The 113,890-nt window shown below is 60.6% G+C and carries 106 protein-coding genes (1 of these 106 only partly in view); 54 read left to right on the top strand and 52 right to left on the bottom strand.

Annotation, left to right across the window (positions count from 1 at the left end):
- Positions 1–56: the 5' portion of a hypothetical protein gene (locus tag HX811_RS27150; RefSeq protein ID WP_023659276.1), read on the bottom strand. Its footprint begins 544 nt before the window's first position; only the first 56 of its 600 coding nucleotides appear in the window; its start codon is at positions 54–56; its stop codon lies off the left edge, out of view.
- A complete protein-coding gene (locus tag HX811_RS27155; RefSeq protein WP_177022435.1) occupies positions 22–765 on the bottom strand; it encodes an SURF1 family protein in 744 nt (247 codons plus the stop codon). Before HX811_RS27155 ends, HX811_RS27150 begins: the two co-directional genes overlap by 35 nt.
- An 84-nt stretch (positions 766–849) precedes the next feature.
- On the opposite strand from HX811_RS27155, the gene HX811_RS27160 reads away from it, so the two are divergent.
- On the top strand, positions 850–1,053 hold the full coding sequence (locus HX811_RS27160; RefSeq protein ID WP_003214847.1) for a twin transmembrane helix small protein: 204 nt from the start codon (positions 850–852) through the stop codon (positions 1,051–1,053).
- 6 nt (positions 1,054–1,059) lie between these two features.
- Here HX811_RS27160 and HX811_RS27165 read toward each other — a convergent pair whose 3' ends face one another.
- From HX811_RS27165 to coxB, 4 genes are all read right to left on the bottom strand, one after another.
- Complete coding sequence (locus HX811_RS27165; RefSeq protein WP_102367830.1) at positions 1,060–1,947, bottom strand: cytochrome c oxidase subunit 3; 888 nt, start codon at positions 1,945–1,947, stop codon at positions 1,060–1,062.
- A gap of 35 nt (positions 1,948–1,982) precedes the next feature.
- Positions 1,983–2,534: a cytochrome c oxidase assembly protein gene (locus tag HX811_RS27170; protein ID WP_008439615.1), complete on the bottom strand. Its 552-nt coding sequence runs from the start codon at positions 2,532–2,534 to the stop codon at positions 1,983–1,985.
- Between the two features lie 141 nt (positions 2,535–2,675).
- Positions 2,676–4,265 (bottom strand): cytochrome c oxidase subunit I, encoded by a 1,590-nt coding sequence (ctaD, locus tag HX811_RS27175; protein ID WP_008439614.1) that lies wholly within the window; start codon positions 4,263–4,265, stop codon positions 2,676–2,678.
- A 58-nt stretch (positions 4,266–4,323) separates the two neighbouring features.
- Positions 4,324–5,451, bottom strand: a complete 1,128-nt coding sequence (gene coxB, locus HX811_RS27180; protein WP_003214854.1) for a cytochrome c oxidase subunit II — start codon at positions 5,449–5,451, stop codon at positions 4,324–4,326.
- A gap of 368 nt (positions 5,452–5,819) precedes the next feature.
- Between coxB and HX811_RS27185 the strand changes: the two genes are divergently transcribed.
- On the top strand, positions 5,820–6,467 hold the full coding sequence (locus tag HX811_RS27185) for a hypothetical protein (RefSeq protein WP_177048221.1): 648 nt from the start codon (positions 5,820–5,822) through the stop codon (positions 6,465–6,467).
- Positions 6,468–6,596: 129 nt separating this feature from the next.
- On the opposite strand, the gene HX811_RS27190 is transcribed toward HX811_RS27185, so the two are convergent.
- The 6 genes from HX811_RS27190 to HX811_RS27215 all read right to left on the bottom strand — a co-directional run bounded on the left by HX811_RS27190 (position 6,597) and on the right by HX811_RS27215 (position 14,136).
- Positions 6,597–8,144, bottom strand: coding sequence for a SulP family inorganic anion transporter (locus HX811_RS27190; RefSeq protein WP_177048230.1), 1,548 nt, complete (start codon positions 8,142–8,144; stop codon positions 6,597–6,599).
- A gap of 85 nt (positions 8,145–8,229) precedes the next feature.
- On the bottom strand, positions 8,230–8,961 hold the full coding sequence (locus HX811_RS27195) for a carbonic anhydrase (RefSeq protein ID WP_003214859.1): 732 nt from the start codon (positions 8,959–8,961) through the stop codon (positions 8,230–8,232).
- A 196-nt stretch (positions 8,962–9,157) separates the two neighbouring features.
- On the bottom strand, positions 9,158–10,216 hold the full coding sequence (locus HX811_RS27200; protein ID WP_177048232.1) for a PA0069 family radical SAM protein: 1,059 nt from the start codon (positions 10,214–10,216) through the stop codon (positions 9,158–9,160).
- Positions 10,217–10,297: 81 nt separating this feature from the next.
- Positions 10,298–11,596, bottom strand: a complete 1,299-nt coding sequence (locus HX811_RS27205) for a cytochrome c (protein WP_177048234.1) — start codon at positions 11,594–11,596, stop codon at positions 10,298–10,300.
- A gap of 12 nt (positions 11,597–11,608) precedes the next feature.
- Entirely contained in the window at positions 11,609–13,393 is a 1,785-nt protein-coding gene (locus HX811_RS27210; RefSeq protein ID WP_003214867.1) for a GMC family oxidoreductase, read from the bottom strand.
- A gap of 2 nt (positions 13,394–13,395) precedes the next feature.
- Positions 13,396–14,136, bottom strand: a complete 741-nt coding sequence (locus tag HX811_RS27215) for a gluconate 2-dehydrogenase subunit 3 family protein (RefSeq protein WP_003214869.1) — start codon at positions 14,134–14,136, stop codon at positions 13,396–13,398.
- Between the two features lie 284 nt (positions 14,137–14,420).
- Here HX811_RS27215 and HX811_RS27220 point away from each other — a divergent pair, with 284 nt between their 5' ends.
- Positions 14,421–15,107, top strand: a complete 687-nt coding sequence (locus tag HX811_RS27220; RefSeq protein WP_003214870.1) for a tyrosine-protein phosphatase — start codon at positions 14,421–14,423, stop codon at positions 15,105–15,107.
- Positions 15,108–15,134: 27 nt separating this feature from the next.
- Here HX811_RS27220 and HX811_RS27225 read toward each other — a convergent pair whose 3' ends face one another.
- Positions 15,135–15,407 carry a YheV family putative zinc ribbon protein gene (locus HX811_RS27225; protein ID WP_003214872.1) on the bottom strand — a complete coding sequence of 91 codons (273 nt, stop codon included), beginning with the start codon at positions 15,405–15,407 and terminating at the stop codon, positions 15,135–15,137.
- The gene (gene prlC / locus HX811_RS27230) at positions 15,404–17,455 is read right to left on the bottom strand and encodes an oligopeptidase A (protein WP_003214874.1); all 2,052 of its coding nucleotides are present in this window, start codon (positions 17,453–17,455) and stop codon (positions 15,404–15,406) included. Before prlC ends, HX811_RS27225 begins: the two co-directional genes overlap by 4 nt.
- A gap of 102 nt (positions 17,456–17,557) precedes the next feature.
- On the opposite strand from prlC, the gene HX811_RS27235 reads away from it, so the two are divergent.
- Positions 17,558–18,100, top strand: a complete 543-nt coding sequence (locus HX811_RS27235) for a gamma carbonic anhydrase family protein (RefSeq protein WP_003214876.1) — start codon at positions 17,558–17,560, stop codon at positions 18,098–18,100.
- Between the two features lie 11 nt (positions 18,101–18,111).
- A complete protein-coding gene (locus tag HX811_RS27240) occupies positions 18,112–18,765 on the top strand; it encodes an HAD family hydrolase (protein ID WP_177009008.1) in 654 nt (217 codons plus the stop codon).
- A 96-nt stretch (positions 18,766–18,861) separates the two neighbouring features.
- On the opposite strand, the gene HX811_RS27245 is transcribed toward HX811_RS27240, so the two are convergent.
- A complete protein-coding gene (locus HX811_RS27245) occupies positions 18,862–19,917 on the bottom strand; it encodes an aminopeptidase (protein WP_177048236.1) in 1,056 nt (351 codons plus the stop codon).
- A gap of 142 nt (positions 19,918–20,059) precedes the next feature.
- Here HX811_RS27245 and HX811_RS27250 point away from each other — a divergent pair, with 142 nt between their 5' ends.
- Positions 20,060–20,482, top strand: coding sequence for a hypothetical protein (locus tag HX811_RS27250; protein WP_177048238.1), 423 nt, complete (start codon positions 20,060–20,062; stop codon positions 20,480–20,482).
- On the opposite strand, the gene HX811_RS27255 is transcribed toward HX811_RS27250, so the two are convergent.
- Both HX811_RS27255 and HX811_RS27260 read right to left on the bottom strand, forming a co-directional pair.
- Positions 20,483–20,728 carry a DUF1161 domain-containing protein gene (locus HX811_RS27255; RefSeq protein WP_177048240.1) on the bottom strand — a complete coding sequence of 82 codons (246 nt, stop codon included), beginning with the start codon at positions 20,726–20,728 and terminating at the stop codon, positions 20,483–20,485.
- A gap of 112 nt (positions 20,729–20,840) precedes the next feature.
- Complete coding sequence (locus HX811_RS27260) at positions 20,841–21,272, bottom strand: OsmC family protein (RefSeq protein WP_008439587.1); 432 nt, start codon at positions 21,270–21,272, stop codon at positions 20,841–20,843.
- 217 nt (positions 21,273–21,489) lie between these two features.
- Between HX811_RS27260 and HX811_RS27265 the strand changes: the two genes are divergently transcribed.
- The gene (locus tag HX811_RS27265; protein ID WP_087694564.1) at positions 21,490–22,491 is read left to right on the top strand and encodes an LLM class flavin-dependent oxidoreductase; all 1,002 of its coding nucleotides are present in this window, start codon (positions 21,490–21,492) and stop codon (positions 22,489–22,491) included.
- 118 nt (positions 22,492–22,609) lie between these two features.
- Here HX811_RS27265 and HX811_RS27270 read toward each other — a convergent pair whose 3' ends face one another.
- Positions 22,610–22,837 (bottom strand): DUF1161 domain-containing protein, encoded by a 228-nt coding sequence (locus HX811_RS27270; RefSeq protein ID WP_003214893.1) that lies wholly within the window; start codon positions 22,835–22,837, stop codon positions 22,610–22,612.
- Between the two features lie 117 nt (positions 22,838–22,954).
- On the bottom strand, positions 22,955–23,170 hold the full coding sequence (locus tag HX811_RS27275) for a dodecin (protein WP_008439585.1): 216 nt from the start codon (positions 23,168–23,170) through the stop codon (positions 22,955–22,957).
- 156 nt (positions 23,171–23,326) lie between these two features.
- On the opposite strand from HX811_RS27275, the gene HX811_RS27280 reads away from it, so the two are divergent.
- On the top strand, positions 23,327–23,653 hold the full coding sequence (locus tag HX811_RS27280; RefSeq protein ID WP_003170746.1) for a YqjD family protein: 327 nt from the start codon (positions 23,327–23,329) through the stop codon (positions 23,651–23,653).
- Here the strand turns inward: HX811_RS27280 and HX811_RS27285 are convergent.
- The gene (locus tag HX811_RS27285; protein ID WP_177048242.1) at positions 23,650–24,546 is read right to left on the bottom strand and encodes a LysR family transcriptional regulator; all 897 of its coding nucleotides are present in this window, start codon (positions 24,544–24,546) and stop codon (positions 23,650–23,652) included. The two genes, HX811_RS27280 and HX811_RS27285, sit on opposite strands and share 4 nt — an antisense overlap.
- 109 nt (positions 24,547–24,655) lie before the next feature.
- Here HX811_RS27285 and trpB point away from each other — a divergent pair, with 109 nt between their 5' ends.
- The 3 genes from trpB (at position 24,656) to HX811_RS27300 (ending at position 27,275) form a co-directional block, all read left to right on the top strand.
- Positions 24,656–25,882 (top strand): tryptophan synthase subunit beta, encoded by a 1,227-nt coding sequence (trpB, locus tag HX811_RS27290; protein ID WP_003214899.1) that lies wholly within the window; start codon positions 24,656–24,658, stop codon positions 25,880–25,882.
- A complete protein-coding gene (trpA, locus tag HX811_RS27295; protein WP_003214901.1) occupies positions 25,882–26,691 on the top strand; it encodes a tryptophan synthase subunit alpha in 810 nt (269 codons plus the stop codon). The genes trpB and trpA overlap by 1 nt, the downstream gene beginning before the upstream one ends.
- A gap of 140 nt (positions 26,692–26,831) precedes the next feature.
- On the top strand, positions 26,832–27,275 hold the full coding sequence (locus tag HX811_RS27300) for an anti-virulence regulator CigR family protein (RefSeq protein WP_177048244.1): 444 nt from the start codon (positions 26,832–26,834) through the stop codon (positions 27,273–27,275).
- Between the two features lie 237 nt (positions 27,276–27,512).
- On the opposite strand, the gene HX811_RS27305 is transcribed toward HX811_RS27300, so the two are convergent.
- The 6 genes from HX811_RS27305 to HX811_RS27330 form a co-directional block, all read right to left on the bottom strand.
- A complete protein-coding gene (locus HX811_RS27305; protein ID WP_003213647.1) occupies positions 27,513–28,817 on the bottom strand; it encodes an MFS transporter in 1,305 nt (434 codons plus the stop codon).
- Positions 28,818–28,989: 172 nt separating this feature from the next.
- On the bottom strand, positions 28,990–30,138 hold the full coding sequence (gene dgoD / locus HX811_RS27310) for a galactonate dehydratase (RefSeq protein WP_003213645.1): 1,149 nt from the start codon (positions 30,136–30,138) through the stop codon (positions 28,990–28,992).
- 33 nt (positions 30,139–30,171) lie between these two features.
- A complete protein-coding gene (locus HX811_RS27315; RefSeq protein WP_003213643.1) occupies positions 30,172–30,792 on the bottom strand; it encodes a 2-dehydro-3-deoxy-6-phosphogalactonate aldolase in 621 nt (206 codons plus the stop codon).
- Between the two features lie 13 nt (positions 30,793–30,805).
- Complete coding sequence (locus HX811_RS27320) at positions 30,806–31,774, bottom strand: 2-dehydro-3-deoxygalactonokinase (RefSeq protein WP_003213641.1); 969 nt, start codon at positions 31,772–31,774, stop codon at positions 30,806–30,808.
- 102 nt (positions 31,775–31,876) lie between these two features.
- Positions 31,877–32,203, bottom strand: a complete 327-nt coding sequence (locus tag HX811_RS27325) for a DOPA 4,5-dioxygenase family protein (RefSeq protein ID WP_003213639.1) — start codon at positions 32,201–32,203, stop codon at positions 31,877–31,879.
- A 31-nt stretch (positions 32,204–32,234) separates the two neighbouring features.
- Positions 32,235–33,185 carry a LysR family transcriptional regulator gene (locus HX811_RS27330; RefSeq protein ID WP_008439576.1) on the bottom strand — a complete coding sequence of 317 codons (951 nt, stop codon included), beginning with the start codon at positions 33,183–33,185 and terminating at the stop codon, positions 32,235–32,237.
- Positions 33,186–33,288: 103 nt separating this feature from the next.
- On the opposite strand from HX811_RS27330, the gene betC reads away from it, so the two are divergent.
- The 3 genes from betC (at position 33,289) to HX811_RS27345 (ending at position 37,474) form a co-directional block, all read left to right on the top strand.
- The gene (betC, locus tag HX811_RS27335; RefSeq protein WP_008439571.1) at positions 33,289–34,803 is read left to right on the top strand and encodes a choline-sulfatase; all 1,515 of its coding nucleotides are present in this window, start codon (positions 33,289–33,291) and stop codon (positions 34,801–34,803) included.
- Between the two features lie 16 nt (positions 34,804–34,819).
- Positions 34,820–35,740 carry a choline ABC transporter substrate-binding protein gene (gene choX, locus HX811_RS27340; protein WP_177022425.1) on the top strand — a complete coding sequence of 307 codons (921 nt, stop codon included), beginning with the start codon at positions 34,820–34,822 and terminating at the stop codon, positions 35,738–35,740.
- A gap of 165 nt (positions 35,741–35,905) precedes the next feature.
- Positions 35,906–37,474, top strand: coding sequence for a SulP family inorganic anion transporter (locus tag HX811_RS27345; protein WP_102367812.1), 1,569 nt, complete (start codon positions 35,906–35,908; stop codon positions 37,472–37,474).
- A gap of 114 nt (positions 37,475–37,588) precedes the next feature.
- On the opposite strand, the gene aroE is transcribed toward HX811_RS27345, so the two are convergent.
- Complete coding sequence (gene aroE, locus HX811_RS27350) at positions 37,589–38,407, bottom strand: shikimate dehydrogenase (protein WP_177048246.1); 819 nt, start codon at positions 38,405–38,407, stop codon at positions 37,589–37,591.
- The gene (gene hemF, locus HX811_RS27355) at positions 38,407–39,336 is read right to left on the bottom strand and encodes an oxygen-dependent coproporphyrinogen oxidase (protein WP_003213625.1); all 930 of its coding nucleotides are present in this window, start codon (positions 39,334–39,336) and stop codon (positions 38,407–38,409) included. Before hemF ends, aroE begins: the two co-directional genes overlap by 1 nt.
- Before the next feature lie 158 nt (positions 39,337–39,494).
- On the opposite strand from hemF, the gene HX811_RS27360 reads away from it, so the two are divergent.
- Positions 39,495–40,472, top strand: coding sequence for an NADPH:quinone reductase (locus HX811_RS27360; RefSeq protein ID WP_076013283.1), 978 nt, complete (start codon positions 39,495–39,497; stop codon positions 40,470–40,472).
- A gap of 139 nt (positions 40,473–40,611) precedes the next feature.
- On the opposite strand, the gene HX811_RS27365 is transcribed toward HX811_RS27360, so the two are convergent.
- The 3 genes from HX811_RS27365 to HX811_RS27375 all read right to left on the bottom strand — a co-directional run bounded on the left by HX811_RS27365 (position 40,612) and on the right by HX811_RS27375 (position 43,170).
- Positions 40,612–41,169, bottom strand: coding sequence for an L-threonylcarbamoyladenylate synthase (locus tag HX811_RS27365; protein WP_017477928.1), 558 nt, complete (start codon positions 41,167–41,169; stop codon positions 40,612–40,614).
- Positions 41,170–41,223: 54 nt separating this feature from the next.
- Complete coding sequence (dprA, locus tag HX811_RS27370; RefSeq protein WP_003213620.1) at positions 41,224–42,318, bottom strand: DNA-processing protein DprA; 1,095 nt, start codon at positions 42,316–42,318, stop codon at positions 41,224–41,226.
- Positions 42,319–42,381: 63 nt separating this feature from the next.
- On the bottom strand, positions 42,382–43,170 hold the full coding sequence (locus tag HX811_RS27375) for a peptidoglycan-binding protein (protein WP_177048248.1): 789 nt from the start codon (positions 43,168–43,170) through the stop codon (positions 42,382–42,384).
- Positions 43,171–43,320: 150 nt separating this feature from the next.
- Here HX811_RS27375 and def point away from each other — a divergent pair, with 150 nt between their 5' ends.
- From def to HX811_RS27400, 5 genes are read left to right on the top strand one after another with little or no spacing between them, the layout of a single operon-like run.
- Complete coding sequence (gene def, locus HX811_RS27380) at positions 43,321–43,827, top strand: peptide deformylase (RefSeq protein ID WP_003213617.1); 507 nt, start codon at positions 43,321–43,323, stop codon at positions 43,825–43,827.
- 57 nt (positions 43,828–43,884) lie between these two features.
- Entirely contained in the window at positions 43,885–44,844 is a 960-nt protein-coding gene (fmt, locus tag HX811_RS27385) for a methionyl-tRNA formyltransferase (RefSeq protein WP_003213615.1), read from the top strand.
- Positions 44,841–46,151 (top strand): 16S rRNA (cytosine(967)-C(5))-methyltransferase RsmB, encoded by a 1,311-nt coding sequence (rsmB, locus tag HX811_RS27390; RefSeq protein ID WP_177048250.1) that lies wholly within the window; start codon positions 44,841–44,843, stop codon positions 46,149–46,151. The genes fmt and rsmB overlap by 4 nt, the downstream gene beginning before the upstream one ends.
- Positions 46,152–46,173: 22 nt before the next feature.
- Entirely contained in the window at positions 46,174–47,547 is a 1,374-nt protein-coding gene (gene trkA, locus HX811_RS27395) for a Trk system potassium transporter TrkA (protein ID WP_003213611.1), read from the top strand.
- Positions 47,548–47,565: 18 nt separating this feature from the next.
- Positions 47,566–47,877: a lipopolysaccharide assembly protein LapB gene (locus tag HX811_RS27400; protein WP_003213608.1), complete on the top strand. Its 312-nt coding sequence runs from the start codon at positions 47,566–47,568 to the stop codon at positions 47,875–47,877.
- Positions 47,878–48,007: 130 nt separating this feature from the next.
- On the opposite strand, the gene HX811_RS27405 is transcribed toward HX811_RS27400, so the two are convergent.
- Both HX811_RS27405 and HX811_RS27410 read right to left on the bottom strand, forming a co-directional pair.
- Positions 48,008–48,895 carry a lysophospholipid acyltransferase gene (locus HX811_RS27405; protein WP_003213605.1) on the bottom strand — a complete coding sequence of 296 codons (888 nt, stop codon included), beginning with the start codon at positions 48,893–48,895 and terminating at the stop codon, positions 48,008–48,010.
- Positions 48,896–48,935: 40 nt separating this feature from the next.
- Positions 48,936–49,493 (bottom strand): DNA-3-methyladenine glycosylase I, encoded by a 558-nt coding sequence (locus tag HX811_RS27410; protein WP_177048252.1) that lies wholly within the window; start codon positions 49,491–49,493, stop codon positions 48,936–48,938.
- 81 nt (positions 49,494–49,574) lie between these two features.
- Between HX811_RS27410 and glyQ the strand changes: the two genes are divergently transcribed.
- The 4 genes from glyQ to HX811_RS27430 all read left to right on the top strand — a co-directional run bounded on the left by glyQ (position 49,575) and on the right by HX811_RS27430 (position 53,973).
- A complete protein-coding gene (gene glyQ / locus HX811_RS27415; protein ID WP_003213601.1) occupies positions 49,575–50,528 on the top strand; it encodes a glycine--tRNA ligase subunit alpha in 954 nt (317 codons plus the stop codon).
- Positions 50,525–52,579, top strand: coding sequence for a glycine--tRNA ligase subunit beta (gene glyS, locus HX811_RS27420; protein ID WP_003213599.1), 2,055 nt, complete (start codon positions 50,525–50,527; stop codon positions 52,577–52,579). Before glyQ ends, glyS begins: the two co-directional genes overlap by 4 nt.
- Positions 52,580–52,581: 2 nt before the next feature.
- Positions 52,582–53,118, top strand: coding sequence for a D-glycero-beta-D-manno-heptose 1,7-bisphosphate 7-phosphatase (gmhB, locus tag HX811_RS27425; RefSeq protein ID WP_166742131.1), 537 nt, complete (start codon positions 52,582–52,584; stop codon positions 53,116–53,118).
- Positions 53,119–53,202: 84 nt separating this feature from the next.
- Positions 53,203–53,973, top strand: a complete 771-nt coding sequence (locus tag HX811_RS27430) for a 1-acyl-sn-glycerol-3-phosphate acyltransferase (protein ID WP_003213596.1) — start codon at positions 53,203–53,205, stop codon at positions 53,971–53,973.
- 180 nt (positions 53,974–54,153) lie between these two features.
- On the opposite strand, the gene HX811_RS27435 is transcribed toward HX811_RS27430, so the two are convergent.
- The 3 genes from HX811_RS27435 to HX811_RS27445 form a co-directional block, all read right to left on the bottom strand.
- Positions 54,154–56,445 carry a CHASE2 domain-containing protein gene (locus HX811_RS27435; protein WP_177048254.1) on the bottom strand — a complete coding sequence of 764 codons (2,292 nt, stop codon included), beginning with the start codon at positions 56,443–56,445 and terminating at the stop codon, positions 54,154–54,156.
- Between the two features lie 18 nt (positions 56,446–56,463).
- A complete protein-coding gene (locus HX811_RS27440; protein WP_256343976.1) occupies positions 56,464–57,459 on the bottom strand; it encodes a FecR domain-containing protein in 996 nt (331 codons plus the stop codon).
- A gap of 269 nt (positions 57,460–57,728) precedes the next feature.
- On the bottom strand, positions 57,729–57,980 hold the full coding sequence (locus HX811_RS27445) for a hypothetical protein (RefSeq protein WP_177048257.1): 252 nt from the start codon (positions 57,978–57,980) through the stop codon (positions 57,729–57,731).
- Between the two features lie 173 nt (positions 57,981–58,153).
- Between HX811_RS27445 and HX811_RS27450 the strand changes: the two genes are divergently transcribed.
- A complete protein-coding gene (locus HX811_RS27450; protein WP_003213588.1) occupies positions 58,154–58,876 on the top strand; it encodes a response regulator transcription factor in 723 nt (240 codons plus the stop codon).
- A 98-nt stretch (positions 58,877–58,974) separates the two neighbouring features.
- Here HX811_RS27450 and gyrB read toward each other — a convergent pair whose 3' ends face one another.
- The 4 genes from gyrB to dnaA are packed head-to-tail and all read right to left on the bottom strand — an operon-like array spanning position 58,975 to position 65,190.
- Positions 58,975–61,398 carry a DNA topoisomerase (ATP-hydrolyzing) subunit B gene (gene gyrB / locus HX811_RS27455; protein WP_003213587.1) on the bottom strand — a complete coding sequence of 808 codons (2,424 nt, stop codon included), beginning with the start codon at positions 61,396–61,398 and terminating at the stop codon, positions 58,975–58,977.
- 4 nt (positions 61,399–61,402) lie between these two features.
- Complete coding sequence (gene recF, locus HX811_RS27460) at positions 61,403–62,506, bottom strand: DNA replication/repair protein RecF (RefSeq protein WP_003213585.1); 1,104 nt, start codon at positions 62,504–62,506, stop codon at positions 61,403–61,405.
- A 20-nt stretch (positions 62,507–62,526) separates the two neighbouring features.
- Complete coding sequence (gene dnaN, locus HX811_RS27465) at positions 62,527–63,630, bottom strand: DNA polymerase III subunit beta (RefSeq protein ID WP_003213582.1); 1,104 nt, start codon at positions 63,628–63,630, stop codon at positions 62,527–62,529.
- 39 nt (positions 63,631–63,669) lie between these two features.
- Positions 63,670–65,190, bottom strand: coding sequence for a chromosomal replication initiator protein DnaA (gene dnaA, locus HX811_RS27470; RefSeq protein ID WP_032868695.1), 1,521 nt, complete (start codon positions 65,188–65,190; stop codon positions 63,670–63,672).
- A gap of 585 nt (positions 65,191–65,775) precedes the next feature.
- On the opposite strand from dnaA, the gene rpmH reads away from it, so the two are divergent.
- The 5 genes from rpmH (at position 65,776) to mnmE (ending at position 69,705) form a co-directional block, all read left to right on the top strand.
- Positions 65,776–65,910, top strand: coding sequence for a 50S ribosomal protein L34 (rpmH, locus tag HX811_RS27475; protein ID WP_003213577.1), 135 nt, complete (start codon positions 65,776–65,778; stop codon positions 65,908–65,910).
- A 16-nt stretch (positions 65,911–65,926) separates the two neighbouring features.
- Entirely contained in the window at positions 65,927–66,331 is a 405-nt protein-coding gene (rnpA, locus tag HX811_RS27480) for a ribonuclease P protein component (protein WP_010168490.1), read from the top strand.
- The gene (gene yidD / locus HX811_RS27485) at positions 66,324–66,569 is read left to right on the top strand and encodes a membrane protein insertion efficiency factor YidD (RefSeq protein ID WP_003213574.1); all 246 of its coding nucleotides are present in this window, start codon (positions 66,324–66,326) and stop codon (positions 66,567–66,569) included. The genes rnpA and yidD overlap by 8 nt, the downstream gene beginning before the upstream one ends.
- A 2-nt stretch (positions 66,570–66,571) precedes the next feature.
- Entirely contained in the window at positions 66,572–68,254 is a 1,683-nt protein-coding gene (yidC, locus tag HX811_RS27490; protein WP_003213572.1) for a membrane protein insertase YidC, read from the top strand.
- Positions 68,255–68,334: 80 nt separating this feature from the next.
- Positions 68,335–69,705, top strand: coding sequence for a tRNA uridine-5-carboxymethylaminomethyl(34) synthesis GTPase MnmE (gene mnmE, locus HX811_RS27495; protein WP_177048259.1), 1,371 nt, complete (start codon positions 68,335–68,337; stop codon positions 69,703–69,705).
- 22 nt (positions 69,706–69,727) lie between these two features.
- Here the strand turns inward: mnmE and HX811_RS27500 are convergent, their stop codons facing one another.
- The 3 genes from HX811_RS27500 to HX811_RS27510 all read right to left on the bottom strand — a co-directional run bounded on the left by HX811_RS27500 (position 69,728) and on the right by HX811_RS27510 (position 73,713).
- A complete protein-coding gene (locus HX811_RS27500; RefSeq protein ID WP_177048261.1) occupies positions 69,728–72,169 on the bottom strand; it encodes a TonB-dependent siderophore receptor in 2,442 nt (813 codons plus the stop codon).
- A 93-nt stretch (positions 72,170–72,262) separates the two neighbouring features.
- Positions 72,263–73,207, bottom strand: a complete 945-nt coding sequence (locus tag HX811_RS27505; protein WP_177048263.1) for a FecR domain-containing protein — start codon at positions 73,205–73,207, stop codon at positions 72,263–72,265.
- The gene (locus HX811_RS27510) at positions 73,207–73,713 is read right to left on the bottom strand and encodes a sigma-70 family RNA polymerase sigma factor (protein WP_008439546.1); all 507 of its coding nucleotides are present in this window, start codon (positions 73,711–73,713) and stop codon (positions 73,207–73,209) included. Before HX811_RS27510 ends, HX811_RS27505 begins: the two co-directional genes overlap by 1 nt.
- Positions 73,714–74,299: 586 nt before the next feature.
- Here HX811_RS27510 and mnmG point away from each other — a divergent pair.
- The 18 genes from mnmG to HX811_RS27600 all read left to right on the top strand — a co-directional run bounded on the left by mnmG (position 74,300) and on the right by HX811_RS27600 (position 92,022).
- The gene (mnmG, locus tag HX811_RS27515) at positions 74,300–76,192 is read left to right on the top strand and encodes a tRNA uridine-5-carboxymethylaminomethyl(34) synthesis enzyme MnmG (protein ID WP_003213563.1); all 1,893 of its coding nucleotides are present in this window, start codon (positions 74,300–74,302) and stop codon (positions 76,190–76,192) included.
- Complete coding sequence (rsmG, locus tag HX811_RS27520; RefSeq protein ID WP_177048264.1) at positions 76,189–76,833, top strand: 16S rRNA (guanine(527)-N(7))-methyltransferase RsmG; 645 nt, start codon at positions 76,189–76,191, stop codon at positions 76,831–76,833. The genes mnmG and rsmG overlap by 4 nt, the downstream gene beginning before the upstream one ends.
- 18 nt (positions 76,834–76,851) lie before the next feature.
- Positions 76,852–77,649, top strand: coding sequence for a ParA family protein (locus HX811_RS27525; protein ID WP_003213559.1), 798 nt, complete (start codon positions 76,852–76,854; stop codon positions 77,647–77,649).
- A 9-nt stretch (positions 77,650–77,658) separates the two neighbouring features.
- Positions 77,659–78,531: a ParB/RepB/Spo0J family partition protein gene (locus HX811_RS27530; protein WP_003213558.1), complete on the top strand. Its 873-nt coding sequence runs from the start codon at positions 77,659–77,661 to the stop codon at positions 78,529–78,531.
- Positions 78,532–78,679: 148 nt separating this feature from the next.
- Entirely contained in the window at positions 78,680–79,087 is a 408-nt protein-coding gene (locus tag HX811_RS27535) for a F0F1 ATP synthase subunit I (RefSeq protein ID WP_003213556.1), read from the top strand.
- Positions 79,088–79,103: 16 nt separating this feature from the next.
- Complete coding sequence (atpB, locus tag HX811_RS27540; protein ID WP_003213554.1) at positions 79,104–79,973, top strand: F0F1 ATP synthase subunit A; 870 nt, start codon at positions 79,104–79,106, stop codon at positions 79,971–79,973.
- Between the two features lie 133 nt (positions 79,974–80,106).
- Positions 80,107–80,364, top strand: a complete 258-nt coding sequence (atpE, locus tag HX811_RS27545; RefSeq protein WP_002555987.1) for a F0F1 ATP synthase subunit C — start codon at positions 80,107–80,109, stop codon at positions 80,362–80,364.
- Between the two features lie 56 nt (positions 80,365–80,420).
- Positions 80,421–80,891 (top strand): F0F1 ATP synthase subunit B, encoded by a 471-nt coding sequence (locus tag HX811_RS27550; RefSeq protein WP_008439543.1) that lies wholly within the window; start codon positions 80,421–80,423, stop codon positions 80,889–80,891.
- Between the two features lie 12 nt (positions 80,892–80,903).
- On the top strand, positions 80,904–81,440 hold the full coding sequence (locus tag HX811_RS27555; protein ID WP_003213551.1) for a F0F1 ATP synthase subunit delta: 537 nt from the start codon (positions 80,904–80,906) through the stop codon (positions 81,438–81,440).
- A 21-nt stretch (positions 81,441–81,461) separates the two neighbouring features.
- Complete coding sequence (atpA, locus tag HX811_RS27560; RefSeq protein ID WP_003213549.1) at positions 81,462–83,006, top strand: F0F1 ATP synthase subunit alpha; 1,545 nt, start codon at positions 81,462–81,464, stop codon at positions 83,004–83,006.
- Positions 83,007–83,056: 50 nt separating this feature from the next.
- Positions 83,057–83,917: a F0F1 ATP synthase subunit gamma gene (atpG, locus tag HX811_RS27565; protein ID WP_003213547.1), complete on the top strand. Its 861-nt coding sequence runs from the start codon at positions 83,057–83,059 to the stop codon at positions 83,915–83,917.
- Between the two features lie 27 nt (positions 83,918–83,944).
- Positions 83,945–85,324 (top strand): F0F1 ATP synthase subunit beta, encoded by a 1,380-nt coding sequence (gene atpD / locus HX811_RS27570; protein ID WP_003213545.1) that lies wholly within the window; start codon positions 83,945–83,947, stop codon positions 85,322–85,324.
- 44 nt (positions 85,325–85,368) lie between these two features.
- Entirely contained in the window at positions 85,369–85,794 is a 426-nt protein-coding gene (locus HX811_RS27575) for a F0F1 ATP synthase subunit epsilon (protein ID WP_177048266.1), read from the top strand.
- Between the two features lie 115 nt (positions 85,795–85,909).
- Positions 85,910–87,277, top strand: a complete 1,368-nt coding sequence (gene glmU, locus HX811_RS27580) for a bifunctional UDP-N-acetylglucosamine diphosphorylase/glucosamine-1-phosphate N-acetyltransferase GlmU (protein WP_102370203.1) — start codon at positions 85,910–85,912, stop codon at positions 87,275–87,277.
- A gap of 228 nt (positions 87,278–87,505) precedes the next feature.
- Complete coding sequence (locus tag HX811_RS27585) at positions 87,506–88,273, top strand: DeoR/GlpR family DNA-binding transcription regulator (RefSeq protein ID WP_003213539.1); 768 nt, start codon at positions 87,506–87,508, stop codon at positions 88,271–88,273.
- A 10-nt stretch (positions 88,274–88,283) separates the two neighbouring features.
- Positions 88,284–90,116 (top strand): glutamine--fructose-6-phosphate transaminase (isomerizing), encoded by a 1,833-nt coding sequence (glmS, locus tag HX811_RS27590; protein WP_008439539.1) that lies wholly within the window; start codon positions 88,284–88,286, stop codon positions 90,114–90,116.
- A gap of 161 nt (positions 90,117–90,277) precedes the next feature.
- Positions 90,278–90,859, top strand: a complete 582-nt coding sequence (locus HX811_RS27595) for a LemA family protein (RefSeq protein WP_003213535.1) — start codon at positions 90,278–90,280, stop codon at positions 90,857–90,859.
- Complete coding sequence (locus HX811_RS27600; RefSeq protein WP_177048268.1) at positions 90,856–92,022, top strand: hypothetical protein; 1,167 nt, start codon at positions 90,856–90,858, stop codon at positions 92,020–92,022. The genes HX811_RS27595 and HX811_RS27600 overlap by 4 nt, the downstream gene beginning before the upstream one ends.
- On the opposite strand, the gene pbpC is transcribed toward HX811_RS27600, so the two are convergent.
- The 3 genes from pbpC to HX811_RS27615 all read right to left on the bottom strand — a co-directional run bounded on the left by pbpC (position 92,023) and on the right by HX811_RS27615 (position 100,853).
- The gene (pbpC, locus tag HX811_RS27605) at positions 92,023–94,320 is read right to left on the bottom strand and encodes a penicillin-binding protein 1C (RefSeq protein ID WP_177048270.1); all 2,298 of its coding nucleotides are present in this window, start codon (positions 94,318–94,320) and stop codon (positions 92,023–92,025) included.
- Positions 94,301–100,144, bottom strand: coding sequence for an alpha-2-macroglobulin (locus HX811_RS27610; RefSeq protein WP_177048272.1), 5,844 nt, complete (start codon positions 100,142–100,144; stop codon positions 94,301–94,303). The genes pbpC and HX811_RS27610 overlap by 20 nt, the downstream gene beginning before the upstream one ends.
- Before the next feature lie 79 nt (positions 100,145–100,223).
- On the bottom strand, positions 100,224–100,853 hold the full coding sequence (locus HX811_RS27615) for a LysE family translocator (RefSeq protein ID WP_177009026.1): 630 nt from the start codon (positions 100,851–100,853) through the stop codon (positions 100,224–100,226).
- Between the two features lie 145 nt (positions 100,854–100,998).
- Between HX811_RS27615 and HX811_RS27620 the strand changes: the two genes are divergently transcribed.
- On the top strand, positions 100,999–101,472 hold the full coding sequence (locus tag HX811_RS27620) for an Lrp/AsnC family transcriptional regulator (protein WP_032899927.1): 474 nt from the start codon (positions 100,999–101,001) through the stop codon (positions 101,470–101,472).
- A gap of 300 nt (positions 101,473–101,772) precedes the next feature.
- Here HX811_RS27620 and HX811_RS27625 read toward each other — a convergent pair whose 3' ends face one another.
- The 6 genes from HX811_RS27625 to HX811_RS27650 are packed head-to-tail and all read right to left on the bottom strand — an operon-like array spanning position 101,773 to position 107,460.
- The gene (locus tag HX811_RS27625; protein ID WP_063033761.1) at positions 101,773–102,705 is read right to left on the bottom strand and encodes a phosphatidate cytidylyltransferase; all 933 of its coding nucleotides are present in this window, start codon (positions 102,703–102,705) and stop codon (positions 101,773–101,775) included.
- A 1-nt stretch (position 102,706) separates the two neighbouring features.
- Positions 102,707–103,327 carry a 1-acyl-sn-glycerol-3-phosphate acyltransferase gene (locus HX811_RS27630; protein WP_003213522.1) on the bottom strand — a complete coding sequence of 207 codons (621 nt, stop codon included), beginning with the start codon at positions 103,325–103,327 and terminating at the stop codon, positions 102,707–102,709.
- Between the two features lie 9 nt (positions 103,328–103,336).
- Positions 103,337–103,780 carry a hypothetical protein gene (locus tag HX811_RS27635; protein WP_003213520.1) on the bottom strand — a complete coding sequence of 148 codons (444 nt, stop codon included), beginning with the start codon at positions 103,778–103,780 and terminating at the stop codon, positions 103,337–103,339.
- On the bottom strand, positions 103,770–105,068 hold the full coding sequence (locus tag HX811_RS27640) for a phosphatase PAP2/dual specificity phosphatase family protein (RefSeq protein WP_177048274.1): 1,299 nt from the start codon (positions 105,066–105,068) through the stop codon (positions 103,770–103,772). The genes HX811_RS27635 and HX811_RS27640 overlap by 11 nt, the downstream gene beginning before the upstream one ends.
- Before the next feature lie 3 nt (positions 105,069–105,071).
- Entirely contained in the window at positions 105,072–106,826 is a 1,755-nt protein-coding gene (locus tag HX811_RS27645; RefSeq protein ID WP_177048277.1) for a bifunctional alpha/beta hydrolase/class I SAM-dependent methyltransferase, read from the bottom strand.
- A gap of 10 nt (positions 106,827–106,836) precedes the next feature.
- Positions 106,837–107,460, bottom strand: coding sequence for a CDP-alcohol phosphatidyltransferase family protein (locus HX811_RS27650; protein WP_003213515.1), 624 nt, complete (start codon positions 107,458–107,460; stop codon positions 106,837–106,839).
- A gap of 184 nt (positions 107,461–107,644) precedes the next feature.
- On the opposite strand from HX811_RS27650, the gene hflK (HX811_RS27655) reads away from it, so the two are divergent.
- The 5 genes from hflK (HX811_RS27655) to HX811_RS27675 all read left to right on the top strand — a co-directional run bounded on the left by hflK (HX811_RS27655) (position 107,645) and on the right by HX811_RS27675 (position 113,866).
- Positions 107,645–109,576 (top strand): protease modulator HflK, encoded by a 1,932-nt coding sequence (hflK, locus tag HX811_RS27655; protein WP_177048279.1) that lies wholly within the window; start codon positions 107,645–107,647, stop codon positions 109,574–109,576.
- 9 nt (positions 109,577–109,585) lie between these two features.
- Positions 109,586–110,584 (top strand): protease modulator HflC, encoded by a 999-nt coding sequence (hflC, locus tag HX811_RS27660; RefSeq protein ID WP_161635746.1) that lies wholly within the window; start codon positions 109,586–109,588, stop codon positions 110,582–110,584.
- Entirely contained in the window at positions 110,581–111,615 is a 1,035-nt protein-coding gene (hflK, locus tag HX811_RS27665; protein WP_003213508.1) for a protease modulator HflK, read from the top strand. Before hflC ends, hflK (HX811_RS27665) begins: the two co-directional genes overlap by 4 nt.
- Positions 111,612–113,507, top strand: coding sequence for a cation-translocating P-type ATPase (locus HX811_RS27670; RefSeq protein WP_177048281.1), 1,896 nt, complete (start codon positions 111,612–111,614; stop codon positions 113,505–113,507). The genes hflK (HX811_RS27665) and HX811_RS27670 overlap by 4 nt, the downstream gene beginning before the upstream one ends.
- 107 nt (positions 113,508–113,614) lie before the next feature.
- A complete protein-coding gene (locus HX811_RS27675) occupies positions 113,615–113,866 on the top strand; it encodes a hypothetical protein (RefSeq protein ID WP_102370195.1) in 252 nt (83 codons plus the stop codon).
- Positions 113,867–113,890 lie beyond the last annotated feature (24 nt).

Here is a 113,890-nt window from a genome sequence, read left to right on the forward strand (position 1 = left end):
CGATTGGGCGCTGCCGGCGTGTCAGACATGTTGAGTGGATTCATGGCCGCTCCCATGGCGCTTCTCCTTTTTTGTGTTGTGCCATCCGAGGTAGAGGTAAAGGCCGAACAGCGCCACCGCCATGGCGAACCACTGCACGGCATAGCCCAGGTGTTTTTCCGGGCCCATGGCGACCACGGGCCAGCTGGTTTCGTAGGTGGCCGGGCCCGCTTCAGCCCGCACTTCATGGGCGAATCCGCTGCGACCCAACTCGGCCCACAACGCCTCGGGATGCAGCGCGGTCAGCAATCGTGGCCACTGTGCGCCCGCCGGATCGGCATGCAACTGGAAGGTCTCGCCAGGCGCCACATAGACCCAGGCATCGAGATTCAGCAGTTGTTCGGGAGTGGTGAAAACCGGTGGTGCGCGCCGGTCCGGCCAAGGCAGCCAGCCACGATTGAGCAACAGCCACTCGCCGCTGGCCTGATCATGGAAAGGTTGCAGTAGCTCCACACCGACCTTGCCGTCGCGAAAGCGGTTATCCAGCAACACGCTGTGCTCGGCATCGAACTGCCCGCGCAAATGCACACGACGGAACGCCGGATCTTCGGTGGCCTGCAGTTGCGTGCTGCTCATGGGCTCGGCAGCGCGGCGCTCGGCGTAAGTGTCCAGCAGCGCCTGTTTTTCGTGACCGCGAGACAGCTGCCAAAAGCCGAGAAATACCAGTAACGGCAGCAGCACGAGTACCACCAGCGTCGGCGCAATACCGGGGCGAAAGGGTTTCATGGCATTGCCGCAGAGGTCGGTGCTGCGCTGGCTATACTGAATCTCATTGCTCGCCCCCTCCAAAAAAGAGCCCCGGAGCCCACCATGCTCAAAGCAGCCATTGCCCTGATGCTGATTGCTACCGTCGTGAGCCTGTTCAGTGGCTTGTTCTTCCTGGTCAAGGACGAGGGCAACTCCAACCGCCTCGTCACTGCCTTGACCGTGCGTGTGGCGCTGGCCGTGATCACCCTGGGGTTGATCACCTGGGGTTTCTTCAGCGGCCAGCTGGTATCTCATGCGCCCTGGTGAAACACCTCAAAGCACGTAAACGAAGAAAAACAGCCCGATCCACACCACGTCCACAAAGTGCCAATACCAACTGGCCGCCTCGAACCCGAACTGGTGTTCGTTGTTGAAATGCCCTTTCAGGATGCGCATCAGCATCACAAACAAAATGATCGTGCCGATGGTCACGTGGGCACCGTGGAAGCCGGTGAGCATGAAGAAGGTCGCGCCGTACACGCCGGAACCCAGGGTCAGGCCCAACTCCTTATAGGCATGGATGTATTCCTCGGCCTGGAACCCGAGAAACGCCCAACCCAGCAACACGGTGATCGCCAGCCAGATCTTCAGTGCGCCGCGATGGCCTTTGCGCAAGGCATGGTGGGCGATAGTGATGGTCACGCTGGAGCTGACCAGCAAGATCGTGTTGATCAGCGGCAAGCCCCACGGGCTGATGGTGCCCTTGGGCGCCGGAAACATTTTCGGGTCAGGATTGTTCAGCAGCGGCCAGGCAAATTCGAAGTTCGGCCACAGCATGTGCGCGATGCCCTTGTGGCCTTCGCCCGCCAACCACGGCGCCGACATGTGCCGCACATAAAACAGCGCACCGAAAAAAGCGATGAAGAACATCACCTCGGAAAAGATGAACCAGGTCATGCCCCAGCGAAAGGAGCGGTCCATCTGTGAACTGTACAAACCGGCGCGGCTTTCCTTGATCACCGCGCCGAACCAGCCAAACATCATGTAGGCCAGCAGCAAGCCACCGACGAAAAAGATCAGCGGGCCGTGGGATTCCGGGCGTGCGGCCTTCAAATCGTTAAACCAGGTAGCCAGCCCGACCACCGTAATCAGCATGCCCAGCGTGGCAATTATTGGCCATTTGCTCTGTGCTGGTACGTAGTACGTATCATGAGTCGACATGTATTCGTTCTCCTAATCGAGCCCGCAAGCAACGCCTAGCCGCCGGTATGGACAGCCACGGGCGGTTGGCGCGCGGTGATATCGAACAGCGTGTACGCCAGGGTCAAATGCTTCACATCCTTGGGCATGTCGCGGTCGACAATGAAGCGCACCGGCATCTCTATGCGCTGACCTGGCTGTAGCACTTGCTGGGTGAAGCAAAAACACTCGGTCTTGTGGAAGTACATCGCCGCCTCGGCCGGCGAAATGCTCGGCACCGCCTGGGCGGTCATCGGCTTGTCGGTGGGGTTGTAGGCCACGAACAGCATCTCGGTGACTGCGCCGGGATTGACCACCACCTCGTCGGCCTTGGAGTGGAATTCCCAGACCATATCGATGGCATTGGTGGACAGGAACTGCACCCGCACCTGCCGCGTCGGGTCCACCACCTGCTCGCCTTCGTACTGCCCGGCGGTCTTGCCATTGATGCCGAACGCCTTGCACATCACGTCGTAGATCGGGACCAGGGCAAAGCCGAAGGCGAACATCGCCACCACCAGGATCAGCAGGCGCGTGACCAGGCGCTTGATAGGCACGGACTCAAGCATGGCGGCCACCTGCGAATGAATGTTCTGCGAATGGCCTTTCTGTGGGAGCTGGGTTGCCTGCGATGCTGGCAACTCGGTCGTTCAGGTACACCGAAGTGATGCCATCCCAGGCAAGCCAGCTCCCACAGGATAGGGAGGTGTTCATTTGACCTCCGGCGGCGTGGTGAAGGTGTGGTACGGCGCAGGCGAAGGGATGCTCCACTCCAGCCCTTCGGCGCCATCCCACGGCTTGGCCGGCGCAGGCGGGCCGCCACGGATGCACTTGATGACGATGAACAGGAAGAAGATCTGCGTCGCGCCAAAAGTGAAGGCACCGATGGAGGAGACCATGTTGAAATCGGCGAACTGCAGGTTGTAGTCCGGCACCCGACGCGGCATGCCGGCAAGCCCTACGAAGTGCATCGGGAAGAACGCCATGTTCATCCCCACGAACGACAGCCAGAAGTGCAGCTTGCCCAGGGTTTCGTCGTACATGTGGCCGGTCCATTTCGGCAGCCAGTAGTAGGCCGAGGCGAAGATCCCGAAGATCGCCCCAGGCACCAGTACGTAATGGAAGTGCGCCACCACGAAGTAGGTGTCGTGGTACTGGAAGTCCGCCGGGGCGATGGCCAGCATCAGCCCGGAGAAACCGCCGATGGTGAACAGAATCACGAAGGCCACCGCGAACAGCATCGGCGTCTCGAAGGTCAGCGAGCCTTGCCACATGGTGCTGACCCAGTTGAACACTTTCACGCCCGTGGGCACCGCGATCAGCAGCGTGGCGTACATGAAGAACAGCTCGCCCACCAGCGGGATGCCCACCACGAACATGTGGTGCGCCCACACGATGAACGACAGGAACGCGATGCTCGCCGTGGCGTACACCATCGAGGTGTAGCCGAACAGCGGCTTGCGCGAGAAGGTCGGGATGATCGAGCTGACGGCACCGAACGCCGGCAGGATCATGATGTACACCTCGGGGTGGCCGAAGAACCAGAACACATGCTGGAACAGCACCGGGTCACCACCACCGGCGGCACTGAAGAAGCTGGTGCCGAAGTGGATGTCCATCAGCATCATGGTCACGCAGCCCGCCAGTACCGGCATCACCGCGATCAGCAGGAAGGCTGTGATCAGCCAGGTCCAGACGAACAGCGGCATTTTCATCAACGTCATGCCGGGGGCGCGCAGGTTGAGGATGGTGGCGACCACGTTGATCGCGCCCATGATCGAACTGATGCCCATCAAGTGGATGGCGAAGATGAAGAACGTCACGCTTTCCGGCGCGTAGGTGGTGGAGAGCGGGGCGTAGAAGGTCCAGCCGAAGTTCGGCCCGCCGCCGGGCATGAACAGGGTGGAAACCAGCATCAGGAACGCCGCCGGCAACAGCCAGAAACTGAAGTTGTTCATGCGCGGCAGGGCCATGTCGGGCGCGCCGATCATCAACGGGATCATCCAGTTGGCCAGGCCGACAAACGCCGGCATCACCGCACCGAACACCATCACCAGGCCGTGCATGGTGGTCATCTGGTTGAAGAACGCCGGCTCGACGATCTGCAAACCCGGCTGGAACAGCTCGGCACGAATCACCATGGCGAACGAGCCACCAAGCAGGAACATACAGAAGCTGAACCACAGGTACATCGTGCCGATGTCTTTGTGGTTGGTGGTCAGTACCCAACGCATCAGGCCCTTGGCGGGGCCGTGAGCGTGGTCACCGGCATGACCGTGGTCATCGATCACAGCGCTCATGGCCTTTCTCCTGCGAACGAGTGGGCGGGACGGTTCAGGGAATATGCAATGAAGGAAGTCATTTGCTTTCCGCCTGTTTCAGAGCCAGCACGTCTTTAGGCGTGACCATGTCGCCTTTGTTGTTGCCCCAGGCGTTACGTTCATAGGTCACGACCGCCGCGATATCGACTTCCGACAGTTGCTTGCCGAACGCCGCCATGGCGGTGCCGGGCTTGCCGAAGTACACGCGGTGCAGGTGGTCTTCCTTGGGCCCGGTGGCAATCGGCGAGCCCTTGAGCGCCGGGAACATCGGCGGCAGGCCCTGGCCTTCGGCCTGGTGACAGGCGACGCAGGTGGTGTGGTAGATCTTGTCGCCACGGGCCACCAGCTCATCCAGGGTCCATTCCTTGGAGGTCAGCTCCTTGAGCTTGGCGGCCTCTTCCTTACGCTCGCCGAGCCAAGTGTCGTAGTCGGCCTTGGATTTGACCTCCACCACGATGGGCATGAATCCGTGGTCCTTGCCGCACAGCTCGGCGCACTGGCCGCGATAGATGCCGGGCTTTTCGATGCGGGTCCAGGCCTCGTTGACGAAGCCGGGAATCGCATCACGCTTCACCGCAAACGCCGGCACCCACCAGGAGTGAATCACGTCCGCAGCGGTCACCAAGAAACGCACCTTGGCACCCACCGGCAGCACCAGCGGCTGGTCGACTTCCAACAGGTAATGCTCGCCTTTGACGGCCTGGTTATGGATCTGCTCGGCGGGCGTGGCCAGGTTGCTGAAGAACTCGACATCCTGGCCCAGGTATTTGTAATGCCACTTCCACTGGTAGCCGGTGACCTGGATATCGATATCCGACTCAGTGCTGTCGTAGATGTTGATCAGCGTCTTGGTGGCCGGAATGGCCATCGCCACCAGGATCAGCAAGGGCACCACAGTCCAGAGAATCTCCACCGTCGTACTCTCGTGGAACTTGGCTGCCACCTGTCCCGTCGAGCGCCGGTGAACGATCATCGACCAGAACATCGCGCCAAACACGACGATGCCAATCGCCACACAAATCCAGAAAATGGTCATGTGCAGGTCAAACACGGCGTGACTGACTTCAGTGGCCCCTGGCGCCATATTCGTTGTCCAGGCGGCTTGCGCCTGGCCGAATACTGACCACAACAGGAGGCCCATCCAAACATGTGGATGTCGCGTCATTGCGGGTTCCCCTTATCATTCTTGTTATCCCGCCGGTTTGCACCTGCGGCCAAGGGAGCGGCTTCCATACTGCTTACAACCGCCAGGCCTTGCCTGCTCATGCAGTCGGGCGTCATCAGCTAATTGCGTACAAAATCGAGTATAGACAGCGACCGCCACCCCGCAATGTGATCGGGCAAATGAACGAAAATGAGGAAACGGACCACACAACAGGACCGGTGGCGCGCGTTATCCGACGAACGATGGCAATTTGATATAACGCCAGCGCATAACCATGAAATAATTATGACAAATGCGTCTTAGGCTCTCGTATAAACGAGCTACCTTATGCTCTCCCTATTTCCTACGCCTGCATCACTGGAGCTTTCATGAACACCGCCGCATTGCGCGAGCAGATTTCCCGTGCCCATCAACACGAATCCAGCACTGGCCAGCTTGCTCAGCAGCTGGAAGTTCAGTTACCGCACCTGCACCCGGCGATTTCCGTGCCTGACGTCGACGCCAAGGGCGTGATGACGCGTTTTGTAAGCGCCTACATCGACCAGGTCCCCGATCTGCTGGACGCGGCCAACGATGTCGCCCGCGAAGCCGGTATTGAAAGCCAGATCAAACCGGTGCTGAAAATCGCCGAGCATTTCTTCCTGCAGCCGCCGGCGATCCTGGCCGGGCATGAAGGCCTGGACGGTTTGCTGGATGAGGCTTACCTGGCGCATCGCCTGGTGGAAGAGGTCAACGATCTGTATATCAAGCACTTCGGCCAGCCGTTGATTCCGCTGGATACCACCGTGGCGAACGTGATTGCCCACCAGTTGATCGGCGAGACGTTCGCCAATCAGTTGGATGAGGCGGTGCACCACGCGGTGGATGAGATGCTTAACGAAGAGAGTTTTGCGCTGGAGTCGGTCGAAGCCTACCGCGACAAGCTCAAGAGCCCGGACACGGAAGCGGCGTGGAAGCGCTGGCCGTGCCTGTCGCGACAGTTGGGCGTGGGTCTTGAGCTGGACCAGCCGGCGTAAATCTCCTGACTGACATAGATCCAATGTGGGAGCGGGCTTGCTCGCGAAAGCGGTGTATCAGAAACACATTCAGTGACTGACACTGCGCCTTCGCGAGCAAGCCCGCTCCCACATTTTGATCCGGTTTTGTCAGCCAACAGACGGCGCCGAGCCTATTCCGGTCGTCGTCCTGACTCTGCCTTCCAACCTGCGTTTCAACCCCCGCGCCTCGATCATCAGCTTCGAGCCCTTGGCCGCATTGGCCCGACCCCATTCCTCCAATAGCTCAAGGCAGGAGTGGTCGATATAACTCAGGTTACTGAGCGGCACATGCAAGGTGGTCCCGGCGGGTACCGTCGACAGCACCTGGGTCAATGCAGGCACCTTGAGAAAGGTCCCGGCCCCCGTCAATCGCAGCTCCATCTCGCCCTCCTGCGGCAGGTCGATCAGGCTTATCTTCAAGCGTGAGGCCTTGAACGCCAGCTTCACCAGCGTCAACCCGAAGCCCACCAACACACCCGTCAGCAGGTCGGTAAAGATGATCGCCAGCGCCGTCGCCGCGTAGGTAAACATCGGCATTCGCCCGTAGCGCGCCAGGCCACGAAACGCCTTCATGTCCACCAGCTTGATCCCGGTGTACACCAGCACACCCGCCAGGCTTGCCACCGGAATGCTTTGCAGCACACTGGACAGCAACAGCACGAACGCCAGCAGCCACAAGCCGTGGAACATCGCCGACAAACGCGTGGTAGCGCCGGCCTGGACGTTGGCCGAACTGCGCACGATCACACCGGTCATCGGCAGGGCGCCGACCAGGCCACACAGCATGTTGCCCACGCCTTGTGCCGACAATTCCTTGTCGAAGTCGGAACGCTGGCCACTGTGCATACGGTCGACTGCCGCCGCCGAAAGCAGCGTTTCAGCGCTGGCGATAAATGCCACGGCGAAGGCCGCGATCAACAGATTGGGATCCGCCAGGTTCAGCAGGTCGCTGGGGCGCAGCCAATCGATGGCATCCGCGAGGTTTTCCGGCACCTCCACCCGCTTGACCTGCAACGCCAGCACCAGGCTGGTGCCTGTCGCCAAACCCACGCCGAGCAGGGCGCCGGGGACGAAGCGCAGCTTTTGCGGGCGGAACTTGTCCCACAGCCACATCACCATAATCGTCGACAGCCCGAGCAAACCGGCCTGCCAGCCGAGCCCGCCGCCCAATGTGGGGATCGCCTGGATCAATGCCGCAGGGAAGCCGGCGAGATTATCCAGCCCCGAGGGCTTTGGCACACCGTCGAGCATCACGTGTACTTGCGACAGGACAATCAGCACCCCGATCCCCGCCAGCATCCCGTACACCACTGCAGGCGCAGTTACGCGAAACCAGCAGCCCAGGCGCAAACGCCCGGCCACCAATTGCAGGAAGCCCGCCAGCAACAGGATCGGCCCGAGCATGGCCATGCCATGCTGGCGAACCAGTTCGAACACCAACACCGCCAAACCTGCCGCCGGACCGCTGACTTGCAACGGCGACCCCGCCAGCCAACCGACCACCAGGCCACCGATGATCCCGGTGATCAAGCCTTTGGCCGGAGGCATTCCGGACGCGATGGCGATCCCCATGCACAGCGGCAGGGCGACCAGAAACACAACCACGGAAGCCAGCAGCTCCCGTGGCAGCACAGCTTTCAATTGAGCAGCACGCATAATGACTCTCCCGAGGCATTCGCCGGGCGTGGCAAGGCCTGGCTGCTCGAACGGCAGCCATCGCGTTACCCGACAGGGGATTGTTTTAGAAGCGCGCTTTAGGCGTCGCGGATGGAATCGGCTGGGTACCGTTCAAGGGCAGGAACGCTGCCTGATCCGCATCGTAGGCCCTGATTTCGCTGGTTTCGATGTCGTAGACCCAGCCATGGATAAACAGATGCCCGTTGGCCATGCGCGAGGCCACGGAGGGATGAGTGCGCAGGTGCTGCAGTTGGGCGATCACGTTTTCTTCGGTCAGCACGTGCATGCTTTCGTGTTCGTTGGCGCAATCGCAGTTGTCCTGGACCATGGTCTTGGCGACCTCGGCGTGGCGCAGCCAGGCCTTTACCGTGGGCATTTTTTCCAGGCTTTGGGGGTTGAGCACCGCGCGCATGGCGCCGCAATCGGAGTGGCCGCAAATGATGATGTGCTGCACACCAAGGGCCAGTACGGCGTACTCGATAGCCGTGGAAACACCGCCGTTCATCTGCCCATAAGGCGGCACGACGTTACCGACGTTACGGGTCACGAACAAATCCCCAGGGGAGCTATGGGTGATCAGTTCGGGAACGATGCGCGAGTCGGCGCAGGTAATGAACATCGCCCGCGGGCTCTGGGCCGTGGCGAGTTTTTTGAAGAGCTCTTCCTGCTGGGGGAAGATCTCGTTATGGAAATGCAAAAAGCCTTCAACGATGTGCTGCAGCGCTGCATCGGCGGATTCCGCCTCGTGAGGGGCTGAAGCCGACGCAGCCAACGGCTGTTTATCCTTGTCACTCATAATTCATCCTCTTGGTTGGAGCAGGGGAGTTTTCCAGTGCGGCCGGCGCCCGAACTGAAACGCCGACTCATTAGTCACTCGATGAACAAGGTACCCGCCGAAACTTAACTCAAACTGAATGAACCGCTCTAGATCAGGGCTTTCAGTGATATCAAAACGCGACTATTGCTACAGAAAAGTACGCTTATCCAGCAGTTTACAATAAAGCCATCTGTCTGCCCGGCGGACAAAACGTCGTGCAGTCCAGATTAAACCTTTCCCGTCGGTTGAGCCCCAATCGTTTGATCGCCTTGGCGAAACGTTGCGCCAGCAAATCGGCAAACGGCCCTTCGCCACGCATGCGTACACCGAAGCGGCTGTCGTAGACCTCACCGCCGCGCACCTGCCGCACCAGGCTCATCACATGGGCCGCGCGCTGCGGGTAATGGGCCGCCAGCCATTCCTCAAACAGCGGCGCCACCTCCAGAGGCAAACGCAGCATCATGTACGCCGCGCTCTGTGCCCCCGCGGCATGAGCTTCGGCCAGCAGGCTTTCCAGCTCGCTGTCGTTGATCATCGGGATCATCGGCGAACACAACACGCCTACCGGTATCCCCGCCTCACGCATCACCCGGATCGCCCGCAGCCGGGCCTTGGGTGCAGCCGTGCGCGGTTCGAGGATGCGCTTGAGTTCGTCGTCCAGGCTGGTGAGGCTGATCATCACCGCCACCAGCCGCTGCTGCGCCAGCGCTGTCAGCAGGTCGAGGTCCCGCAGGATCAGCGAGCCCTTGGTAATGATCGTCACCGGATGACGGTAGCGCAGCAGCACTTCGAGGGTTTGCCGGGTGATCTTGTACTCGCGCTCGATCGGCTGGTACGGGTCGGTGTTGGAGCCCAGGTTGATCGGCGCGCAGCTGTAGCCCGGTTTCGACAATTGCTGCTCCAGCACGTCGGCGGCGTTGGTTTTGGCGATCAGCTTGGTTTCGAAGTCCAGCCCCGGCGACAGGTCCCAATATGCGTGGCTGGGCCGCGCATAGCAGTAGATACAGCCGTGCTCGCAGCCGCGATACGGGTTGATCGCCCGATCAAACGGGATATCCGGCGAGCTGTTGCGGGTGATGATGGTTTTCGCGGTTTCGATACGGACTTCGGTGCCCTGGGTCTGTGGCACTTCCTGATACCAGCCGTCGTCTTCCGCCACGCTGACGGTGGGCGCAAAACGGTTGTGCAGGTTGGTGGCCGTGCCGCGCCCGCGAGGCGGCAGAGGAGTGGACATGAAAGCGCCTCTATACTGTTTTTTTATACAGTATAGAGGCGCAAGGTTTCTGACCAGTGCCGTTGGGCGGCCAACCTTCAATCAATGCTTGGAGGTCACCTGGCCAAGGTCATCACCGGAGGTGGTCTGCATATCATTCTTGCGCACGTTCGCCACGTCACTGGCTTTCACCGGCGCGCCTTTGTTACCCCAGCTGCCCCGAACGAAACTGACCACATCCGCCACCTCCTGATCCGACAGCCGCCAGGCAAACGCCGGCATGGTGAAGGTCGAAGGTGCCGTATGCGTCGCCGGCAACGTGCCGCCGTTCAACACGATGTTGATCAACGAGGTGGCATCCGCCGTCTGCAATACCGGGTTGCCCGCCAGCGCCGGGAACACGCGGGTGTAGCCGTGGCCGTCGGTACGGTGGCAGGCCGCGCAGTTGTCGATGTACACCGAGGCACCCGGCTTGCTGTCATCACCCTTCCACAGCGCATCGGCGACCTGCTTGTCGTACTGGTGCGGCTGATCCTTGGGATCCACCGCCGGCAGGGTCTTGAGGTAACGGGCGATAGCCGTCAGGTCCTCTTCCGACATGTACTGCATGCTGTGGACCACAACGTCGCTCATGCCGCCAAACACCGCGCTGCGATCACTGCGCCCGGTCTTGAGGAATTGCACCAGTTGGTCTTCGCTCCAGCTACCCAGGCCGTCCTTGTGGTCGCCCCGCAGGCTTTTGGCAATCCAGCCTTCCAGCGGCGCACTGCCGGACAGGAAAGCGCTGCCATCCGACGCACTCAGGGATTTTTCCTGCATGGTCAGGGCCCGTGGCGTATGGCAGGCACCGCAGTGGCCAAGGCCCTCTACCAGATAAGCGCCACGGCTGATCACCGGGTCGGCGCCCGCCTGGGCCTGGTAGTCCTCAACCTTGGGGGCGAACATCCAGCGCCACCCGGCCAACGGCCAACGCATGCTCAACGGCCAGGGAATGTCGCTGTCCTTGTTCACCTGCGCCACCGGCTCCACGCCCTTCATGAAGTACGCGTACAGCGCCTGCATGTCGCTTTCGCTGACCCGCGCGTAAGACGGGTAGGGCATCGCCGGGTAAAGCGTACTACCGTCCTTGGCGACGCCATGGCGCACAGCCTGGTCGAAGTCTTCGAAGCTGTAGTCGCCCAGGCCGGTTTTATCCGGGGTGATGTTGGTGGAGTAGATGGTGCCGATCGGGGTTTCCATCGGCAGGCCACCGGCGAACGGTTTGCCGCCCTTGGCGGTGTGGCAGGCCACGCAGTCACCGGCGCGAGCCAGGTATTCACCCTGTTTGACCAGATCGGTTTCAGCCGCACTCACCGAGCAGCTGCTGAACAAAGCCAGGGACGCGATAACAAATGCTTTCATGGTCATCGCTCCTTATGCCTGAACCAGTGGGCCGGGGTTTTTCAGGTACTGCTCGCGAATTGCCCGCGCCGACCAGTAGGTCAATGCCGCCACCAGGCCCGTAGGGTTGTAGCCCAAGCCTTGTGGGAACGCGGAAGCGCCCGGGACAAACACGTTGTGTACGTCCCAGCACTGCAGGTAGCGGTTCAAGGCACTGGTTTTCGGGTCGGTGCCCATGATCGCGCCACCGTTGAGGTGGGTGGTCTGGTAGGACGCGGTGTTGAAGTGCTCGCCCACCTTTTTGCCCAGCAAGGCAATCGCCTTGGGGTTCATCGCTTCGGCGATCTTGCTCATTTTTTCGACCATGAAGCGGTTCATCTTGATGTCGTTTTCCTGCCAGTCGAAGGTCATGCGCAGCAGCGGCAGGCCGTAGGCATCGCGGTAAACCGGGTCCAGGTCGAGGTAGTTGCCACGGTAGGATTGGTGGGCGCCATGGGCATCCATCGACACCTGGTGAGTGTAGTAATCAGCCGTGGCGCGCTTCCACGCACTGCCCCAGGCCGGCGTGCCCGGCGGGTTGGAGGTGCCCGCAATCGGCCGGCTGCCCGCCTGGTTGACCCACATCGGCGAGCCGCCCACAAAGCCGTGAGGCCCATGGTCGAAGTTGTCGGCGTTGAAGTCATCGACCGCCACGCCATTGCCGCCGGCACCGATGAAGTTGTTGGTGTGCACGTCCTTGTCGAAGAACGCCTTGATGGTGGCCATGTTCTGGTAGGCGAAGTTGCGGCCCACCACGCCCTCACCGGAGATCGGGTCGTAGGGTTTGCCGATGCCCGACAGCAGCATCAGGCGCACGTTGTTGAACTGGAAGGAACCGAGGATCACCAGGTCCGCCGGCTGCTCGCATTCCCGCCCCTGGGCGTCGACATACGTCACGCCGGTCGCCTTGCTCCTGGTGCTGTCGAGATTGACCTTCAGCACGTGGGAATTGGGCCGCAGTTCGAACTTGGGTTCCTGGCGCAAGGCCGGCAGGATGTTCACGTTCGGCGAAGCCTTGGAATACATGTAGCAGACATAACCGCTGCAGAAGCCGCAGAAGTTGCACGGGCCCATCTGGGCACCGTAAGGGTTGGTGTACGGCCCCGATGTATTCGCGGAAGGCAGGTTGTAGGGCTTGTACCCCACGGCCGTGGCGGCCTTCTGGAACAGCTGTGCAGAGACGGTGTTCTTCTGCGATTCCAGCGGGAAATGGTTCGAGCGATCCGGCGCATAAGGGTTGCCGCCCTTGCCTTCGCCCACCAACTGGCCTTTCACCGTCCAGGCTTGCCCGGAGGTGCCGAAGACTTTCTCGGCATAGTCGAAGAATGGTTCCAGCTCTTCATAGCTGACGCCGAAATCCTGGATGGTCATGTCCTTGGGAATGAAGTTTTTCCCGTAGCGCTCTTCGTAATGGCTGCGCATGCGCAACTCGATTGGGTCCACCCGAAAGTGCACGCCGGACCAGTGCAGGCCTGCACCGCCGACACCGTTGCCAGGCAGGAAAGCGCCCAGTTGGCGGTTGGGCATCGCCACGTCATTCACGCTATGGCGAATGGTCACGGTTTCCTTGGAGATGTCCTGGAAGAGCTTTTTACGCACGCTGTAGGTCAGTTCGTCGATGACCTGGGGATAGTTGCCGTCCGGGTAGGTGTCCTGCATCGGGCCGCGCTCCAGCGCTACCACGTTGAGGCCTGCTTCCGTCAGCTCCTTGGCCATGATCGCGCCGGTCCAGCCAAAGCCGACAATCACTGCATCCACTTTCTTCATGATGGTCGCCACGTTTACGCCCTCTCGCCACGGATCGAAACAGCCGGGAAGGGGTATTGCTCGTTGCGTTCAACCCAATCCATGAAATCGGCGCGGGCGCCGGGGAAGCCGATCATGGTCCAGCCGACCATGCCTTTGTTGCCACCGTGGACCGGGTCGCAAAAGAACCCTTCCTTGGTGTTTTGCAGCAACAGATTGAAGAAAATCTTCGGCGGGACGCTGTCGAACTGCGCGTCGCCGGCCTCCAGGCGCTGCAACAACTTTTCCTGGGTAGCGCTGTCTTGCTCGGCAAATAGCTTACCGTTCATCGCTTTCGACCAGGCATCCGTGGCAGCAATGCCCAAGCGATAGATCTCCTTGGGCACCAATTTGCTCTGCCAGCCCATTTCAGGCGGCGCGTCGGCATTGAACGGGCCTTGCATGAACCACAGGGCGCCAGCCGCGTACGGCGTGTTCATCTGACGGTCGATGTATTCCGGCGCACCGGCTTCCAGGGCGCCTGGGCCCTGGTCGTCCGCCGGGATCAGGCGCGCAACGGCCGCGTTGATAAAGGCCCATTCCTCGGCAGTGAAATAGCTCGGCTCATAGGCCTTGCTGCTGACGGGCGCCTTCTCCGGGCTGGCTTGAGCCGGTTCGGGAACCGCCATCAGCATCGAACCGCCCAGGCCCGTGCTGGCGACAGTGACCACGGGGATCAAGGTCAAGGATTTGCGTAAAAACTCACGCCGGGGGTTGTCTTGATCTTGATCAGACATGGTGGCACCTCATCATGTGGTCACGGATTTATCAGCCGCTTCGAGGAACGACTTATAGTTTTGGCAGTAAATGGGATCCAAAGGACCCAAGGGGATAGAACACAGCAGCAATCAATAGTTACAAAGGATAGCAGGCTAAGGATTGGGGAAAATCGTTTCAGCGCGAAAAAATCTGCCCGGAGCCGGCTTATTCACGATTCTTTGACGAGTACCTCACACGGCATTGACCCCCTGTAGGCGAATCTGGGCCCCATCAGCCCCTTCCCTATTCGGTTACATCGCGCATGTTCAAGAATCAATTGCTGCCTGCCGTCAGCCTCGTGTTCATGGCGCTGTTCACCACCGCACCGTCCCAGGCCGAAGAGCTCACGCCCATTCGTTCGTTGGAATGGGCCCAGCCGGTGGGCAATCAATACAACCTGTATCAGATGACGCCCACGCTCTATCGCAGCGCGCTGCCGGATAGCGGTGCTGTTCCTGTATTGGAAAAGCTCAAGATCGGTACGGTGATCAACTTTCTGCCCGAGTCCGATGCCAAGTGGCTGAAATCACCCGGTATCAACCAGGTGCAATTGTCCTATCGCACCAACCATGTCGATGACGCCGATGTGCTCGCAGCGTTGCGTGCGATTCAGGATGCCGAAGCCAACGGCCCGGTGCTGATGCACTGCAAACACGGCTCCGACCGCACCGGCCTGGTGGCGGCGATGTATCGGGTGGTGATTCAGGGATGGAGCAAGGAAGATGCGCTGAACGAAATGACCTTGGGCGGCTTTGGCGCCAGTAGCGGCTTCAAGGACGGCGTTCGCTACATGATGAGGGCCGATGTCGACAAGTTACGCACCGCACTGGCCAACGGCGAATGCAGCACCAGCGCCTTTGCACTGTGCTCGATGAAAAGCTGGCTGAATACCGCGGACAACGCCAAAGACCCGGCCGAGGAAAAAACCGCCTGGGTGGTCGCTCCCTGAGCCATCAACCCAGGGAGCGCTTCACGATCAGTCTTTCTTCAGCTTCGGATTAGGGAAGAACTGCACCGCTTGCACCTTGGGGTCCGGTGCTTTCAACGCCGACGTATTGACCCGCGTACCCAATTCCTTGGGCACTGACAGACCTTGTTCATTCAGCGTGTCGGAATAGCCGCAAGCCACGCATTCGCGGTGCGGAACATCGTCCTCGCTCCACATCATCAACTTGTCCGGCTCGCTGCACGCCGGGCAGACTGCCCCGGCGATAAAGCGTTTTTTGGTTTTCACAGGTGCTTCACTCATGCTGCCGCGTCCTCACTCAGGCCGCTGTGGCGCAAGAGTGCGTCAATCGACGGCGCCCGTCCGCGGAAATCGACGAACAGCACCATCGGTGCCTGGGAACCGCCACGGGCCAGGATCGCCTCGCGGAACGCCCGGCCAGTCTCGGCATTGAGCACGCCATCTTCTTCGAACTTGGAGAAGGCATCGGCCGACAGCACTTCCGCCCACTTGTAGCTGTAGTAACCCGCGGCGTAACCGCCAGCGAAGATATGCGCGAAGCTGTTGGGGAAGCGGTTGTAGGCGGGCGGACGCATCACCGACACCTCATCACGCACGCCTTCCAGCACCTGCAGCACACTGCGGCCATCGCCGTGGGTAGCGTGCAGCTCGAAGTCGAACAGCGAGAACTCCAACTGGCGAACCATCATCAGGCCGGACTGGAAGTTCTTCGCCGCGAGCATTTTTTCCAGCAAGTCCTGTGGCAGCGGCTCACCGGTTTCATAGTGACCGGAAATCAGCGCCAGGCCTTCCGGCTCCCAGCACCAGTTCTCCATGAACTGGCTCGGCAACTCCACCGCATCCCAGGCCACGCCGTTGATGCCGGACACGCCGGCGTGCTCGACACGGGTCAGCAGGTGGTGCAGGCCGTGGCCGAATTCGTGGAACAGCGTGGTCACTTCATTGTGGGTCAGCAGGGCAGGCTTGCCGCTGTCGGCCGGGGTGAAGTTGCACACCAGGTTGGCCACCGGGCTTTGCAGCACGCCATCAACCGTGCGGCGACGGTCACGGGCGCCGTCCATCCAGGCACCCCCACGCTTGTTGGCGCGGGCATACAGGTCGAAGAAGAAGCGGCCGACGTGCTGGCCGTTTTCCTTGATTTCAAACAGGCGAACATCCGGGTGCCAGGTGTCGAAGCCTTTCTGCTCGGCGATCTCGATGCCATACAGGCGTTGCACGATGGCGAACAGGCCGCTGAGTACCTTGTCGATCGGGAAGTAGGCGCGCAGGGCTTCCTGGGAAACGCTGTAACGCTGCTCACGCAGTTTTTCGCCGTAGAAACCGCTGTCCCAGCTTTGCAGGTCCGCGCAGCCTTGTTCGGCGGCATAGGCCTTGAGCTGTTGCAGGTCCTGGGTGGCAAACGGCTTGCTGCGCTTGGCCAGGTCACGCAGGAAGCTCAGCACCTGGTCGCTGGATTCGGCCATTTTGGTGGCCAGGCTCAGCTCGGAGAACGAGGCGAAGCCCAGCAGTTGCGCCAGCTCCTGACGCAGGTCGAGGATCTGTTCCATGACCGGGCCGTTATCGTTCTGACCGGCATTCGGGCCTTGGTCCGACGCGCGGGTGCAGTAGGCTGCGTAGATTTCTTCACGCAGGGCGCGGTCGTGGGCGTAGGTCATCACCGCGTAGTAGCTTGGGAATTCCAGGGTGATCAGCCAGCCGTCGAGGCCCTTGGCCTGGGCAGCCGCAGCCATTTGCGCCTTGGAGGAATCGGTCAGGCCGGCGAGGGTTGCTTCGTCAGTGACGTGCTTGGTCCAGGCCTGGGTGGCATCGAGCAATTGGTTGGAGAACTTGCTGCCCAGTTCGGAGAGCTTGCTCTGCACTTCGGCATAACGCTTTTGCTGCTCAGGCGGCAAATCGATACCCGACAGACGGAAGTCCCGCAGGGAGTGTTCCAGGATGGTTTTTTGCGCCACGTCGAAGCCGGCGGCTTCCGGGCTGTTGGCCAGGGCGTCGAAGGCCTGGAACAACTCGCGGTTCTGGCCCATCTCGGTGGAGTAGGCGCTCAGTGCCGGCAGGCACGCCTCGTAGGCTTCCCGCAGTTCGGCGCTGTTGCACACGGCATTCAGGTGGCTGACCGGGCTCCAGGCGGCACCCAGGCGGTCATTGAGTTCGTCCATGGCCAGGACCAGCCCGGCCCAGGTCGGATTTTTACCCTGGCTTTGCAGGATGCCTTCGATGGCGACGCGGTTGTCGGCGAGGATCTGTTCAATGGCCGGCTGTACGTGTTCGGCACGGATCGCCGAGAACGGCGGCAGGTCGTAGGACTGCAGAAGAGGGTTGTTCGCGCTCACGGTTGGCACCTTGGCTGAAGAAACATGTAAGAACAAAGATGGGGCCATCTTAATTACAATCAACGCCCACCGCAGCTATCAGCAGAAGAGAGAGAGCCTATCGTGACCCTTCGCACCTACCAGAATCACACGCCGGCCCTGGCCGCCGGGGCTTTCGTCGATGCATCGGCGGTGGTGATCGGCGACGTCGAAATCGGCACCGACAGCTCGGTATGGCCGCTGACGGTGATCCGCGGCGACATGCACCGCATCCGCATCGGTGCGCGCACCAGCGTGCAGGACGGCTGCGTGCTGCACATTACCCACGCAGGCCCCTTCAATCCTGATGGTTTCCCGCTGCTGATCGGCGACGATGTGACCATTGCCCACAAGGTCATGCTGCATGGCTGCACGGTAGGCAGCCGGATCCTGATCGGCATGGGCAGCATTGTGATGGACGGCGCCGTGGTGGAAGACGAGGTGATCATCGGCGCCGGCAGCCTGGTGCCGCCGGGCAAGAAACTTGAGAGCGGTTTTTTGTATGTTGGCAGCCCGGTTAAACAAATCCGCCCGCTGACTGACAAGGAACGGGCATTTTTCACCTACAGCGCCGCGAACTACGTAAAGCTCAAAGACCTGCACCTGGCCGAAGGCTTCGACCAATGACAAGGACACCCATGCATTACCAGACCGTTTTGTTCGACCTCGATGGCACCCTCACCGACCCGCGCGAAGGCATCACCCGCTCGATCCAGTACGCCCTCGCCAAACTGGGGATCGATGAGCCGGACCTGACCAAACTCGAGCACTTCATCGGCCCGCCGCTGCTGCAAGCGTTCATGCAGTTTTATGGTTTCGACGAAGCCAAGGCCTGGGAAGCGGTGAATTTCTACCGCGAGCGCTTCAAGGTCACCGGCTTGTACGAAAACCGCGTGTTCGACGGCGTGATGCCGCTGCTTGAGGAGCTGAACGGCCAGGGCCGCCAGCTGTATGTGGCCACGTCCAAGCCTTGGGTATTTGCCCGGGAAATCGCCCGGCATTTTGATTTCGCCAAGCACTTCAAGGTGATCTACGGCAGCGAGCTGGACGGCACCCGCACCAACAAGGTCGAGCTGATTGCCCACCTGATGGCGCAAGAAAGCCTGGACCCGGCCAGCACCTTGATGATTGGCGACCGCAAGCACGACCTGATCGGGGCCCGCAGCAATGGGCTGGATTCGGCGGCGGTGGGTTATGGGTTTGGCAGCCATGAAGAGCTGAGTGCCGAGGCGCCGACCTGGCATTTTGAAACATTGGCCGAGCTGCATCAGGCGTTTTTGCAACGGCCTTGAATGCGCTATCGCAGGCAAGCCAGCTCCCACATTTGATCACGGTCGGCCAAGACAACTCAGTCAAATGTGGGAGCCGGGCTTGCCCGCGATGAGGCCCTACCGGCCAACCACTTGCCCGGATCCCTCCAACGCCCTCAGGGCCGCCTTGCGCTGATCCACCGGCAACCCGCCCAGCTTCTCCACCGCGACAAAAAACCTCGCCCAATCCCCGCCTTCCTGCCGGAACAACGCGGCAAACGCCGGCACCCACTGGTCATACAGCCCAAACGGCAACAGCCTTGCGTTGTTCATCGGCAAGTTCATCCAGGCGTCATAGCGCTTTTCGCCGCCCCACTGGCTATCGCGCATTTGCCGGTAGTCACGGCGCAGGCGCTCGAACTCAGCGGCCTTGGCCTGGCGCATGGCATCTGCCGCCAGTGGCTGCGCATACAACTGCTCCAGGCGTTTGCGGGTATCGAGCACCAGCCGGGTGAACTGGTCGCGCTGCTTCAGCGCCGACTCGCTGGCAGGCGGCAAGCCTTGGGCGGCGCGCCATTGCCGGGTACCTTCCTGCTCGACGAAGGTGGCGTACGACTCGTTGAACTCGGTGTCGTCCTTCACATAAAACCGCTGGTGCGCCAGCTCATGAAAAATCAGCGTGGCCAGGCGCTCGTCCCCCCAGCTCATCATCGAACTCATGATCGGGTCGTTGAACCAGCCGAGGGTGGAATAGGCCTCCACGCCGCCAATCGACACATCCATGCCTTGCTGCTTCAACAAAGCCGCCTGGCCGCGTGCGGCGCCCTGGTTGTAGTAGCCGCGATAGGCCACGCAACCGGCAATCGGGAAGCAGTGGGTTTGCGGGGACAGGGAAAATTCAGGCGTGGCGAACACGTTCCAGACCACGTAAGGGCGGCCGATATCGGCATACAGCCGGTAACTCTGGTTATCCGGCAGGTGCAGGTGTTCGCTGGCGAAGGTGCGGGCTTTCTGCGACTGCGCCAAGTGCTCGCGCAGCACCTGTGGCCGGGACGGGTCGGCGACGACCGCGGAGACAGGCTCCCGGGCACGCAGCAATTGCCATTGGCCGTCTGCCAGTTGGCTGTAATAACTGACGCTGGAACAGCCGCTGAGCAACAGCAGCATCAAGCCGGGAAGCAAACGCCTGATCATTAAAACCTCTCGCCGGTAACCATCCCGCCAGACTATCTCGCCTGTGGGGAATTTTTCCATGGCGTGGCGTGTTTATACTCATGGGGAGCGTGCTGCCGAACGCAGCCGTTCAAAAAACCATTCCTACAGTTGAGTGCTTAACATGCGTCAGCTACTGCTTCCCGTCGCCGCGATTTTTCTCAGTGCCTGTGCGTCGACGCCACTACCGCCGGTTGATCCACTCCAAGCCTGGGTCGACTTCGCTACCCCGACACCCGGCGCCAAGCTGGTAATGGCGCAACGCCTGGACGGGAAAAACCTGAACGACGGGCGCTTCTTCCAAATGCCGCCTGGCAGCCATAAGCTGATGGTACGTTTTGATTTCGAGGTGCCTACCGGCGGCAGTTTCGGCGGGTTTGGCCAAACCACTGACCGTACCTGCTTCATGACCCTGCAATACGACCGTTTCGAGGCGGGCCAGCGCTATCGCCTGGAAGGGCGCTCACTGGGCTACAACCCGAATATCCGGCTGTACAACAAAGCGGGTCAATTGCTGGCCGAAGAACGTAGCGTCAACTGCATCTGATCAGTCGTTGTTCTTCTGGTAGATAATGATTTTGGTGCCGTTTTCGCAGGTGCCGACACGCATGGCCTCGTCATGCTTCTCGCCTTCTTCCTTGCTGACGATTTCGAGCGTGTAGGAGGGAACGGCGTTGGCCTGGATCTTGACTTCGATCTCGTCTTTGAGCTCTTTACAATCTTTTATCTCGCCAGCAGCCAGGGCCGACGTGGCCACCGCACCGCAGATAATCGCCAAGACAAAACGTTTCATGTGTGAAGCTCCCTGAATGCATGCGCACGGGTGTACGCTAAGTCTGCATCGGCTATTCGACCACACTTGCACCTGCAGGGGCGAGCAAGCTCACCCCTGCAAGGGGGTTGCATCAACTAACCAGCGTGCCATCCAGGGTAATGGTTGCATTCAGTACCTTGGACACGGGGCATCCTTCCTTGGCCTTTTTGCTCAGCTCATCGAACTGCGCCTGGCTGGCGCCCGGGATCTTCGCCTTGAGGGTCAGGTGCACGGCAGTAATCGCAAAGCCACCGTCCACTTGGTCCAGGGTCACTTCGGCCTGGGTGTCGATGCTGTCGGCCTTGAGCCCGGCATCGCCGAGAATCATGGAAAACGCCATGGAGAAACAACCAGCATGGGCTGCGCCGATCAGTTCTTCAGGGTTGGTGCCCTTGCCACCTTCGAAACGGGCCTTGAAGCCGTAAGGCGCTTCACGCAGAACGCCGGTTTCGGTGGAAATGGAACCCAGGCCAGTCTTCAGGTCGCCTTCCCAATGCGCGGATGCTTTTTTAACAATACTCATAGCGGTCTCCTCGAACGGTGGTTTTGCGTCAGTAAGGGTTCTGAGGATAGACGCCACGGCAAAGTTCATCTTGTCGGAGAAACCTAGCGATTAAGTAGGAAATTTCACCATCGCTATTGAATCTCGGGTATATGCCCTCATTGCATAGGACATGCACATGAAGCGGCAGGTTTTGGTTCGTCTAAGAAGCCTGCGCCCCCATTGGAGAAGCAGGCTTATGAAATCGCTGTCCGACGTAAAGTTCTCGACCCTCGACCTCGTGCCCGTGCGTGCCAACGGCAGCCCGGCGCAGTCGCTGCGCAATTCCCTGGACCTGGCCCAGCACGTGGAAAAATTCGGCTACAACCGTTTCTGGGTCGCCGAACACCACAATATGGACGGCATCGCCAGCTCGGCGACCTCGGTATTGCTGGGTTACCTGGCCGGTGGCACCTCGACGATCCGTGTCGGTTCCGGTGGCGTGATGCTGCCCAACCACGCACCGTTGGTGATCGCCGAGCAGTTCGGCACCCTGGAAAGCCTGTACCCGGGCCGCATCGACCTGGGCCTTGGCCGCGCACCAGGCTCCGACCAGATGACCGCCCGCGCGCTGCGCCGTGAACGCTCCGGCAGCGCCGATGATTTCCCGGAAGACGTGGCAGAACTGATGGCCTACCTTGGCCCGCGCACCCCGGACCAGCGCGTGATCGCCGTACCCGGCACGGGCACCAATGTGCCTGTGTGGCTGCTGGGCTCAAGCCTGTTCAGTGCACAACTGGCGGGCGAGCGCGGTTTGCCTTACGCCTTTGCCTCACATTTCGCACCGCGCCTGATGCATGAAGCGATTCGCGTCTATCGCAACCACTTCAAGCCTTCGGCCGTGCTGGACAAGCCCTACGTGATGCTCGGCATCCCGTTGGTGGCCGCCGATACGGATGAACAGGCTGATTACCTGGCCACCTCGGTGTACCAGCGAATTCTCGCTTTGATGCGTGGGCAAAGCCTGGTGCAGCGCCCGCCGGTCAAGACCATGGACGGCCTGTGGCTGCCCCATGAGAAAGACGCTGTAGGCAGTTTCCTTGGCCTGGCCATGGTGGGCAGCCCACAGAAGATCCGCGCCAAGCTGGAAGTGCTGGTGGAGCAGACCGGCGCGGATGAGCTGATCTTCACCTGTGACCTGTACGAGCATGCCGACCGGATTCATTCCTACGAGCTGCTGGCGCAGGTCATGAAGGGCTGAATCCAGGAGTGAGGCGGAACGCAGAGCATCCCAGGCTTCATTCCCACGGGGAGCGAGGGATCGCAGGCATAAAAAAACCGACGCACTTGCGTCGGTTTTTTACGTCTGCAACACGGGATCACCCGCGCTTGTAGGCGATTTCCTTGGTACCGGCTTCACAGCTGCCGACAACCGTGTGGTCACTAGGTGCAGCACCTTTGTCCACGATTTCCAGGGAGTAGCCCGAAGCGCCTTTAGCGTCGATTTTCGCCGCAATCTCGCTTTTCAGCTCTTCACAAGGCTTGCCCGCCGCCAGGGCCGTGCCCGCAATGCTCAACAAACCTACCGCCAACAAAAAGTTCTTCATCCGTCACTTCCTTGGGTTGATCGAAAGGAAGCACGTCGCCGCTCGTCACGTCGACGTGCCTAAAGGTTGTAGCGGAGTTTATGGCAATCGGCCAGCGCGCAAGTTCAACCGGCTCAATCAACTACTGGCAATTCGGAACCCTACCTTGAGGGTGACCTGGAAATGCGCAGCCTTGCCGTCCTTGATGTGGCCACGGGTTTCGGTCACTTCAAACCACTCCAAGTGCTTGATGCTCTTGCTGGCTTCAGCCAGGGCATTGTTGATGGCCTCCTCGATGCTGGTCGCGGAAGAGCCCACCAGTTCGACTTTCTTGTAGGTGTGATGATCACTCATAAGTTTTTCTCCTGGGGTCGTTAATCAAGACTAGCAGTGAATTCTCGTACTGCTTCTGGCGGCTATTGCGATGTGAAAGTTCAGATTTACTGCACTTTCTGAAACCGCCGCAGTCGGAAACAACACACGCCACTCAATCACTCCAGGAGAGCCCACATGGCCAACACCTCTTTACGCAAAGCGTCATTGGAAAGCATGGAAGCCGAGATTTCGAGCCTGCTCAAATCTTTGGAAAGCCTCAAGGACGATGCGTCTGACGAGTCGCGCAAAACCCTGAAGGCCCTGAAAAGCAATGCCGAGAACGCTCTCAAGCATTCCCGCCACCTGATCAGCGATGCCTACGAAGAAAGCAAAGTCAAAATCCGCGAAACCGGTGTTGCAACACGGGACTACGCGCAAGAGCATCCATGGACTACCGCCGGTGTTGCCGTCGGCGCGCTGGGTCTGCTGGCGGCTTACTTGCTGTGCAAACGCGGCGACTAAACGTCCTGGCGCGCAAGCTCAGCCTTGAGCCACTGCGCCAGTTGCCCGGCGCGCCCATCTGCGGCGCGCTTGGGTAGCCACAACGCCAGTTGCGCCGGGGTTTCACTGAAACCCCACGGCGCAACCAGGCGACCCGCTCGCAGGTCCTCTGCCACCAGCGGCTCAGGCGCAATTGCTACCCCCAGCCCGGCCACCGCCGCCTCCAGCAAATAATACAAATGCTCAAACCCCTGACCGTACTTCAACGCGCCAGCGTCGATCCCATGGTGCTGGGCCCAGCTGGGCCAGGCTTGCGGGCGTGAGGTAGTGTGCAACAGGGCCTCATTCAGCAGCGCCTCGGGAGGCGCCTGGCGCAATCGCTCGTAATGGGCAAAACGCGGGCTCATGACCGGGCCGATGCGTTCGCTGGCCAATTCGTACACCTGCATATCCGCCGGCCATGGAGGTTCGGCGAACACCAGCAGCGCGTCCAGGCCGGGGCGGCGTGGGTCAAGATCGCCTTCACCCGCCGACAGATGCAGGCGCAAATCCGGCAACTCGGCGTTCAGGCGCCCCAGACGCGGAATAAACCAGCGCGCCAGCAGGCTGCCGGAGCAGCCGAGCACAAACGGCGCATCGGCACTGCTTTGCGTGAGCTCGGCGCAGGTGTCCCTCAGTCGCTCGAAGGCCTCGAAACTCGCATCCCGCAGACGAACGCCGGCATCTGTGAGTTTGAGGCCGCGCCCGTCCTTGGCGAACAGGCTTACACCAAGGTGTTCTTCCAACACCTTGAGCTGCCGGCTGACCGCACCATGGGTCACGTGCAGTTGCTCAGCGGCCTGGCTAACGCTGTTCAGGCGCGCAGTCGCCTCAAAAGCGCGCAAGGCATTCAGCGGTGGGAGGTCTCGGCTCATCTGTGAGTTTTCCTGACAGGTTGTGGCGATCTTATCGGTTTTCACGTGGAAGCGTCAGGGGTAGAGTGACCGTCATTGCCTCTTACACATTTTCTACCTGGAGCGTCCCATGACTCAGACCCAGACCGATTTACGCAACGGCCCGGATGCCAATGGCCTGTTTGGTTCGTTCGGCGGCCGCTACGTGGCGGAAACCCTGATGCCGTTGATCCTTGACCTGGCCCGCGAATACGAAGCGGCCAAGATCGATCCGGCCTTCAACGAAGAACTGGCCTACTTCCAGCGCGACTACGTCGGACGCCCAAGCCCGCTGTATTTCGCCGAACGCCTGACCGAGTTCTGCGGCGGCGCCAAGATCTACCTCAAACGCGAAGAGCTGAACCACACCGGCGCCCACAAGATCAACAACTGTATCGGCCAGATCCTGCTGGCGCGGCGCATGGGTAAAAAACGCATCATCGCCGAGACCGGCGCCGGCATGCACGGTGTGGCCACTGCCACCGTCGCCGCGCGTTTCGGCCTGCAATGCGTGATCTACATGGGCACCACCGACATCGAGCGCCAGCAGGCCAACGTATTTCGCATGAAGCTGCTGGGCGCTGAAGTGATCCCGGTGGTCGCCGGCACCGGCACCCTGAAAGACGCGATGAACGAAGCCCTGCGTGACTGGGTGACCAACGTCGACAGCACCTTCTACCTGATCGGCACCGTGGCCGGTCCGCACCCGTACCCAGCCATGGTTCGCGACTTCCAGGCCGTGATCGGCAAGGAAACCCGTACCCAGCTGCAAGCCCAGGAAGGCCGTCTGCCCGACAGCCTGGTGGCGTGCATCGGCGGCGGTTCCAATGCCATGGGCCTGTTCCACCCGTTCCTGGATGACACCAGCGTCGAAATCATCGGCGTTGAAGCGGCCGGCTACGGCATCGAGACCGGCAAACACGCGGCCAGCCTCAACGGCGGCGTACCGGGTGTGCTCCACGGCAACCGTACCTTCCTGTTGCAGGACGACGATGGCCAGATCATCGACGCCCACTCGATCTCCGCGGGCCTCGACTACCCGGGCATCGGCCCTGAACACGCCTGGTTGCACGACATCGGCCGCGTCCAGTACACCTCGGTGACCGACGACGAAGCCCTCGACGCCTTTCACAAATGCTGCCGCCTGGAAGGGATTATTCCTGCACTGGAAAGCGCCCACGCCTTGGCCGAAGTGTTCAAGCGCGCGCCGACCTTGCCGAAAGATCACCTGATGGTGGTCAACCTGTCCGGCCGTGGCGACAAAGACATGCAAACCGTGATGCACCACATGGAACAGTCCAAGCAGGAGAAACACTGATGAGCCGCCTGCAAACACGTTTTGCGCAACTGAAAGAACAAAACCGCGCCGCCCTGGTGACCTTCGTCACCGCTGGCGACCCGGGCTATGACACCTCGCTGGCGATCCTCAAAGGGTTGCCGGCGGCCGGCGCCGATGTGATCGAGCTGGGCATGCCGTTCACTGACCCGATGGCTGACGGCCCGGCCATTCAACTGGCCAACATCCGCGCGCTGACCGCCAAGCAGAACCTCACGAAAACCCTGCAAATGGTTCGCGAGTTCCGCGAGGGCAACAGCGACACGCCGCTGGTGCTGATGGGCTACTTCAACCCGATCCACATGTACGGCGTGCCACGCTTCATCAGCGATGCGAAAGAAGCCGGCGTCGACGGCCTGATCGTGGTCGACATGCCGCCGGAACATAACGGCGAGCTGTGCGACCCGGCCCAGGCTGCCGGTATCGACTTTATCCGCCTGACCACGCCGACCACCGACGACGCGCGCCTGCCGACCGTGCTCAACGGCAGCTCAGGGTTTGTGTACTACGTCTCGGTGGCCGGTGTGACCGGCGCAGGCGCCGCGACCCTGGAACACGTCGAAGAGGCCGTGACCCGTCTGCGTCGGCATACCGACCTGCCGATCAGCATCGGTTTCGGCATCCGCACCCCGGAGCAGGCCGCTGCAATCGCCCGCCTGGCAGACGGTGTGGTGGTGGGGTCGGCACTGATCGATCACATAGCCAACGCCAGCAATGATCAACAGGCCATCGACGGTGTATTGACCCTGTGCTCGGCGCTGTCGGAAGGTGTACGCAACGCCCGTAAGTAAGCGGCTCGTAAGCGGTAGGTAAAGTTCCTGATACAGAGGAATCATGCTGGCAAATCAGTACCTAAGCTAACAAGACCAAGGGATTTCGAACGTGGTTCGAGATCCCTTTTTTGTTCGTGCAGTACTGAGGAAACAGCCCCATGAAAATCCCCAAACGTTTGATTGCAGGTGTAGGCGTGCTGGTGCTTGGCGCCAGCGCCCTGGTCCAAGCTGCGCCCTATGATCAGGGTGGCGGACCTGACCGTGGTGGCCCACAGGGCCAGCACGATCAACGTGGCGATGACCATCGCGGGCCGCAGGACAACCACCGTGGCGGGCCGCCTCAGGACTTTGGTCCTGTGAGACAGGTCATCCGCGACAACCATGGCGACTTCCACCGTGGCGCACCACCGCCTCCCGGCATCCACCTGGTGCGCGGCCAGCGCCTGCCGCCAAACTACTATGGTGAGCGTCTGGACCCACGGGCGCTGGGCCATCTGCCGCAATACCCTGGTTATGAATGGCGCCGTTCGGGTGGGGACATCGTATTGATCGCCGTTGGCACCAGCATCGTCTATCAGATTCTGGATGGCGCGCTGTACTAGAGCCGGACTGCTTTTGTGGTGAGGGAGCTTGCTGTGGCTAGGGAGTTGGTGTGGCTGGGGAGCTGGTGTGGCTGGGGAGCTGGTGTGGCCGGGGAGCTGGTGTGGCCGGGGAGCTGGTGTGGCGAGGGAGCTTGCTCCCGCTGGGCTGCGCAGCGGCCCCAAAATCCTGGGAGCGCTGCGCACTCCAGCGGGAGCAAGCTCCCTCGCCACCGCAAGCTCCCTCGCCGCAGCAGTCGCCTAAATCTCGATACGCTCGACCTTGCCGACCAGCAAGATGTAGGACAACGCCCCCAGCAACGCCAGCACCGCGATGTACGTAATCGCCGGTGCAAACGAATCCCCGGTGGCCAGAAAGCCAATCACGATCGGCGTGGTAATCGCCGACAGATTGCCGATGAAGTTGAACACCCCTCCGGTCAGCCCCAGCAGCCTTGCCGGCGCCAGGGTCGACACCAGCGACCAGGTGATCGACGCCAGGCCATTGCCGAAAAACGCCACCGCCAGAAACGCAATCACCCACGCCGTGGAATCAACAAAGTTGGCGCCGATGATCGCCGTGGAAATCAATAGCCCGCCAATGATCGGCAACTTGCGCGCAAACCCCACGGACGCTCCCCGGCGAATCAGCCAATCGGAAAACAGCCCCGAACACAGCACCCCGACAAACGCCGCCAGAAACGGCAGCGACGCCAGCAGGCCGGACTTGATGAAGTCCATGCCGCGATATTTCACCAGGTAGGTCGGAAACCACGTCAGGAAAAACCACAACGTGGAATTCAGGCAGAACTGCCCCAGGTAGATCCCCCACAGCTTGCGCTTGCTCAACACGATGCCGAGGTCGACCCAGCTGAACGGTGCCTTGGCCGCCTGCGCCTGGATGTCCACCAACCCGCCGCCTTCGCGGATCAGCTCGATTTCCGCCGCATTCGCGCCTTTGAAATCCCGTGGCTCGCGGTACACCGCGTACCAGATCAACGCCCACACAATGCCCACGCCGCCGGTGGCGACAAACACCATGTGCCAGCCAAAGGTGTGTTGCAGCCAGGCCAACACCGGCGTGAGAAACGCCAGCCCGACAAATTGCCCGGAGGTATAAACGCCGATCGCCGTGGCCCGTTCACGCTCGGGGAACCAAGTGGTGACCACGCGGCTGTTGATCGGGTAGGCCGGGGCCTCCAGGGCGCCCACCGCCATGCGCAATACGAACAGCGCGATGAAGCTGGCGGCGAAACCGAGCATCACCGTGGCCACCGACCACAGCAGCAGGGCGACGCTGTAGAGAATGCGCGGCGGCACCCGGTCCACCAGCCAGCCGCCGGGAATCTGCATGGCCGCGTAGGTCCAGCCGAACGCGGAGAAGATCAACCCGACATGCACCGGGTCGATCCCCAGCTCGCTGGTCAGGGCCGGAGCGGCAATCGACAGGTTGCTGCGGTCCAGGTAGTTGATCACCACGGTGATGAACAGCAGCACCATGATGAAGAAACGCTTTCGGCTGGGCGTGACTAAAGAAGCCTGCCCGGTGAAGGACTCGGATTGCATGGGGGTTGCCTCTTCTTATGGTTATTGAGGACAGGTCTTACTGACGAAACGCGATACCTGTGGGAGCTGGCTTGCCTGCGATAGCGGAGTGTCAGCGCCGCAGATGCAAGCTGACTCACCGCTATCGCAGGCAAGCCAGCTCCCACACTGACGGTGTTTCTTCAGGAGGAAATCACCACTCCGCGAAGCTGCCGTCGGCATGCCGCCAGATCGGATTGCGCCAGCGATGCCCGATGGCCGCGCGTTCGATCACGTATTCCTCGTTGATCTCGATGCCCAGGCCTGGCCCGTTGGGGATTTTCACAAAGCCCTGGTCGTAGTCGAAAACACCCGGATCGCGCACGTAATCCAGCAGGTCATTGCTCTCGTTGTAGTGAATGCCCAGGCTCTGTTCCTGGATGAACGCGTTGTAGCAAACCGCATCCAGCTGCAGGCACGCTGCCAGGGCAATCGGGCCGAGCGGGCAGTGCAGGGCAAGGGCCACGTCGTAGGCTTCGGCCATGTTGGCAATCTTGCGGGTTTCGGTGATACCGCCGGCGTGGGACGCATCCGGCTGGATGATGTCGACGTAGCCTTCGCTGAGCACGCGCTTGAAGTCCCAGCGCGAGAACAGGCGCTCGCCGAGGGCAATCGGGGTGCTGGTGAGCGGCGCCAGTTCTTTCAGCGCTTCGTAGTTTTCGCTGAGCACCGGTTCTTCGATAAACATCAGTTTGTAGGGGTCGAGTTCCTTCATCAGCACCTTGGCCATGGGTTTGTGCACCCGGCCATGGAAGTCGACGCCGATGCCGACGTTTGGACCGACCGCATCCCGCACGGCGGCGACGTTGGCCAGGGCCTGGTCGACTTTTTCGAAGCTGTCGAGAAATTGCAGCTCTTCGGTGCCGTTCATTTTCACCGCAGTAAAACCACGGGCCACGGCTTCCTTGGCGGCGCGGGCAGTGTCGGCCGGGCGGTCGCCACCAATCCATGAATACACGCGGATCTTGTCGCGCACCTGGCCACCCAGCAGGTCGCTGACCGACACGCCGAGGGCCTTGCCCTTGATGTCCCACAGCGCCTGGTCGATACCGGCGAGAGCGCTCATATGGATCGCGCCGCCACGGTAGAAACCGCCGCGATAGAGCACGGTCCAGATGTCTTCGATATTGCGTGGGTCCTTGCCGATCAAGTAGTCGGACAATTCTTCGACGGCGGCAGCAACGGTGTGGGCGCGGCCCTCGACAACGGGCTCGCCCCAACCGGTCACGCCCTGGTCGGTTTCAACCTTGAGGAAGCACCAGCGCGGCGGGACGATGAAGGTGGTCAGTTTGGTGATTTTCATCTTCTTATCTCTCTTGTAGATGGAGAACGCTGATCAGCCCAAGGCATGCCAGGCCGCGACGTAGGCCTGGGCGTTGCTCGCCACTTGGGCGACGCTCATGCCCGGCTTGAATAACCCGGAGCCCAAGCCGAAGCCTTTGACGCCCGCGTCGAAAAATACCTGCATGTTGTCCGGGGTGATGCCGCCTACCGGCAGCAGCACGGTGCCGGCGGGCAGTACCGCGAGCCAGGCCTTGACCACCGCCGGGCCCATTTGCTCGGCCGGGAACAGCTTCAGCACGTCGGCGCCTTCGGCCAGCGCGGCAAACGCTTCGGTGGGCGTGGCCACACCCGGCGACAGATACAGGCCCGCGGCCTTGGCGGCTCGCAGCACCTTGGCATCGCTATGGGGCATGACGATCACCTGGCCGCCGGCGGCTTTGACTTGATCGACCTGTTCCGGGGTCAGCACGGTGCCGGCGCCGATCAGGCAATCGGCGGGCAGGCTGTCCCGCAGGATGCGGATGCTGGAATAAGGATCCGGCGAGTTCAGCGGCACTTCGATCACCCTGAAGCCCGCCGTGTACAACACCTCGCCGATCGCCAGCGCCTCCTCCGGTCGCAGGCCGCGCAGGATCGCGATCAAACCGTTGTGTGTCAGTGCTTGCTTGAGCATGTCGGGCCTCTCGTCAGGTTGCAGGCAGCAGCCCCGCCGCCATGGCCAGCTGCCAAAGGCCACGCTCGGTAGCCTCCTGCGCCAGGGTCACGTGGGGGAAGCCACAGAGTTGGAGTGCACGCTGGTAGCGGGTGCAGAGTTGGGGTGTGCCGACCAGGACGATGTCGCGCTGCTGGCTGGGCTTGCGAGTGCGCAGGCCGGTCAGTTCGTGGCCGATCAACAGCCCGGACAGATAGTCCGGTTGCTCGTCAGGCGCCAGCTCGCCGGTCAATCCCAGGGAGCGTGCGCTGAACAAGTTCGACAACAGCCCCGTTTGGCCGTCTGCCGACAGCGCAACCTGAACGCCGCGATCAAAAGCGGCCACCTGGAACTGTTCGGAAGGGCGCTGGGTGCGCCCCAGAATGCTGTGTTGACTGAGCACGGCGAACAACTCGCCGGTCATGAAAGTATCGAAGTGAGTGATGCAGCCTTCCACCACCTCCACCCACTTGGAATGGCTGCCCGGCAGGCCGATCAATACGTCGCGCCCGGTATGGGCAGACAGGCTTTGCAGCACGCCGAGCACCTGGGTTTCTTCACCGCGCATCACATTGGGCAACGCGCCGCGTTGAATCACGCCGGGCACGATGTGCACCGCTGCGCCCCGCAGGCTGCGCACCACATGCAGCGCCTGGCCGAGGGTAGAGACGTCGGCCGGGGTGTCGCGGTAAGCCGCTTCGCTCCAGCCCTGGGCGCTGCCGACCATGCCGCAGGCGATAACGGGAAGGTCGGGCTGGGTGTCGAGCCAGTCACCGCAGGCTGCGTCGAATGCCAGCTCGAACCCGTTGCTGCAGCGAACACCGGCTATTTCCCGGGCTTCAGTGGGCAGGTGCATGATCCCCGACGCCAAGGTGCGCCGTTCGATCACGACGCCTGCCGGGCCGAGCTTGTAAGCACGAAGGGAACTGGTTCCCCAATCGAGCGCGATCAATTGCGCCTGCATCGCTTCACCTGAGTGTTCTGAGCGGATGAGGCGAATATAAACCCAAGACCGGCAAAGTCTCAATATATAAATATCAGTCCCATATATAGGGAAATTAAAGACTTAAAATATTGACAGATCCAGCGTGCGCATCGCCCCCATCCAGATCGCGTGTTCGGTGTGGTCCTTGAGGTCATCACCGGTGGTCGGGTGCAGGAACACCACCAGGCCGTTGCGGTTGAGGGCCAGCCAAGGCAGCACGACGCCGATGTATTCAGGTTCGAATGCCAGCTGGCAGCTCCAGTCCGGGTGCGGGCCCACCGGGCGTTCATGCACGCGGCCCATGCGCAGCGGAAACAATTGCGCGGCGTCTTCGCAGAGTTTGCGCGCCTGGTCGATGGTGTTGGCGTCGAAATAGATGTGGGCGTGGTAGCCCTTGATACGTTGCATGACAGGCTCCGGGCTCATTGATCGGCAAATCCTAGACCGCAATGGACGGCAGGGCCAGACCGGTCAGCGATTGTGCGCTGCTGGCCTGTTCGGTCATCAGCCAGTCGACGAAACGCTCGATCAACTGGCTGCGGCGTTTGCGCTGGGGCAGCACCACGTAATAGCCGAAGCGCGAGATCACCGTGTCGCCAATCGGCCGGCACAGCCATTTTTGCTCCAGCAGGTTATCCACAAGGTGACGCCAGCCGATGGCCACGCCCTGGCCCGCGATCGCGGCCTGGATCAACAGCGTGTAATTGTCGAAACGCAGTTGGCCCGGGGTGGGCGCCGTGGTGATGCCCAACTCACGGAACACGCCGCTCCAGTCGAACCACTGGTTGTTGTTTTGCTGGCGCAGGTGCAGCAAGGGGAACTCCAGCAGGCTCTGCACCGATAGTGGCGCGACTCGGTCCTGGAGTAGCTGCGGGCTGCACACCGGGAACACTTCCTCGTTGAACAGCCACAGGCTGTCGCCCTGTTTGAAGCGGCCGTCACCGAACAGCACCGCTACGTCGATATCGCTGCGCAACGTGGCGTGGTTACGCTCGCTGGTGACCAGGCTCACGTCCACCTGCGGGTTGGCTTCATGGAAACGATGCAGGCGTGGCATCAGCCAATACGCGGCGAAGGCAAAGTCGGTCGCCACCTGCAGGACTTCATGCTGGTCCTGCTCGGCAATCGCGCTCAGGCCCTGGTTGATGCTCTGCAAACCGGCCTGTACCTGCTCGAATAACAAGGCGCCCGCGTCGGTCAGCTCGATGCCACGGTAGATGCGATCAAACAGGCGCACCTTCAGCTGTTCTTCCAGGCGCTTGATCTGCTGGCTGATGGCCGGCTGAGTGGTGCCCAACTCCATCGCCGCTGCCGTAAAGCTGCGTTGGCGCGCTGCGGATTCAAAGGCACGCAGCAGGTCGAGTGACAGGTGACCGAGGGATTCATACATAAGCTGGGCTTATCCTAGACATTGCTTCTCATGGGCTTTACCACGATTTCCATGGCCTGCATGCTCATTCGCATAAACATCGACTATGGAATGCCGCGAAACCATGAAGCGCAAGAACATTCTTTTTATCATGGCCGATCAAATGGCCGCGCCGATGCTTCCGTTCTACGGTCCTTCGCCTATCAAACTGCCGAACCTGAGCCGTCTCGCCGCCGAGGGCGTGGTGTTCGATGCCGCCTATTGCAACAGCCCGCTGTGTGCTCCGTCGCGCTTTACCCTGGTGAGTGGCCAGTTGCCGAGCAAGATCGGCGCCTACGACAACGCAGCCGATTTCCCCGCCGACGTGCCGACCTATGCCCACTACCTGCGCCGCCTCGGCTACCGCACCGCGCTGTCGGGCAAGATGCATTTTTGCGGCCCCGACCAGCTCCACGGCTATGAAGAACGCCTGACCAGTGACATCTACCCGGCCGACTATGGCTGGGCCGTGAACTGGGATGAGCCGGACGTGCGCCCCTCCTGGTACCACAACATGGCGTCGGTGCTGCAGGCCGGGCCGTGCGTGCGCACCAACCAGCTGGATTTCGACGAAGAGGTAGTGTTCAAGGCCCAGCAGTACCTGTTCGACCATATCCGCGAAGATGGCGACCAGCCGTTCTGCCTGACCGTGTCGATGACGCACCCACACGACCCTTACACCATTCCCAAACCGTTCTGGGACCTGTACGACGACAACGACATCCCGCTGCCTGCAACACCGCCACAGGCTGACCTCGACCCTCACTCCCAGCGCCTGCTCAAGGTCTATGACCTGTGGGACAAGCCGCTGCCGCTGAACAAGATCCGCGATGCACGCCGCGCCTACTTCGGCGCGTGCAGCTACATTGACAGTAACGTCGGCAAGCTCCTGCAAACCCTGGAAGACACGGGCCTGGCCGATGACACCATCATCATCTTCTCCGGCGACCACGGCGACATGCTCGGCGAACGCGGGCTCTGGTACAAAATGCACTGGTTTGAAATGGCCGCCCGGGTGCCGCTGCTGATCAGCGCGCCGGGGCAGTTTGCGGCCGGCCGGGTGACCGCCGCCGTGTCCACCGCCGACCTGCTGCCTACCCTGGTGGAACTGGCCGGCGGCGAGCTGGACCCGAGGCTGGCGCTGGACGGTCGCTCGCTGGTCTCTCACCTGCAAGGGCAGGGCGGGCACGACGAAGTGTTCGGCGAGTACATGGCCGAGGGCACCATCAGCCCGCTGATGATGATTCGCCGTGGCGCCTACAAGTTCATCTACAGCGAGGACGATCCTTGCCTATTGTTCGATGTGCACAACGACCCGCACGAGCGGGAGGACCTCAGCCAGTCACCGGAACACCGGCCACTGTTCGAGGCGTTTTTGCATGAAGCGCGGGCCAAATGGGACATCCCTGCGATCCACCAGCAGGTGCTCGCCAGCCAACGCCGTCGCCGCCTGGTGTTCGAGGCGCTGACCCAGGGCAAGCTGAAGAGCTGGGACCACCAGCCACTGGTAGACGCCAGTCAGCAATACATGCGCAACCACATCGACCTCGACGATCTGGAGCGCAAGGCACGTTTTCCACAACCCTGCCAAAACCAATAAAACTGAGGGGAAGGCCATGCAAAAGTTATCCACCGTGTTGAGCGTTGCGCTGCTGGCATTGAGCAGTGCCGGCGTCTACGCGGACACCAGCTGCGACACCGTGAAGATGGCCGATCCGGGCTGGAGCGATATCGCCGCCACCAATGCCATTACCGGTTTCCTGTTGAACGGCATGGGCTACAAGGCCAAGGTCGATACCCTTGCGGTGCCGATCACCTTTGGCGGGCTCAAGGACGGCCAGGTGGACGTGTTCCTGGGTAACTGGATGCCGGCGCAGCAGGGCTTCTACGACAAGTTCGTGGCCAATGGCGATGTGGTGCAACTGGCGAAGAACCTCGACGGCACCGAGTTCACCCTGGCCGTGCCGGACTATGTCTGGGACGCCGGGGTGCATGACTTTGCCGACCTGAACAAGTTTGCCGACAAGTTCGACAAGAAGATCTACGGCATCGGTTCGGGTGCGCCGGCGAATCTCTCGTTGCAGGAAATCATCAAGAAAAACGACTTCGACCTGGGCCAGTGGAAGCTGATCGAGTCCAGTGAACAGGCGATGCTGGCCGAAGTGTCCCGGGCGGTGAAAAAGCAGAAGTTCGTGACCTTCCTCGGCTGGACGCCGCACCCGATGAACGTGCAGTTGAAGATGCATTACCTCAAGGGTGGGGAGAAGTACTTTGGTGACACCGGCAGCGTGTATACGTTGACCCGCAAGGGCTATGCACAGGCGTGCCCGAATGTGGGGAAATTGCTGACCAACCTGAGTTTCACCCAGGAGATGGAGAACGCCATCATGGCTGAGGTGGTGAACAAGAAGCTCAGTAATGCGGACGCGGCGAAGGCGTGGATCAAGGCGAACCCGGCGGTGCTGGACAAGTGGCTGGACGGGGTTAAAACCGTGGACGGTCAAGATGCGCTGGCCGCTGTAAAAGCCAAACTCTGATGCACTGATCGTTCCCACGCTCTGCGTGGGAACGCATCCGGTGACGCTCCGCGTCACGACTCAAGAGCGGACGCAGAGCGTCCAGGACGGCATTCCCACGCAGAGCGTGGGAACGATCATCATGAGCCTGATACTCTGATTCAAACCTCTTCAACCGAGTTTCCAATGCCCTGGCCCAACCGCCATACACTCTTCCCCTTCCTCAGCTGGCTCCCGCGCCAAACCCGCGCCAGCGTCGGAAGGGACGCGGTCGTCGGCCTGAGCGGTGCAGTCCTGGCATTACCCCAGTCCATTGCCTACGCGCTGATCGCCGGTCTCCCACCGGAGTACGGCCTGTACGCCGCGATCATTCCGGTACTGATCGCCTGCTTATGGGGTTCTTCCTGGCACCTGATCTGCGGCCCCACGGCAGCCATCTCTATCGTGCTGTACGCCAGCGTCAGCCCGTTGGCCGTGCCCGGCTCCCAGGACTACATCACACTCATCCTGTTGCTGACATTCCTGGCCGGCGTCTTCCAATGGCTGTTGGGCATGCTGCGCTTCGGCGCCCTGGTGAATTTCGTCTCGCATTCAGTGGTGCTCGGCTTCACCCTCGGCGCTGCGGTGGTGATCGCCCTGGGCCAACTGCCCAACCTGCTGGGGCTGGACCTGCCCAGCCAGGCCACGGCGATCAACAGTCTGCTGGCGCTGATCAACCATGCCGGGGAGTGGAATCGTCCTTCACTGGTGCTCGGGCTCGGCACCTTGCTGGTGGGGGTGCTGCTGAAACTCTGGGTACCGCGCTGGCCAACCCTGTTGATCGCGCTGGCCCTGGGCAGCCTCATCCCGTGGCTGTGGCCGGCGATGTTCGGGGAGGTGGCGCGGGTCAGTTCATTTGTCGGCAAGCTGCCACCGTTCAGCCCGCTGCCGATGGATCTGGACATGGTCCTGCGCCTGCTGCCGAGTGCCGTGGCGGTGGGCATGCTGGGGCTGGTGACCAGCCTGTCGATTGCGCGCTCACTGTCGGCCCGCTCCCAACAATTGCTCGATGCAAATCAGGAAGTGCGCGCCCAGGGTTTATCCAACATCGTCGGTGGATTTTTCTCCGGGTACTTGTCGGCGGGTTCCTTCACACGGTCGGGCCTGAGTTATGAGGCAGGCGCCTGTTCGCCGCTGGCGGGGGTGTTTTCCGCACTGTGGGTGGCGTTGTTCGCGCTGTTCGGTGCGGCATTGATCGCGCATATCCCGATCCCGAGCATGGCCGCCAGCATCCTGCTGATTTGCTGGGGGTTGGTCGACCATCGTGGTATTCGGGCGCTGTTCCGGGTCAGCCGCGCAGAGTTCGTGGTGATGAGCCTGACCTGCATCGCCACGCTGTTGCTGGAGTTGCAAACGGCCATTTACGCCGGGGTGCTGGCGTCGCTGTTTTTCTACCTCAAGCGCACCTCGCAGCCGCGGGTCCAGCAATGGCGTGACGGTGAGGACGATGTGCTGCGGGTCGGCGGGTCGATCTTTTTTGGCGCCAGCCATTACCTGCAGGTGCGGCTGCAAAGCCTGCACGGCCAGCGGGTGGTGATCGAGGCGCAGCAGATCAACTTCATCGACTATTCCGGGGTGGAGATGCTGCACCAGGAAGCGCGCCGATTGAATGGAGTGGGGCGCAGCCTGGCGTTGCGCAAGGCCCGGCCACAGGTGGTGGAAGAGTTGAGGAAACTGGAAGGGGCCGACCAATGCCCCATCCATTTCGAAGACTGAATGCGGTTGAAACTGTGGGAGCTGGCTTGCTCGCGAATGCGGTGTGACAGTCGCCGTATGTATCAACTGATCCACCGCATTCGCGAGCAAGCCCGCTCCCACATTTGGATTGCGTCAGGCCAGTTGGCTACGCAATTCAGCCAGCACCGGCGCGGAGTCCGGTCGAACGCCGCGCCACAGGAAGAACGCTTCCGCGGCCTGTTCCACCAGCATCCCCAGGCCATCCATTGCCACCGCCGCGCCCTGCTCACTGGCCCAGCGGCAGAAAGCCGTAGGCTCTTTGCCGTACATCATGTCGTAGCAAAAGGTCTTGCCCGGCTCAACGAGGCTGCCGGCAATCGGCGGTACATCGCCTGACAGGCTGGCGGACGTGGCATTGATGATCAGGTCCACCGGTTCACGCAGCCAGTCGAAACCGCTGGCGGACACCGGGCCGAGGTCGTCGAACAGCTCGGCGAGCAATTCCGCTTTTTCCACGGTGCGATTGGCAATGATCAGCGAAGCCGGCTGCTCAGCCAGCAATGGCTCCAACGCGCCGCGCACCGCACCACCGGCGCCCAGCAGCAGGATGCGTTTGCCTTGCAGGCTGAACCCGGCATTCACCGTCAAATCCCGCACCAGGCCGGCGCCGTCGGTGTTGTCTCCCAACAGGCTGCCATCGCCGAGCTTGCTCAGGGTATTCACCGCGCCGGCCCGTTGGGCGCGTTCGGTCAGGGCGTTGGCCAGGCGATAGGCCTCTTCCTTGAACGGTACGGTGACGTTGGCGCCACGGCCTTGTGCGAAAAATGCTTTTGCACAGCCGGTGAAATCCTCCAACGGCGCGAGCAAGGTGCTGTAGTCCAGTTGCTCGCCGGTCTGTTCGGCGAACAGACGGTGAATCAGCGGCGACTTGCTGTGGCCGATGGGGTTGCCGAAGACGACATAACGATCCATCAGACCGCCGCCTTGGGCAGCACACCCAGCCAGTCGCGGTCTTGCAGGAAGTAGTCGGTTAGGCGCGCTTCTTCGCTGTCGGGGGCGGCTTTCCAGTCATAGCTCCAGCGCACTTGTGGTGGCAGCGACATCAGGATCGACTCGGTACGCCCGCCCGATTGCAGGCCAAACAAAGTGCCACGGTCGTAGACCAGGTTGAACTCGACGTAGCGGCCACGGCGGAATTCCTGGAATTCGCGCTGCTGCTCGGTATAGGCCATGGCCTTGCGGCGCTGGACGATCGGCAGGTAGGCGTCGATGTAGGCGTCGCCGATGGCGCGCATGAAGGCGAAGCTGGTGTCGAAGTCCCACTCGTTCAAATCATCGAAGAACAAACCGCCGATGCCACGCGGTTCGTTGCGGTGCTTGATGTGGAAGTAGGTGTCGCACCAGGCCTTGTAGCGTGAATAAACGTCCGGGCCAAACGGCGCGCAGGCCTGTTCGGCGACGCGGTGCCAGTGGATGCAGTCTTCTTCGTTGCCGTAGTAGGGCGTCAGGTCGAAGCCGCCGCCAAACCACCACACCGGCTCTTCGCCTTCTTTTTCAGCGATGAAAAAACGCACATTGGCGTGGGAAGTCGGCACATGCGGGTTGTGCGGGTGGATCACCAGCGACACGCCGAGGGCTTCAAAACCGCGACCGGCCAATTCCGGGCGATGGGCACTGGCGGACGGTGGGAGGCCGCTGCCAAACACGTGGGAAAAGTTAACGCCGCCTTTCTCGATTACCGAACCGTTTTCGATCACACGGGTGCGACCGCCGCCGCCGGCAGGCCGGGTCCAGGCGTCTTCGATGAAGCGAGTGTCCGTCTCGAAGGTTTCCAGGGCGCTGCAAATGCGGTCTTGCAGGTCAAGCAGGTAGGCTTTGACAGCCTCGGTGCGGGTAGTCATGACATCACCTTGAATCGGGCAACGCTACACGAGGCCATTGGGCATCGGCGGCAAATGGGCGCACAGGATACCACTGCACCCACTGCTGCCACAGTTGACGAAGATCAAGCTTAGGAGTCCGATAGGGGGCTACGCGAAATGACTTAAGGAGAGTGCAGATGGCCAAACGTATCCAGTTCCGTGCCCATGGCGGCCCCGAAGTGCTTGAGTATGTGGACTACACCCCGGCAGAACCCGGCCCGCAGCAGGTTCGCGTGCAGAACAAGGCCATTGGCCTGAACTTCATCGACACCTATTTCCGCAGCGGCCTGTATGCACCACCGGCCTTGCCGTCGGGCCTGGGCGCGGAAGGTGCCGGCGTGGTTGATGCGGTGGGCAGCGAAGTCACTCAATTCAAGGTCGGCGATCGCGTGGCCTACGGCAGCGGCCCGCTGGGTGCCTACAGCGAATTGCATGTGTTGCCGGCTGCCAACCTGGTGCACCTGCCGGACGACATCAGCTTCGAACAAGCCGCCGGCGCGATGCTCAAGGGCCTGACGGTGCAGTACCTGTTGCGCCAGACCTATGAGTTGAAGGGCGGCGAAACCATTCTGTTCCACGCCGCTGCCGGTGGCGTCGGCTCCCTGGCTTGCCAATGGGCCAAGGCCTTGGGCGTGAAGCTGATCGGTACCGTGAGTTCGCCGGAAAAAGCGGCGCTGGCCAAATCCCTCGGCGCCTGGGAAACCATCGACTACAGCAAGGAAAATGTCGCACAACGCGTGCTGGAACTGACTGACGGCAAGAAGTGCCCAGTGGTGTACGACGGCGTAGGCAAGGACACCTGGCTCACATCCTTGGACAGCGTCGCGCCACGCGGGCTGGTGGTGAGTTTCGGTAATGCTTCGGGGGCGGTGGATGGGGTCAACCTGGGGATTCTGGCGGCCAAGGGCTCGCTGTATGTAACCCGGCCGACATTGGCGACCTATGCCAACAACCCGGAAAACCTGCAGGCGATGGCGGATGATCTGTTTTCGATGATCATCAGCGGGAAGCTGCAGATTGATATTAACCAACGGTTTTCGTTGGGGGATGCGGCGAAGGCGCAAATTGAGTTGTCGGCGCGGCGGACGACTGGGTCGACCATTCTGTTGCCTTAGGGCTCTAGTTCTCTGGGGCCTGTAAGGGCCTCATCGCGGGCAAGCCCGGCTCCCACTGGTTCTGCGGTGAACATAAATTTTGTGTTCGCTGCAGATCAGTGTGGGAGCCGGGCTTGCCCGCGATGGCCGCGACTCGGTCTTAAGACGGCCGCACAACCTCACCCGTCGCCAGATCCCGAATCAGACTCGGGTTCTTGCGCCCCCCCAGATTCCCCCCCAATACCAGATCCACCTGCCCGCGGAAGTACTGCTCCACACGAATCCGCGTGCGCGCCGCCGGGCGGCCCTGCGGGTTGGCCGAGGTGGAAATCAGTGGCCCGACCAGCGAGCACAGATCCCGCACTTGCGGATGATCAGTCACCCGCAACGCCACCGTGTCATGCACCCCGGTAATCCACTCGGGCAGCAAGTTCTGATGGGGCACCAGCCACGTATTCGGGCCAGGCCAGGTACTGGCCATGCGGTCCATCCACTCATCGGGAAAGTCTTCGAAGAGAAAATCGAACTGACGGATATTGTCGGCAATCAGGATCAGCCCCTTATCCACAGACCGGCCCTTGATCGCCAGCAACCGATCCACCGCTTCTTCGTTCCAAGGGTCACAGCCCAGGCCCCAGACCGCTTCGGTTGGATAGGCAATCACTGCGCCTGCGCGAATTTCTCGTGCGGCTTCTCGCACCCGCCACCTGTTGACCATTGCTCACTCTCCGGACTAAAGCTCTGCGCAGTTTACCGATCTTCGTTACAAAACCTAGCCGCGCGCAAGCCAGCGCCCGCTTTCGCAGATCACTCGGCCTTCCAGTTCCAGCTCCGTCAGGCTGGCCAGCACCTCGGACAAGGCCCTGCCACTGGCAATCGCCAGGGCTTCACTGGTGTGGGGCGCCGCGTGCAACAGCGCCACCAGCGGATGATTGACCGCAATCGGCGCCGGGCGGGAGAGGGCCTGCCAGCCACGCAGGTTTTCGAGAATGTGCTCGATGGTTTCCACCAGCACCGCGCCATCGCGGATCAGTTGATGGCAGCCTTTGGCCCCGGGGTGATGGATGGAGCCGGGGATGGCGTATACCTCGCGCCCTTGCTCCGCCGCCAGCCGCGCGGTGATCAGCGAACCGCTGGCCATGCTGGCCTCCACCACCAGTACCCCAAGCGACAGGCCACTGATAATACGGTTGCGGCGCGGGAAGTTGCCGGCCTGGGGCGCGGCGTCCAACGGAAACTCGGAAACCACGGCGCTGCCTTGGGCAATCATCGCCTCGGCCAAGCGTCGATGGCGCTGTGGATAAAAATTTTCGAGCCCGGTGCCCAGCACGCCGATTGTATGTCCACCAACATCCAAAGCCGCCTGGTGAGCAGCACCGTCGATACCCAGGGCAAGGCCACTGGTGATGACAAAACCGGCACTCGCCAGGCTGCGGGAAAACGCGGCGGCGGTATCCATTCCTGGCCTGGAGGCGCGACGGCTGCCGACCATCGCCAGCTGCGGTTTCTCCAGAATCGCCGGGTTGCCGGCGACGAATAATAGCGGGGGTGCGTCATCCAATTCTGCAAGCAATGCCGGGTAGTCGGGTTGGTCCCACATCAGCAAATGCTGGGCCGGACGCTCCAACCAGGCCAATGCCGCACTGGCACCATCACGTACTTCCTCGCAACGCCGGGCATCGGCGCTGGCCACCTTGAGCCCCAGGGAGCGCCAGGCACTGGCCGGTGCGCTGATGGCTTTTGACGCAGAACCAAAGGCCTCGATAAGTTTTTTAAAGCCCTTGGGACCCAGTTCCGGCAGCCTGTGCAAGCGTAGTCGGGCTTCCAGTTCTGCCGGGGAAATTTCACGGTCATTCGTCGGTAACATATGATCGTCCTTGATCGGAACAAGCTGTGGATAACTCTGTTGGTAACTTATTTAGCAACCTAATTATTGTCTTCGTTCTGGCGCCTCAAAACGGTCCATTACCGCCAGCGAACGCGACGCGCTGAGCACCAGGCCGTAGCTGAGCTTTTCGTAGGTGCGGAACACCAATAGCGTCCCGGCCGGCTCGTCGGGCATCTTCACCGGAGCACCGGTTACTCGGTCCCGAACGGTTTCCCCGGTTTTCACCACGGCCAGCAAATGGCCTTCCATCAGGCCGTCACGACGGCCCTTGTTCAGCGTCACCGCGTCCAGCACGCCGATCTGCGTCACGCCCCGTGGCACGTCGATGATGTGCCCGGCGGTGGCGCGAGCAGGCATCTGAATCACCAGGCTGGCCAGGTCGGTGGGCGCTTGCTGGCTGAGCAATCGGTCGCCGGGCCGCACTTCCTGGGTGACGCGCTGCACACCCAACGTGCTGACATCGCCCGCAGTCACAAAACGTGCGGTGCCAATGTCGTCGACGTCGATACCCAGCAGTTCCTGGCTTTGCGGGTCGGTATAGGCCTTGCCGCGACGGAAGATCCCGTAGCTTTCGGCGGTAGGGTCCAGGGCACCTCGCGCATAAATACGCTCGCCATCGGCGCCCAATACTCGTCCGGCATCTGCTGCAACAATATAGGGAGCGTGCTCCAGTTCCTGGGGGGTATCGAGAATGCGGTTGTGCAGTAAAAAGCGCTGGATGGCCTGCTGCGTATGAAGTGGCAACGGTTGGCCGGCCTGTGGATAGCTCTCGGGAACCTGGGCAATAACGGCTTGGGCCCACAGCAGCAAGACGAGTAGCGATTTCCTCATGGGGTGAATCTCCTTTATTATGTGCATTCGCGTGAAACGCCTTGGCCTTCGCGGCTTTCGGACGTTTTCCCACGGCACTTATTCCGGCACATCAAGGGTCCATCCCCGGCGCCGACTTGCCTTTACCTCACATGTGCAGCAATTACGCTTATGGCTATTTTGAACATCCTCGAATTTCCGGACTCACGCCTGCGCACCATCGCCAAGCCAGTGGCCGTAGTGGACGCCAAGGTTCGTCAGTTGGTCGATGACATGTTTGAAACAATGTATGAAGCCCCGGGTATCGGCCTCGCCGCGACCCAGGTCGACGTGCATCAGCGCGTCGTGGTCATGGACCTGTCCGAAGACCGCAGCGAGCCCCTGGTGTTTATCAACCCTGAGTTCGAAACCCTGACCGACGAGATGGGCCAGTACCAGGAAGGCTGCCTGTCGGTGCCCGACTTCTACGAGAACGTCGACCGTCCCCAGCGCGTCAAGATCAAGGCCCTGGACCGTGACGGCAAGCCGTTCGAGATGATTGCCGAAGGCCTGCTGGCGGTGTGCATCCAACACGAGTGCGACCACCTCAACGGCAAGCTGTTTGTCGATTACCTGTCCACGCTTAAACGCGACCGGATCAAGAAGAAGCTGGAAAAGAAGCATCGCCAGCAAGCTTGATTCCCTTCTTTCAAAGGCTTGCTCCGGCAAGCCTTTTTCTTTTGTGAGACGTTTCCCATGACCGAGCCACTGCGCATCGTTTTTGCCGGCACCCCCGAATTCGCCGCCGAACACCTCAAGGCCCTGCTCGCCAGCCCTTATGAAATCGTGGCGGTCTACACCCAGCCCGATCGCCCGGCCGGTCGTGGGCAAAAACTGATGCCCAGCCCGGTCAAGCAGCTGGCACTGGAAAACAACATTGTGGTGCTGCAGCCGCCGACCCTGCGCAACGCCGATGCCCAGGCCGAACTGGCTGCGCTGAAACCAGACCTGCTGGTGGTGGTGGCCTACGGCTTGATCCTGCCCCAGGCTGTGCTGGATATCCCGCGCCTGGGCTGCATCAACAGCCACGCCTCGCTGCTGCCTCGCTGGCGTGGCGCGGCACCGATCCAGCGTGCCGTCGAAGCCGGTGATGCGCAAAGCGGGGTGACCGTGATGCGCATGGAAGCAGGCCTGGACACCGGGCCGATGCTGCTGAAAGTCACCACTCCGATCACCGGGCAAGACACCGGCGGCAGCCTGCATGATCGCCTCGCCGAAATGGGCCCGCCGGCTGTCGTCCAGGCCATCGCCGGCCTGGCTGCCGGCACTCTGCAAGGTGAAGTTCAGGACGACAGCCTCGCTACCTACGCCCACAAATTGAACAAGGATGAAGCCCGCATCGACTGGAGCCGCCCGGCCGTTGAGCTGGAGCGTCTGGTGCGTGCCTTCAACCCGTGGCCGATCTGCCACAGCACGCTCAATGGCGAGGCCTTGAAAGTACTGGCCGCCACCCTGGCCGAAGGCAAGGGCGCCCCCGGCGAGATCATCGGCGCCAGCAAGGACGGCCTGTTGGTAGCGTGCGGTGAACAGGCGCTGTGTCTGACCCGTCTGCAATTGCCCGGCGGCAAGGCGCTGAACTTCAGCGATTTGTTCAACAGCCGCCGTGAGAAATTTGCCGTTGGCATCGTCCTCGGCCAAGCGGTGGACGCGCAATGAACCCACGTCTGGCCGCCGCCAAGGCCCTGGCCGCCGTGCTCAACGGCAAGGCTTCCCTCAATAGTTCGTTGCCGACCCAACTGGATAAAGTCGAAGACCGCGATCGCGGCTTTACCCAGGACCTGGCCTTCGGTACCGCCCGCTGGCAGCCACGTTTATCGGCGCTGGCGGCCAAGCTGCTGCAAAAGCCGTTCAAGGCGGCGGACGCCGATGTCGAGGCGCTGCTGCTGGTGGGCCTGTATCAACTGCTCTACACCCGCGTGCCGGCCCACGCGGCCATCGGCGAAACCGTCGGTTGCGCCGACAAGCTGAAAAAGCCTTGGGCCAAGGCCCTGCTCAACGCCGTGCTGCGCCGCGCCCAGCGCGAAAGCGAAGCGCTGCTGGCCGAACTGGAACATGACCCGGTGGTGCGCACCGCCCACCCGCGCTGGCTGCAAAAATCCCTGAAGGCATTCTGGCCCGAGCAATGGGAAGCCATCTGCGCCGCCAACAATGCGCACCCGCCGATGATCCTGCGGGTCAATCGCCGTCATCACACTCGCGACGCTTATCTCACATTGCTTGGCGAAGCCGGTGTAGCGGCCACGGCCTGCGTCTACAGCCAGGACGGCATCGTTCTTACAGAACCGGGCGATGTACGTAACCTGCCCGGGTTCGCCGAAGGCTGGATCAGCGTGCAGGACGAAGCCGCTCAACTGGCCGCCGACCTGCTGGACCTGGCCCCGGGCCAACGCGTACTGGACGCCTGTTGCGCCCCCGGCGGCAAGACCTGCCACATCATGGAAGTGCAAGCAGACCTGGCCGGTGTCGTCGCCGTCGACCTGGAAGCCAAGCGCCTGGTGCGTGTGCGGGAAAACCTCGCCCGCCTAGGCCTCAGCGCCGAGCTGATCGCCGCCGACGGCCGCGACACCGCCACCTGGTGGGACGGCAAGCTGTTCCAGCGCATCCTGCTGGACGCACCGTGCTCCGCCACCGGCGTGATCCGCCGCCACCCGGACATAAAGCTGACCCGCCAACCCGACGACATCGCCGCCCTGGCCGTGCTGCAAGGCGAGTTGCTGGACGCGTTGTGGCCGACCCTCGAAGTAGGCGGCATCCTGCTGTACGCCACCTGCTCGACGCTGCCCACCGAAAACACCGAAGTCATCGAAGCCTTCCTGGCCCGCACCAGCGGCGCACGGGAACTGGACCTCGACATCCAGGCCGGGATCAAGCAGCCTCATGGCCGCCAGTTGCTGGCCCAGGAAGGCGGCCACGACGGGTTCTATTACGCCAAGCTGATCAAGATTGCCGCCGCTCGCGGCTGAATGGTTTTAAGGGAGTGACCGGATGAAAATCATCATCCTCGGCGCAGGGCAGGTTGGCGGTACGCTGGCCGAGCATTTGGCCAGCGAAGCCAACGACATCACCGTGGTCGACACCGACGCGGAGCGCCTGCGGGATTTGGGCGACCGTTTGGACATCCGTACCGTACAAGGCCGCGCCTCGTTTCCTACAGTGCTGCGCCAGGCCGGTGCCGACGATGCCGACATGCTGGTGGCAGTCACCAACAGTGACGAGACCAACATGGTTGCCTGCCAGGTCGCCCACACCCTGTTTCACACTCCGACCAAGATCGCCCGAGTGCGTGAGGCGGCCTACCTGACCCGCGCCGGACTGTTCGACAACGACGCGATCCCGGTCGATGTGCTGATCAGCCCGGAACAAGTGGTCACCCATTACATCAAGCGCCTGATCGAACACCCGGGCGCCTTGCAGGTGATCGACTTCGCCGAAGGCAAGGCACAGCTGGTGGCGGTCAAGGCCTACTACGGCGGGCCGTTGGTGGGCCAGCAACTGCGCCAGCTGCGCGAGCACATGCCCAACGTCGAGACGCGGGTGGCGGCGATCTTCCGTCGCGACCGGCCGATTCTGCCCCAGGGCGATACGGTGATCGAGGCTGACGACGAGGTGTTTTTCATCGCCGCCAAAGCGAACATTCGCGCGGTGATGAGCGAAATGCGCCGTCTGGATGAGACCTATAAACGCATCGTCATCGCCGGCGGCGGGCAGATCGGTGAGCGCTTGGCCGAGGCCATCGAAAGCCGCTACCAGGTGAAGATCATCGAGATGAATCCGGCACGCTGCCGGTATTTGTCCGATACCCTCGACAGCACCGTGGTCCTGCAGGGCAGCGCCTCGGATCGTGATCTGCTGCTGGAAGAAAACATCGCCGACGCCGACATCTTCCTGGCCCTGACCAACGATGACGAAGCCAACATCATGTCGTCGTTGCTGGCCAAGCGGCTGGGGGCGAAGAAGGTGATGACCATCATCAACAACCCGGCCTACGTCGACCTGATCCAGGGCGGCGATATCGACATCGCCATCAGCCCGCAACTGGCGACCATCGGCACCTTGCTGGCCCACGTGCGCCGCGGCGATATCGTCAGTGTGCACTCGTTGCGCCGGGGTGCGGCGGAAGCCATCGAGGCGATTGCCCACGGTGATTCAAAATCAAGCAAGGTGATTGGCAAGGCGATCCGCGATATCGGCCTGCCGCCGGGCACCACCATTGGTGCAATCATTCGCGATGAAGAAGTGATCATCGCCCACGACGACACGGTGATCGCCACGGGCGACCACGTGATTCTGTTCCTTGTGGATAAAAAACATATCCGCGATGTGGAGAAGCTGTTCCACGTGGGCCTGAGCTTTTTCTGATCAAACGGAGTGACCGACATGCTCGAATCCCTGGAAAAAATGCTCGCCAAGGGTGTGGATAACTCACTGCTGCGGTTTGGTTTGGGCAAGGGTTATCTTGATCTGAAGGACAACGCCAAGGCGGCCGAGCATTTGCAGAAATGCGTCGAGTTCGACCCGAAGTATTCGGCGGCGTGGAAGCTGTTGGGCAAGGCGCAGCTGGGGCAGGGTGATAACGCTGCAGCGCGGTTGGCTTGGGAGAAGGGTATTGAAGCGGCCCTGGCACATGGCGACAAGCAGGCCGAAAAGGAAATGACCGTATTCCTGAAGAAACTCGACCGCCAGGCCTGAAAGAGACTCCTGTGGGAGCTGGCTTGCCTGCGATGCAGGCGACTCGGTCTTTCAGTTACACCGAGGCGATGCCATCGCAGGCAAGCCAGCTCCCACACTGGATCTGCGTGGGTCTACAGATCGACGTACATCAATACCACCGCGCCTCACCCGGCGGGCGTTTCTTGAAGCGTTTCATGCTCCACATGTACTGGCTCGGGTAAGCCCCCACATAGCGCTCCACCACCTTGCTCATCGCCGCACACGAAGTGGCGGTGTCGGTGCTGTACATGTCTTCCGGCGCCGCTTCCAGGATCACTTTGTAGCCCGAGCCATCCGGCAGCCGCAGGGCATGCAGGAACACCCCGACCGCCTTGTGCCCCGCCAGCATGTTCGGCACGAACTTGCTGGTCAGCGCCTGGGTGGCGAAGAACGGCACGAAGATCCCGGCCGATTCCGCCGGCTCCGGATCCGCAGGAATCCCCACCTGGCCGCCTTTGCGCACTTCCTTGATGACACTGAGGATGCCTTCCTTGGTGGACGCCGCCACGCGGTTACCCAGTTGCACCCGCTGTTTGCGCAGCAAGTCATCCACCGCCTTGAGCTTCGGCGGGCGGTAGAAAATGATCGGTTTGCACTGGCTGCAATAGAAGTGGTTCAACACTTCCCAGTTGCCCAGGTGGCTGGTGATACCGACCACGCCTTTGCCCGAGGCCAGGGCTTCGTGCAGCACTTCCAGGCCTTCGACCTCGCGCACCAGGTCGATGGAACGCTGGGCCGGCCAGATCCAGGCACAGGCGCTTTCGGTCAGGGACTTGCCGATGTCCATCAGGCTGCGTCCAACCAGGCGCTCGCGCTCGGCCGGATCCATGTCCGGGAAGCATTTGGACAGGTTGATCCGCACCGTCTCACGGGAACGGTTGGGGGTTTTCCACATGATCCAGCCAATTGCCGAACCGACCGCTTGCACCGCGCGCCAGGGCAGCAGGGCAAACAACCGAAGAGCGCCTACCAGCAAGGCGCCTTTAAACTTTTCCACAGGTCACTCCTGATCGTGTGTGGTGCGCAAAGCCGCCATTCTAACCGGCGTTGGCGAGGTCCGCGTAACGGTCGCAGTCCTGAGTGTGGTCCATGACCATGCCCGAGGCCTGCATGAACGCGTAGCAGATGGTCGGCCCGACGAACGTGAAGCCGGCTTTTTTCAAGGCTTTGCTCATGGCCTCAGCCTCCGGCGTAATGGCCGGGACCTGGCTGCGGTCCTTGAAATGATTGACCTTGGGCACGCCGCCCACAAACGACCACAGAAACTTCACGGGGTCCTGCAGCGCCAGCCAGGCGGCGGCATTGCGCCGGGTAGCATTGAGTTTCAGGCGGTTACGCACGATGCCCGGATCGAGCATCAGCGCTTCGATCTCGGCATCACTCAGTTGGGCCAGACGCTGCGCATCAAAGCCGAACAAGACCTTTCGATAATGCTCGCGTTTGCGTAAAACGGTGATCCAGGACAGGCCCGCCTGGAACCCTTCGAGCAAAAGCAACTCGAACAGTCCCTGCGCATCGCGCAGCGGCGTTCCCCACTCCTGATCGTGATAAGCCATGTACAGCGGATCTTCAGAACACCAAAAGCAGCGTGGCATAAGGCTCCAGGGGATGGTGGCGCGGCCGAATCGGGTATACTCCCGCTCTTTAAATCGCAGCCCAAGTAACAGGTGAATTTCGTGAGCCAGCCTACGCCAGCCGTGCGTACCTTCCAAGACTTGATCCTCGCCCTCCAGCAATACTGGGCCGAGCAAGGTTGTGTGGTACTTCAGCCCTACGATATGGAAGTAGGCGCCGGCACTTTCCACACCGCTACCTTCCTGCGGGCCATCGGCCCGGAAACCTGGAACGCCGCTTATGTGCAGCCCAGTCGTCGCCCGACTGACGGCCGCTACGGCGAAAACCCGAACCGCCTGCAGCACTACTACCAGTTCCAGGTGGTTCTGAAGCCAAACCCGGACAACTTCCAGGAGCTGTACCTGGGCTCGTTGAAACATGTCGGCCTGGACCCGCTGGTCCACGACATCCGTTTCGTCGAAGACAACTGGGAATCGCCAACCCTGGGCGCCTGGGGCCTGGGCTGGGAAGTCTGGCTCAACGGCATGGAAGTGACACAGTTCACTTACTTCCAGCAAGCCGGCGGCATCGAGTGCTACCCGGTGACCGGCGAGATCACCTACGGTCTCGAGCGCCTGGCCATGTACCTGCAAGGCGTGGACTCGGTCTACGACCTGGTGTGGGCTGACGGCCCGTTCGGCAAGGTGACCTATGGCGATGTGTTCCACCAGAACGAAGTGGAGCAGTCGACCTACAACTTCGAACACGCCAACGTCGAGAAACTGTTCGAGCTGTTCGACTTCTATGAAAGCGAAGCCAAGCGCCTGATCGAACTGGATCAGCCGTTGCCGTTGCCAAGCTATGAAATGGTGCTGAAGGCGTCTCACACCTTCAACCTGCTGGATGCTCGCCGTGCCATCTCGGTCACCGCGCGCCAGCAATACATCCTGCGTGTACGCACCCTGGCGCGTTCCGTCGCCCAAGCCTACCTGCTGGCTCGCGCCAAGCTGGGCTTCCCGATGGCCACCCCGGACCTGCGTGATGAAGTGTTGGCTAAGCTGGAGGCTGCACAATGAGTGCTCAAGATTTCCTGGTTGAACTGGGCACCGAAGAGCTGCCACCCAAGGCACTCAACACCCTGGCCGACGCGTTTCTGGCCGGTATCGAAAAAGGCCTGCAAACCGCTGGCCTGAAGTTCGCAGCGAAGAAGGTCTACGCTGCGCCACGCCGCCTGGCGGTGTTGCTCACCGCGCTGGAAACCCAGCAGCCGGACCGCAGCATCAACCTCGACGGCCCGCCACGCCAGGCCGCCTTCGATGCTGAAGGCAACCCGACTCAAGCCGCCCTTGGTTTTGCCAAGAAGTGTGGCGTCGAGCTGAGCGAAATCGACCAGAGCGGCCCGAAGCTGCGTTTCAGCCAGGTCATCACCGGCAAGCCGACCGCCAGCCTGTTGCCGACCATCGTTGAAGACTCGCTGAACGACCTGCCGATTCCCAAGCGCATGCGCTGGGGTGCCCGCAAGGAAGAGTTCGTGCGCCCGACCCAATGGCTGGTGATGCTGCTCGGTGACCAGGTCATCGACTGCACCATCCTCGCCCAGAAGGCCGGCCGTGATTCACGTGGCCACCGCTTCCACCATCCTGAAGCCGTGCGCATCACCGCGCCCGCCAACTACCTCAATGACCTGCGTGCAGCCTATGTGCTGGCGGATGCCAATGAGCGCCGCGAGCTGATCAGCAAGCGTACCGAAGAGCTGGCCCGCCTGCAGGAAGGCACCGCCATCGTGCCGCCAAGCCTGCTGGACGAAGTGACCGCTTTGGTTGAATGGCCAGTGCCGCTGGTGTGCTCGTTCGAGGAGCGTTTCCTCGACGTGCCGCAGGAAGCGCTGATCACCACCATGCAGGACAACCAGAAGTATTTCTGCCTGCTGGACGTCGACGGCAAGTTGCTGCCGCGCTTCATCACCGTGGCCAACATCGAAAGCAAGGACCCGCAGCAGATCATCGCCGGTAACGAAAAAGTCGTTCGCCCGCGCCTGACTGACGCCGAGTTCTTCTTCAAGCAAGACAAGAAGCAGAAGCTCGAAGACTTCAACCTGCGCCTGCAGAACGTGGTGTTCCAGGAAAAACTCGGCAGCGTATACGACAAGGCCGTACGGGTTTCCAAGCTGGCGGCCTACATCGCGCCACGCATTGGTGGCGATGCTGCCTGGGCTGCGCGTGCCGGCCTGCTGTCCAAGTGCGACCTGGCCACCGAGATGGTCGGCGAGTTCCCGGAGATGCAAGGTGTTGCCGGTTACTACTACGCCCTGAATGATGGCGAGCCGCAAGACGTCGCCCTGGCGCTGAACGAGCAGTACATGCCGCGCGGTGCTGGCGCCGAGCTGCCGACCACCCTCACCGGTGCGGCCGTGGCCATCGCTGACAAGCTGGATACCCTCGTCGGTATCTTCGGTATCGGCATGTTGCCTACCGGCAGCAAAGACCCGTATGCGCTGCGCCGTGCGGCCCTGGGCGTGCTGCGCATCCTGATCGACAAGAAGCTCGACCTCGACCTGACCCAGGCCGTGGTGTTTGCGGTTGGCCAGTTCGGTGCCAAGGTCAAGCAAGCCGGCCTGGCCGAGCAAGTGCTGGAGTTCGTGTTCGACCGTCTGCGTGCGCGTTACGAAGACGAAGGCGTGGACGTTTCGGTGTACCTGTCGGTACGTGCCCTGCAACCAGGTTCGGCGCTGGACTTCGACCAGCGTGTGCAGGCCGTACAGGCCTTCCGCAAGCTGCCGGAAGCCGGTGCCCTGGCCGCCGTGAACAAGCGTGTATCGAACCTGCTGAGCAAGGCCGACAACCTCGGCAATGCCGAAGTCGACCCGGGCCTGTTTGCCGATGCCAAGGAGTTCTCGCTGAACTCGGCCATCGCCAAGGCGGAAAACGCAGTGAAGCCGCTGATCGCCGAACGCAACTACGCCGAAGCACTGGCGCGCCTGGCCACCTTGCGTGAGCCGGTGGATGCGTTCTTCGAAGCGGTGATGATCAATGCCGAAGACGCGGGCGTGCGGAAAAACCGCTACGCCATGCTGGCGCGCCTGCGCGGCCTGTTCATCAATATCGCTGACATTTCCGTACTGAGCTGACCATGTTGAAACTGCTGATTCTCGATCGGGACGGAGTGATCAATTACGACTCCGACGCTTACATCAAATCGGTGGCGGAATGGATTCCACTGCCCGGCTCGATCGAGGCCATCGCGCAGTTGAGCAAAGCGGGCTGGACAGTGGCCATCGCCACCAACCAGTCCGGCATCGCCCGCGGCTACTACGACATCGCCACCCTCGACGCCATGCACGCGCGCCTGCGCACGCTGGTGGCCGAGCAGGGCGGTGAAGTAGGGCTGGTGGTGTATTGCCCGCACGGCCCGGATGAAGGCTGCGATTGCCGCAAGCCCAAACCGGGTATGCTTAAAACTATTGCTGAACATTACAACGTGCCGTTGGCTGGGCTATGGTTTGTCGGGGACAGCCTCGGTGACCTGGAAGCCGCCAAAGCCGTCGACTCTCAGCCAGTTTTGGTAAAAACCGGGAAAGGCGAAAAGACCCAGGCTAAAACCCTGCCGGTAGGTACTTTGATTTTTGACGATCTGGCGGCGGTTGCCGCAGAACTTATCAACAACTAGCAGCCCTTCTGACTTCCTGACCAAGGACTGTTCGGGAGCGCGCTTTTAACAGGCGGGCGTTGTCCCGCAACGGTAAATGCCGCCATGTCGATTTTGCAGGCCATCAGAACCTTCTTCTTTTACCTGCTGTTGGGCACCAGCTCTTTTCTCTGGTGCACCCTGAGCTTTTTTATCGCGCCTTTCCTGCCGTTCAAGGCGCGCTATCGTTTCATCAACGTCTTTTGGTGCAACTGCGCGCTGTGGTTGACCAAGGTGTTCCTGAACATTCGTTTCGAGATCAAGGGCGCCGAAAACGTCCCGGACCAGCCTTGTGTGATTCTGTCGAACCACCAGAGCACCTGGGAAACCTTTTTCCTGTCTGCGTATTTCTCGCCCCTGAGCCAGGTGCTCAAGCGTGAGCTGCTGTACGTACCATTCTTCGGCTGGGCCATGGCCATGCTGCGACCGATCGCCATCGACCGCGACAACCCCAAGGCCGCACTCAAGCATGTGGCCAAGAAGGGCGATGAGCTGTTGAAAGATGGGGTTTGGGTGCTGATCTTCCCTGAAGGCACACGCGTGCCCTACGGCACTGTGGGCAAGTTCTCACGTGGCGGTACGGCCCTGGCGGTGAACGCCGGGCTGCCGGTGCTGCCGATTGCCCACAACGCCGGCAAGTTCTGGCCAAAGACCGGCTGGGCCAAGCGTGAAGGCACCATCACTGTAATCATTGGCGAGCCCATGTATGCCGAGGGCGAAGGCCCACGTGCCATTGCAGCGCTGAACGACCGTGCCCAGGCATGGAATGAAGCGCAACAAAGGGCCATGGGTTCGTTGCCGCCGGAGCCGGTCGTGGTGGATACGCCGGTGATTTGAGTTTCTGTGGATAACCTGTGTACGGTTTGTTGGCGAATTGCGCTTTTTAGCTTATAGGCTGCTGATTTACTTACATATTTCCCAAGCTCATAAAACGGCGGAAAAGGTGCATAAGTTTTTTCCGCATTAAAAAACCGGTCCTTGAGACCGGTTTTTTATGCACAGGTGAAAAGCCGCGATTCAGTCTCGCCACAATGGCAGTTGAAGGATGAAGGTCGTACCTTTATCCACCTCGCTCTCGCAGCGAATTCTCCCACCGTGACGATCCACGACGGCCTTGACCATGGTCAGCCCCAACCCCAATCCTTCACTGCCCTGAGCCGAGGCGAAGCGCCGGTATTGAGCGAAGAGTTCGGGCAAATCCTGCGGGGAGATTCCTCGCCCCTGGTCGCTGATACGGCACTGCAAAGCGTCTTCATGGCTGGTCAGGCTTAACGTAACGGTGGTGCCCGATGGGCTGTATTTCACCGCATTTTCCAACAGATTGAATAAGGCGCGGGTCAGCAGCGATTGATCCGCCCACACCATTTCTTCGCCGTCTTCATCCAGGTGATGGACCAGGCGAATGCCTTTCAACTGGGCGTGCACTGCGACTTGATCAAATGCGTCGAGCACCAACATGGCGAACAGGCTGGGCTGGAATTGGTAGCCATCGGATTCGGCTTTCGCCAACTGCACGAATGATTCGGTCAGGTTCAGGGCACGGCGGACTTGTTGTTCGATCTGCGCAAATATCGGCGCGGCGGTGTCCTGAACATCCAACAGGGCCAGGATCGCCGAATGCGGCGCACGCAAGTCATGGGACAGAAAGCGCAGCAGGGTCTCCCGTTGCTGCTGGGTATCACGCTCAATGCTCAGGTCTGTGAGGCTCAGCAGCCAGCCCAGGGCCACGTCACCGTCTGCAGGCAGCAGCGGCGCCAGGTCGAGGCGCAGGCTGCGGTCAAGGGTATCGCGGAACTCGACAATCTCCAGCGTCGACAGGGCAGGGCGAACACCGTCCTGCAGCGGTGGATAACCTAATGCGGCGAGCTGATCCAAGAGGTTTTCGGCCACCAGTTCATTGTCGAACACATCGCGGGCAATTCGATTGGCCAGCAGGACGTTGCCCTTGGGATCGGTAATCAAGGTTGCTACAGGCAAACATTCCAGCCCATCGGCCATGAAGCGACGAGTGTCCCGGGTACGGCTGACCGCTTGTTCGAGGGCGAAGATTCGTCCCTGCAATACATCACCCTGGCTGGCGGGCGCTCGACGGCGCTCCGGGAGCACTTTGGGCTCGTTGTCCAGGCGTGCCAGTTCCCAGCCGAAGTAGGCCAGGATCACGCTCAGGCGCCGCCAGTTCCAGATCAGATAGCTGAGCAACATGCCAACCAGACTTGCTGCCGGCGACCACCAATGGCCCAGGCGCAACAGGCCCCAAGAACCCAGAAGCGCAGCCCCCATGCAACCGAGGGTCAGCCACAGTGCATAACGCGGTCGAAACAGCAGAAGGCCCAACAGCACCGCGACCATCGCGGTGGCCAGTAGCGTCGCCATCCACACGGGCAGATCGACAATACTGCGCCCTTGCAGCAAGCCATTGAGAATATTTGCCTGGATCTCCACGCCCGGGGTGGTGCCGACACTGGCCGAAAGCGGCGTGACATAACGGTCGCCCATGCCCGGTGCCGTAGCGCCAATCAGGATCAAGCGGTCGCGTAGCAACTCGGATGGCACCTCCCCGCGCAAGACACTGATATACGGCACGCTGGGAAAGCCGGCATGACTGGCAATAAAAGGAATTCGAATGGCATTTTCCCGCTGCCAGCTGGAGCTTTCCGACGGACCAGGTGCGCCCGGCATTCCGGATGGCTGGCCGCTCAGTTCAAACGCCAGCCAGGCTAACTGCGGTGTCAAATTACCTGGTGGACCTTCACGCAAATACAGGCTTCGAACGATGCCGTCGCTGTCCGCTTCCACGTTGATATGGCCGACGCTACGGGCGCAATCACGCAAGGGCAACACGGGCAGGATTTGCGCCACAGGCTGGCCGTAGCGCGGCGAGCCTTCACGAATCAAAGGCAACAGGACGTTGCCAGCGTTGCACATAGCCTCGGCCAGGCGCAGGTCATTGGCTGGCTCCCGGGCGGGCTCGCTGAAGATCACATCAAACAGGATGCCGGCAGGCTTGGCGGCGCTCAGCCGATCAAGCAGGTCGGCATGCACACGTCGGGACCATGGCCATTGGCCAAGTTCCTTCAGGCTTCGGTCGTCGATCGTTACCAGCAGGATACGTGGATCCACCGATAAAGGTGCCAGCCGGCGGAGGCTGTCATACAGCAGGTTATTGAGGGCCAGGCCAGGGCTCAGGGACAGGAAGGCCGTGATGGGTAATAGCAACAGGCTGACCCACAGCCATTCGCGCACCAGGCCATTGAACAGCCGCTGAGCCTGAGTCGGTTGGCGCTTTTCAGCCCTGTGCCACAGCCTCACCGGCTCGCGTCCAGGGCACTACTGCACGCGGTTCGCGGGTGGGTAATAGAAAATGTCATAAACCCCGGTTTCTCCCTCAAGCCCGTGTTCATCATATGCCGACAAGCGAACGTGATAGAACGATGCTTTCAGCCCAGTGAAGCGCATTTGCGGCTTGTCGGAGAAGTTTTCCTGCTTGATGTTCAGAAACTCCTTATCGGTCGCGACCTGGGCCCGGTAGCGCTGGGCCCCGGCCAATGGCCGCAGGAACAGGGTCCAGACAGGCGCATCGCCCTTTTGGCCGTCCTGGCCGACCAACCGTGGCGCATCAAGCAGTTCCACGGGTTTGAGTTCACCTTGTTTCTTGAACGCCAGGCCCTGCCGCGCACCAACCTTTACTTCACCAGAGACTGGACCGGTAATGGGCTTCTTCTTGATAGGGCGCGGGCTCGGTGGAGCGTCATCACGATTGACCGCCACTTGCCCGTTGAGTACTTCCACCAGCGATTGTTCGCCATCGTTACGCACACGGAAATGCGTGCCGCGTACCCCCAGAACGCCCACCGGGGTCATGATCTGGAAACGGTCATAGTCGCTGGCACGCTTGATCACGTAAGCCTCGACCTGACCTTCTTCAAGAATCACCTGGGGAATGGATTGCTCCTCGACCAGATGCAATCGGACCTGGGAGCTGGAGGGCAAGACAATCCGCGAGCCGTCCCCCAGCATCAGGCTGACAAATGCGCCCGATGAGGTTTTCACGCTTTCTTGTTCATCAATGAACATGCCTTCTTCCAGGGCCGTGGACACACCCTTGGCATCCAGTTTCCAGGCTTCCCCCGTGAGGTGCTGCACCACTGCCGGAAGCGGTTGCGCGCGGCACATCCGGTTGTCGTCGATATAGGGTGCACGGGGAGGGGCAGGGCGTGCCAAGGCCGGAAGACTCACTACGCCAAGCGTAACGATCAGGCCCGAACTCAACAGCGTAGAAGCGGCAGAGCGGAATCGGCAAGGGAAAAAGGTCATGGCGCTCATCAAGATTCTAGTTCTAATGGGTCATCAGAAAGCACTTTCAGGCAGCGTCTTGCAGCGGGAAGACCTTGATTACCGTCTACGATACTCGATGAGGTATCCAGTCGATAGCCGAAATATCTGGGAGCGTGAGATCCATTGCAGAAGATGACACGTCCCTGTGTCGGAGCACTTCCGTCGCTCCAATCCGTGTGTCATCCAGCGAGAGCGAATTTACCTACAACATAGGTGCATCGGACCGATTCGCAACATTTGTTCAGATTTGCGGGTACTTAAAATACCCAACGTTGGGTCTGCTGCTGTTCGCTGAGTTGCTGAAACGGTGAATGGGCGAAGCCCAAGCCATTGCCGGGCTCACTCAAAGTCTGACGTTCCTCGAATGGCATAGGTATAGCCGGCTTATTGGCCCCGACCGTTTCCGTGCCCAGCGTAGCAACCATCACCACCAATACCAGTCTTCCCCATACATCAACCTTCCCCAGAACGGCCATACGTCTCGAAACAGCATAAAACCAGATTGCCATTGATCCTTTTCCTGAAGGTCTCGAGCCGGTATCTTCCCAGCTTGGGTGTTGACGATTTCCATTGGCTTGCGGCCATTTGATATCAGCGTACCGAGAGATTCAGAGGGCCTGAGAATCTGGCCATAATTGTTCAGATTCGATGCCCGCATTCTTCAATAAGAAAGGACCCTGCCATGCGTGTCGCAATACTGGATGACGAACCTGCTGAACTGCGGCGGGTGGAACAGACACTGCGACAAATCCCCAGCGCTGCGGATCAGCCATGGACCCTGCACTGCTTCGAGCGTGGAGAAGACCTGCTGCGACAACTGCGCCGCGAGACCTTCGACTTGCTGATCCTTGACTGGCAACTGCCCGACCTCAGTGGCCTGGCATTGCTGCGCTGGACCCGCGAGCACATGGAAGCGCCGCCAGCCGCCATCATGCTTACCAGCCGCGATGCCGAGAGCGATATCGTCCAGGCGCTGAACAGTGGTGCAGATGATTACGTCAGCAAGCCGTTTCGTCCCAATGAGCTTAAGGCTCGGGTGAATGCCGTTCTGCGTCGCCACGGGTTGCAGAAGTCTGCAGCCAGTGAGGTGCATACCTTCAATGACCTGACCTTTGATGATGCTGAACTCACGGTGAGCAGGGCGGGAAAACCCATCAGCCTGACGGAGCGCGAATACCGCCTGGCGCGGTGCCTGTTTGAGAACCTGGCGCGGCCGCTGTCTCGAGAGTACCTGTATGAACGGTTCTGGACCCATGAGGAGATGGTGTCGTCGCGGCCGCTGGATACGCATATTTATCGGCTGCGAAATAAGCTCGGGCTGACGGCGGATCGGGGTTGGCAGTTGCTGACGATCTATGGGTACGGATATCGGTTGGAGAGTGTGACGGCGGCTTCCGAGGACTGAGATGTTCCACGTGGAGCATTTATAAAATGCTCATATCCATCCCATAAAAAAGGCCAACGCTAAGCGTTGGCCTTTTTTGTTTTTGCGCTGCAACCTGATCAGAAGTCCAGGTTGGAAACCGCCAGGGCATTGCTCTCGATGAAGTCACGACGAGGCTCGACCGCATCACCCATCAGGGTGTTGAAGATCTGGTCCGCGCCAATGGCGTCTTCGATGGTCACGCGCAGCATGCGACGCTGGGCTGGGTCCATGGTGGTTTCCCACAGCTGATCCGGGTTCATTTCGCCCAGACCTTTGTATCGCTGAATGGTATGGCGCTTGGTGCTTTCCGCCATCAACCAGTCCAGGGCTTCCTTGAACTCTTTGACCGCTTTCTTGCGCTCGCCACGCTGAATGTAAGCACCGTCGTCCAGCAGGGTGCTCAGTTGCGCGCCGAGGGTAACAACCGTCTTGTAGTCGTTGCTGCCGAAGAAGTCGCGGTTGAAGGTGACGTAGTTCGACAGGCCGTGGGAGATCAGTTCGACCTCTGGCAGCCAGACGTTACGTTCACGGTCTTCACGCAGGCTAGCTTTGTAGACCAGGCCGGATTTTTCAACGGTACGCAGGCGGACTTCGTACTGGGCCAACCAAGCCTGCATGTGGGCATGATCACCCAACTGCTCCAGGCTGACGGATGGCAGGTAGATGAAGTGCTCGGTCAGCTCCTGGGGGTACAGGCGCGACAAACGCTTGAGGGTCTTCATCACCATGCGGAAGTCGTTTACCAGGCGCTCCAACGCTTCACCGGAGATGCCCGGGGCTTCGTCGTTCAAGTGCAGGCTCGCATCTTCCAGGGCCGACTGCGTCATGTACTCTTCCATGGCGTCGTCGTCTTTGATGTATTGCTCTTGCTTGCCTTTTTTCACTTTGTACAACGGTGGCTGGGCGATGTAGATGTAGCCACGCTCGATCAACTCCGGCAACTGACGGAAGAAGAACGTCAGCAGCAGGGTGCGGATGTGCGAACCGTCAACGTCAGCATCGGTCATGATGATGATGTTGTGATAGCGCAGCTTGTCGATGTTGTACTCATCGCGGCCGATGCCACAGCCCAGGGCGGTGATCAAGGTGCCGACTTCCTGCGAGGAAATCATCTTGTCGAAACGCGCCTTCTCGACGTTGAGGATCTTACCCTTCAACGGCAGGATAGCCTGGGTGCGACGGTTGCGACCCTGCTTGGCGGAACCGCCAGCAGAGTCACCTTCCACCAGGTACAGTTCGGAGAGGGCAGGGTCTTTCTCCTGGCAGTCAGCCAGTTTGCCCGGCAGGCCGGCGATATCCAGCGCACCTTTACGACGCGTCATCTCACGGGCTTTACGCGCCGCTTCACGAGCCCGTGCTGCGTCGATCATCTTGCCGACAACCAGCTTGGCTTCGTTCGGGTTTTCCAGCAGGAAGTCGGAGAAGTACTTGCCCATTTCCTGTTCGACCGCTGTCTTCACTTCGGAGGACACCAGCTTGTCTTTGGTCTGGGAGCTGAACTTCGGATCCGGAACCTTGACCGAGATAATGGCGGTCAGGCCTTCGCGGGCATCGTCACCGGTGGTGGCGACTTTGTGTTTCTTCGCCAAGCCTTCCGCTTCGATGTAGGTGTTCAGGTTACGCGTCAGTGCAGAACGGAAACCCACCAGGTGAGTACCGCCATCGCGCTGAGGAATGTTGTTGGTGAAGCACAACAGGTTCTCGTTGAAGCTGTCGTTCCACTGCAGGGCGATTTCTACGCCGATGCCGTCTTCACGCTGGATGTTGAAGTGGAACACCTGATTGACCGCGGTCTTGTTGGTGTTCAGGTATTCAACGAACGCACGCAGGCCGCCTTCGTACTTGAACAGCTCTTCCTTGCCGCTGCGTTCGTCCTTGAGGACGATACCCACACCGGAGTTCAGGAAAGACAGTTCACGAATCCGCTTGGCCAGAATGTCCCAGCTGAAGTGGATGTTCTTGAAGGTTTCAGCCGAAGGCTTGAAGTGAATCTGCGTACCCGTGCTTTCGCTGTCACCGACGATTTTCATCGGTTCCTGTGGAACACCATGAACGTAAGTCTGTTCCCAGATCTTGCCGCTACGACGTACAGTCAGGATCAGCTCTTCAGAAAGGGCGTTTACTACCGAAACACCTACACCGTGCAAACCGCCGGATACTTTATAGGAGTTATCGTCGAACTTACCGCCGGCGTGGAGCACGGTCATGATGACCTCTGCCGCCGAAACGCCTTCTTCTTTATGCACATCTACCGGAATGCCGCGACCGTTGTCGCGTACGGTGATGGATTCGTCCGGGTGGATGATGATGCTGATGTCGTCGCAGTGACCGGCCAAAGCTTCGTCGATCGAGTTATCGACCACCTCGAACACCATGTGGTGCAGACCGCTGCCATCATCGGTATCACCGATGTACATACCGGGACGTTTGCGTACGGCATCCAAACCTTTAAGCACTTTAATGCTGGTCGAGTCGTACGTATTCGTATTTTCTTCGCTCATGCCTTCACTCCCGATGGTCGTGGGTCTGGGTGATACGGCCTTGTTCCACGTGGAACAAAGCGACTGGCGTTTCCGTCTGCCAGCCTTCCCTCAATAATTCGTGGTCTACACAGGTGATAAACACCTGGCAGCGTAAGTCTTCCAACAAGCGGCATAACGCGCGGCGGTGCTGCTCGTCCAGTTCGGACGGCAAGTCATCCACCAGATAAATACATTGCCCGCGCCGGGCCTGGCTAACCAGATGCCCCTGGGCGATACGCAAAGCGCAGACCACCAACTTCTGCTGACCGCGGGACAAGATATCCGCAGCATTATGTGCGCCCAATCTAAGGCGCAAATCAGCCCGTTGTGGTCCGGCCTGGGTGTGACCAATTTGCTGATCCCGTTGCAAGGACGTCGCGAGCACTGCACTCAGTTCCCGGTCTTTGTCCCAACCACGGTAGTAGCTCAACGTCAGCCCCTCGAGTTCAAGTAACTCGCTCAAGGTCTGCTCAAAGACTGGTTTCAAGGCTTTGATATAGGCGCGGCGGTATTCATCTATTTCAGCGCTGGCCAGGCACAGTTCCCGGTCCCAAGCAGCTTGCGAAGCGGCGTCAAGTGTACCATGCCGCAGCCATGAGTTCCGCTGCCGCAGGGCCTTCTGCAGGCGCTGCCAAGTGGCCATGAAACGCGGTTCCACGTGGAACACTCCCCAATCGAGGAATTGCCTGCGGATTTTTGGCGCGCCTTCCAGCAAGCGGAAGCTGTCCGGGTTGATCAGTTGCAGCGGCAGGATTTCTGCCAGCTGCGCAGCACTACGAGCATTCTGCCCATCGATGCGGATTTGAAACTCCCCCTGACGATCACGAGAAATCCCCAGGCTGCTATGACCGCCTTCGGCCAATTCGACTTGGCCAAATACTGTGCACGCCAGTTGTTCGTACTGAATCACCGGTAACAAGCGGGCACTGCGAAAGGAACGAGCGAGCCCCAGCAGGTGAATGGCTTCCAGCACGCTGGTTTTGCCACTGCCGTTGGCGCCGTGGAGGATATTGATGCGGGGGGAGGGGGAGAAGGTCACCGGGTGCAAATTGCGCACCGCGGTGACCGAGACGCGACTGAGGGACATCTAGCTTCTGCTGAACATGATTACAGGCGCATCGGCATGACAACGTAAGCCGAGTCATCGTTGTCGGATTCTTGTACCAGGGCGCTGCTGTTGGAGTCAGACAGAATCAGGCGAACCTGTTCAGTGGTCATCACGCCCAGCACGTCCAGCAGGTAGCTGACGTTGAAGCCGATTTCCAGGTTGCCGCCGTTGTAGTCGACGCCCACTTCTTCTTCCGCTTCTTCCTGCTCAGGGTTATTCGCCTGGATTTTCAGTTGGCCGTTGGCCAATTGCAGGCGGATACCACGGTATTTCTCGTTGGAAAGAATAGCGGTACGGCTGAACGCTTCACGCAGGGCCTGACGATCACCGATCACCAGCTTGTCGCCGCCTTTTGGCAGAACGCGCTCGTAATCCGGGAACTTGCCGTCAACCAGCTTGGAAGTGAAGGTGAACTCGCCAGTGGTCGCGCGGATGTGGTGCTGGCCCAGCACGATACTGACATTGCCATCCGGCTCGGTCAGCAGGCGCGCGAGTTCCAGAATACCTTTACGCGGCACGATCACCTGGTGGCGATCCGGCTGACCGATATCGGCCTTCATCGAGCACATGGCCAGACGGTGACCGTCGGTGGCTACGGCGCGGATGATGCCTTCGGAGACTTCCAGCAGCATGCCGTTAAGGTAATAACGCACGTCCTGCTGGGCCATGGCGAAGCTGGTGCGCTCGATCAAGCGGCGCAGTCGGCTTTGTTCCAGGCTGCAGGTCAGCGAGCCTGGGCCTTCTTCCACGGTCGGGAAGTCGTTGGCCGGCAAGGTCGACAGGGTGAAACGGCTGCGACCGGCCTTGACCACCAGCTTTTGCTCATCAACCTTGATGTCGATCAGCGCGTCGTTGGGCAGGCTCTTGCAGATGTCCATCAGCTTGCGCGCCGGCACGGTGATCTCGCCGGGTTCGGCGGGCTCTTCGAGCTGGACGCGACCGACCAGCTCGACTTCCAGGTCGGTACCGGTCAAGGACAATTGCTGGCCTTCGACAACCAGCAATACGTTGGAAAGCACCGGCAAGGTCTGTCGGCGCTCGACGACGCCTGCGACCAGTTGCAGGGGTTTCAACAGGGCTTCGCGTTGAATGGTGAAATGCATGGTCTAGTCCCTTGCCTTAATAAGCTGCGCTGGTGTTCATCAAGTAGTCAGTGTACGCAGCAGGTTCTTGTAGTCCTCGCGAATATCCGCGTCGGATTCCTTAAGTTCGTTTATCTTGCGGCACGCGTGCAAGACCGTGGTGTGGTCGCGACCGCCAAACACATCACCAATTTCCGGCAGGCTGTGGTTGGTCAGCTCTTTGGAGAGCGCCATCGCTACCTGGCGGGGACGTGCTACCGAGCGCGAACGGCGCTTGGACAGCAGGTCGGAAATCTTGATCTTGTAATACTCGGCCACGGTGCGCTGGATGTTATCCACACTCACCAGCTTGTCTTGCAACGCCAGCAGGTCTTTCAGGGATTCGCGAATCAGCTCGATGGTGATGTCACGCCCCATGAAGTGCGAGTGAGCGATGACCCGCTTGAGTGCGCCTTCCAGTTCACGCACGTTGGAGCGAATGCGCTGGGCGATAAAGAACGCGGCGTCGTGCGGCAGGTCGACTTTGGCCTGGTCGGCCTTTTTCATCAGGATCGCGACGCGGGTTTCAAGCTCCGGCGGTTCTACCGCTACGGTCAGGCCCCAGCCGAAGCGCGACTTCAGGCGCTCTTCCAGGCCTTCGATTTCCTTCGGATAACGGTCACTGGTCAGGATGACCTGCTGGCCACCTTCGAGCAACGCGTTGAACGTGTGGAAAAACTCTTCCTGGGAACGTTCCTTGCGGGCGAAGAATTGAATGTCATCGATCAGCAAGGCATCAACGGAACGGTAGAACCGCTTGAACTCGTTGATGGCGTTGAGCTGCAACGCCTTGACCATATCGGCCACGAAGCGCTCCGAGTGCAGGTACACGACCTTGGCATTCGGGTTCTTCTTTAATAGGTGGTTACCCACGGCGTGCATCAAGTGAGTTTTACCCAAGCCAACGCCACCATAAAGGAAGAGCGGGTTGTAACCATGCTTGGGGTTGTCGGCGACCTGCCAGGCTGCCGCGCGGGCCAGCTGGTTGGATTTACCTTCGACAAAGTTCTCAAAGGTGAACGTGCGGTTCAGATAGCTGGTGTGCTTGAGCGCACCCTCTACCTGGACGGTGCGCTGTTCGGCACGAACCGGGGCCTGTTGTGAGCTGGCGCCGGCCATTGGGTCAAAGCTGTCGCGGGACGGCTCTTCATTTATAGGCGCGTTTTTCTGCGACGAGGATTTCGAAGGCGTCTGGGCGACCGGGGCTGGCGAGTTATTAACAGGTGCCGCAGCGGCCTGAGCCTGGGAGGCACTGGCAGCCAACGGTGCATTCGGCGCAGCACGAGGTGCCGAGCTACGTTTGCTGCCTATTAATAAGGAGAGCACCGGAGCAAGCCCGTTGCCGTGTTCGTCGAGCAATTCGAGAACGCGGCTCAGGTATTTCTCGTTGACCCAGTCGAGAACAAAACGATTGGGTGCGTAGACACGCAACTCGTCGCCTTCGGCTTCGACCTGTAGCGGACGGATCCAGGTGTTGAATTGCTGGGCAGGCAGCTCATCGCGCAAAAGCTCCACGCACTGCTGCCAAAGTTCCACTGACACGGATATCCCCTAAGTTGAAAGCCGGTGAGGCAAAAACAGCCGCCATTGTAGCGGCCAGCCGCCCACTTATCCACATGTAGGTTGCTCACAGGGCGCCAAGAATCAATGCCTTAACCGTAAAAAAGGCGACAAATGGTCTGTGCATAAGCTCTGTGGATAAGCGCCCCTAAGCCCGTTGTACAAGTGGGGTCGAAAGTCTGTGGGTAACTGGCCTGTGGATAACTAGCCATTCCACACACAGCTTATCCGATAGCGCAGCACAGGCAGAGCACCGTTTCTCCCCCGTGTTGTCATTCTCTGTACAGCCCGTAGAATACGGCCTCAAGGCAGTTATCCACAGAAGATGGGGTGCCTAGCTTTTATAAGCTTTACAGAAAAGCTTTAAATAACTTCCTTCTTTATTTTTATATCTATGGCATTGCTCGTGAAAGGCGAATCGCCCGGATTCGGTCCGCAGGCCTCCAGATATCTAATTAAAGGAAAAGCTGGTTGGAAATTGACCTAGAGGCTTGCTTTCTCTAGAATCGCCGGTCTCTTAAAACGGGGGCCATTCCGGCCCGTTGTGGACGAACCAGGTAACACGCCATGAAACGTACTTTCCAACCAAGCACCATCAAACGCGCCCGTACTCACGGCTTCCGTGCTCGCATGGCCACCAAGAACGGCCGTGCTGTCCTGTCGCGTCGCCGCGCCAAAGGTCGTGCGCGTCTGGCAGTTTGATAATCCGGTACTGGTGGTGAGTCAGGACTTCAGTCGGGAAAAGCGTCTGCTAACCCCCCGGCATTTCAAGGCAGTCTTTGACTCCCCCACCGGCAAGGTTCCGGGGAAAAATCTCCTGCTCCTTGCGCGTAACAACGATCTGGATCACCCCCGTCTCGGGTTGGTGATCGGCAAGAAGAGCGTAAAGCTCTCCGTTGAGCGCAATCGCCTCAAGCGTCTGATGCGCGAATCGTTTCGCCTCCACCAGGAAACTCTGGTTGGTTGGGATATTGTTATCGTCGCGCGCAAAGGCTTGGGGGACGTAGAAAACCCCGAATTGATTCAGCATTTCGGCAAGCTCTGGAAACGTTTGGCTCGTACCAACAAGCCAGCACCAGCTGTCAGCACCGAAACTGTAGGGGTAGACAGTACTGATGCGTAAACTGGCCCTCGTTCCGATCCAGTTTTATCGCTATGCCATTAGTCCCCTGATGGCAAACCACTGTCGTTTCTACCCCAGTTGTTCCTGCTACGCGTTGGAAGCCATAGAAAATCATGGCCTTCTGCGCGGTGGCTGGCTGACCTTTCGTCGTTTAGGTCGCTGTCATCCGTGGAATCCCGGTGGTTATGACCCGGTTCCGCCTATCCCTACCTCCCGTTCTTCTTCGATGGCCGAGTAATCATGGATATTAAACGCACGATCCTGATCGTCGCCCTGGCAATCGTGTCCTACTCTATGGTTCTTAAGTGGAACCAGGATTATGGCCAAGCTGCCCTGCCGACTCAGAATGTTGCTACCAATCAGTCGGCGCCGGCTATTCCGGATACGCCACTGGGTAACAATGCTGCCGCCAGTGCCGATGTACCCAGCGCGAATGCCGATACCAGCACCCCGGTAGAAACCCCGGTCGTCACCAATAAAGACCTCATCCATGTAAAAACGGATGTACTGGACCTGGCAATCGACCCACAGGGTGGTGATATCGCCCAGCTGAAATTGCCGCTGTATCCACGTCGCCAAGACCATCCGGATGTTCCGTTCCAGCTGTTCGATAACGGTGGCGAACGTGTATATCTGGCGCAAAGTGGCCTGACCGGTACTGACGGTCCGGATGCTCGTGCTACCGGTCGTCCGGTTTATTCGACCGAACAGAAGACTTATCAACTGGCCGATGGCCAGAACCAGTTGAACGTCGACCTGAAATTCAGTCACGACGGCGTCAACTACATCAAGCGTTTCAGCTTTACCCGCGGTTTGTACGATCTGAAAGTCACTTACCTGATCGACAACGAAAGCGCGAAGCCGTGGACGGGCAACCTGTTTGCCCAGCTCAAGCGTGACAACAGCGCCGATCCTTCTTCCAGCACCGCCACCGGCACCGCGACTTACCTGGGCGCAGCCCTGTGGACAAGTAGCGAGCCGTACAAAAAAGTGTCGATGAAAGATATCGACAAGGGCGCGCTGAAAGAAACCGTTCAAGGTGGCTGGGTTGCCTGGTTGCAACACTACTTCGTGACCGCATGGATCCCGAACAAAGGTGATGCCAACCTGGTTCAAACCCGCAAAGACAGCCAAGGCAACTACATCATTGGCTTTACTGGCCCGACGTTGACCGTCGCCCCGGGTGCCAAGGCTGAAGCCAGCGCCACGTTGTACGCCGGTCCGAAGAGCCAGGCAGTCCTCAAAGAGTTATCCCCAGGTCTGGAACTGACTGTGGATTACGGCATTCTGTGGTTCATTGCCCAGCCTATTTTTTGGCTGCTGCAACATATCCACAGCATTGTGGGTAACTGGGGCTTCTCGATTATCCTGCTGACCATGCTGATCAAGGGGATCTTCTTCCCACTGTCGGCCGCCAGCTACAAGTCGATGGCGCGTATGCGTGCCGTGGCCCCGAAACTGGCTGCGCTGAAAGAACAACATGGCGATGACCGGCAGAAAATGTCCCAGGCCATGATGGAGCTGTACAAGAAAGAGAAAATCAACCCGCTGGGTGGATGCTTGCCGATTCTGGTGCAGATGCCGGTGTTCCTGTCGCTGTACTGGGTGCTCCTGGAAAGCGTGGAAATGCGCCAGGCTCCGTTCATGCTGTGGATAACTGACCTGTCGATCAAAGACCCGTTCTTTATCCTGCCGATCATCATGGGCGCGACCATGTTCATCCAGCAGCGCCTGAACCCGACTCCGCCGGACCCGATGCAGGCCAAGGTAATGAAAATGATGCCAATCATCTTCACCTTCTTCTTCCTGTGGTTCCCGGCTGGTCTGGTGCTGTACTGGGTGGTCAACAACTGCCTGTCGATCTCCCAACAGTGGTACATCACACGTAAAATCGAAGCGGCTACCAAAAAAGCCGAGGCGTAATTTACTCTGTGGATAACACCACTCAAGACGCCCCCTAGTGGGGCGTTTTGCTTTCTGTCACTTTTATCCGGGTACCCGCCATGAGCGCTCCTCGTGAAACCATCGCCGCTGTCGCCACCGCTCAAGGTCGTGGTGGTGTCGGTATCGTTCGTATTTCCGGGCCGCTCGCCGGCGTGGCGGCCCAGGCCATCAGCGGGCGGGAACTGAAGCCGAGGTATGCGCATTACGGGCCGTTTTTAGGTGCTGATGAAGAAGTGCTGGATGAAGGTATCGCCCTTTATTTCCCGGGGCCGAACTCCTTTACCGGCGAAGACGTCCTGGAGCTGCAAGGCCACGGCGGCCCGATCGTTCTGGACATGCTGCTGCAGCGTTGCCTGCAGTTGGGTTGCCGCCTGGCACGTCCGGGTGAATTCAGCGAACGCGCGTTTCTCAACGACAAACTCGACCTGGCCCAGGCCGAGGCGATTGCCGACCTGATCGAAGCCAGCTCTGCACAAGCTGCGCGCAATGCGTTGCGCTCGTTGCAGGGCGCGTTTTCCCTGCGTGTGCATAACCTCACCGAGCAGTTGATCAGCTTGCGCATCTACGTGGAGGCCGCGATTGATTTCCCGGAGGAAGAAATCGACTTCCTTGCCGATGGCCATGTCCTGGCGATGCTGGATAAGGTTCGCGACGAGTTATCCACAGTGCTGCGCGAAGCCGGGCAAGGTGCCTTGCTGCGTGACGGTATGACCGTGGTGATTGCCGGCCGTCCCAACGCCGGCAAGTCGAGCCTGCTCAATGCCCTGGCCGGGCGAGAGGCCGCGATCGTCACCGAGATCGCCGGCACCACGCGGGATATCCTGCGCGAACATATCCACATCGATGGCATGCCCCTGCATGTGGTGGACACCGCTGGACTGCGTGACACCGATGACCAGGTGGAAAAGATCGGGGTGGAACGCGCGTTGAAGGCCATCACGGAAGCTGACCGCGTGTTGCTGGTGGTGGATGCCACCGCGCCAGAGGCTGCAGACCCGTTCGCACTGTGGCCGGAATTCCTCGAAAAACGGCCGGACCCGGCCAAGGTCACGCTGATTCGCAACAAGGCTGACCTGACGGGCGAGGCAATTGCCCTGCAAGTCAGTGAAGATGGCCACGTGACAATCAGCTTGAGTGCCAAGGCTGCAGGAGAAGGGCTGGAACTGCTGCGCGATCATCTGAAAGCGTGCATGGGCTACGAGCAGACTTCGGAAAGCAGCTTCAGCGCTCGTCGCAGGCACCTGGAGGCACTGCGGCATGCCAGCGCCGCCCTCGAGCATGGCCGTGCGCAACTGACGCTGGCAGGAGCCGGTGAGCTGCTGGCTGAAGATTTACGCCAGGCGCAGCAGCTGTTGGGGGAGATCACCGGCGCATTCAGCTCCGATGATTTGTTGGGGCGGATCTTTTCAAACTTCTGTATCGGGAAATAGGCGGTTATCCACAGCTGGCTGGTTACCAGTTGTAGGAAACTGTTCCGAGTAGCGTCCGGCTTTCACCCCAGTAGCAGCGGCCCGCATCGTTGCAGCCGGACACATACTCCTTGTCGAACAGGTTCTTCGCATTCACGTCTACCGACCAGTGCTGGTCAATCTGGTAACCAATGGCGGCATCCACCAAGGTCACGCTTCCAGCATCCAGCTTCCCGTAAAGAGAAGGCGCGGTGTAAGCGAAAGTGCTGTCGAAGTAGCGCACGCCGCCACCGACGGACAAGCCCTTGAGCTGGCCATCAAGAAAGCGGTATTTGCCCCAGACCGAAGCCTGATTACGCGGAACACCGGTCATCTGGTGACCTTCCACGAGCGACGTTGCCGAATCCTTGGTAATCCGAGCATCGGTGTAGGTGTAGGCCGCAGTCACGTTCAAATTAGGTGTGAGGTTGCTGTTGACCTCCACTTCCACGCCCTTGGCCCGGCTTTCGCCGACCTGGCGGTAGGTATTGGTCGTGGCGTCGAGGTACGTGTCGTCCTGCTTGCGCAAGTCATAGATCGACAACGTCATCGCCGTGTCCCAACCGATCGGCTCGTACTTGAGGCCTACTTCATATTGACTGCTGGTGATCGGGTCCAGCGGTGTGCCGGCATTGGAGATCTGCTGTACCGGAACGAACGCGGTCGAGTAGCTGACATATGGCGTCAGGCCATTGTCGAACTGGTACATGATCCCGCCCTGATAGGTGAACTTGCGGTCTTCAGAGCTGATGTTGCCGGCCTTGGCCACCTTGTCGCGAAAATCACTGTCGACCCAGTCCTGCCGCCCGCCGAGCAAGAATAACCAGTGGTCATACTTGCTCTGAAGCTGTGCATAAACACCTTTCATTTGCTGTTCGAGCAACGTGTTTTGCACTGCGAGAGGCGTCAATGGATCCCTCAGGTACACCGGGTTATACACATTGATCGTGCCTGCAAATCCGGCATTCCAATCCTGGCTGAACGAGGTACGGTCATAGCTGGCACCGAACAGCACGGTATTTTCCAGCCCGCCTACCTGGAATTTGCCTTCCAACTGGTTATCCAGCGAGTAGACCATCGATTTGTTGTAGCGGTCGTAGGCATTCATGTTCAGCTGTGTGCCGAACCCCGCATTATTCAGGTTGCCTGGCCAGGTTTCATGGCGGGTGATTCGCGACTGCATGTAGCGCGAGTTCTGCCGAAACTGCCAGTCATCATTGAAGCTGTGGCTGAACTCGTAGCCGGTGCTCCAGGTTTCCCGTTCGAAGGTGTTCCAATCTGGGTCACCGAGCATGGTGTGCTTGGAGAGCTTTCCGTTGGGGTTGGTCAGTAACGTGCCTGCTGCAGGTAGGCCAAGTTCAAGATTGGTGTGGTCTTTCTGGTAGTTGGCCAGCAGCGTCAGGGTGTTGTAGTCGTCGAAATTGAGGGTCAGGGACGGTGCGATATACAGGCGGTCATCGGGAACGTGATCGGTCTGGGTGTCGGACTTCCTGCCGAGCATCACCACCCGTCCAAGGATATTGCCGCTGTCGTCCAAGGGACCGGAGATATCCACACCCACCTGGCGCCGGTTATTAGAACCGTAGGTCAGCTGAACTTCGCCTTGTGGTGTAGCTGTCGGGTGTTTACTCACCAGGTTGACCAGGCCACCGGGTGCGTTTTCGCCGTAGAGCAGGGAAGAAGGGCCACGGAATATCTCCACCCGTTCCAGGCCATAAGGTTCGCTGGTGGTGTCATACCGGTTGCCTTGGACTCGCAAGCCATCGCGCAGCAGGCCGTAGCCATAATCCGTGGCGTTGAAACCGCGAATGAAGAACAAGTCACCGGCCAGCCCGTCGCCCGCAGCGAAGGGAGGGGCAAAGATTCCCGGCACATAGCCCAGCACTTCTGTGAGCGTCTGGGATTTTTGATCCTTGATGCGCTGGCCGGTCACCACCGACACCGAGCGCGGGGTTTCCGACAATGGTGTGCTGGTCTTGGTACCGATTCGGCTGTTTTGCGCCTTGTAACCTACGTCCCCGGCAATTTCCTGATTGAACCCAGTCTGTTGATAAGTGCTGACAGTAGTGGGGGCCAACATGAGCTGTTCCCCGCTCGTAGCCGGCTGCAGCGCGTAGCTGCCGGGGCCTTGAACCGCCGCCTGCAATCCCGAGTTTTGCAGCAATAACGCAAACCCTTGCTCCACCGAGTAGTCACCCTCCAGCCCAGGACTTTGCAGGCGCGCCGTCTGCTGCGGCGAGAATGACAGAATCACATTGGCCTTCGACGCAAATTGGCTCAAGGCATTGTCGAGTGGCCCGGAGGCGATCACGTAATGTTGCACTGGGCTGGCAGCAATGGCCCGAGTGCATAGCAAGGTGCTGGCAGTCGCGGCCGTGGCCAGCAGCAAGCCATACGTGATGCCGTGATGGGAGAGACGCTGGCGAAGTTTTGTAGGAAGGCGCATGTGTGAGTAAGCCCTGAAGGTAGCATCGTGATTACCTGTAGGGCCGCGCCAGGTAAAAAAAAGATAACCCCCGTTGAGAGTATTTTTTCAGTATCAAGCTGTAAGCGTTACGGAGACCCAATAGCGCGTGAAATACTTCACGTGGATCGGCAGCGTGACCTGCAAGTTGGCCAATACGGCGTCGGTGGAATCAAGACGGAAAGTGCCGGACACCCGCAGCCGCGCTGATGCGGCATCGCACTGCATAACGCCCGGCCGATAGCGCGCCAGTTCGTCGATGACATCCCCCAGTCGCGCGTCCAGAACGATCAGTTGGCCGTCGACCCATGCGGCTTGGTTCCTGCGATAAATATGGCTGGGGCCTACGTCTTGCGTGCCGAAGTCGACACTCTCACCAGGTCCAAGCACTCGGCTATGGGCCGGCTGGTCGACGGGTTGCACGCTGACCCGGTCTTCCAGCACACCAACCCGCGTCGACCCTTGCAGTTGGCGAACAGTGAACCGCGTACCCAAGGCTTGAACACGACCCTCATGGGTTTCGACATAAAACGGTGTCTGCCGGCCCGACTTTCCGGTGTGGATAAGTACTTCCCCCTCACGCAAACGGACCAGTCGCTGCTGCCCATCGAAAAGTACGTCGATAGCCGTGTTCGTATTGAGGTCAATTTGAGTGCCGTCGGCCAACCCGATTCGCCGTCGTTCGCCGACCTTGGTCCGATAGTCAGCCCAGAGGTTGCCCAGGGATGTGTGTTGTTGAACGTTCCACCCCAAGTACCCGGCGGCACCGAGCATCAGCATCAGCTTGAGCACTTGCCGCCGTTGTTGACTGGCCGAGAGCGCACGACGGGTGAAGTCCTTGGGTAGCGCACCGAGGCCACGTTGCAACTGCTCCATCTGGTTCCAGGCCGCCTGATGGGAGGGGTCGCCGTTGAGCCATTGCTGCCAGGCACTTTGTTGCGCGGGTGTCGGTGGCTGCGATTGAAATTGCACGTACCAACTGGCGGCGGCTTCGAACGTCTTGCGATCCGGGGCAGCCATTACATGCCCGCCATGATCAAGGCGCATTCAGTCAGGGCCCGAACCATATGTTTCTTGACGGTGGTCAGCGAGACACGCAACTGATCGGCGATCTGTTGATAAGTCAGGCCTTCGACCTGGGACAGCATGAAAATTCGCCTGGCCCGCTCCCCCAGCCCACACAAGGCTTTATCCACAGCAACGAGGGTTTCAATGATGATGGCCTTGTCTTCTTCACTGATTGCGATCGCTTCGGGCCGGTCTGCCAGGGTTTGCAGATAGGCCTGCTCAATGGCGCGGCGACGATAGCGGTCAATCACCAGTCCCCGGGCAACTGTGGCCAGATAGTCCCTGGGCTCGAGGATCTGCGTCGCGTTGCGGCCGCCCAGGATCCGCACGAACGTATCGTGTGCCACGTCAGCTGCATCGCAGGCGTTATGCAACTTTCCCTTGAGCCAGCTGTGCAACCACGAATGGTGCTGCTCATAGATGTGCTGGACTGCAACGGTATGCGAGGGAAGGGCCATGAGAGGTGACGAGGCAGGTTAATGATAATAACTATTATTAACTGCCGTGGCGCTTTCTCACAATAGGCGTTCCATCAACCCGTTTCACAAATGCAAATGAACTGTTTCCTGCCTGACCGAGGATTTTCGGAGGCATCTGCCTGCCTGAAACTTATCGGGATCCGTATTTTCTGTGGATTAAGCCCTGTGAATAACCGCCCCTGTGCCCAGTTGATAACCAGGCTTGAAACCTGAGTAAAAACCCCTCTGTGGATAACCACCCGTTTAATCCACAGGCTTAAAGCACTTATCCAAGGGCCTTATCGGCACCTAACCACAGACTTTTGAATCTCTGTACATGACGTAAATAAAGGCCTGTAGAGATCTATCCACAGAAACATGCCTCAGTAGAAATAAACATAAAAACAAAGATTTAATAAATTTCTCTCTTTTAATTTCTATTGTTCGTGATTCATCCACAGCTGGTTAAATTTTGTGCAAAGGGTTCTTTAGGAAGGGCGAAGTCCCTATACTTGCCGACTCGTTCGAAAACCTGATCTCGAACGCTCATTCCTAATTACCTACAGAAGCAGGCACGAGGTGCGTGGTGGATTTCCCTTCCCGTTTTGAAGTGATCGTCATCGGCGGCGGTCATGCCGGTACCGAGGCAGCACTGGCGTCAGCACGCATGGGGGCAAAAACCCTGTTGCTGACGCATAACGTGGAAACCCTCGGCGCCATGAGCTGCAACCCCGCGATCGGCGGGATTGGCAAAAGCCACCTGGTCAAGGAAATCGATGCCCTGGGCGGCGCGATGGCCATGGCCACCGACAAGGGTGGTATTCAATTTCGCGTATTGAACAGCCGCAAAGGCCCGGCCGTACGGGCCACACGTGCTCAAGCCGACCGGATCCTGTACAAGGCCGCTGTCCGCGAAACCCTGGAAAACCAGCCGAACCTGTGGATATTTCAACAGGCAGCCGATGACCTGATCGTCGAACAAGACCAGGTACGCGGTGTTGTCACGCAAATGGGCCTGCGTTTCTTCGCAGAATCCGTGGTGTTGACCACCGGTACCTTCCTCGGCGGACTTATCCACATCGGTATGCAGAACTATTCCGGTGGCCGCGCCGGTGATCCACCGTCAATCGCCTTGGCTCAGCGCCTTCGCGAACTGCCACTGCGTGTCGGTCGCCTGAAAACCGGCACGCCGCCGCGAATTGATGGCCGGTCTGTGGATTTCTCGGTGATGACCGAGCAAGCCGGTGATACACCGATCCCGGTGATGTCGTTCATGGGCTCCAAGGAACAGCATCCGAAGCAGGTCAGTTGCTGGATTACCCACACCAACGCCCGCACCCACGAAATCATCGCCGCGAACCTCGACCGTTCGCCGATGTATTCCGGGGTGATCGAAGGCATTGGCCCACGCTATTGCCCGTCGATCGAAGACAAGATCCACCGCTTTGCCGACAAGGAAAGCCACCAGGTCTTTATCGAACCGGAAGGTCTGACCACCCATGAGCTGTACCCGAACGGAATTTCCACGTCCCTGCCGTTCGACGTGCAAATCCAGATCGTGCAGTCGATTCGCGGTATGGAAAATGCGCACATCGTGCGTCCTGGCTACGCCATCGAGTACGACTACTTCGACCCGCGTGACCTGAAATACAGCCTGGAAACCAAGGTCATCGGCGGTTTGTTCTTTGCAGGGCAAATCAACGGCACCACCGGTTACGAAGAAGCCGGCGCCCAGGGTTTGTTGGCCGGAACCAACGCGGCACTGCGTGCACAGGGCAAAGACAGCTGGTGCCCGCGTCGCGATGAGGCGTACATCGGTGTGTTGGTCGACGACCTGATCACCCTCGGAACCCAGGAACCGTACCGGATGTTTACGTCCCGGGCCGAATACCGCTTGATCCTGCGGGAAGACAACGCCGACCTGCGCTTGACCGAAAAAGGTCGCGAATTGGGCCTGGTCGACGACGTGCGTTGGGCGGCCTTCTGCAAAAAACGCGAAAGTATCGAGTTGGAAGAGCAACGTCTGAAAAGTACTTGGGTTCGCCCGGGCACCGAGCAAGGCGACGCGATTGCCGAAAAATTCGGCACGCCGCTGACTCACGAATACAACTTGCTGAACCTGCTGTCCCGGCCGGAAATCGACTACGCTGGTCTGATCTCGGTCACCGGCGGTGGCGCAGAAGATCCACAGGTTGCCGAGCAGGTCGAAATCAAGACCAAATACGCCGGTTACATTGACCGTCAGCAGGATGAGATCGCTCGTCTGCGGGCCAGCGAAGACACCAAGCTGCCTGTGGATATCGATTACACAAACATTTCCGGGCTGTCGAAAGAGATCCAAGGCAAGCTGGGGATAACTCGACCGGAGACCCTGGGCCAGGCGTCCCGTATCCCGGGCGTCACGCCGGCAGCCATTTCGCTGTTGATGATTCATTTGAAAAAACGCGGCGCGGGCCGTCAGTTGGAGCAAAGCGCTTGAGTTCGTTGGTCACCTCGCAACACGCCGAAGAGTTATCCACAGGTGCTCGCCAGCTCGGCGTCAACCTGACCGAAGCCCAGCACGAGTTGCTTCTGGGTTATCTGGCCCTGTTGATCAAATGGAACAAGGCTTACAACCTCACTGCGGTGCGTGACCCAGACGAAATGGTCTCCCGCCATCTGCTCGACAGTCTCAGTGTCATGCCGTTTATCGAAAACGGCCGCTGGCTCGACGTTGGCAGCGGCGGCGGCATGCCCGGCATCCCGCTGGCGATCCTGTTTCCGGAGTCGCAAGTGACCTGCCTGGACAGCAACGGCAAGAAAACCCGCTTCCTGACCCAGGTCAAACTCGAACTCAAGCTGGATAACCTGCAAGTTATCCACAGTCGCGTCGAAGCCTTTACGCCTGAACAGCCTTTCAACGGAATTGTTTCCCGGGCGTTCAGCAGGATGGAGAACTTCAGCAACTGGACCCGCCACCTCGGCGACCGCGATACCCGTTGGCTGGCAATGAAGGGCGTTCATCCAAGCGACGAGCTGTTAGCATTGCCGGCAGACTTCCACCTCGATAGCGAACACGCCTTGGCCGTACCCGGTTGCCAAGGCCAACGCCATCTGCTGATACTGCGCCGCACGGCATGATTGGGAACACAAGCAAGAATGGCTAAGGTATTCGCGATAGCGAACCAGAAAGGTGGCGTGGGCAAAACCACCACCTGCATCAACCTCGCAGCATCCCTGGTCGCTACCAAGCGTCGGGTGCTGTTGATCGATCTCGATCCACAGGGCAACGCCACCATGGGTAGCGGTGTGGATAAACACGGCCTGGAAAACTCGGTCTACGACTTGCTGATTGGCGAGTGCGACCTGGCCCAGGCCATGCACTTCTCCGAGCACGGTGGTTATCAACTGCTGCCGGCCAACCGCGATTTGACCGCGGCGGAAGTGGTGCTGCTGGAAATGCAGATGAAAGAAAGCCGTCTGCGCAGCGCCCTGGCGCCAATCCGCGAGAATTACGACTACATTTTGATCGACTGCCCGCCGTCGCTGTCGATGCTGACGTTGAACGCACTGGTTGCGGCCGACGGGGTGATTATCCCCATGCAGTGCGAGTATTTCGCGCTCGAAGGCTTGAGCGACCTTGTGGATAACATCAAGCGTATCGCCGAGCTGCTCAACCCGAACCTGCAAATCGAAGGCCTGCTGCGGACCATGTATGACCCGCGCCTGAGCCTGATGAACGATGTGTCGGCACAGCTCAAGGAACACTTCGGCGATCAGCTCTACGACACCGTGATTCCACGCAACATCCGCCTGGCCGAAGCGCCAAGCTATGGCATGCCCGCGCTGGCGTACGACAAGTCTTCCCGCGGCGCCATTGCCTATCTGGCGCTGGCCGGCGAGATGGTTCGCCGTCAACGCCGCAATTCACGCACCGCTGCAGCCCAGCCAACTTAAGGAATCCCCATGGCCGTCAAGAAACGAGGTCTCGGACGTGGACTGGATGCACTGCTGAGTGGTCCGACTGTCACGACCCTTGAAGAACAGGCAGTGCAGGCCGACGAGCGCGAGCTGCAGCACCTGCCGCTGGACCTGATCCAGCGCGGCAAATACCAGCCGCGCCGGGACATGGACCCGCAGGCGCTGGAGGAATTGGCGAATTCGATCAAGGCCCAGGGCGTGATGCAGCCGATCGTGGTGCGCCCGATTGGTGCAGGCCGCTTTGAAATCATCGCCGGCGAGCGCCGCTGGCGCGCCAGCCAGCAGGCCGGCAAGGAAACCATTCCGGCAATGGTGCGCGATGTGCCGGATGAAACCGCCATCGCCATGGCGTTGATCGAGAACATCCAGCGTGAAGACCTCAATCCGATCGAGGAAGCGATCGCCCTGCAGCGTTTGCAGCAGGAATTCAAACTGACTCAGCAGGAAGTCGCGGATGCGGTGGGCAAGTCCCGGGTTACCGTGTCCAACCTGTTGCGCCTGATCGCGCTGCCGGAAGTCATTAAAACCATGCTTTCCCATGGCGACCTGGAAATGGGTCATGCCCGTGCTTTGCTCGGTTTGCCGGAAAATCAACAGGTTGAGGGGGCGCGACACGTTGTCGCACGAGGCCTCACCGTTCGTCAGACCGAGGCCCTGGTTCGCCAGTGGCTCAGTGGCAAACCTGCACCGGTCGAAACCGCCAAACCTGATCCGGATATTGCACGCCTGGAGCAGCGCCTGGCCGAACGCCTAGGCTCTGCGGTGCAAATTCGTCATGGCAAGAAAGGCAAAGGGCAATTGGTCATCGGATATAACTCATTGGATGAGCTTCAGGGCGTCCTTGCCCACATCCGCTGAAACAATTGCTTCTGTAGCGCGCAGTCGGAAATCACTACCCGGCAGTTGAATAGGGGCAGAACCGCCCCTATACTCTGCGCGCATTTTGTCGGCACAAATTATGCCAAGTTATTGATTTCCGGCAGCCGACCATTGAGGAGCAAGAGTGATGGAAACCCGCACGCCAAACACGTTGCCGTTCCATCGCTTGGCCGTTTTCCCGGTTTTAGTGGCTCAATTTGTCATTTTACTGATCGCCTCTTTGGCGCTCTGGTATTGGTATGGAGTCGTAGCCGGATACTCGGGACTCTGCGGAGGCCTGATAGCCTTGCTGCCCAATATGTATTTTGCTCACAGGGCCTTTCGGTTTTCCGGCGCCCGAGCAGCCCAGGCTATCGTCCGGTCTTTTTATGCTGGCGAGGCGGGGAAATTGATTTTGACGGCAGTGCTGTTTGCACTGACCTTTGCAGGTGTGAAGCCATTGGCGCCGCTGGCTGTATTCGGCGTCTTCGTGTTGACCCAACTGGTCAGCTGGTTCGCTCCCCTGCTAATGAAAACAAGACTTTCGAAACCTTAGGGCGTTTGAGGCAACCATGGCAGAAACAACCGCTTCGGGCTATATCCAGCACCACTTGCAGAACCTGACCTTCGGTCAGCTTCCCAACGGCGGCTGGGGCTTTGCCCACTCCGCAGCAGAAGCCAAAGAAATGGGCTTCTGGGCATTCCACCTGGATACTCTGGGCTGGTCTGTCGCATTGGGTCTGATCTTTGTCCTGATTTTCCGCATGGCGGCAAAGAAGGCGACTTCCGGTCAGCCAGGTGCTTTGCAGAACTTCGTTGAAGTATTGGTCGAATTCGTCGATGGCAGCGTGCGGGACAGCTTCCATGGTCGTAGCGCGGTGATTGCACCGTTGGCACTGACCATCTTCGTCTGGGTGTTCCTGATGAACGCCGTCGACCTGATCCCGGTCGACTGGATTCCTCAGCTGGCCATCCTGATCTCCGGCGATCACCACATTCCATTCCGTGCGGTTTCGACCACGGACCCTAACGCCACCCTGGGCATGGCCCTGTCGGTGTTCGCGTTGATCATTTTCTACAGCATCAAGATCAAGGGCATCGGCGGCTTCATCGGCGAACTGACCCTGCACCCGTTCGGCAGCAAGAACATCTTCGTTCAAGCGCTGCTGATCCCGGTGAACTTCCTGCTGGAGTTCGTGACCCTGGTCGCCAAGCCGATTTCCCTGGCCCTGCGACTGTTCGGCAACATGTATGCCGGCGAGCTGGTGTTCATTCTGATCGCTGTGATGTTCGGCAGTGGTCTGCTCTGGCTTAGCGGCCTGGGCATTGTTCTGCAGTGGGCGTGGGCTGTGTTCCACATCCTGATCATCACCCTGCAGGCGTTTATCTTCATGATGCTGACCATCGTCTACCTGTCGATGGCGCACGAAGAGAACCATTAAGACCAGTCTCGACTAGTCTGATGTCCCTCCCGGTCAAACGGGAGGGTAGCCCTGAAGGGCTATGAAACGATTTGTTTTACCGCTTTAAAATCTAAAAAACCTAAACCATACGACGTAAAAGTCGGGAGGAAAGATGGAAACTGTAGTTGGTCTAACCGCTATCGCTGTTGCACTGTTGATCGGCCTGGGCGCCCTGGGTACTGCCATTGGTTTCGGCCTGCTGGGCGGCAAGTTCCTGGAAGGCGCAGCGCGTCAGCCAGAAATGGTTCCAATGCTGCAAGTTAAAATGTTCATCGTCGCCGGCCTGCTCGACGCCGTGACCATGATCGGTGTTGGTATCGCTCTGTTCTTCACCTTCGCGAACCCCTTCGTTGGTCAACTCGCCGGTTAATCACTCGTTTTTTCGAGTGATTGGTGTGTTGTGCAACGAACGAGCGAGGTATTGGCGTGAACATTAATGCAACCATTATTGGTCAGTCCTTAGCGTTCTTGATTTTTGTAGTTTTCTGCATGAAGTTCGTATGGCCTCCGGTCATCGCGGCTTTGCACGAACGTCAGAAGAAGATCGCAGACGGACTGGACGCTGCCGCACGAGCAGCTCGCGACCTGGAGTTGGCCCAAGATAAAGCGGGTCAACAACTGCGCGAAGCGAAAGCTCAGGCAGCTGAAATCATTGAGCAAGCCAAGAAACGCGGTAACCAGATCGTTGAAGAGGCTGTTGAAAAAGCCCGTATCGACGCTGACCGTGTGAAGGTTCAGGCTCAAGCCGAGATCGAGCAGGAACTGAACGGTGTCAAAGATGCGCTGCGTGCCCAACTGGGTGCTCTGGCCGTCGGCGGTGCTGAGAAGATCCTGGGTGCCACAATCGATCAAAACGCGCACGCGGAGCTGGTAAACAAACTGGCTGCTGAAATTTAAGCGAGGGCGATCATGGCAGAATTGACCACGTTGGCCCGACCTTACGCTAAGGCAGCCTTCGAGCACGCCCAGGCCCACCAGCAGCTGGCCTCTTGGTCAGCCATGCTCGGCCTGGCTGCAGCAGTGTCGCAAGACGACACCATGCAGCGCGTGCTCAAGGCCCCGCGACTGACGAGCGCAGACAAGGCCGCCACGTTTATTGACGTGTGCGGCGACAAGTTTGATGTAAAAGTGCAGAACTTCATCCACGTCGTTGCCGAAAACGACCGTCTCCCGCTTCTGCCGGAGATCGCCGCTCTGTTTGACCTGTACAAGGCCGAACAAGAGAAATCGGTAGATGTTGAAGTGACCAGTGCTTTTGCATTGAACCAAGAACAGCAAGACAAACTCGCCAAGGTTCTCAGTGCACGACTCGACCGGGAAGTGCGCCTGCAAGTTGCGGAGGATGCCACCCTGATTGGTGGTGTCATCATTCGCGCCGGCGACCTGGTTATCGATGGCTCGATTCGCGGCAAACTCGCGAATCTTGCCGAAGCATTGAAATCTTGAGTTTGAAGGGGCAGCAGAGCAATGCAGCAACTCAATCCTTCCGAAATAAGTGAAATTATCAAGGGCCGCATCGACAAGCTCGATGTGACCTCCCAAGCCCGTAACGAAGGCACTGTCGTCAGCGTATCTGACGGCATCGTGCGGATTCACGGTCTGGCCGACGTAATGTACGGCGAGATGATCGAGTTTCCGGGCGGCGTCTACGGTATGGCCCTCAACCTGGAGCAAGACTCTGTAGGTGCCGTTGTATTGGGCTCCTACCAGACTCTGGCCGAAGGCATGAGCGCCAAGTGCACAGGCCGCATCCTGGAAGTTCCGGTTGGTAAGGAACTGCTGGGTCGCGTTGTCGACGCACTGGGTAACCCTGTTGACGGCAAAGGTCCGCTGAACAACACCGAGACCGATGCGGTCGAGAAAGTTGCTCCAGGCGTGATCTGGCGTAAGTCGGTAGACCAGCCTGTACAGACTGGCTACAAGGCTGTCGATGCCATGATTCCTGTCGGCCGTGGCCAGCGTGAGCTGATCATCGGTGACCGTCAGATCGGTAAAACCGCTCTGGCGATCGACGCGATCATCAACCAGAAAGACAGCGGGATTTTCTGCGTCTACGTAGCCATCGGTCAGAAACAATCGACCATCGCCAACGTGGTTCGCAAGCTGGAAGAAAACGGCGCCCTGGCTAACACCATCGTCGTAGCCGCCAGTGCTTCCGAATCCGCTGCACTTCAGTTCCTGGCACCGTACTCCGGTTGCACCATGGGCGAATACTTCCGCGACCGCGGTGAAGACGCGCTGATCGTTTATGACGATCTGTCCAAGCAAGCAGTGGCTTACCGCCAGATTTCCCTGCTGCTGCGCCGTCCACCAGGCCGTGAAGCTTACCCAGGCGACGTGTTCTATCTCCACTCCCGTCTGCTGGAGCGCGCATCCCGCGTTTCGGAAGAATACGTAGAGAAGTTCACCAACGGCGCAGTGACCGGCAAAACCGGTTCCCTGACCGCACTGCCGATCATCGAAACCCAGGCTGGCGACGTTTCCGCGTTCGTTCCGACCAACGTGATTTCCATCACCGACGGTCAGATCTTCCTGGAATCGGCCATGTTCAACTCCGGGATCCGTCCTGCAGTGAACGCCGGTGTTTCGGTATCCCGTGTGGGTGGTGCCGCTCAGACCAAGATCATCAAGAAGCTCTCCGGTGGTATCCGTACCGCTCTGGCTCAGTACCGTGAACTGGCGGCATTCGCCCAGTTCGCTTCTGACCTGGACGAAGCGACCCGTAAGCAACTTGAGCATGGTCAGCGCGTTACCGAGCTGATGAAGCAGAAGCAATACGCACCAATGTCGATCGCTGACATGGCGCTGTCGCTGTATGCCGCTGAGCGTGGGTTCCTGACCGACGTTGAAATCACCAAGGTCGGCAGCTTCGAACAAGCGCTGATTGCTTACTTCAACCGCGATCACGCCGAATTGATGGCGAAGATCAACGTGAAGGGTGACTTCAATGACGACATCGACGCTGGCATCAAAGCCGGTATCGAGAAGTTCAAGGCCACCCAAACCTGGTAAGCCGCAGCGGGGGCCGCGAGGCTCCCGCTTGCTAACCTGATAGGTGTTACATGGCAGGCGCAAAAGAGATTCGCAGTAAGATTGCGAGCATCAAAAGCACGCAAAAGATCACCAGCGCCATGGAAAAAGTGGCGGTCAGCAAAATGCGCAAGGCACAAATGCGCATGGCTGCTAGCCGTCCCTACGCGGAGCGTATCCGCCAGGTTATTGGTCATCTGGCCAACGCCAACCCGGAATATCGCCACCCGTTCATGATCGATCGCGAAGTAAAGCGCGTCGGTTATGTCGTGGTGAGCAGTGACCGTGGTTTGTGCGGTGGTTTGAATACCAACCTGTTCAAGGCCCTGGTCAAGGACATGGCGGTAAACCGCGAAAAAGGCGTCGAGATCGATCTGTGTGTGGTCGGTAGCAAGGGTGCGGCCTTTTTCCGCAACTTCGGCGGTAACGTCGTTGCAGCTATCAGCCACCTGGGTGAAGAACCGTCGATCAATGATTTGATCGGCAGCGTCAAGGTGATGCTGGATGCATACCTGGAAGGCCGGATTGACCGCCTCTCCGTGGTATCCAACAAGTTCATCAACACCATGACGCAACAGCCTACCGTGGAGCAGTTGATTCCATTGGTGGCCGCCCCGGAACAAGAACTCAAGCACCACTGGGACTACCTCTACGAACCAGACGCCAAAGAGCTGCTTGACGGCTTGATGGTGCGCTACGTGGAGTCGCAGGTGTACCAGGCGGTGGTCGAGAACAACGCGGCTGAACAAGCTGCGCGGATGATCGCGATGAAGAACGCTACCGACAACGCCGGTGATTTGATCAGCGATTTGCAGCTGATCTACAACAAGGCGCGTCAGGCTGCGATCACCCAAGAGATCTCGGAAATCGTCGGCGGCGCTGCCGCGGTTTAACGGTTCAAATATTCAGAGGATCCAGCTATGAGTAGCGGACGTATCGTTCAAATCATCGGCGCCGTTATCGACGTGGAATTCCCACGCGACAGCGTACCGAGCATCTACAACGCTTTGAAAGTCAAAAGCGATGCAGGCACCACCCTGGAAGTTCAGCAGCAGCTGGGCGACGGTGTGGTTCGTACCATTGCAATGGGTTCCACCGAAGGCTTGAAGCGCGGTCTGGAAGTCACTGACTCTGGCGCAGCCATCTCCGTACCGGTCGGTAAAGCGACCCTGGGCCGGATCATGGACGTCCTCGGTAACCCGATCGACGAAGCCGGTCCAATCGACACCGAAGAGCGCTGGGGCATTCACCGTCCTGCGCCTTCCTTCGCGGAACAAGCGGGCGGCAACGACCTGCTGGAAACCGGCATCAAGGTTATCGACCTGGTTTGCCCGTTCGCCAAGGGCGGTAAAGTCGGTCTGTTCGGTGGTGCCGGTGTAGGCAAAACCGTAAACATGATGGAACTGATCCGTAACATCGCCATCGAGCACAGCGGTTATTCCGTGTTCGCCGGTGTGGGTGAGCGTACTCGTGAGGGTAACGACTTCTACCACGAGATGAAGGATTCCAACGTTCTGGACAAAGTGGCACTGGTTTACGGTCAGATGAACGAGCCGCCGGGTAACCGTCTGCGCGTAGCACTGACCGGCCTGACCATGGCCGAGAAGTTCCGTGACGAAGGTAACGACGTTCTGCTGTTCGTCGACAACATCTACCGTTACACCCTGGCCGGTACTGAAGTATCCGCACTGCTGGGCCGTATGCCTTCCGCAGTAGGTTACCAGCCGACCCTGGCCGAAGAGATGGGTACTCTGCAAGAGCGTATCACTTCGACCAAAAACGGTTCGATCACCTCGATCCAAGCGGTATACGTACCTGCGGATGACTTGACTGACCCGTCGCCAGCGACCACGTTCGCCCACTTGGACGCCACCGTTGTACTGTCCCGTGACATCGCCTCCCTGGGTATCTACCCAGCGGTCGATCCACTGGACTCGACTTCGCGCCAGCTGGACCCGAACGTCATCGGCCAGGAACACTACGACACCGCTCGCGGCGTCCAGTACGTTCTGCAGCGTTACAAAGAACTGAAGGACATCATTGCGATCCTGGGTATGGACGAGCTGTCGGAAACCGACAAGCAGTTGGTATCCCGCGCTCGTAAGATCCAGCGCTTCTTGTCGCAGCCGTTCTTCGTGGCTGAAGTCTTCACCGGTGCCTCGGGTAAATACGTTTCCCTGAAAGACACCATTGCTGGCTTCAAAGGCATCCTCAACGGTGACTACGACCACCTGCCAGAACAAGCGTTCTACATGGTCGGCGGCATCGAAGAAGCGATCGAGAAAGCCAAGAAACTGTAATTCCGGCGCCCGGTAACGGGCGCTAATCAGGTTGAGGCAAGCAGATGGCTATGACATTCCATTGCGATATCGTCAGCGCGGAAGGGGAAATCTTCTCCGGCCAGGTAGAGATGGTGATTGCGCACGGCGAGCTGGGTGACCTTGGTATTGCCATGGGTCACGCACCGTTGATTACCAGCTTGAAGCCAGGTCCGATCACTCTGACCAAGCTAGGCGGGGAAAAGGAGGTGTTTTACATCTCTGGTGGTTTCCTCGAGGTTCAGCCGAAGATGGTCAAGGTACTTGCCGATACCGTGCAACGTGCTGCCGACCTGGATGAAGCCTCCGCTCAGGAAGCCGTCAAGGCTGCCGAGAAGGCCCTGAACGAAAAAGGCGCAGATTTCGACTACGGTTCTGCTGCTGCACGTCTGGCCGAGGCCGCAGCTCAGCTGCGCACCGTCCAGCAGATCCGCAAGAAGTTTGGCGGCTAAGCCGTCAAGCCTCATGCGTGATTGATTAAAAAGGGTAGCCTCGGCTACCCTTTTTCTTTTTTTGCAAAACACTTCTTTGGTCTGAAGTCTGACCGCCCAGGATTGGTAGCCATTCATGTCTCTCGAAATCGTAATTCTTGCCGCAGGCCAGGGCACCCGTATGCGTTCGGCCCTGCCCAAGGTGCTGCACCCGGTTGCCGGCAACTCCATGCTTGGCCATGTTATCCACAGCGCCCGGCAGCTGGATCCACAGCGCATTCATGTGGTGATCGGCCACGGTGCCGATGTGGTGCGTGAGCGGCTGGCGGCGGATGACCTGAATTTCGTATTGCAGGACAAGCAATTGGGTACCGGCCATGCCACCGCGCAGGCCGTGCCGTTCATCAAGGCCGACACCGTGCTGATCCTCTACGGTGACGTGCCGCTGATCGAAGTGGAAACCTTGCAGCGCCTGCTCAAGCACGTGGTGCCAGGCCAGATGGGCTTGCTCACTGTCGAGTTGGACGACCCGACCGGCTACGGTCGCATCGTGCGCAACGCTGACGGCAAGGTCGCCGCCATCGTCGAGCATAAAGACGCCAGCGAAGCCCAGCGCGCCATCACTGAAGGCAACACCGGCATCCTCGCGGTGCCGGCTGATCGCCTGGCCGACTGGATGAGCCGCTTGTCCAACAACAACGCCCAGGGCGAGTACTACCTGACCGACGTCATCGAGATGGCCGTCAGCGATGGCCTGGTGGTAGCCACCGAACAGCCCCACGACCCGATGGAAGTGCAGGGCGCCAACGACCGCAAGCAACTGGCGGAGCTGGAGCGTCACTACCAACTGCGTGAAGGCCGCCGCCTGATGGCGCTGGGCGTGACGCTGCGTGATCCGGCACGTTTCGATGTGCGGGGTGACGTCACCGTTGGCCGCGACGTGCTGATCGATATCAACGTGATCCTCGAAGGCCGCGTGGTCATTGAAGACGACGTGGTGATCGGGCCGAACTGCGTGATCAAGGACAGCACCCTGCGCAAGGGTGTGGTGATCAAGGCCAACAGCCATATCGACGGTGCGGTGATGGGCGAGGGCAGTGATGCCGGTCCGTTCGCGCGTTTGCGTCCGGGCAGCGTGCTGGGCGCTCGCGCCCATGTGGGTAACTTTGTAGAACTGAAAAACGCCCGGATGGGCGACGACGCCAAGGCCGGCCATCTGGCCTACCTCGGTGATGCAGTGATCGGTGCCCGCAGCAATATCGGCGCAGGCGCCATCACCTGCAATTACGACGGCGCCAACAAGTACCAGACGACCATTGGCGAAGACGTATTCATCGGGTCCAACAACTCGCTGATCGCCCCCGTCACTATCGGTGATGGTTCAAACACCGCCGCAGGTTCCACCATCAACCAGGATGTGGATAAGTCCCAGTTGGCCGTCGCCCGCGCCCGCCAGCGCAACATCGACGGCTGGAAACGCCCGGTCAAAATCAAAAAGACCTGAGTTATCCACAACCCTGAAACACTGCGGTACTTATGTGGGAGCGGGCTTGCTCGCGAAGGCGGTCTTTCGGTTGATACATGCGCCGACTGACACACCGCCTTCGCGAGCAAGCCCGCTCCCACATTTTTATCTGTGTTGATTCAAAAAACTCAGTCGCATGCTTGACCATTTTGAATGAATAGGTTTTGATTGCCTTCGTTATCTTTCGAAACGAAACTTATCATCACCATGTCGAAACGAAATACACCCCAACGTCGCCACAACATCCTTGCCATGCTCACCGAGCAAGGTGAAGTCAGCGTGGACGAATTGGCCAAGCGTTTCGAAACCTCGGAAGTCACCATCCGCAAGGACCTGGCGGCCCTCGAAAGTAACGGTCTGTTGCTGCGTCGCTACGGTGGCGCCATCACCATGCCTCAGGAACTGGTCGGTGATCCGGCACAGCCCATTTCGGCCTACAAGCGCGCCATCGCCCGTGCGGCCGTCCGGCGTTTGCGGGAACACGCGCGCATCATCATCGACAGCGGCAGCACCACCGCCGCCATGATCCCCGAACTGGGGCACCAGCCCGGCCTGGTGGTGATGACCAACTCCCTGCACGTGGCCAGCGCCTTGAGCGACCTGGAACACGAGCCGGTATTGTTGATGACCGGCGGCACCTGGGACCCGCATTCGGACTCGTTCCAGGGCCAGGTCGCCGAACAGGTACTGCGTTCCTACGATTTCGACCAGCTCTTTATTGGTGCCGATGGCATCGACCTGGAGCGCGGCACCACCACCTTCAACGAATTACTGGGGCTGAGCCGCGTCATGGCCGAAGTCGCCCGTGAAGTGGTGGTGATGGTCGAGTCCGACAAGATTGGCCGCAAGATCCCCAACCTGGAACTGCCCTGGAGCAGCGTCCATACCCTTATTACCGATGATCGCCTGCCACTTGAGGCCCGCGACCAGATTCAAGCCCGCGGCATCACGCTGATTTGCGCGGCAGTCATCTAGGAGAGAAACCATGTGTGGAATTGTTGGCGCAGTCGCTGAACGAAACGTCACTGCCATTTTGCTCGAAGGCCTCAAACGCCTGGAATACCGTGGCTACGACAGCGCCGGTGTGGCGCTCTTTACCAACGCCGGCAAGCTTGAGCGCATGCGTCGCCCGGGCAAGGTCAGCGAACTCGAACAAGCGTTGGCCGGTGAGCCGCTGGTAGGCCGCCTGGGTATCGCCCACACCCGTTGGGCCACCCACGGCGCGCCGTGCGAACGCAATGCTCACCCGCACTTCTCCGGTGACCTGGCGGTTGTGCACAACGGCATCATCGAAAATCACGAAGTGCTGCGTGAACAACTCAAGGGCCAGGGTTATGTCTTCACCTCGGACACCGACACCGAAGTCATCGCCCACCTGCTGAACCACAAGCTCAAGGACATCGGCGACCTGACCAATGCCCTCAAGGCCACCGTCAAGGAACTGCATGGCGCCTATGGCCTGGCCGTGATCAGCGCCAGCCAGCCTGACCGCCTGGTTGCCGCCCGCAGCGGCAGCCCATTGGTGATCGGCCTGGGCCTGGGCGAGAACTTCCTCGCCTCCGACCAACTGGCCCTGCGTCAGGTGACTGACCGCTTCATGTACCTGGAAGAAGGCGACATCGCCGAGATCCGCCGTGAAAGCGTGTCCATCTGGGACGTCAACGGCCAGTCCGTGGAACGTGAAGCCGTGCAGTACCGCGACGGCGCCGAAGCCGCCGACAAGGGCGAGTTCCGCCACTTCATGCTCAAGGAAATCCACGAGCAACCGGCCGTGGTGCAACGCACCCTGGAAGGTCGCCTGAGCCAGAACCAGGTATTGGTGCAAGCCTTCGGCCCGCAAGCTGCCGAGCTGTTCGCCAAAGTGCGCAACGTGCAAATCGTCGCCTGCGGCACCAGCTACCACGCCGGTATGGTCGCCCGTTACTGGCTGGAAGAACTGGCCGGCATCCCGTGCCAGGTCGAAGTCGCCAGCGAATTCCGCTACCGCAAGGTGGTGGTGCAGCCCGACACTCTGTTCGTGACCATCTCCCAGTCCGGCGAAACCGCCGACACCCTGGCCGCCCTGCGCAACGCCAAGGAACTGGGCTTCCTCGGCAGCCTGGCGATCTGCAACGTCGGCATCAGCTCCCTGGTGCGCGAGTCCGACCTGACCCTGCTGACCCAGGCCGGTCGTGAAATCGGCGTGGCATCCACCAAGGCCTTCACCACCCAGTTGGTCGGCCTGTTGTTGCTGACCCTGTCCCTGGGCCAGGTTCGCGGCACGCTGGGCGAAGGCGTCGAGGCACACCTGGTCGAAGAACTGCGCCGCCTGCCGGCCCGCCTGGGTGAAGCCCTGGCCATGGACAGCACCGTGGAGAAAGTCGCTGAGCTGTTCGCCGACAAACACCACACCCTGTTCCTCGGCCGTGGTGCGCAATACCCGGTGGCAATGGAAGGTTCGCTCAAGCTCAAGGAAATCTCCTACATCCACGCCGAAGCCTACCCGGCCGGTGAGCTCAAGCACGGTCCGCTGGCCCTGGTGGATGACGACATGCCAGTCGTTACCGTCGCGCCGAACAACGAACTGCTGGAGAAGCTCAAGTCCAACCTGCAGGAAGTGCGCGCCCGTGGCGGCCAACTGATCGTGTTCGCGGACGAGAAGGCCGGCATGACCAATGGCGAAGGCACCCACGTCATCAACATGCCGCACATCCACGACACCCTGTCGCCGATCCTCTACACCATCCCGCTGCAGCTGCTGTCGTATTACGTCGCTGTGCTGAAGGGCACCGACGTTGACCAGCCGCGTAACCTGGCGAAGTCGGTGACGGTGGAATAAGCCGCACCCGAACCACCAAAACCCCCGTTCTTCGGGGGTTTTGCTTTTTCAGGCTACCGGATATCGGGTCTTGGCGTTTCTGTGGACTAATTCCGGGAGTATTCCCCTGCTTTACCCCTAGAATGCGCCCTGTGGATAACTAGCCAGGGAATGCCGCCGCCATGAACATCGAACTGCTGATCGCCGGTATCGTCGTGCTGATTATTGTCGTCGGCCTGGTCGGCTGGCTGGTGGGGGTCTACAACGGCCTGGTGATGCGCCGCAACGATGTGGATAAAGCCTTCGCCAACATCGACGTGCTGCTCAAGCAGCGGGCAGACCAGATTCCCGACCTGATGCGCGTGGTGCAAACCGCCATGAACCATGAGAACGCGCTGTTCACCCGCCTCAGCGACGCCCGCACCGCGTACCTCAACGCCAGCAGCCTCACCGATAAGGTCGATGCCTCAAACCAGCTCAATACGGCGCTCAAGTCGGTGATTGCAGTGGCCGAGAATTATCCGACGCTGATCTCCGGCCCCAACATGGTCGAGTTGCAGCAGGCGATCTCGGCGGTGGAGGAACGCATCGCCGACCGTCGCGAGTTCTTCAATGAGTCGGTCAACCTCTACAACATCGCCATCGCGATTTTTCCTGATCTGTTCTTCGCCAAGATGCTCGGCTATCAGCGCATTCCGCTGCTGGCCATCAGCGCCGAAGAAACCCGCTACGACGGCGTGAAGCTTGAGGTGCCGGGGGCATGAAAACCACCCAGGCAGGCGTTGTCATAAAAAAACCAGCGTGGAAAACCCTGGTGGCACTGGCCTTTCTCGCCGGCTTTATTGGCCTGATGGTCTACGCCCCGACGATCCTGGTGGCGCTGTTTTTTCCTGTGTGCATCCTGATCGGGCTGCTGGCCAGCTTCGGCCCCAATTTCTATCGCACCGAACAGCGCCTGGCCACCAGCCAGATACGCTCATTGGCCATGGGGCTGGTGGAGGTGAACGGCAAGGTGATCGTCGACACGCCGCTGATCTCCCCGGTCCACGGCAAGCCTTGCGCTGGTTACGTGTGGGTCATCGAAGAAGGCACCAAAGACAAGGATGGCGATTGGAGCTGGAGCCAGGTCTCGGCCGAGGCTCGCTGCAATGACTTCCGCCTGCAGGACGCCACCGGTGAAGTGACAGTGATTGCCGAGGGTATCGACCTGTTCGGCAAGAAGCGCCCTGACGACCATGAATGGATCAGCAGCTCCCGCCGCCAGGGCGAACTGCTCCTCACCCAGGATATGCAGGTGATGCTGATTGGCGACGCCTGCGAGCGTGCGGGCAAGACGGTGATTGCCCAGGGCCGGCAACCTGACGCGGTGTTCGGCCTGGCCGAGACCAAGGAGGTGGAAAACCGCCGTGTGCTGGCGCCGCTGTGGCGCGCCGGTGGTTTCTACGCGGTGGTGGTGGGTTTGATCGGCGTCGGCATCATGGCCATGACGCCGGAACATTTTGCCCAACTGCATCTGCCGGGTCCCGCCACCTACCAGCAAATGGCAGAGCTGAATCCCGCCTATCGGTTTCTGGCCTGGTTGTACCGTGACAACGGCTTCGTGATTCCTTTCATGGCCGCGTTTGGCTTCTTGCTGACGATGTTTGTGGTGCTGCTCGCGCTGCGGCTCTTGCTGCCCACGGGCATGCGCCTGGCGGTAGGCCGCGTGCTGGGCGCCTGGATGGGCCTGGGCATGGTGATTGGCGGCGTGGTGACCTTGCTGCTCGTGGTGGCCCAGGTGGACACCATGAAGGTGTTCCTGGTGTGGATGATGATTCTGCTGGGCACCCTGGTGTTTTCGATCTTTGAGCAACGCAAGCTTGGGGTGGCGTACAAGCATTTCGCAAAAGATGCCGGCACTGCCGGTTTAGGCGACGAAGACGCCTGATCAGGGTACAAACTCAACCTTCAAGCCTCGGCTGGCGCTGCGGCCCTGATCGTCAGTCACCCGCAACCGGTACTCCCCCGACTTACCCGGCCGCCAGTTCAGCGTGGTTTGCGGCGGGCCCTGGCCGATCAGGGTCTGGTCGGCGAACCAATACAGCGTCAGTGCATCACTGGCCGCATTGGCGTTCAGCGGGATGCTTTCCTGGGGCTGGGACAGGCGCAGGTGGTAGCTGACCTGGGTCAGCGGCGAGCGAATCTGCGGCGCTTCGCTTTGATCGCCGACACGGTTGGGTTGGCAGCTTTTCTGCACATTGGGCGGCGTACGCCGGGGCAGTCCGGCGGCGCGGAACAGCCGCTGCACATCGCTGGGCCAGAACTCGAAGACTTCTTCACGGGTGTACTGCGGGTCGAACGGCGGGCACGCGGCCTTGCCGGTGCGGGTGTCGATCAGCACCGGGCGGTGCAGGTTGGACACCCGAATCGGTGACACGCCGGGGATGTACCAGGTCTTGCGGGTACGTGGGCACCAACGGTTGGGCAAGTCACCAGAGGCCGCGCAGACGTCGATGCGGATCAGCCCGGCGGGCGGCTTGTCGGGTTTGATCACCACATTGGGCAAGGCCAGCGGCAGGGCGTCGGCAATACGGAAGAACAACGGTGCCGCAGTTTTCGCACCGATAAACTCAGGATTCGGACGCCCATCGAAGTTGCCCACCCACACCACCAGCACGTACGGGCCTACGAGGCCGGCGCTCCATGCATCATGAAAACCCCAGGACGTGCCGGTCTTCCAGGCCGTACGCCAGTGGCGCCCCGGCAGCCCGTCCGGGCGCGGGTTGCGCCGCAGCATGTCGCGCACCATAAACGCGGCCTGCGGCGTGAGTAGCTGGGCGCCAGTGGTTTGCGGCTGTTCCTGCAAATAGCGCAGCGGCCGCAAATGCCCGTCACCAGCCAGCATCACATACAGCCGCGCCAGCTCCTCGGGCGTCATCTCGCCGCCGCCCAAGGCCAGCGCCAAGCCGTAATGGCTTTCGCCGCGCAGGCCCTTGATCCCGGCCCGTTGCAGCAATCCGTAAAGTGACGGCGAGCGGGTTTGGCTGGCCAGCCAGACAGCCGGAATATTGCGGCTGCGAATCAGCGCGTCACGGGCTGTCACCGGCCCGACAAAACTGCCGTCGAAATTTTCCGGCTGGAAGTAGCCGAAGTTACTCGGCATGTCCTTGAGGATGCTCATGGGGTGGATCACCCCTTGGTCCAGCGCCAGCCCATACAGGAATGGCTTGAGGGTGGAGCCCGGCGAGCGCCGCGACAACACGCCGTTGACCTGGCCGTGGATGCTTGTGGATAAGTAGTCTGCCGAGCCCACCAGGGCTTTTACGCTCTGGTCGCGGCTGTCGATCAGGATCGCCGTGGCGTTTTCCACACCGCTGCTGCGGCGCTCGGCGATGAAGCCGGTGATCAGCCGTTCCAGCAATTGTTGCAGCGCCAGGTTGAGGGTGCTGTTCAACTCATTGCCGGTTTGCGAGGCCAGCAACTGTTCGCTCAGGTGCGGCGCGAGAAACGGGATCTGCTGGCGGTTGCGGGCTTCCAGCGGCAGGTCCAGCAAACTGTCGTTACGCGGGTCCTGTGGATAAGTTTCCCGCCAGTCGGCCATCAGCCGTTGCCGGGCGGTTTGCAGGGAAGGCCCAAAGCGCGCCCGACGACCCGGTTGCTGGGGAATCACGGCCAGCGCGAGGGCTTCAGACAAGGACAACTGCGCCGCTGACTTGCCAAAATAGATCCGGCTGGCCGCTTCGGCACCTTCGATATTGCCGCCCATGGGCGCCAGGTTGAGGTAGGCCTCAAGGATGTCGTGCTTGCTGTAACGCGCCTCCAGCCACAGTGCCAGGGCCATCTGCTGCAGCTTGCCGGGCACTTGGCGAGTATTGAGATCCCACAAGCGCCTGGCCAGTTGCATGCTCAGGGTCGAACCGCCCTGACGCTGGCCGCCGCTATAGGTGGCCATGGCCGCCCGCAATAACGCCGGGGGATTGACCCCGGGGTGCCAGTAGAAATTGCGGTCTTCCTTGAGCAGCAACGCCTCCACCAGTGACGGAGAAATCCGTTCCAGGGGTAGCCACAGGCGATATTGCCCGTCAGCCGCCAGGGTCATGCGCAGCAGCGAACCGTCATCGGCCAGCACCACCCGTGAGGAGGTGGCTGCCTGTTCCAGCGGCGCGTGGGGCCACAACCGTAGCCCCGCCAGAATCAACGCCGCTGCCAGCAGCGGCGTCAGGCTTTTAAGGCTTGGTAATTTCAAGCTGGCCTACTTTGCCGCGTCCTTGCAGGGTGGTTTCGTACATGCCCTCGGCGTAGGCCGGTGGCGTATTGAAGGTACCGGCGTTGGTGGCGCGCACGCGGTACACGAAGGTGCCTACATCCCGCAGCGCGGTGCCGTACAACACCACTCGGTCATCACGCACGTCGACGTAGTCCGGCTGCCAGTTGCTCAAGTCGGTCTCGCCAATCGGCGCCTGCCAGGCGTCGGCTTCTTCGGTGTCTTCGCCGGTTTCAACGTACTCCGAATCGTCGCCTTCGCTTTCCTCGGTGCTGGCCGCTTCCGGCTCCGGCGGCAAGTTATACACAGGCTCGACGCCGCCCGGCAGCAGGTCGACCACCGCCACTTGTTGCACCTGATCACGGTCGGTGGCGCGCAAGCGCAGGCGCACCAGGAACTCATCGCCTACCGCGACCTTGCTGACTGGATTGCCTTTGAGGTCGAGGTATTCGTGGATGATTTCCAGGCCGCTGTTGATCGGCTTGAGGTTGGCGCCCTTGTCATAGCCCGCTTCGCTCAGCATGTAGAACGCCGCCGGGCCGTCGGATTTTTCCATCTGCAGTTTTTGCGTACCGGCAGGCACCGCCGCACGTGGCGGCTGGCCGGCCATCTGCAACAACTGTTGCTGCTTGTCGCTGAGCCATGCGGTGGCCTTGAGGGTCATGTCGCTTCGGGCGCGCTGGCCGTAATTGTCCAGGGCCCGCAGCAACAGTGCCGCCGACAGCGAGTTGTAGCGTTGCTCGTTGAGACGCTTGCCGAGTTTATCCAGCAGGCTTGTCGGCACATCGTCGAGCATTTCCGGGAAGTGCCGTGCGAGCAAATGCAGGTGCTCGGCGTCGTGCACCAGCGGGTCGTAATACAGGCCGTCGCTGTTCCATTTATCCGACAGGGAAAGCCACGGCACCTTGCGGAACAAGGTATCGGCCTGACGATCCTGCTTGAGCAGCTTGTAGCTGGCAGCCAGGTACGCCGCGCCAATGTCGTTCTGCCAGGTGTCCTTGAAGTAGCTTTCGTAGCGCTCGCGGATATCGCTCAAGGCGCCGCTCACCAGAATCCCCTGACGGCTCAGGAGGTAACTGGCGTAGGCGCGGTTGCGCAATTCCGACAGGCCTTCGCTCGGGCCGTTGGCCAGGTCGGTGAGGTACGCGTTGGAACGTTGCAGCAGGTCTTCCGGCACCGGCAGCCCGCGCTCCCTGGCTTCGATCAGGAAGTCGGTGGCGTACAGGCTGGCATATGGCGCCACATCCGGGTTGGCCGCCCACAAGCCGAAACCGCCGGCCTGGTTCTGCCGTTGACGCAGCATGCGCACCGCACCGCTGAAGGCTTGCTCGGCCTCCGGCGCGTTACCACCCCAGATCAACGCCGGCATGGCCTTGGACACCAATTGCTCGGTGCAGGCGTAGCCATAGTCATCCAGGTAATGCTTGAGGCCGTTGGCCCATACCAGCGGCGAAGCGGCGACGCCCAACTGCACATCGCGCAACTGGCTGAACAGCTCGCGGGTCGGTTTCAGCTCTTTGCTGGCGCTGTCGAAACGGCCCAGGCTCAGGGCCACCCGATGCTCGCTCAAGGGTCGGATCGACGTGGTTTCCGCCACCTGGATACGCTTGCCATCCGGCAGCACCGCGACGAAGCGCAAGTCGGCCGAGCCTAGGGTTTCCCCAACCTTGATCTTGAACTCGGCAACACCTTCCTTGCGCGGTTGCAGGGCCAGGGTACTGGCCTTGTCGCCTTGCACCTGCAGGCCATCGCTGGTCTGCACTTCAAACTTCACGTCCGCCGCCGCGTCCAGGTTGCTGAACACCCCGGCGCTGACGCTGAACACATCCCCCGGTGCGACAAAGGCCGGCACGTTCGGCGTGATCACCAGCGGCCCGCGCACTTCGGTGTTGGCCTCGCTGACGCCCACGCTGTCGCTGTCCACGGCCACCGCAAACAGGTGCAGCTTGCCATTGAAGCTGTCCGGAACCTGGTAGTGCAGCACGGTTTCACCGGCCGGCAAGTCCACCAGGCCAGACCACCAGGCCACAGGCGGCTGATGTTTACGCTTGAACGGGTTGAGGTGGTTGGCCAGGGCGCCTTCCGTATCGCCACCCGGCGCTGCCCCACTGAGCAGGCGGCTGAATTCCGGCAGGATCAGGTCAAGGATCTGACTGGTGCCGACCTCCAGTGCACGCTTCTGGAAGAAGAAGCCCAACGGGTCCGGCGTCTGGTAGCGCGCCACTTGCAGGATGCCTTCGTCCACCGCGTAGACCACTGCGCGGCCAGGGCGGTCGGCGTTGACCTTGATATCCAGGGTCTGCCCCGGCTCGATCTTCGCCGGGCCTTCGACTTTCAGCGCCATGCGCCGCGCGTCGAGGTTGATGCTGAACGGCACCACGCCGTAGGACAGCGGGCTCATGTAGACCTCGGACGAACCAATGTCCCGTACGAACTGCACGTTGACGTAGGCATTGCCCTCAAGCCCCGCAGGAACGCGGATGTGTTGCACGCTGTTGGTGCTGTCGGCCTTGAACCACTGCTGGGTGTAGACCTTGTCCCGCTCGATGGTGATCAACCCGGCGCCGGTGTACGGCGCGCGAATGCTGATGGCGATCTCATCACCGGTGGCGTAGCTGCGTTTATCCAGGCGCAGTTGCAGTTCGGCGTTGCGCTCCAGGGAGCGCGAGGTGTTGCCCCGGCCGGCGACGCTGTAGTCGATCTGGTTCAGCAGGTTGCCGTTGGCGTCCTTGAGTTGCAGGGTGAAATCGCCCGGGGTGCCGGTGTTCAGGGTTTGCTTGGCGCCGTCCTTGGTCATCACCAGCGGCGAGGCCGGCTGGCTGATGTTCTTGATGCGCGACTCGTATTTGTAGGTGCCGTTGGATTGCTTCACCAGCACCGAGACGTAGCGGTGCTCGACCACTTCACTGGTCAGGCCGTCGACTGCGACTGGCGTGAGGTCTGGCGCCACGGCCAGCCATTGCACTTCACGCGGAGCGTCCTTGGCGACGAAAGACAGCGAATCCTTGCTCTTCACACCCACCAGGTACGGCGCCGCCGACACCAGCAATGCGCTTTGTGCGGCGACGTTGCGACCGCCTTCGGCTTCGTACACCTGGGTCATCACTTGCAGGCGGTAGGTGCTGTTGGCGAAGCGTTGCAGGTTCAGGTCCAGCACCGCCTGGCCATTGTCGTCGACGGTGGTTTCGGCCAGGTCTTCGGAGCTGGCTTCTTCCAGCGAGTCATTCAGGCGGAAGCGGTAATCCGGGTAGCGATCAAAGGCCGCGAGCGTGGGGCTCAGGGACATTTTTGCCGTGACGCGACGACCCGCCGCCGGAGCGCCGAACAAGTGCATCGCGGTGACCTTGGCCACCACCTGGTCCGGCGGGATCCAGCCCAGCACCGGTGTATCGTGCAGGCTCAGGCTGACTTTCATCCGGTCCGGTTCAAAGTCGCGGACCTTGAAGCTGACGCTGCCCAGGTCGGTACGACGCTGCTTCTCACCGATCAGTTGCAGGGTCGCGGTGTAATCGCCGGATGGCGCTACTTCGCTGCTTGGGAAATCGAAGGTTTCAAAACCGCTGGCCGACAGTTTCAACGGCTGGCGAATCACCTCAAGGCCACGGGGGTCGGTGATCTGCAACTCAACCGGCAGGCCTTGCAGGGCGCCTTTCCAGTCGCCGCTGCGCACGATCATGCCCAGGTGCGCGGTCTCGCCGGGCCGGTACAGGCCGCGATCGGTAAACAGGTAGGCGCTGAGGCGATTGATCGCACCGTCCTCTTCCAGGCCGCCTACATCAAAGCGTGACAAATCCAGCTGTTGCGACTGACGGGCAATCGGCAGGAAGGATTGGTCATTGCCGCGACTGACCACATACATCAACGGCGTTTTCTCACGGCGCAGTTCATCCAGCTTGGCGAAGTGCGTGTGACCTTCGGCGTCGGTATGGCCGCTGGCGACCGGCAAACCGTTGCGGCCGATGATATCGACCTGGGCGTCGGACACCGGCGAGCCGTTGCCGATGGACTGCACGTACACATCGTGGCTGCCATCGCTGGAGCGCTTGGCGATGATGCCCAAGTCGGTGACCACGATGAAACGCAGGTCGCTGGTGGTGTTGCGCGAGTAGTCGAAGGTGCGATCGGCCGGGTCGTCCTGCGGGCTCAGCTTGAGCACAAAAATGCCCCGGCGGCCGCCGTTGGCCGTGAGGTAGTTGCTCAGGTCGACGTTGTCGTAGACGGTTTTCGACGGGTCGCCAGCCGACAGCGGAATGTCCAGGCTCTGACGCTCCACCATCCGGTCGAAGTAGTCATTGGCAAAATTCGGTCGGGCAAAGCTGCCGCTGCTCTGGTCCACCAGGTGTTGCAACTGGTTGGGCAGCAGGCGCGCGATTTCCACATGGGCGCCGGGTACGCCACGGGCCATGAAGCCCAGGCGTTTTTCGCCGGTGAGGCTGAGCAGGGCGCCGTCGGACAGGAACTGCAGCGTGCGTGGATAAGCCGGCATGCTCACGAGAGAGGCTGTCGGATTTTTCGCCAGGTAGCCGCCGATGGCTTCCAGGTTGGCCGGCACCCGCACATACAGGGCGCGGCCCGGCGGGGCCTTGAACTTGAAGGCGTGCAGGGTGTTCAGCGGTTCGACGCTCGGCACGTGGGTCAGCTTGACCTTGGTGCTGCTGGCCAACAGCTTGTCGTCGATGTCTTGCAGGTTCCAGGGGCGGGTATCGTCCTCGGCTTTTTCCGGCAGCATCCAGGCCTGGACCTTGTTGGCGATGGTCTCGTCGGCCACGGCGCTGGAACTGCTGAACATCAACACCGGCTCGGGTTCGCCGCGCTCGTTGTCGACAAAGCTGACTTCGGCGCCGGTAAAGGTCAGGCGATAGCGGCCGGGCACGGTGACTTCGGCCACCAGCGGCGCCGAGCTGGAATTGCCGCCATCACGGGCCTTGAGGCCTTCATCGAGCTTGGCGCTGACCGGGGTGCTTTCCAGTGGGGTGGCCAGGGCGGCAGAGCGCACAAAGGCGTTGAGCTTGTGTTCGTCGAAGGTGATTTCCGGGCGATTGGGCAGTTGCGCATCGCGGTAGGCCAAGCCTTTGCCGAGGGTGACCGAGGCACGTTTGCGTACGCTGTCTTCGTCTACCGGGTGGGAAAAGTGGAAGGTCGCTACCAGCTGTTTCTGCGTCGGGTTGCTCGGGTCCTGGTACAGCTCGTTTTGCGTCAAGGTGGCGCGGAACGGCTGGGTGGAGAATTGGCTGGTGTATTGGCTGAGCAGTACGCCGTCGGCCAACAGGGTTTTCTTGGCCAGGTCGATGGTGTAGTGGGCGTCGACGGGCCAGTCTTTTTCCGGGGTGAACACCAGGCTGCGGTCATCCGCCCAGCGCCAGGCGCCGGCGATGGCAGGCTTGAGGGTGATGCCTTCGGTGACCGGCTTGCCGATGGCCGCCAGTGGGGCCACGGATTCGGCGAAGCGTACCTGCAAGTTATCCACAACCGGTTGCGGCTGGGTGTAATCCGTCAGGTTGGGCTTGTGCAGCGAATAACCCACGGTGTGGGGCTGTGGCAGGTGGGAATACCAATGCCAGCCGTAAAAGCCCGCGGCCAGCACCAGTACCAGGGCCAGCGCGCCGCCCGCAGCCTGGCGCGGATAAGCCCGGGCCTTGTGGCCGACGTTGACCAGGCCGTTGCCTGTGGCTTGCAGCCAGCGCGGCGGCTGCCACTGGCCGAACAGGCTGCGCGCCAGCCATCGAACGGCGCTGAACAGGACACTCACCACTGAGATCAAGGCCCCGAAAAAACGGCGGCTGGTCGCTTTTAACGAATCAAACATGGTGAGCATCCCTGGCAATGTGTCGCGTATCTTACACGTCTCTTTGATACAAAAGATGACGGCAAATGCGCCGCAAAGCTCAGGCTTGCTGTACGAAGGTGAGGCGTATCGCAAAACCGATCAAAAGACTGCCAAACAGCCATTGCTGAAGGCGCTGGGCGGACGGGCTGCGCTCCAGCCAGCGGCCGATTCTTGCGCCGGCCAATCCATAGCAACTGTCGAATCCCAGGCCGACCGCCACCAGAATCGCCCCCAGCAGCGCAAACTGTGCCGTCACCGATGCGCCGTGTGGATCAATGAATTGCGGCAGCAGCACGGAGCAGAACAGCAGCGCCTTGGGGTTGAGCAGGTTGGTCAGCAAACCCCGCTGGAAGGCTTCGCGCCAGGCATGCGCCGGTGCCGTGCTGTGCTCGGCGTTCAGGTTGGGCAGCAGGTTTGAGCGCAGGCACTGCACGCCGATCCACAGCAGATACGCCGCACCGCCCAGGCGCACCACATCGAAGGTCCAGGGCGCGACCTTGAACAGGGTCGCCAGGCCCATCCCCGCCAGCGCCACGTGGCAGGCTCGCGCCAGGCCCAAGCCGCCTGCGGTTGCCAGTGCCATCGCCTTGCCCTGGCGGGCGCCGGTTTGCAGCAGCAGGATCATGTCCGGGCCGGGCAGCAGGTACACCACTGCCAACGCGACTAAAAACAACCAGAGTTCTGCCATGTGCCTGCCCCTTGCGGTAGGTGATTCGTAGGGCAATTTTAGGGGCGAAGGCCGGGGCAGGTGCTTGCGTAGTCAGATGGAAAAGCGTCTAGTCTTGGCACAATCTGCCACTTTTTTCGGGCGAAACATTTCACTTATGCCAAATCTGAAGCTGGACGCATTTGACCGCAAGATTCTTGAAGCCCTGCAACGGGATGGCCGGCTGAGCAACGTGCAACTGGCGGACGAGATTGGCCTCTCGGCCTCGCCCTGCTTGCGGCGTGTGCGGCTGCTGGAAGAGGCCGGGGTGATTCGTGGTTATCAGGCAAGCCTGGACCGGGATGAAGTCGGGTTGGGGCTGACGGTGTTTGTCGGGGTGAAAGTGGAGCGGCATAACGACGAACAGGCGGAGGCGTTTCGGTTGGCGGTGACGGCGCTGCCCCAGGTGATTTCGGCGTTTCTGGTGTCGGGGGAGTCGGATTTCCTGCTGCAAGTGGTGGTGCCGGACTTGCGCGGGTATGAGCGGTTCCTGACCGGGAGCTTGTTAAAGTTGCCGGGGGTGAGCGATATCCGCAGCAACTTCGCGATTCAGACGGTGAAGACGCCCGGGGCATTGCCGCTGAGTCACCTTCCCGGCTAGATCGTTCCCACGCTCCGCGTGGGAATAACGCCCTGGACGCTCCGCGTCCGCTTTAAAGTCGTGACGCGGAGCGTCACCGGATGCATTCCCACGCAGAGCGTGGGAACGATCAGATAATGACGCCGGGGGCACCTTCCCGGCTGGTGATTTCTTATTGTGGTAAGGACGCTTGTTGTGGCGAGGGAGCTTGCTCCCGCTGGGCTGCGTAGCGGCCCCAAAATCCTGGGAGCGCTGCGCACTCCAGCGGGAGCAAGCTCCCTCGCCACTGGGGTTGTGTGGATTTGGGGAGGGAGGTGGTCGTCAGGTCCACCAGTAGCGCACGAGATGAAAGAAGATCGGCGCGGCAAAACACACCGAATCCAGCCGATCCAGCATCCCGCCGTGCCCTTCGATCATGTGCCCCCAATCCTTCACGCCCCGGTCGCGCTTGATCGCCGACATCACGATCCCGCCGGCAAACCCCAGCAGGTTGATCAACAGCGCAATCAGGAACGACTGCCAGGGGTTGAACGGCGTGGTCCACCACAGCGCCGCGCCAATCAGCGACGACAGCAGAATCCCGCCGACAAACCCTTCCACGGTTTTAGACGGCGACAAGTTGGGCGCGATCTTGTGTTTGCCGAACAGCTTCCCGCACACGTACTGCAACACGTCCGACAGTTGCACCACGATCACCAGGTAGGCAATCAGCAGCAGGTTGCGGCCTTCGTAGCCGACGATATCCAGGGTCAGCAGCGCCGGCACGAAGGACACACAGAACACCGCGATCATCAGCCCCCATTGCACTTTCGATGCCCGTTCCAGGAAGTGCGTGCTGTCGCCGCCCAATGACGCGAGGATCGGCAGCAGCAGGAACACGTACACCGGGATAAAGATCGAAAACAGCCCGTACCAGTCGAAATAGATCAGCAGGTATTGCAGTGGCAAGGCCAGGTAAAACGCGGCCACCAGTGCCGGATAATCGCTGCGCCGGGTAGGTGTCAGCGTGAGGAATTCCCGCAGGGCATAGAACGACACGGCGTAAAACAGCAGGATCACCGCGCCGGTGCCGAGCCAGAACGCCACGCCGATCACCACCACCATCACCCACCACGCATTGATGCGGGCGTTGAGGTTGTCGATCACCGCGTTGGGTGTGCCACGGGTGCGCAGTTTGAGGATCAGGCCGATCAGCGAGGCGAGCACCAGGATCGCGCCGATCCCGCCGAACAACATCAGGGTTTGGCTATCCATCTCAGGAATGCTCCGGGGCAAGGGCGAGCAAGGCGTCGCGGGTGCGGGCGAGGAACAGTGCCTTGTCTTCGCCGTCCTCCAGTTGCAGCGGTGCGCCGAAGCTGGTGGTGCACAGTAAGGGCAGCGGCAGCACGCGGCCCTTGGGCATGACCCGGTTGAGGTTGGCGATCCACACCGGGATCAATTCGGCTTGTGGATAACTCTTGGCCAGGTGATACAGCCCGCTTTTGAACGGCAACAGGCCGTCTTCCAGGTTGCGCGTGCCCTCGGGAAAGATGATCAGCGAGTCGCCGTTTTCCAGGGCCTGAAGCATCGGCGCCAGAGGGTTATCCACAGGGTCCTTGCGCTCGCGGTCGATCAGCACGCCGTTGAACACCCGGTTGATGATGTAGCGGCGCAGGGCGCTGGTGTTCCAGTAGTCGCTGCCGGCCACCGGGCGGGTGAATTTACGCAGGTTCTGCGGCAACGAGGCCCACAGCAGCACGAAATCGCCGTGGCTGCTGTGGTTGGCGTAGTAGATGCGTTGCACCGGCACCGGCGCGCAGCCAAGCCACAGGCTGCGGGCGCCGGTGACGGTGCGGGCCATGGAGGTAATCAGGGTGGCGACCACGGGTTCGAACATGAGGATTCCTTATCCGGCGAAGGGCAGCCAAGGGCTGGCCAGGATGACGGCCACGGTCAGCAGCACTTGCGCCGCCAGCAGGTAGGCTTGCTTGCGCAACAGTTTCAAGGCGCCGCGACGGCGTTCGGTCCAGGGCCTGCCGGCGCGTTTGGCAGATTGCAGGCCAAGGGTTTGCATGGCTTGGTCGAAGTCGGGCGTGCGGTCGGTGTCGCGGGCGAGCAGGGCGAACAGGTCGGCGTCGAAGGCCACCCGCAGCGCCCAATATTTTTCCAGCAGCCCGAGCACAATCATCCACAGGCTGAGGATCAGGCAGACCGGCGTGATGCTGGCCATCAGCAGTTGAGCGAGGCCGAACAGTACGCCGAGCAAGGTCAGGCCTGTGGATAACTGATCCAGGGAACGGCCCCGCCGCAGCAGGCTGGCGACGACCTGTAATTCCATATCAGCGGGCATGGGCTAAAACCTCCAGGGCTTCACGGTGCGCGGAATGCAGGACCACACGTGGGCGTGCTGTACGAATAATAGCCACCGCCTCGTCGACATTGGCTGCGCGCCCGGTATGTAGCAGCCATGCAGCCACGGCGGTGGCGCTGCGTGAGTAACCGAGGGCGCAGCACACCAGCAAGGGTCCGGTTGAGCGTAGCCGCTCTATCGCTTGGGCGGCTTCCACGCATTGCGCTGCAGTGGGCGCCGTCAGGTCGAGCACTGGCAGGCTGTAGTAGGCGCGACCCTGTGGATTAATCGGCAATTCGGCGCACAGATCGACCACCGCCTTGAATGATCCCAGCTCACCGCTGGTGGGAATTCGCCCCAGCCAAACGTTATCCACAACCTGATCGGGCTGTGGATGTCTACGTGTCCACAGGCGGGAATTGATCCAGGCGGCCACCAGATAAGGCGCCAACAACCAGCGCGCCGCCGGAGTGAGTCGTCCGTCGGCGCGTTTCTGAAATCCCGAAACGCCCAGTACCAGGTAGTTCGCCTTCATCAAGCCAAGGGATACCGCCGGCCAAAGCAGCCACAACCAGCCGCCGCCAAGGGAAAACGCCAGGATCAAACACACCAGCGACCCGAAGCCATAGCGCAGCCCCAGGCGCCAACGCTGGCGGTCCCTGGTCAGCTGGGCATTCAGCAGCGGGCTCGGATGTTCCAGCGGCCACAGCCACACGCACAGCCAGCCGGCGAGGGCGCCTGTGGGTAAGTCAATAAAGTGATGTTGATAAGTGGTCAGCACCGAAAGGCCGATCAACGCGAACCAGCCATGCACCAGCCAGCGCCACAGGCCCCGGGTATGCCGCTGGTACATTATCCACAGCACCACCAGCAGCGCGATGTGCAATGACGGCGCCTGGTTGAACGGCTTGTCGAACCCGGCGAGTACCGCAAACAGCCAGCCAAACACGCCGTCCAGCGCCGGCCTTTCAAAGGTGAAGCGCAAGGGCCAGATCAGGAAGCAGGTGACGGCAATCACTTGGGCCGTCAGCAGGCGCAAGGCATGTTGTTTCAGTTCATGGCGGGTGCTTGGCAGTAGCAGGGAGAAACCGTAGAGCAGGTCGATCGACCAGTAGGGCACGATGGTCCAGGCCCAGAACGGGATATGGGTTTCCCAGCCGAACACCATCGTGCCCACGTCGCTGCGCTGGCTGGTGACCCACGTGGCAAAGCCGTAGGTGCTGAAAAACAGCGGCGCCAACAGCAGCAGCCACAGCACCGCCGGTTTTAACAGGCCCGGTTCACGCATGGGTCAGACTCGCTGTGCCAGGGACACGCTGAAAATCCCCCACTCATCCACACGCTGGGTGATCTTGCGGAAACCGGCGGCTGCCACCAGTTGATCCATTTCCGCCTGGCTGCGTCGGCGCATTACCCAGGCCTGGCCCTGGCGGTGGCTGGTGAGGGCGCGGGCGATCAGTTCCAGTTGCGGATGCCACGGTTGGCCGGTGTACACCAGATAACCACCGGGCTCCACGGCTTCGGCCAAGCCGGCGAGCGAGCCACCGACCATCGCGTTATCCGCGAACAGTTCATATAGCCCGGACACCACCGCCAGCGTCGGCTTGGGTTCCAGCGCCGCAAGGTCCGCCCGGTCAAACGCATCGCCTTTGACGAACTGGGCGATATCCCCAAGCCCTTTTTCACGAATCAGCGCGCCACCGTCGCGCACGTTGATATCGCTGTAGTCCCGCAGCAGGATCGATTCCGGCAACGGCGAAACGCCCTGCAAGGCTTCCAGAATGTACCGACCATGCCCGGCGGCGATGTCGACGATGCGCACTTCCCGCTGCTCGTCCCGCAGCTTGGCCATCGCCAGGCGCAGCAGCTCTTCCACGTTCAACTTGCGCTGACGAATACCGCGCCAGCCGATGGAGTTCAGGTAGTTGGTGTCGATCATCCGCCCCAGCCCGCCTTTGCCGGTGGGTTTGTTGCGGTACACGTAGTCCAGGGTGCTGCCGGAGTCGAAGCCGGTGTCGAAACCGAGCTTCACGCCATCCGACAGTTTGCTGCCCAGGCCCATGCTGGCGCGGGTCATGCGCCAGTACAGGTCGCGCAGGGAGTTGCGTGGTAACGGCGCGGCGAGGGATTCGGATTCGGCGCAGGTCAGGCCGATCTTGTCGGCGTCCAGCAAGTTGGCGCGGTCCAGCGGGTGTTCGAAGTTCTGCAGGATAAAGCGCCGGGCGCTGCTCAAGGCCACGGCACGATCACGTTCACCGAGGGTGTCGTGGAAGAAGCCGGGGAGGATGTGCAGCTCTTTCTTCAAGCTGCCGAGGCGGTCGAAAAACTGCTGCTGGGGTTTGCGGTGCACCACAAAGTCCGAGCCGGAGATCAGCAGTTGGGTAGGTACCTGAATTGCCTGGGCATCGGCTACAACCCTGTCGGCCGCTTCGTACAGGCCCAACAGTACATTCACCGAGATGGCTTTGGTGATCAGCGGATCACTGTCGTAGGACGCCACGCGCTCCGGGTCATGGCTCAGGAACTTGGCCTTGACGTAGCTGTTGACGAAAAAGTTGCCGCGAAACTTGCGCATCAACGCCAGGCCCGGCCGGGCGAAGGGCACGTAGAGCTTGACCTTGAATGCGGGGGAGGCGAGTACCAGCGAGCGAATCTTCGGCGCGTAGTCGTGCACCCAAGTGGCCGCGATCACCGCGCCGACGCTTTGGGCGATCACTGCGAGGTGTTCTTCCTCGATGTTGTAGGCGCTGCGGATATGGTCAACGAAAGTCTGCACGTCCCGCGCACTGGTGGCGAAGCTCGGGCTGTCGCCGCGCGCGCCGGGGGATTGGCCGTGGCCACGGGCGTCCCAGGCGAAGAAGTCGAACTCCGGCAGGTTCAGCTCGTCCACAAGGTGGGCGATACGACCGGAATGCTCGTGGCCGCGATGGAACAGCAAGATCGCCTTGCGCGGCGCAAAGCCCGCAGGGGCGGTGGCGGGCCAATGACGGTAGAAAAGCTCCACCCCGTCATGGGTGCTGAAGGTGTGCTCTTGCTGTTCACGCATCGCAAAATCCTTATGCAGAAGGGGAGGTGTTCGTTTCTTCTTTCAAGCCTTGGCGCACACGGTTGACCAGGGTGTAGGCCAGCAACGCCGCGACCAGCCACATCACCGCTTCGACCCAACCGGCACCCAGCCAACCCAGCGCCACGCCGGTGGCCAGCACCCCGAGCACAAACGCCCGATCGCTCTTGCCCATCGGGCCGTCGTAGCGCCGGGAAGCCCCGACCATCGGCCCGAGCACGCCGGCGTATTCGCTGAACACCGCCAGCAGCGTCACCAGCAACACCGGCGCCAGACTGACCTCGGGGATCAGCGCAAACGGCAGGATCAGTGCGCTGTCGGCGATCACGTCGCACAGTTCATTGAGGTAGGCGCCGAGTCGCGACTGCTGGCCGAATTCCCGGGCGAGCATGCCGTCGATGGCATTGAGGGCCATGCGCAGGATCATCCACAGCGGGATCAGCGCAAACAGCCACACATGTTGTGCGAAGCCGGCAATCAGCAATCCCACCAGCAGGGAAACCACCCCGGCCAGCACGGTGATCTGGTTGGCGGTGGTGCCGTTGTCGTAGAGGCGCTGCACCAGCGGGCGCAGCAGGTTCTGAAAACGCGGTTTAAGCTGATAGATCGAAATCATGGGGAGTGACGCTTCCTTGTCCGTAAGCCCGCGAAAAACTCTGGGGAGTGTGCCGATTTATCACCGCTGAAACCAGTGATGGCTCGTGTTTCTGGGGCTTTCGTCACTATCTGTGTGAAACCAAACAAAAATTTCACGCTTCGGGTTATAGAGTAACTAATTGTTTCTGGGTGGGCGTTTGGGGATGCGAGTGGATCTAGACGCTGATGACGTGGCCATCGAAGGGCTGCCGCGTTTTCAGCAGGGGTTGTTTCATGCCCGCCGGTTAAGGCAGGCCGGCATTGGCCTGACGGTGCTGGCGGTCGGCGGCTGGATGCTGGCGCTGTTTGTGGCGCTGTTCGCCCCGCTGTCGATCTGGCCGGTGGTGCTGATCAACTGCGCCTCGGCGTTGCTGGTGCTGGTGGCTGGCTTGCAATCGGCGTGGTGGGTCGCGGATTGGCGGGCCATGGCGCTGGAGGAGCCGGCTGCACGGCTGATCGAACCGCCGCTGCCACAAGAAGAGCCTGGCTGGCTTAACCGGCAGTTCGGTCGCGTCGGTAATGGCTTGCTGGTGCAGATAGGCGCGCCGGTGTTCTGGCTGTGCGGCTGGTCGTTGCTGGCATTCTTCAGCGTTCTGGAATTCTGGAGCCTGACCTTGCCCGCCGCGGCGCTGGGCCAGGCTGCCAGTGTGGGCGCCGCCATTGCCTTGGCACTGGCGTTCGGCTTGCTGGTGTTTGAACGGCGCATGGCCCAGGAAAGCACCGCCCAATGGCCGGAAGCGGTGCAACTGGCGCAACTTAGCCGGGTGGCGATTATCTGCCTGGTGATCAGTGCGATTTGTCTGCTGTTTGCCGGTGAAGAGTCCGTGTGGCCTCTGCGCCTGGCCGTGTTGATCGGCCTGTTGCCGGCCCTGGTGGCGCTGGAGTTTCTACTAAGAGGCCTGCTGTCGCTGTTCAGCCCGCGCCAGGGGCGGCTTGAACCGCGCCTGATGGCGCAAAGTTTTATCGCCGGGATGCTGCGCTGGCCGCCGCAACCGTTGCTCGCCTTGCAGCACGAACTGCACAACCGTTTCGGCATCGACCTGCGGCAGATCTGGGCCTTCACCTACATGCGCCGGGCATTCCTGCCGGTGTTGGTGGTGGTGCTGGCCGTAGGCTGGTTGCTGACCGGCGTGCATGAAGTCGCCCTGCAAAGCCGTGGGATCTATGAACGCTTTGGCAAGCCGGTGGAGGTCTTCGGGCCTGGCCTGCATGCCGGTTTGCCGTGGCCGCTGGGTCGCGTACTGAACGTGGAAAACGGCGTGGTCCATGAGCTGGCCACCAGCGTTGGCGAAGCGGCAAACACCGACGTCGCTCCGGCCGAGGGCCCGGCGCCGCTGATCGCCAACCGCCTGTGGGACGCCAGCCATGTGAATGACAAATCCCAGGTGATCGCCAGCAGCAGCGGCGACAAGCAGAGCTTCCAGATCGTCAATATGGACGTGCGCTTTGTGTACCGCATCGGCTTGACCGACCAGGCCGCACTCGCCGCCACCTATAACAGCGCCGATGTGCCCACGCTGATCCGCAGCACCGCCAGCCGCATCCTGGTGCACGAGTTTGCCTCGCGAACCCTCGATGAATTGCTGGGTGAAGAACGCAACAGCCTCGCCGATGAAATTGGCAAGGCAGTGCAAGCGGACCTGAAGAAACTCGACAGTGGCGTGGAAATTCTCGCCACCGTGGTGGAAGCCATTCACCCGCCCTCCGGTGCGGCGAATGCCTACCATGCGGTGCAAGCTGCGCAGATCGGCGCCCAGGCGCTGATTTCCCGAGAGCGCGGCGCTGCCAGTGAGCAGACCAACCAGGCGTTGCTGCAAGCCAGTACCGCCCGTGACCAGGCCCAGGCCACGGCCCATGAAGTCAGCGCCGGCGCCCAAGCGGCGGACCTGCGCTTCAGCGCTGAACAAAAGGCCTATCAACAAGCCGGCCAGGCGTTCGTGCTGGAGCAGTACCTGAGCCAACTGAGCCAGGGCCTGGCCCACGCCAAGTTACTCATTCTTGATCATCGCTTGGGCGCCAGTGGCGCACCGACCATCGATCTGCGTTCCTTTACCTTACCGGCCGACCCTGCGGTGCCGCGTAAAGCCGTTCAATAAGGAGTTCATCTGTTGAGCGCTCATTCTCACGATCACGCAGGCCATGGTCACCACCACGGCCACCATCATCACCATCATGGCGATGAGCACGAAGCCGGCCCGTTCCCCTGGCGGCGTATGGGCTGGGCGGTATTGCTCGTGCTGTTCGCGGTCGCCGCGGCGAGCCTGGTGCAGGTGCGTTCCGGTGAAGCCACGGTGATTACCCGCTTCGGCAACCCGTCGCGGGTATTGCTGGAGCCGGGCCTGGGCTGGCGCTGGCCGGCGCCGTTCGAGGCGGCGATTCCGGTGGACCTGCGCCTGCGCACCACCTCCAGCGGTTTGCAGGATGTGGGCACCCGCGATGGCCTGCGGATCATCGTGCAGGCCTACGTGGCCTGGCAGGTGCAGGGCGACCCCGACAACGTGCAGCGCTTTATGCGTGCGGTGCAGAACCAGCCGGATGAAGCGGCGCGGCAGATTCGCACCTTTGTCGGCTCGGCGCTGGAAACCACCGCCGCCAGTTTCGACCTGGCCAACCTGGTGAACACCGATGCCAGCCAGGTGCGCATTGCCGATTTTGAAGCGCAGCTGCGCCAGCAGATTGATCAACAATTGCTCACCACCTATGGCGTGCGTGTGGTGCAGGTGGGCGTTGAACGGCTGACCTTGCCGTCGGTGACCCTGGCCGCCACCGTCGACCGCATGCGCGCCGAGCGCGAGACCATCGCCACGGAACGAACCGCCGTGGGCAAGCGTGAAGCGGCGCAGATTCGTTCGGCCGCCGAGCGTGATGCGCGAATCGTCCAGGCCGACGCCACGGTGAAAGCCGCCGACATCGAAGCGCAATCCCGAGTCGAAGCGGCGCAGATTTATGGCCGTGCCTACGCCGGCAATCCGCAGCTGTATAACCTGCTGCGTTCCCTCGACACCCTTGGCACAGTGGTCACGCCGGGCACCAAGATCATCCTGCGCACTGACGCCGCGCCTTTCCGCGCGCTGGTGGATGGGCCGAAGGATGTCCAGCCATGAGTGAGCGGGAAAGCCTCGACAGCCCGTGGATCCAGGCTGGACGGCTGACGTTCCTGGCGCTGTATGCGGTGACGGTATTGGCCGCGCTGGCGTGGGCGTTTTCCAACGTGCGCCAGATCGACCCGCAGAACCGCGCCGTGGTGTTGCACTTCGGTGCGCTGGACCGGATCCAGAATGCCGGGCTGCTGCTGGCCTGGCCGCGTCCGTTCGAGCAAGTGGTGCTGTTGCCCGCCGCGGACCGGGTGATTGAGCGCCGGGTGGAAAACCTGCTGCGTTCCGATGCGGCCACCCAAGCCGATCGCGTGGCCAGTTTTGCCACACCGCTGAGCGATGCCCTGGCCGGCTCCGGTTACCTGCTGACCGGCGATGCCGGCGTGGTGCAACTGGATGTGCGGGTCTTCTACAAGGTCACCGAACCCTATGCGTTTGTGTTGCAGGGCGATCACGTGCTGCCGGCGCTGGATCGACTGGTCACTCGCAGCGCTGTGGTGCTGACTGCGGCGCGGGATCTGGACACGATTCTGGTGGCGCGCCCCGAGTTGATCGGCGCCGACAACCAGGCCGCCGAACGCCGCGAACGGCTGCGTGGCGACCTGGTGCGCGGCATCAATCAACGCCTGGCTGACCTGGCGTCCACCGGCCTTGGCCTGGGCATCGAAGTCACCCGGGTCGACGTGCAATCGAGCTTGCCGGGCCCGGCGGTCAATGCCTTCAACGCAGTGCTGACCGCCAGCCAGCAAGCCGACAAGGCGGTGGCCAATGCGCGCACCGACGCCGAAAAACTTACCCAGACCGCCAACCAGGACGCCGACCGCGCCGTGCAAGTGGCTCACGCCCAGGCCAGCGAACGGCTGTCCAACGCCCAGGCGCAAACCGCTACCGTCGCCAGCCTGGCCCAGGTCCAAGACCCCGGCCTGTTGCTGCGCCTATACCGCGAACGCCTGCCGAAGATTCTCGGGCAGGCCGGCTCCGTGACCACGGTTGACCCTAAAGACGATTCCCGCCTGATCATTCAGGGAGCCGAACAATGACCGCCCACGCCGCCCCGATGCTCTCGTCGGCCGAACAACGCAGCGCCGCCCGGCAACTGACCCTGGCGATGCTCGCCCTGGGCCTGCTCAGCCTGGGCCTGGTATGGCGCTGGCTGGCGCCGGACCAGACCGGCGTGAGCCAACTGCTGTTGGGCGTCGCCTCATTGCTGGTGGCCGTGCCCGTGATGCGCTCGGCCTGGTACAGCCTGCGGTATCCAAGTTTGCATGGCATCACCGACCAACTGATCGCCCTGGCCATGCTTGGCGCCTGGGCTACCGGTGACCTGCTGACCGCCGCGCTGCTGCCGATCATCATGATCTTCGGCCATGTGCTGGAAGAGCGCAGCGTCATCGGCTCCCAGGAAGCGATTCATGCCCTGGGCAAGCTGACCCGTAGCCACGCACGGTTGGTGCAGGCGGACGGGACGATCCTGGAAGTGGACAACGGCATCCTGAAGACCGGCGATATCGTCGAAGTGCGCGCCGGTGACCGCGTGCCCGCCGACGGCGTGGTGCTTTCGGGCCAGGCCAGCCTCGACACCGCGCCAATTACCGGTGAATCGGTGCCGCTGGAAGCGAGTGTCGGCGTGCAGGTGTTTGGTGGCGCGATCAACCTCGACGGTTTGCTGCGCCTGGAAGTGACCCGCACTGGCAATGAGTCGACGCTGGGCAAAGTCATCGCCCTGATGCAGAGCGCCGAACGTTCGAAGCCGCCGATCACCCGATTGCTGGAGCGCTACGCCGGCAGCTACATGGTGCTGGTGCTGTTGCTGGCGGCGGTCACCTGGTTTGTCACCAATGACGCCCAGGCGATGCTCGCGGTGCTGGTGGCGGCGTGCCCGTGTGCTTTGGTGTTGTCGGCGCCGGCCACGGCGATTGCGGGCATTGCGGTGGCGGCGCGTCACGGCATTCTGATTCGCAGCTCGGCGTTTCTCGAAGAGCTGGCGGACCTGACGTCGCTGGTGGTCGACAAGACCGGCACCCTGACGTTTGGCACCCTGCGTTTGCAGTCCATCGACACCCGCGAACCGGATCGGCAAGCACTGCTCAACCTGGCGGCCAGCCTCGGCTCGGCCAGCAGCCACCCGGTCAGCCGGGCATTGGCGGGGCTGGCGACTCAAGAGCAGATGCTGGTGTTGTCGGATATTCGCGAGCGCCAGGGCCTCGGTGTGGTCGCGCAGACCGGGCAGGGCGAAGCCGCCCTCGGCCGGCCGGAATTGTTTGAGCAACTGGGCATCACGGCCACGGCGGTCCCCAATCACGATGGCCCGATTGCCGGGCTTGCGTTGAACGGGCAGTTCCTTGCCTGGCTGTTGCTGGCGGACAGCGTGAAACCTGAAGCGCGCCAGGCGATGAAAGAGCTGCGTGAATTGGGCCTGGGTCGCCAACTGCTGCTGACCGGCGACCGCCAGAGCGTGGCCGACAGCCTGGCGTTGGAAGTGGGCATCAGCGACGTCGAAGCCCAGGCGTTGCCGGAGGACAAACTCAATCGCGTGCTGGGGGAAATCGGCAGCGGTTTCCGGCCAATGGTGGTGGGCGACGGGATCAACGATTCGTTGGCGCTCAAGGCGGGTGTGGTCGGTGTGGCGATGGGCGCGGGCGGGGCGGATATCGCGCTGGCGTCGGCGGACGTGGTGCTGATCGGCAGCGACCTGCGGCGCCTGGGCACGTGCGTACGCTTGAGCCGCCAGTGCCGGCACACGCTGCAGGTCAACGTGATCATCGGCCTGGGCTGGACGCTGGCGATCGTGGTGTTCGCCGCATTTGGCTGGCTGGGCGCGGCGGGCGCGATGATTGCGGCGGTGCTGCACAACCTCAGTACGCTGCTGGTGCTGGGGAATGCGGGGCGCTTGCTGCGGTTCCAGGAGCCGTTATTGAAACTCGAGGAATAAATTTTTCAGTCGTGCTGTAACGCCATGGGGGGACCTCACTCTAGTGCTATGTCGAGACTGAACAATCCGTTCAGACCGGCTCCACTACCGATCATGAGGAATACAAAATGAACTTCAAAAACGCCGTTTCCGGTGCCGCCCTTGCTATCGCCGCTGCTGGCATGTTCGCCGGTGTTGCCACCCAGGTACAAGCCGCTGACGCGCCGGTTCATTGCTATGGCGTCAACGCCTGCAAAGGCCAGAACGACTGCAAGACCGCAGAGAACGCCTGCAAAGGCCAGGGTGTTTGCAAAGGTCACGGCTTCCTGTCGATGAGCAAGGCGATGTGCGACCAGAAAGGCGGCAAAGTCGGCGAGTAACCGACAACCGAGTGCAACCGCAGC

Origin of the sequence: Pseudomonas sp. F8002 (genome assembly GCF_013385495.1) — a bacterium.
GTDB lineage: Bacteria > Pseudomonadota > Gammaproteobacteria > Pseudomonadales > Pseudomonadaceae > Aquipseudomonas.

What these genes read in the sequence shown, in the direction of transcription:
- HX811_RS27155 (WP_177022435.1), bottom strand. Translation starts at nt 765, where the DNA reads ATGAAACCCTTTCGCCCCGGTATTGCGCCGACGCTGGTGGTACTCGTG.
- HX811_RS27160 (WP_003214847.1), top strand. Translation starts at nt 850, where the DNA reads ATGCTCAAAGCAGCCATTGCCCTGATGCTGATTGCTACCGTCGTGAGC.
- HX811_RS27165 (WP_102367830.1), bottom strand. Translation starts at nt 1,947, where the DNA reads ATGTCGACTCATGATACGTACTACGTACCAGCACAGAGCAAATGGCCA.
- HX811_RS27170 (WP_008439615.1), bottom strand. Translation starts at nt 2,534, where the DNA reads ATGCTTGAGTCCGTGCCTATCAAGCGCCTGGTCACGCGCCTGCTGATC.
- ctaD (WP_008439614.1), bottom strand. Translation starts at nt 4,265, where the DNA reads ATGAGCGCTGTGATCGATGACCACGGTCATGCCGGTGACCACGCTCAC.
- coxB (WP_003214854.1), bottom strand. Translation starts at nt 5,451, where the DNA reads ATGACGCGACATCCACATGTTTGGATGGGCCTCCTGTTGTGGTCAGTA.
- HX811_RS27185 (WP_177048221.1), top strand. Translation starts at nt 5,820, where the DNA reads ATGAACACCGCCGCATTGCGCGAGCAGATTTCCCGTGCCCATCAACAC.
- HX811_RS27190 (WP_177048230.1), bottom strand. Translation starts at nt 8,144, where the DNA reads ATGCGTGCTGCTCAATTGAAAGCTGTGCTGCCACGGGAGCTGCTGGCT.
- HX811_RS27195 (WP_003214859.1), bottom strand. Translation starts at nt 8,961, where the DNA reads ATGAGTGACAAGGATAAACAGCCGTTGGCTGCGTCGGCTTCAGCCCCT.
- HX811_RS27200 (WP_177048232.1), bottom strand. Translation starts at nt 10,216, where the DNA reads ATGTCCACTCCTCTGCCGCCTCGCGGGCGCGGCACGGCCACCAACCTG.
- HX811_RS27205 (WP_177048234.1), bottom strand. Translation starts at nt 11,596, where the DNA reads ATGAAAGCATTTGTTATCGCGTCCCTGGCTTTGTTCAGCAGCTGCTCG.
- HX811_RS27215 (WP_003214869.1), bottom strand. Translation starts at nt 14,136, where the DNA reads ATGTCTGATCAAGATCAAGACAACCCCCGGCGTGAGTTTTTACGCAAA.
- HX811_RS27220 (WP_003214870.1), top strand. Translation starts at nt 14,421, where the DNA reads ATGTTCAAGAATCAATTGCTGCCTGCCGTCAGCCTCGTGTTCATGGCG.
- HX811_RS27225 (WP_003214872.1), bottom strand. Translation starts at nt 15,407, where the DNA reads ATGAGTGAAGCACCTGTGAAAACCAAAAAACGCTTTATCGCCGGGGCA.
- HX811_RS27240 (WP_177009008.1), top strand. Translation starts at nt 18,112, where the DNA reads ATGCATTACCAGACCGTTTTGTTCGACCTCGATGGCACCCTCACCGAC.
- HX811_RS27245 (WP_177048236.1), bottom strand. Translation starts at nt 19,917, where the DNA reads ATGATCAGGCGTTTGCTTCCCGGCTTGATGCTGCTGTTGCTCAGCGGC.
- HX811_RS27250 (WP_177048238.1), top strand. Translation starts at nt 20,060, where the DNA reads ATGCGTCAGCTACTGCTTCCCGTCGCCGCGATTTTTCTCAGTGCCTGT.
- HX811_RS27255 (WP_177048240.1), bottom strand. Translation starts at nt 20,728, where the DNA reads ATGAAACGTTTTGTCTTGGCGATTATCTGCGGTGCGGTGGCCACGTCG.
- HX811_RS27260 (WP_008439587.1), bottom strand. Translation starts at nt 21,272, where the DNA reads ATGAGTATTGTTAAAAAAGCATCCGCGCATTGGGAAGGCGACCTGAAG.
- HX811_RS27265 (WP_087694564.1), top strand. Translation starts at nt 21,490, where the DNA reads ATGAAATCGCTGTCCGACGTAAAGTTCTCGACCCTCGACCTCGTGCCC.
- HX811_RS27270 (WP_003214893.1), bottom strand. Translation starts at nt 22,837, where the DNA reads ATGAAGAACTTTTTGTTGGCGGTAGGTTTGTTGAGCATTGCGGGCACG.
- HX811_RS27275 (WP_008439585.1), bottom strand. Translation starts at nt 23,170, where the DNA reads ATGAGTGATCATCACACCTACAAGAAAGTCGAACTGGTGGGCTCTTCC.
- HX811_RS27280 (WP_003170746.1), top strand. Translation starts at nt 23,327, where the DNA reads ATGGCCAACACCTCTTTACGCAAAGCGTCATTGGAAAGCATGGAAGCC.
- HX811_RS27285 (WP_177048242.1), bottom strand. Translation starts at nt 24,546, where the DNA reads ATGAGCCGAGACCTCCCACCGCTGAATGCCTTGCGCGCTTTTGAGGCG.
- trpB (WP_003214899.1), top strand. Translation starts at nt 24,656, where the DNA reads ATGACTCAGACCCAGACCGATTTACGCAACGGCCCGGATGCCAATGGC.
- trpA (WP_003214901.1), top strand. Translation starts at nt 25,882, where the DNA reads ATGAGCCGCCTGCAAACACGTTTTGCGCAACTGAAAGAACAAAACCGC.
- HX811_RS27300 (WP_177048244.1), top strand. Translation starts at nt 26,832, where the DNA reads ATGAAAATCCCCAAACGTTTGATTGCAGGTGTAGGCGTGCTGGTGCTT.
- HX811_RS27305 (WP_003213647.1), bottom strand. Translation starts at nt 28,817, where the DNA reads ATGCAATCCGAGTCCTTCACCGGGCAGGCTTCTTTAGTCACGCCCAGC.
- dgoD (WP_003213645.1), bottom strand. Translation starts at nt 30,138, where the DNA reads ATGAAAATCACCAAACTGACCACCTTCATCGTCCCGCCGCGCTGGTGC.
- HX811_RS27315 (WP_003213643.1), bottom strand. Translation starts at nt 30,792, where the DNA reads ATGCTCAAGCAAGCACTGACACACAACGGTTTGATCGCGATCCTGCGC.
- HX811_RS27320 (WP_003213641.1), bottom strand. Translation starts at nt 31,774, where the DNA reads ATGCAGGCGCAATTGATCGCGCTCGATTGGGGAACCAGTTCCCTTCGT.
- HX811_RS27325 (WP_003213639.1), bottom strand. Translation starts at nt 32,203, where the DNA reads ATGCAACGTATCAAGGGCTACCACGCCCACATCTATTTCGACGCCAAC.
- HX811_RS27330 (WP_008439576.1), bottom strand. Translation starts at nt 33,185, where the DNA reads ATGTATGAATCCCTCGGTCACCTGTCACTCGACCTGCTGCGTGCCTTT.
- betC (WP_008439571.1), top strand. Translation starts at nt 33,289, where the DNA reads ATGAAGCGCAAGAACATTCTTTTTATCATGGCCGATCAAATGGCCGCG.
- choX (WP_177022425.1), top strand. Translation starts at nt 34,820, where the DNA reads ATGCAAAAGTTATCCACCGTGTTGAGCGTTGCGCTGCTGGCATTGAGC.
- HX811_RS27345 (WP_102367812.1), top strand. Translation starts at nt 35,906, where the DNA reads ATGCCCTGGCCCAACCGCCATACACTCTTCCCCTTCCTCAGCTGGCTC.
- aroE (WP_177048246.1), bottom strand. Translation starts at nt 38,407, where the DNA reads ATGGATCGTTATGTCGTCTTCGGCAACCCCATCGGCCACAGCAAGTCG.
- hemF (WP_003213625.1), bottom strand. Translation starts at nt 39,336, where the DNA reads ATGACTACCCGCACCGAGGCTGTCAAAGCCTACCTGCTTGACCTGCAA.
- HX811_RS27360 (WP_076013283.1), top strand. Translation starts at nt 39,495, where the DNA reads ATGGCCAAACGTATCCAGTTCCGTGCCCATGGCGGCCCCGAAGTGCTT.
- HX811_RS27365 (WP_017477928.1), bottom strand. Translation starts at nt 41,169, where the DNA reads ATGGTCAACAGGTGGCGGGTGCGAGAAGCCGCACGAGAAATTCGCGCA.
- dprA (WP_003213620.1), bottom strand. Translation starts at nt 42,318, where the DNA reads ATGTTACCGACGAATGACCGTGAAATTTCCCCGGCAGAACTGGAAGCC.
- HX811_RS27375 (WP_177048248.1), bottom strand. Translation starts at nt 43,170, where the DNA reads ATGAGGAAATCGCTACTCGTCTTGCTGCTGTGGGCCCAAGCCGTTATT.
- def (WP_003213617.1), top strand. Translation starts at nt 43,321, where the DNA reads ATGGCTATTTTGAACATCCTCGAATTTCCGGACTCACGCCTGCGCACC.
- fmt (WP_003213615.1), top strand. Translation starts at nt 43,885, where the DNA reads ATGACCGAGCCACTGCGCATCGTTTTTGCCGGCACCCCCGAATTCGCC.
- rsmB (WP_177048250.1), top strand. Translation starts at nt 44,841, where the DNA reads ATGAACCCACGTCTGGCCGCCGCCAAGGCCCTGGCCGCCGTGCTCAAC.
- trkA (WP_003213611.1), top strand. Translation starts at nt 46,174, where the DNA reads ATGAAAATCATCATCCTCGGCGCAGGGCAGGTTGGCGGTACGCTGGCC.
- HX811_RS27400 (WP_003213608.1), top strand. Translation starts at nt 47,566, where the DNA reads ATGCTCGAATCCCTGGAAAAAATGCTCGCCAAGGGTGTGGATAACTCA.
- HX811_RS27410 (WP_177048252.1), bottom strand. Translation starts at nt 49,493, where the DNA reads ATGCCACGCTGCTTTTGGTGTTCTGAAGATCCGCTGTACATGGCTTAT.
- glyS (WP_003213599.1), top strand. Translation starts at nt 50,525, where the DNA reads ATGAGTGCTCAAGATTTCCTGGTTGAACTGGGCACCGAAGAGCTGCCA.
- gmhB (WP_166742131.1), top strand. Translation starts at nt 52,582, where the DNA reads ATGTTGAAACTGCTGATTCTCGATCGGGACGGAGTGATCAATTACGAC.
- HX811_RS27430 (WP_003213596.1), top strand. Translation starts at nt 53,203, where the DNA reads ATGTCGATTTTGCAGGCCATCAGAACCTTCTTCTTTTACCTGCTGTTG.
- HX811_RS27440 (WP_256343976.1), bottom strand. Translation starts at nt 57,459, where the DNA reads ATGAGCGCCATGACCTTTTTCCCTTGCCGATTCCGCTCTGCCGCTTCT.
- HX811_RS27445 (WP_177048257.1), bottom strand. Translation starts at nt 57,980, where the DNA reads ATGGCAATCTGGTTTTATGCTGTTTCGAGACGTATGGCCGTTCTGGGG.
- HX811_RS27450 (WP_003213588.1), top strand. Translation starts at nt 58,154, where the DNA reads ATGCGTGTCGCAATACTGGATGACGAACCTGCTGAACTGCGGCGGGTG.
- gyrB (WP_003213587.1), bottom strand. Translation starts at nt 61,398, where the DNA reads ATGAGCGAAGAAAATACGAATACGTACGACTCGACCAGCATTAAAGTG.
- recF (WP_003213585.1), bottom strand. Translation starts at nt 62,506, where the DNA reads ATGTCCCTCAGTCGCGTCTCGGTCACCGCGGTGCGCAATTTGCACCCG.
- dnaN (WP_003213582.1), bottom strand. Translation starts at nt 63,630, where the DNA reads ATGCATTTCACCATTCAACGCGAAGCCCTGTTGAAACCCCTGCAACTG.
- rpmH (WP_003213577.1), top strand. Translation starts at nt 65,776, where the DNA reads ATGAAACGTACTTTCCAACCAAGCACCATCAAACGCGCCCGTACTCAC.
- yidD (WP_003213574.1), top strand. Translation starts at nt 66,324, where the DNA reads ATGCGTAAACTGGCCCTCGTTCCGATCCAGTTTTATCGCTATGCCATT.
- yidC (WP_003213572.1), top strand. Translation starts at nt 66,572, where the DNA reads ATGGATATTAAACGCACGATCCTGATCGTCGCCCTGGCAATCGTGTCC.
- mnmE (WP_177048259.1), top strand. Translation starts at nt 68,335, where the DNA reads ATGAGCGCTCCTCGTGAAACCATCGCCGCTGTCGCCACCGCTCAAGGT.
- HX811_RS27500 (WP_177048261.1), bottom strand. Translation starts at nt 72,169, where the DNA reads ATGCGCCTTCCTACAAAACTTCGCCAGCGTCTCTCCCATCACGGCATC.
- HX811_RS27505 (WP_177048263.1), bottom strand. Translation starts at nt 73,207, where the DNA reads ATGGCTGCCCCGGATCGCAAGACGTTCGAAGCCGCCGCCAGTTGGTAC.
- HX811_RS27510 (WP_008439546.1), bottom strand. Translation starts at nt 73,713, where the DNA reads ATGGCCCTTCCCTCGCATACCGTTGCAGTCCAGCACATCTATGAGCAG.
- HX811_RS27525 (WP_003213559.1), top strand. Translation starts at nt 76,852, where the DNA reads ATGGCTAAGGTATTCGCGATAGCGAACCAGAAAGGTGGCGTGGGCAAA.
- HX811_RS27530 (WP_003213558.1), top strand. Translation starts at nt 77,659, where the DNA reads ATGGCCGTCAAGAAACGAGGTCTCGGACGTGGACTGGATGCACTGCTG.
- HX811_RS27535 (WP_003213556.1), top strand. Translation starts at nt 78,680, where the DNA reads ATGGAAACCCGCACGCCAAACACGTTGCCGTTCCATCGCTTGGCCGTT.
- atpB (WP_003213554.1), top strand. Translation starts at nt 79,104, where the DNA reads ATGGCAGAAACAACCGCTTCGGGCTATATCCAGCACCACTTGCAGAAC.
- atpE (WP_002555987.1), top strand. Translation starts at nt 80,107, where the DNA reads ATGGAAACTGTAGTTGGTCTAACCGCTATCGCTGTTGCACTGTTGATC.
- HX811_RS27555 (WP_003213551.1), top strand. Translation starts at nt 80,904, where the DNA reads ATGGCAGAATTGACCACGTTGGCCCGACCTTACGCTAAGGCAGCCTTC.
- atpA (WP_003213549.1), top strand. Translation starts at nt 81,462, where the DNA reads ATGCAGCAACTCAATCCTTCCGAAATAAGTGAAATTATCAAGGGCCGC.
- atpG (WP_003213547.1), top strand. Translation starts at nt 83,057, where the DNA reads ATGGCAGGCGCAAAAGAGATTCGCAGTAAGATTGCGAGCATCAAAAGC.
- atpD (WP_003213545.1), top strand. Translation starts at nt 83,945, where the DNA reads ATGAGTAGCGGACGTATCGTTCAAATCATCGGCGCCGTTATCGACGTG.
- HX811_RS27575 (WP_177048266.1), top strand. Translation starts at nt 85,369, where the DNA reads ATGGCTATGACATTCCATTGCGATATCGTCAGCGCGGAAGGGGAAATC.
- glmU (WP_102370203.1), top strand. Translation starts at nt 85,910, where the DNA reads ATGTCTCTCGAAATCGTAATTCTTGCCGCAGGCCAGGGCACCCGTATG.
- HX811_RS27585 (WP_003213539.1), top strand. Translation starts at nt 87,506, where the DNA reads ATGTCGAAACGAAATACACCCCAACGTCGCCACAACATCCTTGCCATG.
- glmS (WP_008439539.1), top strand. Translation starts at nt 88,284, where the DNA reads ATGTGTGGAATTGTTGGCGCAGTCGCTGAACGAAACGTCACTGCCATT.
- HX811_RS27595 (WP_003213535.1), top strand. Translation starts at nt 90,278, where the DNA reads ATGAACATCGAACTGCTGATCGCCGGTATCGTCGTGCTGATTATTGTC.
- HX811_RS27600 (WP_177048268.1), top strand. Translation starts at nt 90,856, where the DNA reads ATGAAAACCACCCAGGCAGGCGTTGTCATAAAAAAACCAGCGTGGAAA.
- HX811_RS27610 (WP_177048272.1), bottom strand. Translation starts at nt 100,144, where the DNA reads ATGTTTGATTCGTTAAAAGCGACCAGCCGCCGTTTTTTCGGGGCCTTG.
- HX811_RS27615 (WP_177009026.1), bottom strand. Translation starts at nt 100,853, where the DNA reads ATGGCAGAACTCTGGTTGTTTTTAGTCGCGTTGGCAGTGGTGTACCTG.
- HX811_RS27625 (WP_063033761.1), bottom strand. Translation starts at nt 102,705, where the DNA reads ATGGATAGCCAAACCCTGATGTTGTTCGGCGGGATCGGCGCGATCCTG.
- HX811_RS27630 (WP_003213522.1), bottom strand. Translation starts at nt 103,327, where the DNA reads ATGTTCGAACCCGTGGTCGCCACCCTGATTACCTCCATGGCCCGCACC.
- HX811_RS27635 (WP_003213520.1), bottom strand. Translation starts at nt 103,780, where the DNA reads ATGCCCGCTGATATGGAATTACAGGTCGTCGCCAGCCTGCTGCGGCGG.
- HX811_RS27640 (WP_177048274.1), bottom strand. Translation starts at nt 105,068, where the DNA reads ATGCGTGAACCGGGCCTGTTAAAACCGGCGGTGCTGTGGCTGCTGCTG.
- HX811_RS27645 (WP_177048277.1), bottom strand. Translation starts at nt 106,826, where the DNA reads ATGCGTGAACAGCAAGAGCACACCTTCAGCACCCATGACGGGGTGGAG.
- HX811_RS27650 (WP_003213515.1), bottom strand. Translation starts at nt 107,460, where the DNA reads ATGATTTCGATCTATCAGCTTAAACCGCGTTTTCAGAACCTGCTGCGC.
- hflK (WP_177048279.1), top strand. Translation starts at nt 107,645, where the DNA reads ATGCGAGTGGATCTAGACGCTGATGACGTGGCCATCGAAGGGCTGCCG.
- hflK (WP_003213508.1), top strand. Translation starts at nt 110,581, where the DNA reads ATGAGTGAGCGGGAAAGCCTCGACAGCCCGTGGATCCAGGCTGGACGG.
- HX811_RS27670 (WP_177048281.1), top strand. Translation starts at nt 111,612, where the DNA reads ATGACCGCCCACGCCGCCCCGATGCTCTCGTCGGCCGAACAACGCAGC.
- HX811_RS27675 (WP_102370195.1), top strand. Translation starts at nt 113,615, where the DNA reads ATGAACTTCAAAAACGCCGTTTCCGGTGCCGCCCTTGCTATCGCCGCT.